This window comes from Ensifer sp. Root127, from assembly GCF_001425225.1.
Classification (GTDB): domain Bacteria; phylum Pseudomonadota; class Alphaproteobacteria; order Rhizobiales; family Rhizobiaceae; genus Ensifer; species Ensifer canadensis.
The window spans coordinates 848,715-964,057 of record NZ_LMDX01000001.1 but is presented as its reverse complement, the minus strand read 5'-3'; the positions used below and the strand labels follow the sequence as shown (position 1 = coordinate 964,057).

Here is a 115,343-nt window from a genome sequence, read left to right as displayed (position 1 = left end):
TGAGCTGCATCTCGCGGCCGATGTTGATCCAGAATTTGAAGAACTGAATGTCTTCGTGCACGATCATCTTTTCAAAGCGCGGCACCTGCTTCAGGAATTGCTCGTGCTGCTCGGGCGTGCAGAAGCCCATGACCGGCTCGACGCCGGCGCGGTTGTACCAAGAGCGGTCGTAGAGAACGAGTTCGCCTGATGTCGGCATCGTCGCGATGTAGCGCTGGAAGTACCATTGCCCACGCTCGGTTTCTGTCGGCTTCGTCAGCGCGACGACGCGCGCCCAGCGGGGGTTCAGGTTGCCGCTGGTCGCATGGATCGCGCCGCCCTTGCCGGCCGCGTCGCGGCCCTCGAACAGGGCGATGATGCGCTTGCCGGTTGCCTGCTGCCAGAGTTGCAGCTTGACCAGTTCGATCTGCAGCTTTTCCAGCGTCTTCAGGTATTCATCGTCGTCGAGCTTCTTCTTGTAGGGGTAGTCGTCGGAGGAGAACGCGGCCTCGTCGATCCACTTCGGCAATTCGGGATTGTCGATGTCGAAGAGCCGCTTCTTGCCGCCGATATCGAGTTCTACCGCCCGGCTTTCGGTCTTCGTTGCTGCCTGCGTTGACGCCATTTGGTCTTCCTCCAGCCCGAGCGATTTCCTGTGAGGAGGCCACAATTGCATTGCGGATTCAAGCGCGTCGTGAAAATCATGTCATGAACGGTCGCTATCTCTCGACCATTTAGGGTCGGGAGGAAGACAAAGTGATTCATGAGGATATCGTGCTGGACGGTTCCAAGGCGTTCTGGCGGATGCTCGTGCCGCGACTGAAGGCAGAACGTTGGCTCCTCGGCCTGACGGCGCTGCTCGCCGCGCTTGCGACCGTCGCCGGCATTCATTTCCTCGTCGTGCTGCCGTTCTGGATCGTGCTTGCCGCAGCCCTGCTCAACCGCAGCGCGCCTTCGGTGCTACCGAAGGCCGCAAAAGCGGCAAAGGTGGCCGCGGTTGCGGGCGCGGCCAGCGACGCCCTGATCCCAGCCCTGAACGCGCTCGATATGCCGGTGCTGGTGGTGGCTGTCGATGAAACGGTCGTCTTCCAGAACATCGCTGCCGAAAAGGCTTTCGGCACCATCCCGCCCAACAGCTATCTTGCCGCCCGCGTTCGCTCGCCCGGCATTCTCGATATGGTCCGCGAGACGATCGCGACCGGCAAGATCAACCAGATCGAGCACACCGAGCGGCTGCCGTCCGATGCCGTCTATGTGGTCCGGGTGGCGCCAGCCGAAATCGGTGGCGATGGCCCATGGCGCCGGATCTTTCTCTTGACCTACCGCGATATTTCGCAGGCCCGCCGCATCGATCGCATGCGCTCTGACTTCGTCGCCAACGCCAGCCACGAGTTGCGCACGCCGCTGGCGTCGCTGCGCGGCTTCATCGAAACCATGCAAGGCCCGGCGCGCAACGACGCGAAGGCGCAGGAGAAGTTCTTCGGCATCATGCACGAGCAGGCGACGCGCATGAGCCGCCTCGTCGACGACCTCCTGTCGCTGTCGCGGCTGGAGCTGAAATCGCACATCGCGCCAGACGATACGATCGATCTGCGGCCGCTGCTCGGCCATGTCCGCGACAGTCTTGCTCCGCTTGCGGGCGATCTTGACGTGACGATCACGCTGACAATGCCCGAGACGCCTGTGGTCGTTCAGGGGGATCGCGACGAACTGATCGAGGTTTTCGAGAACCTGATCGAGAATGCCTGCAAATACGGCCAGGAAGGCAAGAGGGTCGATGTCGAGCTTTCCGGCGACGACGGCGGGCAGGCGGAGGTCGTGGTCAGAGACTACGGCCCCGGCATTCCGGCCGAGCATGTGCCGCGCATCACCGAGCGGTTCTATCGCGTCAATGTGGAGGCCAGCCGCTCGAAAAAGGGCACCGGTCTCGGCCTTGCGATCGTCAAGCACATCCTGACCCGCCACCGCGCGCGGCTCCTGATCCACTCGGAGTTGGGCAAGGGCACGGTGTTTACCGTGCGCTTTTGACATATTGGCGCGGGATAATGCCGCTGTGTTCATTTTTCATTATTATTTTCAATGACATGAGCTGTCATAAATGTTTCGCGAAACTGACATAAAAGGTGTGGCTATCGGCGGCTAGTTAGGGGCAGCCGATCAAACGGCGAAGAGCGCTGCAACGCTTGGCGCACTCAACACCAGCCCATTCCGGGAGAACTTTTATGAAAGCTCTTAAACTCACCGTAGCGGCGCTTGTCGCATCCGCCGCATTCGCCGGCGTGGCTGCCGCGCGCGATCAGGTTCAGGTCGCCGGCTCCTCGACCGTTCTTCCCTACGCAAAGATCGTCGCCGAGACGTTCGGCGAAACGTTCCCGGACTTCAAGACCCCGGTTGTCGAATCCGGCGGCTCCTCGGCCGGCCTGAAGGAATTCTGCAAGGGCGTTGGCCCTGATACCATCGACATCGCCAACTCCTCCCGCAAGATCAAGGACAGCGAAGTCGAGGCCTGCAAGGCCGCCGGCGTCACCGAGATCCAGGAAATCCAGATCGGTTATGACGGCATCGTCTTCGCAACCGACGCCGGCAACGCCGACCTCGCCCTGAAGCCCGTTGATCTCTACAAGGGTCTGGCTGCCGAAATCGTCGTCGACGGCAAGCTCGTTGCCAACCCTTACAAGAAGTGGTCTGAAGTCAACTCCGCTCTGCCGGACGCCGACATCGCCGCCTTCATCCCGGGCGAAAAGCACGGCACGCGCGAAGTCTTCGAAGAGAAGATCCTGGCCGCAGGTTGCAAGGAAGCTGGCGCCATTGACGTCATCAAGGCCGCCGTTGCCGATGAGAAGCAGCAGCACAGCAAGTGCGTCGCAGTCCGCAAGGACGGCATGGCTGTCGACATCGACGGCGACTACACCGAAACGCTGGCCCGTATCGCTGCCAACAAGAACGGCATCGGCGTATTCGGCCTGTCCTTCTACGAAAACAACGCCGACAAGCTGAAGGTCGCCACCGTCAACGGCATCGTTCCGTCGACCGAAACGATCGCTTCCGGCGAATACCCGGTTTCCCGCCCGCTGTACTTCTACGTCAAGAAGGCACATCTCGGCGTTATCGCGGGCCTCAAGGAATATGTTGAGTTCTTCCTCGACGATCAGATGATCGGCCCGGAAAGCCCGCTTGCAGAATACGGCCTCGTCGCTGCTCCGGACGCCGAGCGCGAAGAAGTTCGCAAGGCTTTCGCAGCCGGCAACATGCTCTGATACTGACAAGCCCCGGCGCGATGGTCTCGCGCCGGGGCATGCCTCCATCCGAACTGCCGGCAGCGCATTGAGCGTCACGCCGCGGAGACGTGCCGATGAGTACTTCATTTCTTCTTTTGCTCATTGTTGTAATTGGTTTTATTTCTTATTTTGGGGGTCGTGCGCGCTCCTTCGCACAGGCTGGCGGCAAGCTCTCCAATCTGCATTCCTTACCCGGCTATCACGGCAGCTATGTCGCCATCTGGGCGATCCTTCCAGCGGCGCTCGTACTCGGCGCCTGGCTCGTCGCCGCGCCCATGTATATCGACTCCAGCACCCGGGCGACCTTGCCCGAGACGGTGCAGACGCAGGGCGGCGCCACGGTCGAGCTGGCGCTTGGCCAGGTCAAGTCGGTCGCCGGCGGCCTGAAGCGGTTGACGGCCGAAGAAGTTTCGGCGCTTGAAAGCGGTTCGGCCAATCTTCGCTCGACGCTTGCGGCCAAGGGCGTGGCTCTTGCCGGCGAGGGCGAACCCTACATGATCACCGCCGCCCAGCATTTCAACGCGATGAGCGCCACCAATCGCTGGCTGATGAGCGCCGTCGTCCTGCTGATCGCGATTGCCGGCGGCTTTTATGCCATCCGCAACATCGCCACCCGCTTCCGCGCCCGCAACCAGGTCGAGCGCGTCATGCTCGGCGCGCTGATCGTAGCGTCCTCGATCGCCATCCTGACGACGGTCGGCATCATCGCCTCTATGCTGTCGGAAGCCGGCCGCTTCTTCACGATGGTTTCACCCTTCGAGTTCTTCTTCGGCACGGTCTGGGACCCCCGGTTTGCTGCCGCCGGAAGCGGTGGCTCCTCCGGCCAGTTCGGCCTGATCCCGCTTCTCGCCGGTACGCTCTACATCGCCTTCGTCGCCATGCTGTTTGCGGTGCCGATCGGCCTGTTTGCCGCCATCTACATGGCGGAATATGCCAGCCCACGACTGCGTTCGACGGCAAAGCCCCTGCTCGAAGTGCTCGCCGGCATCCCGACCATCGTCTACGGTTTCTTCGCACTTGTGACCGTCGGCCCATTCCTGCGCGATATCTCTGCCCAACTGAACGGTCTCGTCACCGGCAATTATCAGAACTTCATCCAGGCACAGAGCGTCGTGACCGCCGGCATCGTCATGGGCATCATGCTGATCCCGTTCGTGTCCTCGCTTTCCGATGACATCATTACCCAGGTACCGCGGGCCCTGCGCGACGGTTCGCTCGGCCTTGGTGCCACCCGCTCCGAGACAGTCAAGAAGGTCATCCTTCCCGCAGCACTTCCGGGCATTGTCGGCGCTCTGCTTTTGACCGCCTCGCGTGCCGTCGGCGAGACGATGATCGTGGTGCTTGCCGCCGGTGTCGCGGCCCGCATGCAAATCAATCCTTTCGAGCCGATGACCACGGTGACGGTGAAGATCGTCAACCAGCTGACGGGTGACCTTGAGTTCACCTCGCCGCAGACGCTGGTTGCCTTCGCACTCGGCATCACGCTCTTCGTTATCACGCTCGGCCTCAACATTTACGCGCTCTACATCGTGCGCAAATATCGGGAACAGTACGAATGACCGACATCGCTTCCCCGGCCGTCCGGATCTCCGTCCGCCCCGCATCCGCCAAGCGTGATATCGGCATCAAGCGTCGCTACGCGGCCGAGCGTCGGTTCCGTGCCTATGGCATCAGCGCCATCAGTCTTGGCCTGTTCTTCCTCGCTCTGCTGCTGTGGACGGTGATCTCCAACGGCTACACCGCGTTCCAGCAGACGACGATCACGCTGCCGATCGAATTCACCGAAAAGGTCATCGATCCCAAGGGTGAGCGCGCGACCGACGGCAAGGTGCTGGTGGCGGCCAACTATCCGCTGCTGGTCCGCGATGCGCTGATCAAGCAGCTCGGCATCGATCCGAGCAATCGTCCGCTGGTCAAGCGGGCCACCGACATGGTGTCTGCAAGCTCCCGCACGCTGTTGCGCGACATCGTCGTCGCCGACCCGTCGGTTATCGGCAAGACCATACCGGTGACACTGCTCGCCGAAGCCAATGTCGACTCCGCCTTCAAGGGGCAGATCGACCTGAAGGTCGATGAGAGCAAGCGCAAGGTCAAGGACCAGCAGGTCACCTGGATGAACGAGCTTGCAAGCGCCGGCGTCCTGAAGAAGAGCTTCAACACCGGCATCTTCACCTTCGGTGCCTCGAGCCGTCCGGAAGCGGCAGGCGTCGGCGTTGCCGCCCTCGGTTCGCTGTTCATGATGCTGATCGTGCTCGTGCTGTCGCTGCCGATCGGCGTTGCCGCCTCGATCTATCTCGAAGAGTTTGCGCCGAAGAACCGGCTGACCGATCTCATCGAGGTCAACATCAACAATCTCGCCGCCGTTCCGTCGATCGTCTACGGTCTCTTGGGGTTGGCCGTATTCATCAACTTCGCCGGCATGCCGCGCTCGGCCGCCCTCGTCGGCGGCCTGGTGCTGACGCTGATGACCCTGCCGACGATCATCATCGCCACCCGTGCAGCGTTGAAGGCGGTCCCGCCGTCGATCCGCTCGGCAGCGCTCGGTCTCGGTGCGTCGAAGATGCAGACCATCTTCCACCACGTCCTGCCGCTGGCGATGCCGGGCATCCTGACCGGCACGATCATCGGTCTCGCCCATGCACTTGGCGAAACCGCGCCGCTGCTGTTGATCGGCATGGTCGCCTTCGTCGTCGATTATCCCGGCTCGCCGATGGAGCCGTCGACCGCGCTGCCGGTGCAGATCTACATGTGGGCCAACGAGGCGGAACGCGCCTTCGTCGAGCGCACATCCGGCGCGATCATCATTCTTCTCATCTTCCTCGTCGTCATGAACCTTGGCGCCATTCTGTTGCGACGTCGCTTTGAGCGCCGTTGGTAGTGAGGTAATTACTATGAACATCATGTCAGAAGCAGCAGTCGAAAAAGCCTTGGATCAGAAAATGAACACCGTGCCCTACAAGATGATCGGCAAGGATGTGTCGGTCTACTACGGCGAGAAGCGTGCGCTTTTCGACGTCAATCTCAATATCCGCGAGAACACGGTGACAGCGCTGATCGGCCCTTCGGGCTGCGGCAAGTCGACCTTCCTGCGCACGCTGAACCGCATGAACGACACCATCGAGAACTGCCGCGTCACCGGCAAGATCACGCTCGATGAAGACGACATCTACGACCCGACGATCGACGTCGTGGAACTGCGAGCCCGCGTCGGCATGGTGTTCCAGAAGCCGAACCCGTTCCCGAAGTCGATCTACGACAACGTCGCCTACGGCCCGCGCATCCACGGGCTTGCCCGCACCAAGTCTGAGTTCGACGAAGTCGTCGAGACCAGCCTGCAGAAGGCTGGTTTGTGGAACGAGGTGAAGGATCGCCTGCAGGAGCCGGGCACCGGTCTTTCGGGCGGCCAGCAGCAGCGTCTGTGCATCGCGCGCGCCGTTGCCGTCAGCCCTGAAGTGATCCTGATGGACGAGCCCTGTTCGGCGCTCGATCCGATCGCGACGGCCAAGGTCGAGGAACTGATCCACGAGCTGCGTACCAACTTCACGATCGTCATCGTCACCCACTCGATGCAGCAGGCGGCGCGTGTTTCGCAGCGCACTGCCATGTTCCACCTCGGCAATCTTGTCGAGGAGAACGACACCGACAAGATGTTCACCAATCCGGATGACCAGCGTACCCAGGACTACATCATGGGCCGGTTCGGTTGATGGCCGAAGCTCCTCTTCACCCCGTTTCCTGAACGCGCCCGCAAGGATCGAAGACTATGTCCATGCACATAATGTCCGCCTACGACGAAGAACTGAAATATCTCACGCGCCGCATCTCCGAGATGGGCGGGCTTGCCGAGCAGATGGTGGGCGAATCCGTTCGTGCGCTTGTCAATTCTGACCTCGCCTTGGCGCAGAAGGTGATCTCCGACGACACCATCCTCGATGAAGCCGAACGCCAGATCGGCGAAAAGGCAATCGTCACCATCGCCAAGCGCCAGCCCGTTGCTGCCGACCTGCGCGAGATCATGGGATCGATCCGCATCGCGTCCGATCTGGAGCGCGTCGGCGACCTCGGCAAGAACAACGCCAAGCGTGTCATCGCGGTTGCCGGCTCCGGCATCCCGCGCAAGCTGGCGCGCGGTCTCGAACACCTGGCAGAGCTTGCGCTGGTGCAGCTCAAGGAAGTCCTCGACGTCTACGCTTCCCGCTCGCCGGAGAAGGCCAACAGCATCCGCGAGCGCGACGAGGAGATCGACGCGATCTACACCTCGCTGTTCCGCGAGCTGCTCACCTACATGATGGAAGATCCGCGCAACATCACGCCCTGCACGCATCTTCTCTTCTGTGCCAAGAACATCGAGCGTATCGGCGACCACGCCACCAATATCGCCGAGACGATCTACTACATGGCGACGGGCGCGCAGCCGGAAGGCGAGCGTCCGAAGGACGACAATACGTCGACGCTGGGTGCCGTGAAGGACTAACGCATGTCGCGCAAAAGTGCGCAGCGGTTTTGCGATAACGACATGTGCAAAAACAAGAACTTAAAGCACAACAAGCGCATCTTAGAGATCGCGACGCGCTTTAAGACCCGGATACGTTCGAGTGCCTGCTTATGAACCTGCTCCGGTCGCAGCCCTGGTTGCGGCCCTGCTCTACTGCGTCTGAAGCTATACGTTTTCGCGCGTGCCTATGAAAACGCGCGGAGTGCTCCAGATTCTATATGTTCGAGCATCTCTTTGCGTTCGATCGAACGCGAGACGCTCTGGGTAAGGAGACGTTGCCTGATGTTGCCGAAAATCGCCGTTGTCGAAGACGAAGAGGCGCTGAGTGTCCTGCTGCGTTATAACCTCGAAGCCGAAGGGTTCGATGTTGATACGATCCTGCGCGGAGACGAGGCGGAGATCCGCCTACAGGAGCGCCTCCCGGATCTCCTGATCCTCGACTGGATGCTGCCGGGCGTTTCCGGCATCGAGCTTTGCCGCCGGCTGCGCCAACGTCCGGAAACCGAGCGCCTGCCGATCATCATGCTGACGGCGCGCGGCGAGGAGAGCGAGCGGGTTCGTGGCCTTGCCACCGGCGCCGACGATTATGTCGTCAAGCCGTTCTCGACCCCGGAGCTGATGGCCCGTGTCAAGGCGATGCTGCGGCGCGCCAAGCCCGAGGTCCTCTCGACGCTGCTTCGCTGCGGCGACATCGAGCTCGATCGCGAGACCCATCGCGTGCATCGCCGCACCCGCGAGGTCCGCCTTGGTCCGACGGAATTCCGCCTGCTCGAATTCCTGATGTCGTCGCCGGGCCGGGTGTTCTCGCGCTCGCAACTCCTTGATGGCGTCTGGGGCCACGATATCTATGTCGACGAGCGCACCGTCGACGTGCATGTCGGTCGCTTGCGCAAGGCACTGAATTTCTCGAGCATGCCTGATGTCATCCGCACCGTTCGCGGTGCCGGCTACTCGCTCGAAAGCTGAGCCAGCCGGCCACTGCAGCGCCGCGCATCTTAATGGACGCGCAAAGGTCGCTGTTGCATCTTGAATTGCGGCATGTTTCCTTGAAGCGAATACGAACCAGGGAAACATGCAGCAGCCAATAAAAAAGGGGCCGTGCGGCCCCTTTTCTGCATGTGGTTTTCGGTCGTCTCAGCGAGCGCGACGGCGCTCGGAGGTCGGCTGATAGGCAAGCCGCGCATGGAATGTGCAATAGGGCGAAGCTTCCGGGGAATCGTTGCCGCAGAAGTGGAATTCTTCCTTGAGCGGGTCGCCGATCGGCCATTTGCAGGTGCGCTCGGTCAACTGCGTCAGCTCCAGGCGGCGCGACATTGGCACGACCACATCCGTCTGGATGCGGAAATCCTGTTCGGCGACGAGATCGACTTCGACCTCTTCCTTGAGCACGGTCGCGCCGGCCGCACGGGTAACCGTCCGTGTCGTGACGCGCGAAGCGTAGTTCGGAGCGCGCGGCGCCGAAGTCGGGCGCTGCTTCGGCCGGGTCGCGGCGGTGGTTCCGCCAGCCTTGGCCCTGCCGGGCAGGCTCAGCCGGTGAACCTTGCCGATGACCGCATTGCGGCTGACGCCGCCGAGCTGTGCCGCGATCTGGCTCGCGCTCAGGCCCTCGGACCAAAGCTTCTTCAGTTTTTCCACCCGCTCGTCAGTCCAGTTCATTTCTGCACTCTCCGTTCTCAGCGTTGGCGATGACAGAATCTCTCACCACGCTCCGGACAGGCTCCGGAGCTGCAACGCGATAACACTTTTGGTGACTAGGCCCGCCGCATGCGTCTAGTAATTGAACATTAACCTACTGACCGGCGGACTCCGTGGCAAGAGTCCCGCGAATCGCGCCGAATCGATTTCTTGGTTTTCCCCAACTTGCTCGGTGGGCGTTGCATTTTTGCAAGCCCCGTCGCGTGATTTTTTCGTCGCATGGATCAGACCCGTCCGACCGCACTGCAAAGCTTGGTTTTGTTGACATTGCGCTGCGAAATAGGAATAGTGCCTGCGCCGCCGCAAGGCGGCATTTTTAATTTTTTGCCGCGCTCAACAGGGGCTCGGATCGATGCCGATAGCAATGAAGGAGAGGCTCGCCATGACTGCAACCACGCCGCTTTACGACACCTACATGCGTGCGCCGTTGCGTTTCGAGCGAGGAGAGGGCGTCTGGTTGATCGCCGAAGACGGCTCGCGCTATCTCGACTTCGCCGCCGGCGTCGCCGTCAACTCGCTTGGCCATGCGCATCCGCATCTGGTCGAGGCGTTGAAGGCGCAGGCCGAGAAGGTCTGGCACCTGTCCAACCTTTATGAGGTCCCCGGCCAGGAGAGCCTTGCACGCCGGCTGACGGCCGTCACCTTCGCCGATCGTGTCTTCTTCACCAACTCGGGTGCCGAGGCGCTCGAATGCGCGATCAAGACTGCGCGTCGCTACCACTATGCCAAGGGCAATCCGGAGAAGTTCCACATCATCACCTTCGAGGGTGCCTTCCACGGACGCACGATCGCGACCATCGCGGCGGGTGGTCAGCAGAAGTACATCGAGGGCTTTGGCCCGAAGGCCCCGGGTTTCTATCAGGTTCCCTTCGGCGATATCACGGCGCTCAAGGATGCGATCACCGACGAGACGGCGGCGATCCTGATCGAGCCGATCCAGGGCGAGGGCGGCATCCGCCCGGTCACCAAGGAATTCATGCAGGAGCTGCGCGCGCTTTGCGACGAGTTCGGTCTGCTGCTGATCCTCGACGAGGTCCAGTCCGGCGTCGGCCGCACCGGCAAGCTTTTCGCCTATGAATGGGCTGGCATCCGTCCGGATATCATGGCTGTCGCCAAGGGCATCGGCGGCGGCTTCCCGCTCGGTGCCTGCCTTGCGACCGAAGAGGCGGCTGCCGGCATGGTCGCCGGTACGCACGGTTCGACCTATGGCGGCAACCCGCTTGCCATGGCTGTCGGCAACGCCGTGCTCGACGTCATCCTGGCCGACGGTTTCCTGGAGCATGTCCGCGACGTGGCCCTGGTCTTCCGCCAGGGCCTCGCGTCGTTGAAGGACCGTTTCCCCGATGTGATCGAGGATATCCGCGGCGACGGCCTGATGCTCGGCATCAAGGCGAAAGGCCCTTCGGCCGATCTCCTGAAGGCGATCCGCGCGGAGAAGCTGCTGGCTGTTCCGGCCGGCGAAAACGTCCTGCGCCTGTTGCCGCCGCTGACGGTGACCGCCGCGGAAGCGCGCGAAGGCCTGGCGCGGATCGAGCGCGCGGCCGAAGCCGTGAGAAGCAGCAGCGGTACCGCCGCAGCCTAATTTGTGAACCCGGAGATCGGCAGCGATTTTCCCAAGGGTCCATGCGCGAGCCCAAGGTGTCGAGCGTTCTTTTGGCTCTTCGACACCGGTCGCGCTCCACGGGCCATTCTGAGACAGGAATTGACTACGATGGCAGGCACAAGACATTTCATCGATCTTTCGGCCATGACGGCAGCCGATCTGCGCACGATCATCGATGACGCACGCGTGCGAAAGACGGCGACGAAGGCCGGAACCGCCGAAAAGCCGCTCGCCGGCAAGATGTTGGCGATGATCTTCGAAAAGCCTTCGACCCGCACGCGCGTCTCCTTTGACGTCGGCATGCGCCAGCTCGGCGGCGAAACCCTGTTTCTCTCGGGCACCGAAATGCAGCTCGGCCGCGCCGAGACCATCGGCGACACTGCCAAGGTGCTGTCACGCTACGTCGATGCGATCATGATCCGCACCACCGATCATCGCCGTCTTCTCGAGCTTGCCGAGCACGCCACGGTGCCCGTCATCAACGGCCTGACCGACGACACCCATCCCTGCCAGATCATGGCCGATATCATGACCTTCGAGGAGCATCGCGGCCCGGTGAAGGGCAAGACCATCGCCTGGACCGGCGACGGAAACAACGTGCTTCACTCGCTGATCGAGGGCTCGGCCCGTTTCGGCTACCGCATGAACATGGCGGTGCCGCTCGGTTCCGAGCCGCACGACAAGATCCTCAACTGGGCGCGCAACAATGGCGGCGAGATCCTGCTTTGCCATGAGGCCGAGCAGGCCGTTGCCGGCGCGCATTGCGTCGTTACCGACACCTGGATTTCCATGAACCAGGAGCATCGCGCTCGCGGCCACAACGTCTTCCAGCCCTTCCAGGTCAACGACGCGCTGATGAGGCACGCCTCGCCGGACGCACTGTTCATGCACTGCCTGCCGGCGCATCGCGGCGAGGAAGTGACCGACGAGGTCATCGACGGGCCGCAGTCGGTGGTATTCGACGAGGCGGAAAACAGGCTGCACGCACAGAAGTCGATCATCGCCTGGTGCATGGGGCTCGTCTGATCGGCGCGTCTGCCTATTGAAATTTCCCGCATGCGACACGATTTAGGCCGAATGCGGGACGTTCCGGGGTGGAAACAACGGACGTTACCTGACGACAGGCAGCGCATGATCGGCCGGCAAAACGGCACATGCCTGCTAGACAAATCCGTTTATGGCGGGATCGAATAGGATAACGGGCAGGCTGCACCGGAGGATGTTTATGTTCTCTGCGCGGCCCTCTCCCAAGCATGTCGCGGAAAAGTGCGCAGCGGTTTTGCGATAACGATATGCACAAGAACAAAAACTTGAAGCGCAGTCAGCGAATCCTGGCGATCGCGACGCGCTTTAGTGACGTAAGGAGCAGCAGATGACTGAGATGGCACCAGGACTTGGCGAATTCGACTTTGCCGGTGACGATCATGTCGTGCCCTTCCAGGTGGAGGGCCTCGATGTGCGTGGCCGCGCCGTTCAGCTCGGCCCGATGCTCGATGCGATCCTCGAGCGCCACAACTATCCGCTTCCGGTCGCGCGGCTGGTTGCCGAGACCGTGGTGCTGACCGTGCTGCTCGGAACGTCGCTGAAGTTCGACGGCAAGCTTATCGTCCAGACGAAGAGCGACGGCCCGGTCGATCTTGTCGTCGCCGATTTTGCCACGCCCGATCGGGTGCGCGCCTATGCCCGTTTCAACGAGGAAGCGCTGGAGGAAGCTCTGAAGGACGGACGCACCCAGTCGCATGAGCTGCTGGGCAAGGGCGTTCTCGCCTTCACCATCGATCAGGGTGCCCATACCCAGCGCTATCAGGGCATCGTTGCGCTCGATGGCGCCACGCTCGAGGAGATTGCCGGCGTCTACTTCCGCCAGTCGGAGCAGATCCCGACCAAGGTGCGCCTCGGCGTTGCCGAACTGCTCGACCGCGACGAGAACGGCAAGCCGCGCCATCGCTGGCGCGCCGGCGGCATGGTCGCGCAGTTCCTGCCGGATGCGCCGGAGCGCATGCGCCAACCGGATCTTTCGGGGGGTGACGGCGACGACAACGAGGATCTCTTCGACGAGGACGATCTCTGGGCGGAAGCCAAGGTCATGGTCGAGACGATCGATGCCGACGAACTGACCGACCCGATGGTCGGCACGGAACGTCTGCTCTATCGGCTGTTCCACGAGCGCGGCGTTCGCGTCTACGAGCCGCAGGCGGTCTATGATCGCTGCAGCTGTTCGCGCGAAAAGATCCGCTCGGTGCTCACCGGACTGCACGCCGACGATATCGAGAGCACCATCGAGGACGGCTTGATCAAGGTGACGTGCGAGTTCTGCTCGACCACCTATCGCTTCGAGGCAAGCGAGGTCCGCCAGCAGTAGGATGCCTCAATTCAGGGTTCGAACGAGCCCTGGTGAATCAAGCGAGAAGGCGGGGATTGCCACGTTGAAGTGTTCTCCGCCTTCCGATTCCATGCTGTAGTGGCCGAACATGACGCCGGACGGCGTATCGAGCGGGCATCCGGAGGAATATTCGTAGGTATCGCCGGGGTTCAGCAACGGTTGCTCTCCGATGACACCGGGCCCGCTGACTTCGTCCACCTGGCCGTTCTCGTCGGTAATATGCCAGTAGCGTGTCATCAGCCGAACCGACTCGGCCGAATGGTTGGCGATGACGATGCGGTAGCCCCAGACATAGCGGCTGTCATCCGGATCAGATTGCTCTTCCAGATAATAAGGCTCCACCGTAACTTCTATGTCGCGAGTGAGCGCGCGATACATGAGCAACACCTTGTTTCAAGTCTTTCAGGGTATTCTACAGCAAGATGGTTTCGTCAAGAATAACGGCAGGATTGCATGCGTCGGCGGCAAGTCTGCGGAAAGGCGAGGCCGATGCTTGATGGCGCGGTGAGAAAACATCTGGATCCGATACTGGATCGGCTCGGTGCAGCACTTGCCCGCGGGGGTGTCGGTGCCAATGCGGTCACGATCACCGGCCTCGCGCTCGGCCTCGTTGCCGCTGTCCTCATTGCCGGACAATACTACCTTGCCGCCGCCATTGTTATCGTCGTTAGCCGGCTTTGCGATGGACTTGATGGTGCGGTGGCACGCGCCACGCGCAAAACCGATTTCGGTGGTTTCCTCGACATCGTGCTCGACTTCGCCTTCTACGGTGCCATCCCGCTCGGCTTCATCGGCGCCGATCCGCAGGCCAACGGTCTTGTCGGCGGTCTGCTGCTCTTCTCGTTCTACGTCAACGGATCGAGTTTTCTCGCCTATGCCATTATGGCCGAAAAGCGAGCGATGACGACGGATGTGCGGGGGGCAAAATCGCTCTACTTCACCACCGGGCTTGCCGAGGCGACGGAGACGATCGCCGCCTTCCTGGCCTTCTGCCTGTTCCCGACGTGGTTTCCGCTGCTGGCGGCGCTGTTTGCGGTCGTCTGCCTCTACACCGCGCTATCGCGCATTGTGCTCGCGCGAACGCGTTTTCGCGACGTCGAGTAGCGGCCGCCGCCGATCTCGGGGCGGCCGTCTTGTTCGTGGGTATCAGGCCTTGACGGTCTTCAGCGCGCGGGCGAAGTCCTCGACGATGTCGTCGCTGTCCTCGATACCGGCGGAGAAACGAACGGTGCCGGCGGAAATGCCGAGCTCGTCGCGAGCTTCGTCCGTCAGGTTCTTGTGCGTCGTCGTCGCCGGATGGGTGATCAGGCTTTTGGAATCGCCAAGATTGTTGGAGATGCGGGCGATCTGCAGTGCGTTCTGCAGTGCGAAGGCCGCATCCTTGCCGCCCTTGAGTTCGAAGGCGACAAGGGTCGAACCGCCGGTCATCTGCTTGGCGATGATGTCGGCCTGCGGATGGTCCGCGCGGCCGGGGTAGATCACCTTGGCGATCTGCGGCTGCTCGGCGAGGAAGTCGGCGACGCGACGGGCGTTTTCGGTCTGCTGCTTGACGCGCAGCGGCAGCGTCTCGATGCCCTTCAGCAACGTCCAGGCGTTGAACGGCGACATCGCCGGGCCGGTGTGGCGGAAGTAGTCATGCAGATGCTCGTTGATCCAGTCCTTGTCGGACAGAACCACGCCACCGAGGCACCGGCCCTGGCCGTCGATATGCTTGGTGGCGGAATAGACGACGATATGCGCGCCGAGTTCCAGCGGCTTCTGGAACAGCGGCGTGGCGAAGACGTTGTCGACCACGACCTTGGCGCCGATCTGGTTGGCGAGCCGAGAAACGCCTGAAATGTCGATCACTTCCAGCGTCGGGTTGGTCGGGCTTTCCAGGAAGAAGACCTTGGTGTTCTTCTGGATCGCCTTTTCCCAGTTCGCGAGATCGCGTCCGTCGACCAGCGTGCATTCGATGCCGTATTTCGGGGCCAGCGTCTCGACCACCCAGCGGCAGGAGCCGAAGAGGGCGCGGGCGGCAACGATGTGGTCGCCGGCCTTCAGCTGGCATAAAATGGCGGCAGTGACGGCAGCCATGCCTGATGCCGTGGCGCGCGCGTCTTCGGCGCCTTCCAGCATGCACATGCGCTTTTCAAACATGTCGTTGGTAGGGCTGCCGTAACGGGCATAGATGAAGCCTTCGGTCTCGCCCTTGAAGCGTGCTTCCGCCGCCTCGGATGTCTCGTAGACGAAGCCCTGGGTGAGGAAGATCGCCTCGGACGTCTCGCCGTGCTGGGAGCGGGTCGTTCCGCCGTGGACGAGTTGGGTTGCCGGGCGCCAGTTTTTGCTCATGTGACGATCACCTTCAAAAACAAAAAAACCGGCCGCGTGAAGGGCCGGTTTGAAACCCGGCCTTTTTAGCTACTTGTTTAACGTGGCTGCAAGCCGACCGGCCAAATCACCACGGGATAAAGCTCCAATACTGCTTGGGTGCGCTTGCGTCAATTCCTGGAGTTTGGTTTTGTCTCGCAACTGAAAAGAGGATCGAAATGGGCCGCGAGACTGGGATTTTGGCCGACCGCGCGATCGCCGCGCTGTTTGCGACCGGACGCTTGAAAAGCGAAAAGGCGCTGGATACCGATCAGATCCAGCCGGCAAGCCTCGACCTGCGCCTCGGCGCCAAGGCATTTCGCGTGCGCGCGAGCTTCATGCCGGGGCCGGCGCATCTCGTTGCCGACAAGCTCGACCGGCTGAAACTGCATGTCGTCGATCTCTCCGACGGCGCCGTGCTGGAAACCGGCTGCGTTTATATCGTGCCGCTGATGGAAAGCCTCGATCTGCCGGAGACCATGTCGGCTTCGGCAAATCCGAAGAGCTCGACCGGTCGCCTCGACATCTTCACCCGCGTCATCACCGATCGCGCCCAGGAGTTCGACAAGATCCCGGCTGGATATCGCGGACCGCTTTACCTCGAAATCAGCCCGCGCACCTTCCCGATCGTCGTGCGGCGCGGTTCGCGCCTGTCGCAGATCCGCTTCCGCACCGGCCAGTCGCTGCTCTCCGAGCAGGAACTGCTGGCGCTGCATGAAAGCGATATGCTGGTTGCGAGCGACAAGCCCAATGTCAGCGGCGGCGGGATCGCGCTCTCGATCGATCTCAAGGGTACGGGCCCGGACGGACTGATCGGCTACCGCGGCAAGCATCACACCGCGGTCGTCGATGTCGACAAGAAGGCGCAGCATGCCGTGTTCGACTTCTGGGAGCCGCTCTATAGCCGTGGCCGCGACGAGCTGATCCTCGATCCCGACGAATTCTACATCCTCGTTTCGCGCGAAGCTGTGCATGTTCCGCCGCTCTACGCTGCCGAGATGACGCCGTTCGATCCATTGGTCGGTGAATTCCGCGTGCATTATGCCGGCTTCTTCGATCCGGGCTTCGGCCATGCCTCTGCCGGCGGCAGCGGCAGCCGAGCGGTGCTCGAAGTCCGCAGCCACGAGGTTCCCTTCATCCTCGAGCATGGCCAGATCGTCGGCCGGCTGGTCTATGAACATATGCTGGAACGCCCGGAGGGACTTTACGGCCTCGGTCTTGGCTCCAACTATCAGGCTCAGGGTCTCAAGCTCTCCAAGCATTTCCACGCGGAGTAACAGAAAAAGTGCCGTTGCGCGGCAACGCGGCGCAACGGTCCTTGACAGATGCATGCGGTTGAGGAAGTTTCCGAAGCGCTGCGGGTGTAGTTCAGTGGTAGAACGCCAGCTTCCCAAGCTTGATGTCGTCGGTTCGATCCCGATCACCCGCTCCACTTTTTTCTTCAATGTCAGCCCATCGCGCTTTGAGCCGGCACTCCTGCGTGCGACGGCCCGAACCGTCGGACGCCGAAGCCAGTAGCCAGCCCGGTTCCATCCGGCTAATCTTGTCATCACCCATGAATCATCTGCGGCCGCGCTGGCCGTGCGGTACCACCAAGAGACGCGCTGGCCATTGCCCATGAAAATCCACCGACTGCTGGCTCTGTGCGTGTATCTGATGGCCGGTTCGCTTGCCGCCCAGCCCAGGGATCTGCCCAATCTGTTCGATGCGCGCGAGCGCATTGCCAAGCCGGATCTGACCGGCCTTGCGCGCCTACGGTTCCTGACCACGGTGGATTTCCCGCCGTTCAACTTCATCGACCAATCGGGCAAGCTTTCGGGCTTCCATGTCGACCTGGTGCGCGAGATCTGCCGCGAACTCGATATCGAAGCCAAATGCCAGATCCAGGCGGTCACCTATGCCGAGCTGCTCCCGGCGCTGGAAGAGGGACAGGGCGAGGCGGTCGCCGCCGGCATCTCCGTCAGTCCGGAACTGCGTCAGCGCTTCGGCTTCTCCAGGCCGTTCATACGGCTTCCTGCGCGCTTCGCCGTCAACACCAAGGCAGCCGGCGCCGTCTCCGATCCGTCGGGCCTGAAGGGCAAGGCGGTGGGCGTCGTTTCCGGCACCACGCATGAGGTGATGTTCAGGGCCTTTTTCCCCAAGCTTGAAGCCAGGATCTTTCCCGATCGCGATGCCATGCTCGCCGCTCTGCAGAAGGGCGAGGTCGCAGCCGTCTTTTCCGACGGCATGCAGCTTTCCTTCTGGGTGTCCGGCAGCGCTGCCGCCGGATGCTGCGCGCTTGTCGACGGCGCCTATTTCTCGCAACGCTTTCTTGGCGAGGGCCTGACGATCATGAACCGCAAGGCCGAGCCGGCGCTGACGCAGGCGATCGATCACGCCTTGCTGGCGCTTTCGCGCAGTGGGCGGCTCGACGAGATCTACCTGCGCTATTTCCCGAACGGAATTTACTAGGAGCGTTTCAGCGGCTCCTCTGAGACAGAAACGCTCTGCAGTTTATGTCGCCAAACCGCCGCACACTTTGCGCGGACATGCTCCAAATCAACTGCGACGGAAGGGCAGGAGTAACGACCACAAAAGCTTGGTCGGCTCGCTGCGGCCATAGGCGGTCAACCCCGTTTCGATCGCATCGTCGCCCCGTCGCGGCCGATCCGTATAGGTCGAGAACAGCCGGTCCCAGATCGCCAGGTTGAAGCCGTAGTTCGAATCCGTTTCCGAGCGCTCGGTCGAGTGGTGGATGCGGTGCATGTCGGGCGTGACGATCAGCGGCCGCAGCGCCCGGTCGAGGCGGGGTGGCAGCCGCAGATTGGCATGGTTGAACATGGCAGCGGCATTCAGCACGATCTCGAACATCAGCACGGCGACGGCAGGTGCGCCGAGCGCGACGACGACGGCAATCTTCCAGATCATCGAGACGACGATCTCCAGCGGATGAAAGCGCAGCGCCGTGGTCAGGTCGACGCCCGGGTCGGCGTGATGAACCCGGTGCATTCGCCATAGGGCGGGGACCTTGTGAAAGGCGACATGTTCCAGCCAGACGGCGAAGTCGAGCAAGACGAAGGCGATTGCGCCGGCCACGAGCGGAGGAACGCCCAATGCCGGCAGCAGGCCGTATCCCCGCGCTTCAGCCCAGAGTGCCGCGCCCGTGGCAGCGGCCGGGAAGATCAGCCGCAGCGAAAGCGAGGACAGAACCAGGATAGAGAGGTTGGTAAACCAGCGGCGCGCCTTCAGCGCCTTTTGCAGTTCCGGCCGCTCCAGCCTCGGGTGCAGAAGCTCGAGCGCCGCCATGGCGGCAAAGACCGAGAGAAAGGCCAAAAGGCGCCACATGGGTTCGGTCACGCCGAAAAGCTGCATCCCTCAGGCCTCGCTGCCGTTTTTCGGTGAAGCGATATCACGCTTCGGCAGGAGAGCGCCAAGACACGTTGACGTGAACCGGCCGGATCGGCCCGCCGTTACCTGCGGAAGCGGGCGAGCGCGCCGCGTTCGATTGCAGCGCAGGTAAGCTTGTCGAGGCCGAGGCGATCACGCAGCAACTGCAAAAGGCGGATCTCCTCGTTGCGGATGCGCTGGTCGGCGGCCGCAATCTCGACGGCGAGCGCATAAGCCGTCTCGTAAAGCCTCTCCGGCAGCGCCTCGCGAACGATCTCAAGCACGATGTCGAGGCCTTCAGGGGCGGCAAGCTGGGCTGAGCATTCGTGGCCGACGAGCACAAGCTGGTCCTCGTCGAAGCCTTCGAAGGCGGGAAGAAACTGCACGAGCCTGCCGATGCGCGCGAACTCGTCGTCGCTCATCTCCCGGTCGACCGCCGACATCATCACCATGACATAGACAAGGGCTTCGTGCTGGCTGAGGTTGGGTGGCATGGAGGCTTTCCGCAAAGTGTCTGCTGCAGCGACGTCTGCGCGTCTAATAAGACGCGCGGCGCTGTAGGAAGAACTGGTGTGTTCCGCCGTTCCTTACAAGTCCGGTGCCGCTTCGTCCATCGTTGCAGCGGCGCTCGGATCGTCGAACGGCATCGGCGTTTGGCGAAAATCGCGCGGGTCATCGCCGTAGAAGCCAAGCCTTGACTTGCGTGCCGCTTCGGCCTGCTCTTCAAGCACCGAGCCCGGCAACGGTGTCGCCCAGCCATTGGCAACCAGCCAGGCGGCAGGATCCTGGCCGCCGACGGTGCACCGGGCGGTGACGGTCTCGCCCGTTCCGTCTCCGGGGATGTCGCAGTTGACCGCACGGGCACGCAGGAAGTTGCGGAAGGCGGTCCGGGCGACCATGCCGCAGGGCCAGCTTTTGCCGGCGCTTTCGCAGGTCCGTTCCGCCGCTTCCGGCTCGATGCCGTCGAGTTGCAGTGTTATCTTGCCGAAGCGGATGAGCCCGGCGGCGAGCGCCATCGGCTGTTGGAGGACCGTCGGCGCCTTCGGCTTGTCCCTGTCGGTATCCGACAGCGGCGTTCGCGGTTCTATGCGTTCGAGTGGCTTCGTCGTGACTTCGTCGGGCAGACCAAACTGTTGCGGTTCGATGGCGCGGGCAGTGGTCTCGGTCGAGTGGGAGCTGCTTTCGCTCTGGCCACCATCAGGCACCGTGTCGTTCTGTTCAGGGGCCGTCATGTCGAACGGCACGTCTTCGGCGCCGACCTCAGGCTGCGTTTCCCCCATGTCGGGCGTTTCGAGCACGAAGTCCGGCGTGGCGCCACTTTCCCGGTCGCGGATCGTCGTGGCGCCGGCATAGAGGATGCCGGTATAGAGCGCTATGGCGGCAATCCCGCCTGCCAGGGTGACCAGTTGCTGCCGCATCAGGAAAGATGTCCTATTGGCTGGCCCAGATGATCCGGGCAATCCATTCGACTTCGCTCATCTCGAAACTCCGGTTGGGATGTTCCGGATTGAGCGATAGCAGTTCGATATTGCGTGGAGTATGCCGCACCAGGATTTTCGCCATAACCTCGCCTTCGCGGGTCTTGACCACGACACGGTCGCCGCGCCGGACCTGCGCGCCCGGGTCGACGATCAGAACGTCGCCGTCGCGATAGAGCGGCAGCATGCTTTCGCCCTGGATCTCGAGCGCATAGATGCCGGCGCGTCGCTCGGCCGCCGCCGGGAAATCGACGACGTCCCAGCCCTGGCCGGCCGGAAACCCGCCATCGTCGAAGAAGCCGCCAGCGCCAGCCTGGGCAAAACCGATCAGCGGTATGGCGGGTTTATACGGCTCGGTTCGGGCGGCGTCAGGGCGCATCAGCGCCATGAACTGGTCGATGGTCGCACCGGTCGCATCCAGCACCTTGGCGATCGATTCCGTCGACGGCCAGCGCTCGCGGCCATCGGCGGACTGGCGCTTGGATTTGTTGAAGGACGTCGGGTCGAGCCCGGCGCGGCGCGCAAGCCCGGACGGCGAGAGCTGGTGGCGCTCGGCCAACGCATCGATGGCGTGCCAGATGGTGTCGTGTGACAGCATGAATGTCTGTTCCGCGGCAGGGCGGCGACGGCCGCACGTCCTTATTCGACAGTAGATTAACCAAGCCGGCCAGGGTGGTAAAGAACAGGGAGGAAAATAATCCTTGGTCGTTCCGATTGAAATAGAGTGGCCCGCTTCTATAGTCCTTGTCGTTGCTTGAGTTTAGCCGGCGAGGGGGCTCATTTGTTGGCGGTGCTGAAATCCGAACGTCTGCTGTTCGCCGCCTTGGTTGCCGCGATTGCCGGTTTTGTGCTGGAGCACCCCTTGCTCGAAATGGGGCAGGTAGCTTCGCTCGTTGGGGCGGCCGCATTGGTGGGTGCGATCGTGCTGGCGTCGATGCGGGTCGCCCATCACGCCGAAGTCCTCGCGGCCAAGGTCGGCGACCCCTATGGCACGATGATCCTGACGCTGTCCGCCGTGCTGGTGGAAGTGATCATTCTGGCGATCATGATGACCGGCGAGAGTTCGCCGACGCTGGTGCGCGACACGATCTATTCCGCCGTGATGCTCGATATCAACGGCATTCTCGGTCTTGCCGCGCTGCTTGGCGGGCTGAAACACGGAGAGCAACCCTACAACGACAATTCCGCGCGCACCTACAGCGTCATGATCCTGACGGCGATGGGCATTTCGATGGTCGTGCCCGAATTCGTGCCGGCCGCGAGGTGGCACTTCTATTCCGCCTTCACCATCGGCGCGATGATCATGCTCTACACGCTGTTCCTGCGCATGCAGGTGGGGGTGCACAGCTACTTCTTCAGCTACAGCTACCCCCGGGCGAGGAGCGACGGGATTGATGATGCCGGTGAACCCGACGAGCCGGTGCTGCCGTCGATCGTGATCCTGCTCATTGGCGTGGTGCTGATCGGCGCGCTTGCCGAAATCATGTCGGGGCTGCTGACCTCAGGCCTCAAGGGGAGCGGCGCGCCGCCGGCCGTCGCCGCCATCGTCGTCGCCGCAATCTCGGCGTCGCCCGAGATCATGACGGCGATGCGTGCAGCACTTGCCAATCGCATGCAGGCGGTCGTCAACATCGCGCTCGGAGCATCGCTGTCGACCGTGATCCTGACCGTGCCGGTGATGGAGGCGATTGCGCTTTACACCGGCCAGCCTTTCATCATGGCGATGTCGCCGGTGCAGACGGTGATGGTGGCGATCACGCTGATCGTTGCAGCGATCAATCTCAACGACGGTCAAACCAATGCCATCGAGGGCATGACGCATTTCGTGCTGTTTTCCACCTTCGTCATGCTTTCGGCTATCGGTTTGTAGTCCTCAAGCGACCGCGTTTTCCCTGGTCTTGCGGGCGACGACATCCTCAAAGGCTGCCTGCAATGTCGCGCGCACGCGCGGCGGACCATCGAGGGCCAGTCCGAGATGCTCGTAGCGAAGCTCGTCCATGAAGCGGTTCCAGAGCTCAGGCCCGCCGGTTTCCATCAGTTCGGCCCGGATGCTGAGCTCTTCGCTGACGGGCAGGTAGCGCCGCCCCCAGGCGCCGAGATGCGCCATGATCGGCACCAGCGCGATGGTCATTTCTGTGAGGCTGTAGATGGCCTTCTGCTTGTGCGTCGGGTCATCCGTCTTGGTCAGCATTCCCTGCTCGACAAGCATCTTCAGCCGATCAGCAAGAATGTTCGACGAGATGCCCTCCTGCGATCGCAGCAGTTCGCGGAAGTGCCTTTTGCCCCCGAAGATCATGTCGCGGACGATCAGCAGGCTCCATTTGTCGCCAAAGACCTCGAGCGAGAGATTGATCGGGCAGCCGGAGCGATGATCGTCTTTCATTGGGGTCCTTTCAAAACTGCTTGCATTATTGCATCAGTGGAATTATCTTGCAACTGCTTTCAAAATGAAATCAGTTATCTGGCTGCGCGCGGAAGCGCTGGTGCGTCTGCGCAAATGGATCGAAGAGGAGAAGATCATGAGTGCCAATTCCGTGGAACATGCGAGCTTCACCATCGAACGGGTTTTCAAGGCGACGCCCGAACAGGTCTTTCGCGCCTTCGCCGATCCGGCGGCGCACGACCGTTGGTTCGTCAAGGCGGACGGGTGGCCGGTCGCCGAATATAGCCACGACTTCCGCGTCGGCGGGCGCGAGAGCGGCCGCTTCAGCAAGGACGGCAAGACCTTCTATCACAACGACACTGTTTACCTCGATATCGTCGAGAACCGGCGCATCATCTCGGCCTATACGATGGCTGAGAACGAGCGGCGGATTTCCGCTTCGGTGGCAACCGTCGATATCCAGCCGCACGGCGCCGGCACGCGTATCGTCTTCACCGAGCAGGCGGCCTTTCTTGATGGGCTCGACCAGGTCGCCTATCGGCGTGAGGGCTGGGAAGAGTTGATCGCCGCGCTTGGCACCGAACTCGGCGAGACGGCGGAAGCCGCCTGATCTGCCATCGCTGCGGATCTGCGGCATTAAAGCATCGTTGCCAGCGCGCTGCCGGCGATGCCGAAGGAGAACACCGCGAGACAGACGGCGGCAATGCGGCGCGGCAGATTGGACATGTGCGCGCCGCGCGACAGCCGGATGAGCATGGCGCCGGCGCCGATCCAGAACGAGCCGGCGACAACGACGAGCAGCGAAAACCCTGTGATCCACGGTATCGTCGCCACCAGTCCGGTCTGCGGCAAAAGCACCAGGGCTACGATCAGGGCCTTGGGATTGAGAAGCGTCGTAACGAACACCCGTTGGGTGGTGATCTCGGGCGAAGCCCGGTTGTCGTCACCGGTGGTCCACAGTGCATAGGCGAGGAAAAGGACCCAGAAGGCAGCCACGATCCGGAGCGCGAGCCCGATCTGCGGATGCGCCGCGAGAAATGGCGCAAGCAGCGCCACGGCTGGAATGATCACCGCGAGATAACCGCCGAGTTCGCCTAGGAGCAGCTGCGCCGAGCGCCGAAAACCGACCGCGGCGCCGGAGAGCCAGAGCAAGGTGTTCGTCGGGCCCGGCGTCGCCAAGAGGACGAGGGCGGAAAGGGTGAAGGCGAGCGGTTGCATCATCGAGGATCCGGTTTCGCGGCGATATTGCGGTCATGTACAGCATCGCGCATCAATCTGGATACGCTCCTGTTGCCGCCGCACTGAGACTTTCTGCATAACTCCCGGGACCGACCCCGACCTGGTTGCTTCATGCGTAGCGAAGAGGCCGGTCCGGGGCCTTGATCTCCATCAAGCGAAAGTACGAACACACTCCAAGATTTCGCCACAGCGCAGGCTGCCGCCACCTCTTCCGCCTTGAGCGGCGGCGCGCTATCAGACGGGCGCTGCCGCCTTTTCTCCCGGCTGCCATCGGGGCTTTCCATGAACAAGACAGTGCTTTCCGGCATCGTGATGACGACGTTTTCCTATTTGCTGTTCTCGCTGCAGGATGCGTCGGTCAAATGGCTGGTGGTCGGCTATTCGGTCTGGCAGATCCTGTTTACCCGCAGCATCACCATTCTCCTCCTGTGTCTGGTGATCGGCCGGGGCAGGCTCGTGCGCCGCGCGATCTCGTCGCCCGTCGTCAAGCCGCTGTTCGTGCGCAACCTGTTGCTGCTGGCCGCCTGGCTTTCCTATTTCAATGCGGCCCGCGATCTCGCCCTTGCCGAAATGACCACGCTTTATTACGCCGCGCCGATCGTGGTGACGCTGCTGGCCGTCCCGATCCTCAAGGAAGACGTGCCACCAATCCGCTGGTTCGCGGTGCTGCTCGGCTTCATCGGCGTGCTGATCGCCTGCGATCCGCTTGGAACGGGCATGAGGCTCTCGCTGCCGGTTTTCCTGGCGCTGATGGCCGCCGTGTTCTGGGCGATCGGTACGGTGATGCTGCGCAAGACCGCGCTCCAGGAGACGACACTGACGCAGATGACGATCTCCAACGTCTTCTTCATCGCAATGACCGGGCTTGCCGTCGGCTTCTACTGGACGCCGCCGGCGCTGTTCGATCTCGCGCTGATGGCGGGCACGGGGGTGATCGCCGGCATCGCGCAATATGCGCTGTTCGAGGGCATGCGCCGGGCGCCGATCTCGGTGATCGCACCGTTCGAATATACCTCACTCGTCTGGGCCTTCGGCCTCGGCTTCCTGATCTGGGGCGATATTCCGGCGAGCAACGTCTTTGCCGGCGCCGGCCTTATCTTCGTCGCCGGACTGACGATCATTGTCGGCGAGCGCTTGGCCCATCGGCGGGTGGTTGCCGAGGTTTAGCCCGCCTCAAGCAGCGGTAGCTCGATTGTCCAGCTGGCATGATGCCATCGGCCCGGTCTGCTCCAGCATTGCTACACCGAATTCGGCCACCTCGCCAAAGTCCTGACGTCGCTTTACTGGGCCGATCCGGCCAATCGCGCCGATGCGCCGGTGCTTTGGTAGCGCCCGACGGCAGCAGTGACTGCGCAGAAGATTGCCGGCGCGCGGCAACGTTCTCTCCTCCGCGCTCCTCGGGCTTGACGCAAGGACCGATCGGTTAGCGCCGCGAACGGGTCTGGATCCTCGGGTCAAGCCCGAGGATGACGGGTGGAGGGCCGGCTGAAGACAAATGCTACCGAAGTGATGCTCAAAGTGCGTTCAGTGCCCCATGTCGCGGTGCCGGAACGCTTCATTTTCCCCGACGGGAAGACGTTTCTCTGCGCCAGCGTTCGCGACGCGGACAGGCACCAAGGGAAGCCTGCCAGAGTAGAAGACGCACCTATTCTCGGATCAAAAGGAAATCGGCTCGTCCTCCGACAGTCATCCTCGGGCTTGACCCGAGGATCCATGCGCCCGAGCAATAACGCAAGGGTGTATTGCGAGGATCATTGGTCCTCTCTTATCCCGGTTGTTTTCCCGCATCACCAATGCATCTCGCCACTCCGATCTGGACTTGACCAGAACGAGCAGCGGCCATCACTATTCGCGCGCATGGCGGGCTATGTCTACATCGTGACCAATCAGAAGAAAGGGACGCTCTACATCGGCGTAACATCCGATCTTGCGCGCCGGATCTATGAGCATCGCGAAGGCTTGATGCCCGGGTTCACTTCAAAATACGGGTGCGCCCGGTTGGTTTGGTACGAAGAGCACCTTCAGATCGGCTCTGCAATCCAGCGTGAGAAATCTCTGAAGCGCTGGTATCGCCAATGGAAACTCGACCTGATCGAGCGCATGAATCCGGACTGGCGCGATCTCTATGAGGAATTGTGGTGACAAATTGGCGAGGGTCGCTTCTGCGGCACCTTATGTCGCGATGTAGCCAACTCATCTGAGATTTCCAACAAACGAAAACAGGCTCCGTGAGGAGCCTGTCTGCATGTTCGGTGGGATCTTTTACGCCGCCTGCTTCTTCTCGCCGTAGGGGTCGAAGCGGCCGTAGAAGGTTTCGCCGCGTTCGGCCATTTCCTTCAGCAGTGCCGTCGGCTTGAAGTGGCTGCCATAGTCCTTGGCAAGCTTCTCGCACATCTTGACGAAGGCCTTGGCGCCCATGCCGTCGATGTAGGAGAGAGTGCCGCCGGTGTAGGGCGCAAAGCCGAAGCCGAGGATCGAGCCGACGTCGGCTTCGCGCGGATCGGTGACGATGCCTTCTTCCATGGTGCGGGCCGCTTCGAGCGCGATCGTTGCCAGGAAGCGCTGCTTCAGCACCTCGACGTCGATCTTGTCGGCATTCTCTTGCGGATAGAGCGTCTTCAGCTCCGGCCACAGGTACTTCTTCGCGGGCTTTGCCGGATATTCGTAGAAGCCCTTGCCGTTCTTGCGGCCGCGACGGTCGAGGTCGTCGACCATCTTGTTGATCAGCGCCATGTGCTTGGGATCGACGGCCTTTTCGCCGAGATCGGCGACGGTGGCTTTCAGGATCTTCTGGCTGAGGTCGATTGCCACTTCGTCATTGAGCGACAGCGGGCCAACCGGCATGCCGGCCATCTTGGCGGCATTTTCGATCATCGCCGGCGGCACGCCCTCGATCAGCATGTCATAGGCTTCGTGGATGTAGCGGAAGACGCAGCGGTTGACGTAGAAGCCGCGCGTGTCGTTGACGACGATCGGCGTCTTCCTGATCGCGGCGACATAGTCGAGCGCGACGGCGAGCGCCTTGTCGCCGGTCTCCTTGCCGAGGATCACTTCCGTCAGCATCATCTTCTCGACCGGCGAGAAGAAGTGGATGCCGATGAACTGGCCGGCACGCTTCGAGTTCTTCGCAAGGCCGGTGATCGGCAGCGTCGAGGTGTTGGAGGCAAAGATCGTGTCTTCGCCGATCACCGCTTCCACCTTCTCGATCACGTCCTTCTTGACCTGGCGGTCTTCGAACACGGCTTCGACGACGAGCCCGACATCCTTCAGGTCGTTGTAGTCTGCGGAGGGCGTGATGCGCGCAAGCAGCGCTTCGCCTTCTTCCTTGGTCAGGCGGCCCTTGCCGACCGAATCCTTGACCAGGCCCTCCGAATGGGCCTTGCCCTTGGTCGCCGCTTCCATGTCGCGGTCGATCAGCGTGACGGCGATGCCGGCGGCGGCCGTCACATAGGCGATCGAGGCGCCCATGAAGCCGGCGCCGACGACGCCGACATGCTTGAACTCGGACTTCGGCACGCCGGCCGGGCGGCGGGCACCCTTGCCGAGTTCCTGCATCGAGACGAACAGCGAGCGGATCATCGAGAAGGCTTCGGTCGTCTGAAGGATCTCGGTGAAGTAGCGCTGTTCGATCTTCAGAGCCGTGTCGAAGGGGACCTGCAGGCCCTCATAGACGCATTTGAGGATCGCGATCGCGCCTGGGTAGTTGCCTTGCGTCTCGCGGCGCAGGATACCGGAGGCAGCCGGCCAGAGCTGGGCCGAGGCCGGGGTCCAGATGCCGCCGCCGGGTACCTTGTAGCCCTTTTCGTCCCAGGGCTGGACCGGCTTCAGGCCGTTCTTGATCATCGCCTTGGCAGCCTCGACCAGCTTGTCGGCGTCGACGACTTCATGCACCAGGCCAAGCGCCTTGGCGCGCGCCGCGGTCAGCGACGAGCCGGTGGTCATCATCTGCAGCGCGTCCTGCGCGTTGGTCAGGCGCGGCACGCGCTGGGTGCCGCCGGCGCCGGGGAAGATACCGACCTTGACTTCAGGCAGGGCGATCTTGACCGACTTGGAGTTCGAGGCGACGCGGCCGTGGCAGGCGAGCGAAAGCTCGAAGGCGCCGCCCATGCAGGTGCCGTTGATCGCCGACACCCACGGCTTGCCGGAGGTTTCGAGCTTGCGGAACAAGCCGGTCATGCGGCCGACGAGGTCGAAAAGCTTCTGGGCGGCGTTATCAGGGTCCTTCTTCTTTTCTTCCTGCTGGAAGGTGAACATCGACTTGATCATCGAGAGGTCAGCGCCGCCGGAGAACGACGACTTGCCCGACGTGAAGACGACGCCCTTGACGGCGGCATCGGCCGTCGTCTCGTCGACGATGGCGTTCAGCTCTTCCATCACCTCCTGGGTGAAGACGTTCATCGACTTCTCAGGCATGTCCCAGGTGACCAGGGCAATGCCGTCGGCATCGGTCTCGATCTTGAAATTGGTATACTTCGTCATGGTTCTCCCCCTCAGTAGAGAATGGGTTCGATGCGCAGCGAGATATTCGATCCGCCGCTGTAACGTTGTTTGGTGGTGTTGGTGGCGATCAGCCTGCCGTCGCGCTCGACGCTGATGGTGAAGCCGGCATCGGCGGCCTTGTCGAGTTCGGGCTTCGGCACCTGCAGCACGAAGGGCACACGGTTTGCCTTGCCGTCGCTCGAAACGGACGTTTCGGCGATCAGCTTGGCGGCCACATCCATCACGCCCTGCTCCTCGAGCCGGATGGTGACGGTGCCTGCCGGAACCGGGCCGTTGGCGACATTGGAGATCGCACCGGTCAGCGTGAAGCTGTCGCCGCCTTCGTCTTCGGAGACGCAAGCTGAGACTGCAAGCAGCCCCAGCCCCATCAGCCCGAGAAGCGTGCGGCGCGTGGCTACCATCGTCAGACCCTTTCGATGATCGTTGCGGTGCCCATGCCGGCGCCGATGCACAACGTCACCAGCGCGGTGTTGAGATCGCGCCGTTCCAGCTCGTCGAGCACCGTGCCGAGGATCATCGCACCGGTAGCGCCGAGCGGATGGCCCATGGCGATCGCGCCGCCGTTGACGTTGATCTTGTCGTGCGGAATGTCGAAGGCCTGCATGTAGCGCAGCACGACCGCGGCAAACGCCTCGTTGAGCTCGAAGAGGTCGATGTCGGAGAGCTTCATGTCGGCGCGCTTAAGCAACTTCTCGGTCACGTCGACCGGGCCGGTCAGCATCAGCGCCGGGTCGGAGCCGATATTGGCGAAGGCGCGGATGCGGGCGCGGGGTTTGAGGCCCATGCTTTCGCCGCCGGCCTTGGAGCCGAGCAGCACGGCCGCGGCGCCATCGACGATGCCCGACGAGTTGCCGGCATGGTGCACGTAGTTGATCTTCTCGATTTCCGGATGCGCCTGGATGCCGACGGCTTCAAAGCCGCCCATCTCGCCCGGCATCTGGAACGACGGGTTGAGCGAGGCGAGCGCCTGCATGTCGGTGCCGGGACGCATATGCTCGTCGCGGTCGAGAATGGTCAGCCCGTTCTGGTCCTTCACCGGCACGACCGACTTCTTGAAGTAACCCTTTTCCCAGGAATGCGCTGCGCGCTTCTGGCTTTCGACGGCGTAGGCATCGACGTCGTCGCGGCTGAAGCCGTACTTGGTGGCGATCAGGTCGGCCGAGACGCCCTGCGGCATGAAATAGGCCGGCAGGTTGACGGACGGGTCCATGAACCAGGAGCCGCCGGACATGCCGAGGCCGACGCGCGACATGCTCTCGACGCCGCCTGCAATGACGATGTCGTCGGCGCCCTGGGCGATCTTCGCCGCGCCGAAGTTGACGGCATCGAGACCCGACGCGCAGAAGCGCGAGATCTGCATGCCGGGCGCGCGGGTGGAATAGCCTGCTTCGAAGGCGGCTGCCTTCGGGATAACCGCGCCGGCATCCATCACCGGATCGACGCAGCCCATGATGATGTCGTCGACGGTTGACGTATCGAGCCCGTTGCGATCGCGCACGGCCTCCAGCATCTTGGCCGCAAGGCGAACGGACGGCACTTCGTGCAGCGAGCCGTCCTTCTTGCCACGGCCGCGCGGCGTGCGCACGTGGTCGTAAACGAAGACTTTCGTCATGTCTCATCTCCCTTTCGGCAGCACCTGATGGTGCCGCCCGTCAAACACTTACAGCGCGGCGCGTCAGACGCGCTAAGGACGCTGTAACACTTTAAACTTGCTGCATAATTTTACGCCTAGATCGGATCCGATTTAAGGAATCATGCAGTAGAAATCGGAACGCGGCGAAATCAGAACGCCGCCGCGTCGAGCGCCATCAGCGTGTCGGCGCCAGTCTCGATGCGGGCCTTGCGCAGCGCCGTTTCCGGCAGAATTCTCTCCATGAAGAACGTCGCGGTAATCAGCTTGTTCTTCAGATAGTCCGCGCGTGCCGTTTCGCCAGAGGCCAGTTTTTCCTCGGCGGTCTTGGCGATCTTCGCCCACATGTAGCCGAGCACGACCAGACCGAAGAGGTGCATGTAGTCGGTCGAGCCGGCGCCGGCATTGTCGGGCTTGGCCATGGCGTTCTGCATGAACCACATGGTGGACGCCTGCAGGTCGTTGAGGCCTTTCTTCAGCGCCTTGGTGTAGGTGGAAAGCTTCTCGTTACCGCGGTTTTCCTCGCAGAAATCGCCGATTTCCTTGAACAGCGCCATGACGGCACGGCCGCCGTTGAGGCCGAGCTTGCGGCCGACGAGGTCGAGCGCCTGGATGCCGTTGGCACCTTCGTAGATCATCGCGATGCGGGCATCGCGGACATACTGGCTCATGCCGTGTTCTTCGATGTAGCCGTGACCGCCGAACATCTGCTGCGCCATGACCGCGTGGTCGAAGCCCTTGTCGGTCAGGACGCCCTTGAGGATCGGCGTCATCAGGCCGAGGATGTCGTCGGCCGTCTGGCGGTCGGCGTCATTGTCGGAGCGGTGGGCGATATCGGATTTGAGAGCAGTCCAAAGGGTAAAGGCGCGTCCGGCCTCGTTGAAGGCGCGGATCGTCATCAGCGTGCGGCGCACATCCGGATGCACGATGATCGGGTCGGCCTTTTTGTCCGGCGCCTTCGGGCCGGAAAGCGAGCGGCCCTGGATGCGGTCGCGGGCATAGTTGGCGGCGTTCTGGTAGGCGATTTCGGCGACCGACAGGCCCTGCAGGCCGACACCGAGACGGGCTTCGTTCATCATCACGAACATGGCGTTGAGGCCTTTGTTCTCCGTGCCGATGAGGTAGCCTTCCGCCTCGTCATAGTTCATGACGCAGGTCGAGTTGCCGTGAATCCCCATCTTGTGCTCGATGGCGCCGCAGGAGACGCCATTGCGCTCGCCCGGCTCGCCGTCGGCGGTGAGCTTGAACTTCGGCACGATGAACAGGGAAATGCCCTTCACGCCATCCGGCGCGCCCTCGATGCGGGCAAGCACCAAATGGATGATGTTCTGCGACATGTCGTGTTCGCCGGCGGAGATGAAGATCTTCTGGCCGGAAATCTTGTAGGCGCCGTTGCCATCGGGCACGGCCTTGCTGCGCAGGAGGCCGAGGTCGGTGCCGCAATGCGGCTCCGTCAGGTTCATCGTGCCGGTCCAGGTGCCGTCCACCATCTTCGGCAGATAGGCCCGCTTCTGCTCATCCGAGCCATGGACGAGGATCGCAGCGATCGCGCCCTGGGTCAGGCCGGGATACATCGTCAGCGCCATGTTGGCCGAGGACATATATTCGCCGACGGCGGTGTGCAGCGTGTAGGGCAGGCCCTGGCCGCCGAATTCCTCTGGCACCGAAAGCCCGAGCCAGCCGCCTTCGCGGTAGAGATCAAAAGCCTGCTTGAAGCCCTTGGGCACGCTGACCGAGCCGTCGTCGTGCCGCTTGCAGCCTTCCTGGTCGCCGGAAAGATTGACCGGAAACAGCACTTCTTCCGCAAGCTTGGCGGCTTCGCCGACGATTGCTTCGATCATGTCGGGCGTCGCATCGGCAAAGCCGGGAAGGTTGTTGTATCGCTCGATGCCGAGCACGTCGTTCAGAATGAAGAGAGTATCGTCGACCGGTGCCTTGTAGGTGGGCATTCTTTCCTCGCCTTTTTCGCTTTCGGATCGCCGCCTCCAAGCGGCCGACGTCCGGTTGCAACATGCCGAATGCGCCGCCATCTGAGGGCGGTCTCGCATCGTTGGCAGGATGCTACAAAATTTTGACGTTTGCGTAAACGTCAAAAATACCGCCCGATCGAAGTTTCGCTTGCGGATAAAAGGCGCGGTGAAATCGCCGCCGCACAACACTCTCCATCAGCTAGCACTGTCAAATCGTTAAAAAATCCGCGCCGGTTAACGGCTTGTTTACCACGTTTAATGAAAGGTGCGTGTTGAGATGGTCAAAGCTGCAACCGGTCCGGTCCTCGCATTGTTGTAGCTTTGCCCACGTCGCAAGTGCCGCAGGGGTGAAGGAAGCCGTTTCCTTCCGTGGCGACTTTCGAGATGGCCGACGGACAGGGGCGAAGAGCACAATGAATGGATCGCGATCAAATCCTCAGCGCGCTGGTAGCCAGAGCTATGGCGAGCGGCCCTCTCTGGACGCCCTGAACCGCACGATTGAAGGGCTTGAAGCCCGGATCGAAGGCCTGATGAACGGAGCGGGACGCGAGCCGCCGGCCCGTCCAGTCGAGCGCGAGCGTGTCGCCCCCCGCGATATCCCATCCCCGCGTGATGCCGTCTCCGAAATCATGCAGCGCCAGCGGGCGCTTAGCACGTCGCGCGAGCGGCCACCCTTGAGAGACCGTTTGCCGCAACGCGAGCCGGATCGCCTGGCCCAGCGCGAGCCCGAGCGTTACGTCGACGATATACGGCCCCAGCCGGTACGTGCGCCCGTCGCCCGGCCGGAGGCGGCCGTCAACGATATCGCCGAGGCACTCGTCGGATTGCGCCAGGACCTCAAGCGCGACATCACCGAAGGCGTCACCCGCGAGATGAACTCCCTGCGCGCCGAAATTCGCGGCATCAAGGTGCAGGCCCAGGACCATAGCTTCGCCGAGGACGTGCGCGGCGACATGCAGCGCCTTGCCGACAGCATCCAGCAGCTCGGCCGCCAGGCGTCGCCTGCCCAGGCGGATGCGCTGCGCAGCGACTTTGACGATCTGCGGGCGATGATCGACGGCTTGGCGCGCGAAGACAGCGTTCGCCGCATGGAAAGCCGCTGGAACGGCGTCGAGGATCGGTTGATCGCCTTTGACCAGAACCGCGACGACGAGCTGGTGGCGCTGGCCTACCGTCTCGACGAGATCAAGTCGCAGATCGGGGCGCTGGGCAACAGCTCTGCGGTCGACGTGCTTGAAGACAAGATGATTGCGGTCGCCCAGGCGATCGAGATGCTCGGCCGCCAGATACAGCCGGACGACCGGCGCCTCGTGTCGCAGTTCGCTGACCTCGACGCGCGGCTTGACGAAATCAGCCGGGCGATTGCCGCCAACAGCCGCAGTGCCAGCGGCCTCGAGGGCGGGTTCGCCAATCGCCTGGAGACCAGGCTCGGCGACCTCTCGCGGCAGATCGACGGATTGTCCCGCCCTGTTGATTCCGGTCTCGGTGCCCGCCTCGAAGCCTTGGCCGCACGGGTTGAGGATCTGGCCGGCGAGAAGGCTGCGGCCGGACTGGAAGAACGCCTCGACCAGCTTTCCATGCTGATGGAGCGCAGCCACCGAAATGTCCAACCGGACCTGACGAACTACCTCAACGACATCTCCCGCAAGATCGAAGCGCTCGATCAAGGCAGCGTCAACGATGCTCTGGCCGAGCGGCTCGACTATCTCGCCCGCCGCATCGACGACCTCGACACGCTCAGCGCACACCCCGTCGCCGATCCGCGTTTCGACCGTCTTGAAGATCGCCTCGCTGGCATAGCGCAGCGGCTGGAAGAAACCTATGCGGCGCCGTTCGACGACCGCGCCGCGCTGCACAACCTCGAAGCGCAGATCGCCAACCTGTCGACCCTGGTCAGCCAGCCCCGCAGTGAGGCGGGTGCCGCCATGCCGGTGGAATTCGAGAGCCGCATGAATGCGCTCGAAGACTATTTCGCCACCAGCGACGAGTACATCGTCGAGGCCGCGCGGCAGGCGGCCGAGGCGGTGATGGAGGCATATTCCAGGAAGGGCATGCCTCAGTCGGCCGGTGGCGGCGATCTCGCGGCGATCTCGGCGCTGGCGGAAGACCTGCGCACGCTCGAAGATCTGAGCCGCTCCAGCGACGAGCGCACGGCGCGCACCTTTGAAGCCCTGCATGAAACCCTCGTTCACATCGCCGACAAGCTCGAGCGTATCGAGGGCCGCGAGCCCGCCATGGCCGCGGCGCATTACGAGGCGCCGGTGGCGCGCGAAATTGCTGCGATGCCCAAGGCAGCTCAACCGGAATTCAACGACCCGTTCAGCGGCGCCGATCTCGATGACCGCTATCAGGATCTGCAGCGCAACGTCCGCGCGCTCCAGGCGGAAGACGACGGCGTCATTGCCGCCGCCACCGCATCTGCGCATGCGACTGCGTTCGCCGGTGACGAAGGTCAGGTTTCGACCATCGAGCCCGATGGCGCGCGCGAACAGCCGGCTACCGCCCGCACGGGCCTGCTTGCTGGCCTGACCCGGCGCTTTTCCGGGAAGCGTGCCGAGCCCGCACAGGAGCTGGCACGACAACTGGTCGAGCCCGCCCCCTCCATCGACCCATCCGAAATGCTGGCACCCGAAGAGGCCAATCAGCTGCTCGAGCCGGGCTCTGGTGTTCCCGACGTCAAGAAGATTCTCGAGCGTGTTCGCGCCGGCCAGATGAACCGCGGCGGCAAACAGGCGGCAGACGGCGACAAGGCGGACTTTATCGCCGCCGCCCGCCGGGCAGCGCAGTTGGCGGTCGAGGAAGCCGATACGCTCAACAAGACCAAGGACGGTGGCGTTGCCAGCGGCGTTGGTGGTGCCTTTGCCCGCCATCGCCGCCCGATCTTGATGGCTGTCGGCGCCGTGCTGCTTGCGATCATGTCCTATCCGCTCGTCGGCGCCATGCTGAAGGGCAGCGATGCGCCCGTTGCCGAACCGGTGGCGATCATCGAACAGCAGTTGGCGCCCGTCGCTGAACAGCCGGCGATCGCCAACGCAACCAAGGTCGCGGGCGACCAGGCACCGGCGGCAGCCGCCGTAGCGACCGAAACACCGGTCGAAGCGCTGCAGCCCATTCCCGAAGCGCCGCTCGATTCCGTCGAGCAGCCGTCAAGCGCCGTTGAGACGCCAGCCGCCGCGACGCCACCGGCCGACACATCCGCATCGACGAAGGCGGTAAACGAAACGCAGGCGCCGTTGCTCCAGCCCGTGCCGGAAGCCAAGGGGCCGGTCGCCGCTTCGACGTTCCAGGCCGCCCCAGTCGATGCCGCGCAGGCCGGAACCTTTGCGCCGGTCGCAAAGGCTGCCGAAGTCGTCCTGCCCGATGGTTTCGGCCCGGTTGCGCTGGTGACGGCCGCCAAGGGTGGCGATCCCCTGGCTTTCTACGAGATCGGTGCGCGCTACACAGAAGGCCGCGGCGTCAATGAAGATCTGGCGGAAGCCGCCAAATGGTATCAGCGCGCCGCCGACGCCGGCGTCGTGCCGGCCGAATACCGGCTCGCCAGCATGTATGAGAAAGGCTCGGGTCTGACGCGCGACGCTGCCAAGGCCAAGGTTCTCTACCTGAAGGCCGCCGAGCAGGGCAATGCCAGCGCCATGCACAATCTCGCGGTCATGCTGGCCAGCGGCCGCGATGGCTCGCCGGATTTCGCCGAGGCGACGAAATGGTTTGCCAAGGCAGCCGAGCTCGGCATCCGCGACAGCCAGTTCAATCTGGCTGTCCTCTATGCCCGCGGCAACGGCGTGCCGCAGGATCTTGAAGCATCCTACAAGTGGTTTTCCGCCGCCGCCCGCGAGGGCGACATGGATGCTGCGGCCAAGCGCGACGACGTGGCCAAGGCGATGAAGCCCGAGCAACTTTCGAGCGCCAAGGCCAAGGCCGACGCATGGAAGCCGCAGGCGGTCGACGCCAAGGCGAACACGGTCGACGTGCCGGATGCCTGGGTAGGACCGGCCAACAAGACCGCCTCGATCGACATGAGCAAGGCCATTCGCAACATCCAGGCGATCCTCAACAATAACGGCTTCGACGCCGGCAAGCCGGACGGCCAGATGGGCAAGAAGACGGTTGCCGCGATCAAGGCCTTCCAGACATCCGTCGGCCAGGAGCCGACCGGTGAAATCACCGACCAGCTGGTGAAGGAATTGCTCAAGCGCAATTCCTGATCCGGCAGGGTCTGCCGCCGCAATAAAGCCGCAGAACCGGGTGACACGGTTCGCGGAGCCGAAGCTGTACGCCATGTGGCTGAAAAGGTTGACAGCTCCGGCCCAGGAGCGCATGACGGAAGCCTATGCCACCTCGCCCTCGGGAGGGGTGTCGGCTTTCAGAGATAATCCCCCCTCCGTGGTGAATTACTTGCCACTGTGACGTTTTTTGCCCGCACCGCGGGCCGTTGGCATATTGAGGTCCGGCGTGACGATTTATCTGCCCATCGCAGAGTTGTCGGTGAACATACTCATCATCCTCGGCATGGGTGCGGCCGTCGGCTTTCTATCGGGCATGTTCGGCGTCGGTGGCGGGTTCCTGATCACGCCTCTCCTGATCTTCTACAACATTCCCCCCGTGGTTGCCGTTGCGACCGGCGCCAACCAGGTCGTGGCCTCCTCGATCTCGGGTGCCATCACCCACTTCCGGCGCGGCACGATCGACATCAAGCTCGGCACGGTGCTTCTGTGCGGCGGCCTTGCCGGGGCAACGGTCGGCGTCTGGCTGTTCTCGCTCTTGCGCCGCGTCGGTCAGCTCGATCTGGTCATCTCGCTGCTCTATGTCGTGCTTTTGGGCTCGGTCGGCAGCCTGATGCTGTGGGAGAGCGTGCGCGCCATGCGCAAGGCGGCCAAGAACCAGGCGACGCCGCTGCGCCGTCCCGGGCAGCACAACTGGGTTCACCGGCTGCCGCTGAAGATGCGATTCAAGAAATCGAAGATCTATCTGAGCGTCATTCCCGTCGCTGCCCTCGGCTTCTGCATCGGTGTCCTGACGTCGGTCATGGGTGTCGGCGGTGGCTTCATCATGGTCCCGGCGATGATCTACCTCCTGCGCATCCCGACCAATGTGGTTGTCGGCACCTCGCTGTTCCAGATCATCTTCGTCTCCGCCTACACGGTCATCGTCCAGGCCTCGACCAACTATACCGTCGACATCGTGCTCGCCTTCGTGCTGATGATTGCCGGCGTCGTCGGTGCGCAATACGGCGTCCGGGTCGGCCAGAAGCTGCGCGGCGAGCAGCTGCGCGCGCTGTTGGCGCTGCTGGTGCTTGCCGTCGGCATTCGTCTGGCAATCGAACTCGTCATTCCGCCGAAGGACATCTATTCGGTCGTGTCAGCGGGGTTCGGCTTCTGATGCGCCGCCTCATCAATATCGCCCTCGCAGCCCTGACGCTCTCCTTCGCCGCTCCGGCCAGTGCCCAGCTGCAGGACGAGAACGCCAACGACTTCACCGAGAAGCTGGAGATCGGCATCTCGACCGACGAGATCGCCATCACCTCGGATTTCCGCGGCGCGGATCTGACGATCTTCGGCGCGGTCGACGGTTTCAATCCCAATCTCCTGGCGCAGGGCAAATACAACATCATCGTTTCGCTCGAGGGGCCGAAGGATAATGCGACGGTGCGCAAGAAGGAACGCGTCTTCGGAATCTGGGTAAACACCAGCTCCATGACCTTCGAGCTGGTGCCGGAATCCTATTCGCTGTCGAGCACGCGTGACATCGAGACGATCGCCCCACCGGGTGAAATGGGCAACATGGGCATCGGGGTCGACCACATGCGGCTTGTGCCCCTCGGCTTCGTCGGCGACGGCAGCAATCTCGGCGAGTTCCGCAATGCCTTCCGCCGCATCCGCGAGACGAGCGGCGTCTATGAGCGCGATCCCGGTGGTGTGCAGTTCATCAGCTCCAGCCTGTTCAAGGCGTCGGTGCGCCTGCCTGCCAACGTGCCGAACGGGGTGCATGTTGTGCGCGCCTATCTCTTCCGCGACGGCACCTTCGTCGCCGCCAAGGCGCTGCCGCTGCGCGTGGTCAAGACGGGTTTGGAGCAGGTGATCACCGAGACGGCGCATGGGCAGCCGCTGTTCTACGGCGTTTTTGCCGTGCTGCTCGCTGTCATCACCGGCTGGGGCGCGAGCCTGCTCTTCCGCAAGGAATAGTCCTCGGCGGCAATCGGCCGACGTTCCCTTTTGGGCGCCGGACGGGTAAAGAAGGCCTACTGAATAGTTCCTTAAATCGGAATCGATTTAAGGAGAAAACGATGCAGCAGTTTAAAGCGTTGCAGCGGCCTTAGCGCGTCATTCTTGTCGCGCGGCGCTGCAAGGCAGAAACAGAGGAAACTCCATGAAAGCGATTTTCGTCCAGTTGCAGTGCGCTCCCGGCAAGACCTACGAGGTTGCCGACGAGATCTACCGCAAGGAGATCGTTTCGGAAATGTATTCGACGAGCGGCGACTACGACCTCCTGCTCAAGATCTACATCGAAGAAGGCCAGGACATCGGCAAGTTCATCAACGACAACATTGCCACGGTTGCGGGCATCTCCCGCTCGCTGACGACGCTGACCTTCAACGCGTTCTGAGCTAGCGGGCGGCCCCGCTTTACCCGGCAGGCCTCACGCTCGACGGTGAGGCACGCCTCTCGCGCTGTACGAAAACAATCCGCGATCATTGCACAGCCCGTCGGCGGAGCACCCACGGCTGTTCGATTTTTCCGAAGGTCAAAACTGCTTGCAATTTGATATCAGTTTGATATCGTCAAACTGCTTCAATTATGCAACCAGTTTTGAAAGAGCGGAAAAATGGAAAACTCATCGTCTGGAATCTGGTGACGCTCGACGGTTACTTCGAAGGCGCGAAGAAATGGGATCTCGATTTCCACAACAGTGCCTGGGGTCCTGAACTAGACGAACTCAGCCGTGAGTTTGGACAAAAGACCGAGGCGCTGGTCTTCGGTCGCGTGACCTACGAAGGCATGGCCGCCTATTGGTCGACGACCGAGGAGGAGGGCGAGGTCAAGACCTATATGAACGCTCTGCCAAAGATCGTCGCATCGCGAACGATGGATAGGGCAGAATGGAACAACAGCCGTGTCGTCAGCGATATCGCCGGCGAACTGCGGCGGATGAAGCAGGAAGCCGCGAAAGACCTCTATATTTTCGGCAGTGCCGAACTGGTCGATTCATTGCTGCCGGAAAATCTGATCGACGAGATCATGCTGTGCGTCGTTCCGCTCCGGCTTGGCAAAGGCACGCCGTTCTTCAAGAGTGCCGAAAACGCGATGTCGATGGCGCTTCTGGAAGCGCGACCGCTTTCTACCGGCAGCGTGATCCTGCGTTACGCGCCGCAACCTGTTGCGGCCTGAAACACCGAACGTCGCCGGCGTGAAGTCCGGTGCGCCTCAGGCGATCAGGTTTGTGAAGCGGACCGAGTAGATCCGATCGCGACCAAGCATGTGGGCGACCAGCTTGGCGCGATCGAAGAGGCCGGTCATTGCCCGGTGGCGCAGATCGAGGCCGCCGGTGGTGACGCCGAAGGCCGGCATCAGCAGCCGTTTCCCATCGGTAGCAAAGCAGGCGCGGCGCACCGATTTCTCGCGCCGGACGACCGTCGCTGCCGGGTGCAGGTGGCCGGCAACTTCCCCCGATGCCTCGCCCCTCGATGGTTCATGACGAAAGGTGAGGCCGGCGTGTCGGAATTCGTCCAGCGATATGCCGGGCAGACCCGAGGCGCCATCGGGGTCGTGATTGCCATTGATCCAGACCCATTCCCGTCCCATCGCCATCGCGGCGATCATGTGGCGGAAGGTATCGGGCATCGCCGCGGATCCGACCCGGTCATGGAAATTGTCGCCGAGGCTGATGACCAATCTGGGGTCATGGCGGGTTATCGCCGCTTCGAGCACGCGCAAGGTGGCAAGGGTGTCGTAGGGCGGCAGCATCATGCCGCGCCGGGCAAAGGCCGATCCCTTCTCGAGATGCAGATCGGAAACGACAAGCGTTCTCGTCTCCGGCAGATAGAGGCTGCCGAGCGGATCGCAGACCGCTTCGACGCCGTGGACGATGGCGCGCGCGGAAGCCGCCGTGCCGTCTGTCGGAGCCGATAGTGCGTGAGCGAGCCTGTGCATGCGTCTCTTCACCGTCCTTGTCGTGTTCGCATGAACACGGGGCTATTCTATAGCGGCTCGCCGCCCATCGCTTCGTTGATCAGGTCGTCTGCGGCTTCGGAAAGCAGGAAATCCTGCGCCTCGCCCTGGATCGCCTCCTTGCCGATCTCCAGCATGACGGGAACGGCAAGCGGCGAGATCCGGTCGAGCCGGCGATGGGTGATGTGGCCCTTGATTCGCTTCAGCATATCCCCAAGACGGCCGATGTCCAAAAGCCCGGTTGCCGCATCGTTGCGCGTGGCCTCCAGCAGCAGGTGGTCCGGCTCGTGCGCGCGCAATACGTCGTAAATGAGGTCGGCCGATACGGTCACCTGGCGGCCGGTCTTTTCCTTGCCAGGGTGTCGCTGGTCGATCAGCCCGGCAATGACCGCGCAGTTGCGAAAGGTCCGCTTCAGCAGAAAGGATTCGTTCAGCCAGGCCTCAAGGTCGTCGCCAAGCATGTCCTCGTCGAAGAGATCGGCGAGCGCCTTGCGGCGCAGTTGGAATGTCGCGCCGAGATCGTCCAGCGCCCAGACCGCCAGCGAGTAGTCGGTGGCGACGAAACCGAGCGGTTTCAGGCCGGCACGGTCGAGCCGGCGGGTGAGCAGCATGCCAAGCGTCTGGTGTGCAAGCCGCCCCTCGAAGGCGTAGATCACCATGTAGTGCCGGCTGCCGCGTGGAAAGGTCTCGATCAAAAGTTCGTCCTCGCGCGGCAGCATCGATACGTCCTTCTGCAGCGACAGCCAGTCACGGACCTGTTCGGGCAGTGCCGCCCGCCGGGCCGGGTCGGCCAGCATCTTGCGCACCTGTTCGGCGAGGTAGGTCGACAGCGGAAACTTGCCGCCGGCATAGCTTGGTACCTTCGGGTCGAAGGAAAGCGCCTGGCTGACGAGGCATTCGCTTTCGCGGATGCCTTCGAAACGCAGCACCTTGCCGGAAAACAGGAAGGTGTCGCCCTGCGACAGCATTTCGAGGAAATATTCCTCGACCTTGCCGAGCGACATGCCGCCGCGGCCGAGCGAACCGCGCTGGTTGCGCTTGACCATGCGCACGTTCAGCATCGGCGATTCGACGATGGTGCCGACATTGAGGCGGTATTGCTGCGCGACCAGCGGATTGGAAACACGAAAGAGCCCCTCCTTGGTCTTGCGGATGCGGGCATAGCGCTCGTAGGTCTTCAGCGCATAACCGCCGGTCGCGACGAAATCGACGACGCGCTCGAAGGTTTCCCAGGTGAGCGACGCATAGGGCGACGCGCTGGTGATTTCCTCGTAGAGCGACAGGGGACCGAACGGTGCGGCACAAGCCATGCCGAGCACATGCTGGGCAAGCACGTCGAGCGCGCCCTTGCCGACCGGCGGCGTATCCTGCGCACCGATGTAATTGGCGTCGAGCGCCGCCTGGCACTCCATCACCTCGAAGCGGTTGGCCGGCACCAGGATCGCCTTCGAAGGCTCGTCCATGCGGTGGTTGGCGCGGCCGATGCGCTGAGCGAGCCGGCTTGCCCCCTTGGGCGCGCCGACATGCACGACGAGGTCGACATCGCCCCAGTCGATACCGAGGTCGAGCGTCGAGGTGGCGACGACGGCGCGCAGCCGGTTCTCCGACATAGCCGCCTCGACCTTGCGCCGCTGTGCGACATCGAGCGAGCCATGGTGAAGTGCGATCGGCAGGTTGTCGTCATTGATGGTCCAGAGTTCCTGGAACAGCAGCTCCGCCTGGCTGCGGGTGTTGACGAAGAGCAGGGTGGTGCCGTGCTCCTTGATCGCGGCGTAGACGTCGGCGATGGCGTAGCGTGCCGAATGTCCAGCCCAGGGGACGTGTTCGTCGGTGCGCAGGATGGAGATATCAGGCTTGGCCCCACCCTTAACGGTCACGAGGCCGGCATGGTCGCTTCGATCGGGTGACTGCGGCGCCAGCCAGCGCTGCAGGTCCATCGGGTCGGCGACCGTCGCCGACAGCCCGATCGTCTGCAGCCTGGGCGCCAGTCTGCGCAGCCGGGCAAGGCCGAGCGACAGCAGGTGCCCGCGCTTCGAGGTGACCAGCGAATGCAATTCGTCGAAGACGACGTAGCGCAAATCCCGGAAAAAGCGCTCTGCCTCGCCGTTGGCAAGCAGCAGCGCCAATTGCTCCGGCGTCGTCAGCAGGATGTCGGGCGGGTTGAGCTTCTGGCGCTGGCGCTTTCCCTGCGGCGTGTCGCCGGTGCGGTTTTCAACGCGAAGCGGCAGGCCCATTTCGTCGACCGGCTTCATCAGATTGCGCTCGATGTCGACGGCAAGGGCTTTCAACGGCGAGAGGTAGAGCGTGTGAATGCCGGTAAAGGCGGAGCCCGGAGGGATTTTTCCGCGCCGGGTGAGATCGACGAGAGAGGGGAGAAAGCCGGCGAGCGTCTTGCCGGCCCCGGTCGGCGCGATCAGCAGCGTGCATTCGCCGGCCTCCGCCCGCGCCAGAAGTTCCAGCTGGTGGGCGCGCGGCTGCCAGCCCTTCTCGCCGAACCAGCGAAGGAAGGGGGCGGGCAAGGCCAACGCGTCGCCTTGCGGGCGCGGGGAATCGATCCTGTTCACGGAGAACAAAGGTAGATCAAATCCGGCAAAAGAGAAGCCCGCGGCCTCGGCGATCCCAGGGCGATTGACTCTTCGGTAAATCGTGGATAAAGAATATCCACGATATGGAGGCGGCGAATGAAACTCGGGGACGGTGTCGAGCAGGCGATCCACAGCATGACGATGCTGAGCTGTCTTCAGCCCGGCAGCACGCTGTCGGCGGCAGCGCTCGCCGAATTTCACGGGGTTTCAACCAGCTATCTCCTGAAGCATCTCCAGGCCATGTCCGGGGCAGGGCTGCTCGAAGCGGTTCCCGGCCCGAAGGGTGGCTACCGGCTCGCCCGCCTGCCGGAAAAGATCAGCCTGCTCGATATCGTGCTTGCGGTCGAAGGGCCGGAGCCGGCGTTTCGTTGCAACGAAATCCGGTTGCGCGGCCCCCATCCCTATGCCTGCAAGCCGAAGGCGGCGTGCACGATCAACGTCGCGATGCTGAAAGCCGAGCAGGCCTACCGCGCCGAGCTTCGGCGCGTGACCATTGGTGACATCATCGCCGATCTCAACGCCATAGATGACGGCAGCATCTCGGCGCGGACCAACACATTCCTGGCGGTCAACGAACGCAAGTCGACCGCCGGCGCCTGAAACAACGATCCCAACCACCTGAAGGAGAAGACATGCATCCGCGTTTGAACTTCGTCAAAGCCGCTCCCGACGCTTACAAGGCTGCGGCAGCCTTCGACAGCTACATCATCAAGGAATCCGAACTGGAGCCGCGCCTGATCCACCTGATCAAGTTGCGTGCCTCGCAGATCAACGGCTGCGCCTATTGCATCGATATGCATGTGAAGGAGGCGCGTCATACCGGCATGAGCGAGCAATGGATCCACCTGATCTGCGCCTGGCGCGAATCGCCGATCTATGATGCCCGCGAACGCGCGGTGCTCGCCTGGACCGAAGCGCTCACCAACCTTGCCCAGACCGGTGCGCCCGACGCGGACTTCGAGCCGCTGAGAGAGCATTTTGACGAAGCCGAGATCACCAAGATCACCATGGCCATCGGCGTCATCAATGTCTGGAATCGCGTCGCCGTCGGCCTGCGTTCGCAGCATCCGGTCGATGCGCCGGCAAAGGCCGCCTGATACCTTCGAGGCGGGCCGAAAGCACAGCCCCGAAGTCTATTCGGGGCTATCGGCAAGTGATGTTCTACAGGGCGATGTAACGATCGGCGCGGTGGTTGATGGCCACGAACAGGTTCAGGACCACAGCGCCGAGCACCGACCAGGCAACCACTGCGGGGGACGTCACGCCGAAGGCGGCGACCAGCACGACCATGTCGATGGCAAGCTGCACCAGCCCGGCGCGAACGCCGAAACGCTCCTGCAGGTAGATGCCGAGAATGCCGACGCCACCGAGGCTCGCGCGGTGGCGATAGAGCGCCAGCAGGCCATAGCCGAGAAGCAGGCCGCCGATCAGCGCCGCCCAGGCCGGGTGGATATCGCCGATGTGGAACAGGCGCGACTGGATGTCAGTCAGGAACGAGGTCACGCCGATGGCGATGAAGGTCTTGACCGTGAAGGCCGGCCCAAGCCTCTTCAGCGAGAGATAGAAGAACGGCAGGTTGAGCAGGAAGAACGCGAGGCCGAAGTTCACGCCGGTCGCGTAATGCAGCAGGAAGGCGACGCCGGCGGTGCTGCCGGTGAGCAACCCGGCGCTTGCCAGGAAATACAGGCCGAGCGCGGCGATCAGGCTGCCGGAGAAGATGCCCTGCAGGTCCTCGATCGGCGTGTGCCGGGTCGGGCTGGTGTTCCAAAGACCGAAAACGCTGCTGCTCAGAGCCATGGCAAAAACCTCGATTGCGATGCGCCAAGCAATGCTGCAACGCACAAAAACAATCAAGAAAAATATGTCAGCAATGCTGACGTAATTTTGCGAACCAGCCCTGCGTTTTATGCAGGCTTGCGGGCCAAAAACAGGATGCCCGAGATCGGCTGGCCAGCATCCATGCGGATGATCGTGCGCTCGACAGCCACCATTTCCAAGCCGTGGGATTGGAGAAGCTCGCGGATATAAGCCTCGCTATGGGCGTAGCGCAGCGACGGGCGCAGGACGAAACCATCGTCCGTGCCGGCATCCTCCACCGAGAAGGCAAACAGGCCTCCATCGGAAAGCAGCTTGCCGACGATCTCGGCGACGCCATCGAGGCTGCCGAGATACATCAGCACGTCCGCGGCACTGACGAGATCGGCGCGGGCTGCCGCGAAATTCCCGAAGACATCAGATTGTTCCGGAGGCAGCGATAGGTCGGCCCGCGCCAGCCGGTCATAGACGGCTTTCGTCTCTGCCTTCGACAGCATGTTGGCGGAAATGTCGAAGCCTTCGAGAAATGCCGCCCGCTCGCGGATGCGCTCGCCGAAGAGCCCGGTGCCGCAACCGAGGTCGACGACATGCTCGAAATGCCCGCCGGCCGTTGACGTCTCGATCAGCGCAGCGAGCTTTTCCGGCACGCTGTAATCGAGCTTCTCGACGAGCGCCTGGTCGAACCGGTCGGCGTAGTCATCGAAAAGCCGCTCGACATAAAGGCTCGGCGGTTGTTCCGGCATCTCGGTCGCGCCGAGCAGCGCCAGCTTCAGCCCCGCGCCAAAAATGTCTTTCGGATTGAGGCGCAAGGTTTTGCGCAGCGCGTCGATCGCCGCCTCTTTCCGGCCCGATTTTTCCTCATAGTCCGCCAGCCGGAACCAGCCGGCAGCCCATTCCGGGACACGCTCGAGCGCCTGGGCCATGAGATCGGCCGCGCTCTCGGGCTCGCCGGCCTCGGCAAGCATTTTTGCGTAGTCGGCGCGGCGATCGGCGATCAGGTCGCCGGAGGAGAGCTGGTTGAGCGTCATCAATGTGAGATGTTGGTTGCGATCAGCGCTTCTGACGCCGGACCGGGCAAAACACAAGCGGAATCTGAAAACCGGGCATAATACCAACCTGCGCTGATATTGACCTATTGCGTGGGACCGTCTGCGGTCATCCGGCGAGGAGCATACCGCAAGAGCGATGCCTTGGCATCGGTCGAGGATTGCGACGCTGCCGCTGGCCGACAGACGGCCCACCCGAAGGGCCGGGCGCTTTTGGCCTCCGGATAGCGTCGATAATCCTCACCGGACCACTTGGTCCGGTTCCGGTTTTCTCCTTGCCGGAAACCAAAATCGCTCCGGCGCAATAGGTCAATATCAGCGCAGGTTGGTATAAGCCCGCCTTTTCCGGTGACTTGCGAGGGTGCGAATGGCAGCTTATGTGAAGGGAAACAGGAGTATTTCGCCGATGTCGGACGGAGTGAACAAATTCTTGGGGGATTCGCCGCTGCGCGTCCTCGTCAAGCTCGTCGTGGTGTCGATCCTGGTCGGGTTCGTCATGACCGTTTTCGGCTGGTATCCCGCCGACATCTATTTCGGCATCCGCAACTTCCTGCTCGACCTCTGGCACACGGGCTTCTCCGCCCTTGGCCGGATCGGCGACTATCTGCTGCTGGGCGCTGCGATCGTCATTCCCGCCTTCGTCATCCTGCGTGTCATGAGCTACCGGCGTTGAGCATGAAGGATCAGCTTTTCCTCATCGAGCGCCGCGGCTTTCTGCGCGCCGGTGCCGTGCTTTCGCTTGGCGCTCTCGCCGGCTGCACCACATCCAACGTGCTGTCGCCGGCAACTGGCACCGGCAGCGACCAGACCGCGGCGAGCCTCGGCTATGTCAACGTCCTGCGCAAGAACAAGGGCCTGTCGCCGCTGGTGGCGGACAAGGCGGCTTCCGCTGCGGCCATGAGCCAGGCGGCGAGAATGGCCAAGGTCGGCAAGATGCAGCACCTGATCGGCTGGAACGACAGTTTCTACGACAGGATGAAGAGCCAGGGCGTGGTCCTTCCGGCTGCCGAGAACATCGCTGTCGGCCAGGACGACGCCGAACGCGCCTATGACGCCTGGTACAAATCGCCGAAGCATCTGGAAAACATGCTTGGCAACTATCGTGGTCTCGGCGTGGCCGTGGCGCAAAACGCCGCTTCGGGCAACCGGCCCTATTGGGCCATGGTGCTGGCGGGCTGATCGCTCGTTTCTCTGTCACCGCGTTCGAGGCCGCCCCTCATCCCCCGGACCTTCTCCCCGCGGGCGGGGAGAAGGGACGACGCTCTACCGTTTTGCCTTCCATCGGGACGTTGCGTTTTCCCGCGGGCTTGCCGGCAGCTCCAATCTTGCCTGCAAACCTACGAGGCATTCGACATCTGTCGCCCGTGTGCGTCCTCTCTCCCCGCAAGCGGAGAGAGAGTTAGGGTGAGGGGCCATCGTGGCGCTGAGGTATCGACTGCTGTCACCAACCGCAGTCTCTTGCGCCCGCCTATGATCTTTCCCTAAAACGGTCGTCACGCACTCATTCCCCTGGACCGTTCGATGACCGCCATTTCTCCCGCCGCGCAGACCGAAACCGCCGGCCCCTTTGAGGTCACCCACCGGCTGATCCTGGCGATTGCGCTGCCGATGACGCTGGGCTTTCTGACCACGCCGTTGCTCGGCCTCGTCGATACCGCGGTGGTCGGCCGCATGGGCCAGGCGACGCTGCTGGCCGGACTTGCTGTCGGGGCGATAATCTTCGACCTGATCTTCACCACCTTCAATTTCCTGCGCGCCGCCACGACGGGCCTTGTCGCGCAGGCCTATGGTCGGGGTGACCGGCGCGAACAGCAGGCCGTGTTCTGGCGCTCGCTGGTGATCGCGCTTGCGGCCGGTGTTACGGTTGTCGCCCTGTCGCCGCTTTTGCTCGCCGGTGGTCTCTGGCTGATGGACCCACCGGCAGAAGTGGAAGCTGTTACGCGCACCTATTTCCTCTGTCGCATCCTCTCGTCCCCGGCGGCACTTGCCAATTATGCTATCCTCGGCTTTGTGCTCGGGCGCGGCCAGGGCACGACCGGGCTGTTGCTGCAGGCTTTGATCAACGGGGTCAACATTGTGCTGTCGATCCTACTCGGATTGATCCTGGGCTGGGGTGTCGCCGGTGTCGCGATCGCAACCGTGACCGGCGAGGTCATCGGCGCTCTGGTCGGCTTTGCCATCGTCTATGGCCGCTTCGACAGGACGGACGCGCCGAGCTGGGCGATGATCTTCGACCGCGAACGGCTCCGGCCGCTGTTCGGGCTCAACCGCGACATCATGATCCGGTCCTTCGTTCTCGTCGCGGCCTTCGCGCTGATAACGCGGATCGGCACAGCTTTCGGCCCGGTGACGCTGGCGGCGAACGCGGTGCTGATGACCATTTTTCTCGTTGCCGGCTATTATCTCGACGGGCTTGCCAATGCGGCCGAGCAACTGATCGGCCGTTCGATCGGTGCCCATTACCGTCCGGCTTTCGATCGGGCACTGAAGCTGACGATGGCATGGTCGCTCGGTCTCGCCGCCTTGACGACGATGGCGCTCCTGCTTTTCGGCCGCGGGATGGTCGATCTCTTGACCACGGCGCAAGACGTTCGCATGGTCGCTTACGAATATCTGCCCTGGGCGGCCCTGACGGCGATGACCGGCGCGCTCGCCTTCCTGATGGATGGGGTCTTCATCGGCGCTACCTGGTCGCGCGACATGCGCAACATGATGCTGGCAGCCCTGGTCGGATACATAGCCGCCCTGGGGATCCTTGTCCCCGCCTTCGGCAATCACGGCCTATGGGCGGGGCTCAACCTGTTCCTGCTGATGCGTGGCCTGTTCCTGCTCGCCAGAATTCCGGCAAAGGCCGGTCAGACCTTTCGTTCGGTCCAGTAGTCGAGGCGGCTGTCACGAAGGTCGCGGATCGATGTCAGGCCCTGGCGATCGCAGAGCTCGGAAAGCCCGCGCACGATCCGGCCGGGCAGCGCCGGACCTTCATAGACCATGCAGGAATAGAGCTGGACCAGGTCGGCGCCGGCGCGGATCTTCTCTGCAGCCGTTTCGGCCGAACTGACGCCGCCGACACCGATGATCGGCAGGGCCGGGCCGACGCGCTTGCGCATCCGGGCAAGAACGGCCGTCGATTTCTCGAACAGCGGCTTGCCGGAAAGGCCGCCGGCTTCCTTCGCCTGGGCCTGGTCTTTGAGGCCATCGCGCGAAAGCGTCGTGTTCGAGACGATCAGCCCGTCGAGATCTTGGGCGAGCACTTCGGCCGCGATGTCATCCAGGCCTTCCTCGGTCAGATCGGGAGCGATCTTGAGGAAGACCGGCACGCGCCTGTTGCTGCGCGAGGCTTCCTCGTCGCGCGCAGCAAGCACGGCCGAAAGCAGCGTCGCCAAACTTTCGCGCGCCTGCAGGTCGCGAAGACCGGGCGTGTTCGGCGAGGAGATGTTGGCGGTGAAATATCTGGCGACGGAGTAGAAGGTGTGGATGCCGCTGACATAGTCGCCGATGCGATCGGCACTGTCCTTGTTGGCGCCGATATTGACGCCGATCAGCGCGTCGCGCGAGCAGGCCTTGAGGCGGGCCAGGGCTGCGCCGTGGCCCTCATTGTTGAAGCCGAGGCGATTGATCACCGCTTCGTCTTCCACCAGGCGGAAGATGCGCGGCTTGTCGTTGCCCGATTGCGGACGCGGCGTCACCGTTCCGATTTCGGTAAAGCCGAAGCCGATCTTCAAAAGCGCTTCCGGCACCTCGGCATTCTTGTCGTATCCAGCTGCCATGCCGAGCGGATTGGGGAAGGCAATACCGGCAACGGTCTGGGCAAGCCGCTTGTCCTGTCTGGACGGACAGCTCGGCACGAGGCCGGTCTTCAGTGCCTTGATCGACAGTCCGTGGGCTGCCTCCGGATCGAAGAGGAAAAGGCCGCGGCGGGCAAGATTGGCAAAGGGATTGGTCATGCCTCGAGTTCCGGGAAGACGTGAAGGCCATCGGCGCCGAGCGGCAGCGGCTTTTCCCACAGGACGGCCGAAAGGAACAGCGGTGCGTAGAGATGCGGGAAAAGGGCACCGCCGCGTGACGGCTCATAGACCAGCTCTTCGCCGAGCGCATCGCCATCGATCGCCACCAGCAGCAGGCCTTCCTGCCCTTCGAAGTGGCGGGCGGCGGTTTCGATCGCCTGCTCGCCGGTCGAAAAGTGGATGAAGCCGTCCGCGAGGTCGATGGGCGCGCCATCAAAACGGCCGGTGCGTTTGGCTTCCTGCCATAGTGCGGCCGGAACGATCTTGTATATGATTGAGCTCATGATGCCCGCTTGTCCGTCGTGATATCCTGTCGTGGCCTTGCCGCAAATATCGGCGATTGTCCATTGCTGAAGATCTTTCACCGGCGGATTTCCGCCCGTATGTCCGCAACGGAGAGGAAATCATGAGAAGAGCAATTGCAGTCATGCTTATAGGCGGCAGCCTCGGCCTTGCCGCAGGCGCACGCGCCCAGGAACCGGCGCCCGGTCGCTACGCCATGCAGAAGTCGGACACCGGCATTGCCCGGCTCGACACCCAGACCGGCGAGGTCTCGCTCTGCCAGGAGAAAGACGGTCAGCTCGTTTGCCGCATGGCTGCCGATGAGCGCACGGCTTTCGAATTGGAGATCGATCTCCTTACCAAGCGGGTGGAAGCGTTGGAAAAGGCCGCTAAATCCGGTGGGGCCGTCGCAAAACCGGACCTTCCGACCGACGAAGAGATTGACCGGACAATGGGCATCATGGAAAGAATGATGCGCAAGTTCATGGATATCGTGAAGGATCTTGAAGGCAGCAGCGACGGAACGTCGCCGCAGAAGACCTGACGGGTCGGACGGACTGTGCGGCTACAACCGGCGTGGGGACGCGGGCTGCAGCCGAAGCTCTTGGGAGGGAGCGACATGACGCCGGACATGACCATCATCATCGCAGACGACCACCCGCTCTTTCGCGGCGCCATGCGGCAGGCATTGAGCGGCATGGCCGGCGCGCCTGCCATCGTCGAAGCCGGCGACTTCGCTGCCGCGCGCAAGGCCGCCGCCGATTGTCCCGACGCAGACCTGATGCTGCTCGACCTCACCATGCCCGGCGTCAGCGGCCTGTCGGGCCTGATCGCCCTTCGCGCCGAATTTCCAAGCCTGCCGGTCATGGTGGTTTCCGCACATGACGACCCGGCGACGATCCACCGGGCGCTCGATCTCGGCGCCTCCGGCTTCCTGTCGAAATCGGCGGGGATCGAGGAAATCCGCGATGGCATCGAGAAAGTCATGGCCGGCGAAGTCTTCGTGCCGGCCGGCTACGAGCAGGGGCAGGAATACGAGCCGGAGGTCGCCGATCTCCTGCAGCGGCTGCAAACCTTGACGCCGCAGCAATCGCGCGTTCTGAGCATGCTCGGCGAGGGCCTGCTCAACAAACAGATCGCCTATGAGCTCGGGGTTTCCGAGGCGACCATCAAGGCGCATGTCTCGGCGATCCTGTTGAAGCTCAACGTCGACAGCCGCACGCAGGCCGTCATCCAGCTTTCGAAGATCGGTACTGTGGCGGCGGCCTAGAGCATCCCGCGCAAAAGTGGGCACCCGGTTTTGCGATCGCGACATGCGACGGAACCAGCGCTTTGAGTTCGAAAAGCGTTCCTAAAAGAACGCAGCGCGCTTTATGCGCGACACCGCATTAGCGACTATTCCGCAGCCGTCTTTGCCGCCGTCGAGAGCTGGGTCAGCCATGCCCGCATGGCGGCTGGCCGCACCGGCTTGTTCTGCAGGCCGACGCCGTCGCGCTCCGCCGCGCCGCGCACTTCCGGCGACCGGTCGGCGGTGACGAGCAAAGCCGGTATGTTGTCGCCGAACAGCGCCCGGATGCGCGCGATCGCCTCGATGCCGGTGCCGTCGTCGAGATGGTAGTCGGCGATGATGGCGTGCGGACGCTCCTGCGTGGACGTCGACATCTCGGTGCAGGCGTTAAGCGATTCCGCCGTCGTGACGACGCAGCCCCAGCCCGATAGCAGCACCCGCATGCCTTCGATGATGCGCGGCTCGTTGTCGATGCAGAGCACGCGCAGGCCGTTGAGCGCCTCGCTGGCCTTGGTCGTCGGCACGGGCGGGACGGCGACCCGTTCTCCCGCCGTTGGATCGAGCGGCACCGTGACCTTGAAACCGGTGCCCTTGCCGGGCTTGGACTGCAGGCTGACGGGATGGTTAAGCACCCGCGAAATCCGGTCGACGATCGAAAGCCCGAGGCCGAGCCCGGATGCGGTGCGGGCGCCCTCGTCGAGGCGCGCAAACTCCTTGAAGACGGTGCGGAACTTCGATGACGGGATGCCGATGCCGGAATCCAGCACTTCGATCGTCGCCATCTTGCCGCGCCGGCGCACGCCGACGAGCACCTTGCCTCGGAGCGTGTATTTGACGGCGTTCGAGACCAGGTTCTGCACGACGCGCCGGAGCAGGTTCGGATCCGTGCGCACCACCAGCGACGTCGGCATCACCACCAGCTCGAGGTCTTTCGCCCGTGCCATCGGCGCGAAATCCGTCTCGACCCGGCGCAAGAGGTCGTTGAGCGGGACCGACTGCAGGCGCGCCTTCATCGCGCCGGTGTCCAAGCGGGATATGTCAAGAACGGCACCAAGAATGGCTTCTACCGATTCCAGCGAGGAATCGATGTTTTCCACCAGAGTGCTGTTGTCCGATTCCCCGAGGCGTTCGACCAGCGAGGAGGAGTAGAGCCGGGCGGCGTTGAGCGGCTGCAGGATGTCGTGGCCGGCGGCGGCAAAGAAGCGCGTCTTGCCGATATTGGCCTCTTCGGCGGCGGCGCGAGCCTCGGCGAGTTCGTGGTTCACCCGGGTCAGTTCGCCGGTGCGCTCGGCCACCCGAAGCTCGAGCGTCTCGTTTGCCTGCTTCAGCGCCATGTCGGCGGCGACCCGCTGGGTGATGTCGGTGTAGGTCGTGACGATACCCTTGTCGGGCATTGCGTTGGTGCGCACTTCAATGATCTGCTGGCCGTTTCCAAGCTCCATCAGGAATGGCTTGTCGAGCGTCAGGAAGTTGGCGATCAGCCGCTTCTCGTCCTCCTTGCGGATATCGCCCCGCTTGGTGAGGATCGCGACGATGTCGGCAAGCGGGAAACCCACCTGGCCGGCGGCTTCCGGCAGGTCGAGCAGCTGGCGGAAACGCCGGTTCCAGATGATCAAGTTGTTGGCGTTGTCGAAGACGGCGATGCCCTGGTCCATCTGCGAAAGCGCGGTCTGCAGCATGTCCTGATTGTACTGCAGCGCTTCGCTTGCCTGGTCCAGCAGCCAGGCCGTATCCGACGAGGTGTCGTCGACCCGTTGCAACACCAGCGAAAACACGAGGCGGGCCGAGGACGAGCCGATGGCGCTGCCGAGCAGCTGCTCGGAAAAATGCACCAGCGCCATGTCGGCGGGCGCATTGTCGTCGAGCCAGCGGCCGGACTGGCGCTCATAGGTATGGAACGAACGCTGCATGCGCTCGTCGCCCATATAGCGGGCGATCGTCGCCTTGAGGTCGCGGACGGTGATCTTGGTCTTTCGGCCGCGAAACGCCCTCTCGCTGCGCGAGCGCCGGGTGATGAAGACCCCCGCCTGAAAACGTTCGAGCGGCTTGGGTGCCCGGGTCAGCGAGGCGAGCACGTACATGGTCAGATTGACGAGCAGGCTGAGCGCGGTGGCGTTGACCAGAGGATCGGCGTCAGTGCCGGAAAAGACCTCGGTGAAGGGTAGCAGGAAACTGAGGACCGTCGTTGCGACATGCGAATTATCCGGTCCGCCGAGGCTCGGCAGGAACAGGAGATAGGCCCAGACGAAGAAGCCCGAGACCATGCCGCAGATGGCGCCGCGGGCATTGGCCTGACGCCAGACCAGGCCGCCGAGCAGAGAAGGTGCCATCTGCGAAATGGCAACGAAGGAGAGAAGCCCGAGCGAGGCGAGGCCGGCGCTGATATCGGCCGAACGGTAATAGGCATAGCCGAGCAAAAGCACGACGAAGATCGCCGTGCGGCGAATATTGAGCAGTGTGCCCGCGAGATTTTCCTGCAGCCCGCCGCGCTGGCCGAGATTGCGGCGCAGGAAGACTGGCATGACGATGTCGTTGGAAATCATGATCGACAGCGCCACGGAGGCAACGATGACCATGGCCGTCGCTGCCGAAAAACCGCCGATGAAGGTAATCAGCGTCAATAGCGGCAGGCCGTTGGCGAGCGGCAGCGTCAGCAGGTAGAGGTCGGCGTCGCCGGATCCCGAGAAGGTCAGGATGCCGGCAATGGCGATCGGCAGAACGAAAAGGTTGATGGCGACGAGGTAGAGCGGAAAGAGAATGCCGGCGGTGCGCAACTCGCCTTCGGTGCGGTTCTCGACGACAGTGACATGAAACTGCCGCGGCAGCATGATGATCGCAAAGGCCGAGGTGACGATCAGCAGGATCCAGCGCGCGATCGGCGTTTCGTAGGAGAGCGCCTTTTCGACCGCCGGGCTTTGCTGGGCGAGGGTCCACAGATGCGTCGGCCCGTCGAAAATCACGAATACGATGTAGAGGCCGGCGGTGATCAGCGCCACCAGCTTGACCACCGATTCCATCGCGATCGCGAGGATCAGGCCGTCCTGGTGTTCGGTTGCATCCGTATGGCGGGTGCCGAAGACGATGGCGAAGCAGGCGAGGAACAGGGTGACGAGGAGCGGCAGGTCGATGAAGCTTTGCCCGGCGCCGATGCCATAGTCGCTGGTGTTGATCATCGCCGCGACCGAGCTCGAGATCGCCTTCAGCTGCAGCGCAATATAGGGCACGGCGCCCACCAGCGAAATCAGCGCAACGATCGCCGCCACCGCCGGGTTCTTGCCATGGCGGGCGGCGATGAAGTCGGCGACCGATGTCAGCTTCTCGGTCTTGGCAAGCCGGATGATCTTGCGGATCAGCGGCATGCCAAGCGTGAACATCAGGATCGGGCCGATATAGATGCCGGTGAACTCGAGGCCACGCTCGGCCGCAAGGCCGATGCCGCCGAAATAGGTCCAGGACGTGCAATAGATCGCAAGGCTCAGCGCATAGACCAGCGGCCTGCCGTTGACCGCAGTGCTTTTTTTCCTGGCCCGCCGGTCGCCGTAGCTTGCGACTGCGAAAAGCAGCAGCAGATAGGCGAAGGCCGAGGCGAAGATGACCGAACCCGAGAGCATGCCTCATTCCTCCGGGGGCAAGCATAGGCCAACTGCAAGAGGTTGAGAATTGCCTCGGCATCAGTCTTAAGTTCAAGGCGGCGTTGAAGAAAGCGCGCGGCCCGCCGGTGTCGTCAGCGGGCGATCGCAATCGGGCAACTCGCTTGCATACGATTTGATCAAAGGCAAAGAATGGTTTCCCCCCTGCCCGCTTTGGTTTAGTTTCCGTAAACGGTTGCAGCGCGGGACAGCGCCAGCGGTCGCTTTCAACGGGGATAATACGGAGAGACGTATGCTGAATGAGTTCAAAGAGTTTGTTGCCCGCGGGAACGTGATGGATCTCGCGGTGGGTGTGATCATCGGCGCCGCTTTCAGCAAGATCGTCACGTCGATCGTCGAAGACCTGGTGATGCCCGTTGTCGGTGCGCTCACCGGTGGCGGTTTCGACTTCTCCAACTACTTCCTGCCGCTCTCGGCCAACGTGACGGCGACGTCTCTTGCCGCTGCCCGTGAACAGGGCGCCGTCTTCGCCTATGGCAACTTCATCACTGTCCTCATCAACTTTCTGATCCTCGCTTGGATCATCTTCCTGATGATCAAAGCGGTAAACCGCGTGCGTGCATCGGTCGAAAAGCAGAAGGAATCCGAGCCGGCCGCTCCGCCGCCGGAAGATGTCCGGCTGCTTTCGGAAATCCGCGATCTCTTGAAGCAGCGCGCCTGAGTTTCCTCTTCCCGCGGGCTCCGGCGTCGTCGACCGAAGCCCGCGAAACATCACAGAAATCAATAAACCGGTCAGATAAAGTCGCGTGATCGCCGCTGCGAAAGCGGCTAGAAGCGACGGGCGATCCGGAGCGGGATCAGGAAAAGTGTGGGCGGTTTTCCGCCCGCATCCCGCTCTAACTCATGAAAATCGATCACGTTTTTGATTTGGGTCGAGCCAACCCGACCAAATCAAAAACGTGATCCAGGAGCCCGTCGATGACCATCATCACCACCCTCAGTCCCCGTGCACTCTCGGCGCCGGAAAGCGGCATCGTCGAGGTCGTGAACTATGCCCGTGGGCGCGACGGTCTGATCCCGCTCTGGGTCGGCGAAGGCGATCTTTCGACCCCGACCTTCATTTCCGAGGCCGCCAGCGAAGCGTTGCTCGCCGGAGAAACCTTCTACACCTGGCAGCGCGGCATCCCGCCACTGCGCGAAGCGCTGTCGCGCTATTACCAGCGCCGGTTCCAGAAGACCCTGTCACCGGAGCATTTCTATGTCACCGGCTCCGGCATGCAGGCAATCAAGCTTTCGATCGAGGCGATCACCTCGCCGGGCGACGAGATGGTGCTTTTGACCCCGGCTTGGCCGAATTTTGCCGCGGCTGCCGAGCTGTCGGGCGTCAAGCCCGTCTCCGTTGAGCTCCGCTTCGAAAACGGCACGTGGCAGCTCGATCACGAGCGGCTCGAAGCGGCAATCGGTCCGAAGACCAAGGCTCTCTTCATCAACACGCCGTCCAACCCGACCGGCTGGACCGCCAGCCATGACGATCTTCGCGCCATTCTGGCGCTGGCGCGCAAGCACGGCCTCTGGATCGTCGCCGACGAGATCTATGCGCTTTATCACTACGCAGGCGGCCGGGCGCCTTCTTTCCTTGATGTGATGGACGACGACGAGCGCATCATCTTCGTCAACTCCTTCTCCAAGAACTGGTCGATGACCGGTTGGCGCGTCGGCTGGATCGTCGCCCCGCCGGCAATCGGCCAGGTGCTTGAAAACCTGGTGCAATATGCAACCTCAGGCGTGGCGCAGTTCATGCAGCGCGGCGCCGTCGTGGCGTTGGAAGAGGGCGATGCTTTCGTCGACGCCAACATTGCCAAGGCCGCACAGAGCCGTGACCTCTTGTGCGACGCGCTGATCGCCACCAATCGGGTCGAAACGCTGAAGCCGGACGGTGCGATCTATACGTTCCTCAAGATCGACGGCGTCACGGATTCGCGCGCTGCGGCGATCGACATCGTCGACAAGACAGGCGTTGGCCTTGCGCCGGGAACCGCATTCGGCGATGGCGGCTCCTTGTTCATGCGCGCCTGCTTCCTGCGTGATCCGGCGCAGGTCGCGGAAGCGGCACACCGCCTGCAAAATTACATTCTCGGTCGGTAACGGTCGCCATCGCTTAGGTCGGCGTGCGCTCCTGCATAATTCCTTAAATCAGGATAGATTTAAGGCAAAAATTATGCAGCAAGTTTAGAATGTTACAGCGTCCTTAGCGCGTCAGATTTGACGCGCGGCGCTGTAAGTGCCCCGCCGACCTTTCGGCGTGACTATTTCTTAACTCTACACCAAGGAATTGTGGTCCCGCGGCCGCGCAGACGTGCGGCCCTTACCTATTCCGAAAGCATCTGTGGGTTTTGCTGTCTCCTATGTTCCAGGGAACGGGAAGCAGTAAATGGCTGTGTTGGTAACGGGCGGTGCCGGCTATATCGGCAGCCACATGACGTGGGCGTTGCTCGACGCCCACGAGGATGTGGTCGTGCTCGATCGACTGTCGACCGGTTTCCGCTGGGCCGTGCCATCAGAGGCGCGTTTCTACCGTGGCGATGTCGGCGACAAGGTATTGCTGGCACGCATCTTCGACGAGAACAGCATCGATGCGGTCGTGCATTTCGCCGGTTCGGCGATCGTTCCTGAATCGGTTGCCAACCCGCTTGCCTATTACGAAAACAACACCGGCAACACGCGTACGCTGATAGAGGCCGGCGTGAAAGCGGGGATCGGCGGTTTCGTTTTCTCGTCGACGGCGGCCGTCTATGGCAGCCAGGACGGCGCGGAACCCGTGCGCGAGACGACAGCCCTCCACCCCGAAAGCCCCTATGGGCTATCGAAGCTGATGGCCGAATTGATCCTGCGGGATGCCGCTGCAGCCCACGATTTCAGCTATGTGGCGCTGCGCTATTTCAACGTCGCCGGCGCCGATCCCCTGGGTAGGACAGGTCAGTCGACGACCGGCGCAACCCATCTGATCAAGGTCGCCTGTGAAGCCGCGCTCGGCAAGCGGCCGAAGGTCGATATCTACGGCACGGATTATTCCACGCCCGACGGCACCGGCATCCGCGATTACATCCACGTGGCCGACCTCGTCGAAGCCCACATGCGTGCGCTTGCCTATCTCAGGGCCGGTGGCGAGCCGTTGATCAGCAATTGCGGCTACGGCGAGGGTTTTTCGGTGTTGCAGGTCATCGACACCATCAGGCGCATCTCTGGCCGTGACATTGCGGTTAAGCATGGGCCGCGGCGACCGGGCGATATCGCTCGCATCGTTGCCGATCCCGCGCTCGCACGGCTGAAGCTTGGATGGGTGCCGGCCCATGCAAGTCTTGACCAGATCGTAGAGAGCGCCTTCGCCTGGGAAGAGCATCTTTCACGCAAGAACAGCTACGACCTGCCACGCCCGCAGATGCGATTGGTCTGAGGCCCTCGATCAGGGCGTTTGATCGTCGCTCGTTTCGCCCAGTATCTTTTGTTCATGCGCGATCGCGTGGTTGATCAGCCGTGCCCAGATCTCCTCGTAGAAATCCGGGTCCAGGTTCTGGCTCTCGGCATTCTTGCGGGCATTCTCGCGCACTTCCATGACCCGCGCCGGGATATCGGCCTTCAGCTTCAGCGGCCGCTTGATCTCTGCGGCGCGGTCGATATAGCCCCAGCGCTCGGCGAAAAGCGCCATCAGCGCCTGATCGAGCCGATCGATCTCGGCGCGCACATCGGCCATATCAGTGCATTCGGCTGGGGTCTTTTGCATCTGTCTCGTCCGGTTGCGGCAGGGATGCCTTGCGCCCGCAGGGGCACGCGGCGCTCTTGCGGCGCACTGCTAACAAACGGCGGGGGATCTGAGAAGAGGCAACAGGGTCGCACGGTCCCAGTGTCAGCGGAACGGTGATCACGAGGTGACACCGGGACCGTAATCACCAGGTGCCACCGGGTTGGTGGTCACCTCAGCAGGCGATCGCTTGGCGAGGGAGGAGGGTGCGGTCCTGTCTCCGTCCGCGGCGATCGCCTGCTGACGTGTTGGGAAAAGCTAACCCGCCAAGCTTGAGCGAGGCTTTATGCCCTGTCACCGAACCATCATGATCAGGTGCCGATCATCAGCTTGATTATCAGGCCGACGACGGTGACGGTCACCACGCCCGCACACCAGAGGCCGACAAACCACAGAAGCTTGCGACCGGTTCCCGTTTCGCTTTTCAATGGTAGCCCTCCTCCGGGTCGATCTTGCCGCGGAAGACCCAATAGGCGTAGCCGGTATAGGCAAGGATGATCGGCACCAGCACCAGCGCGCCGGCAAGCAGGAACGACAGGCTGGCGTCAGGTGCCGCCGCATCCCAGATCGTCAGCGATGGCGGCACGATATAGGGAAAGAAGCTGATGCCGATGCCGGCATAGCCGAGCACGAACAGCCCCAGCGCGGCAAGGAACGGCCGGGTGTCATGACGGGTCCTGATGCCGGTTATCAGAAGATAGAGGCAACCGAGCACCAGCAGTGGCACGATGATGCTGAAGATTGCCGTCGGCCAGCCGAACCAGCGCTGCAGATAGAGCGGTTCGAGGAAGGGCGTCCACAGGCTGACGATGCCCATGGCGGCGATTGTGCCGAACGAGCATTTGAGGGCAAGGCTGCGAGCCCGCTCCGCCAGATCCCCATGGGTCTTCATGACAAGCCAGGTGGCGCCGAGCAGTGCATAGCCGACGACGACGGCGATGCCGGTCATGATCGAGAATGGCGTCAACCAGTCCCACCAGCCGCCGGTATAGGCCCGGTTCTCAACCGGAATGCCCTGAACCAGCGCCCCCAGCGTGATGCCTTGGGCAAATGCGGCGAGCATCGAGCCGCCGGCAAAGGCCCAGTTCCAGAGATACTCGGCCCGCTTGGTGCGCCAGCGATATTCGAAGGCAACGCCACGGAAGATAAGGCCGATGACCATGGCGATGATGGGCGCGTAAAGTGCCGGCAGGATGGTGGCGTAGGCGAGCGGGAACACCGCCATCAGGCCGCCACCGCCCAGCACGAGCCAGGTCTCGTTGCCGTCCCAGACGGGTGCGACCGAGTTCATCATCACGTCGCGATCATGCTTTTGCGGAAAGAACGGGAAAAGGATGCCGACACCGAGGTCGAACCCGTCGAGGATGACATAGGCGAGCACCGCAAAGGCGATGATGCCGGCCCAAATCAGCGGCAGATCAATGTCCATGATGACCTCCATGGGGGTTGGCGAGGGCGGCACCGGCCGTGCGGATCGGCCCCTCGTCGAGATCCGGCGTCGGATCACGCGGCAGCCGCGCCATCAGCCGCAGGATGTAGAAAGTGCCTGCGCCGAAAACGAAGAAGTAGACGATGATGAAGGCCAGCAGCGAAGCGCCGACGGCAGGGGCCGCAATCGGTGCGACCGAGTCTGCCGTCAGCAGATGGCCGTAGACCGTATAGGGCTGGCGGCCGACCTCCGTGGTGATCCAACCGGCAAGCACGGCGACGAAGCCGGCCGGGCCCATGAGGACTGCTGCACGGTGTAGCCAGGCATTGCTGTCAAGCGTGCCGCGATACCGACACCACAGGCTCCACAGCCCGATACCGAGCATGGCGAAGCCGAGGCCGACCATGACGCGGAACGACCAGAAGATGATACCAACAGGCGGATGCAGTTCGTCGGGAATGGTGTCGAGGCCGGCAAGCGGCGCATTGAGATCGTGCTTGAGGATGAGGCTCGACAGCTTCGGCACGTCGATGGCGTAGTCGACGCGCTTTTCGGCGGAATTGGGAATGCCGAAGAGGATGAGCGGCGCGCCGTCCGGGTGGCTCTGGTAGTGGCCTTCCATCGCCATCACCTTGGCCGGTTGATGTTCCAGCGTGTTGAGGCCGTGCATGTCGCCGGCAAAGATCTGGATCGGCGCAACGATCGCCGCCATCCACATCGCCATCGAGAACATCTTTCGCGCCCGGCGCGGCGCCGTCTTGCGGATGAGGTGCCAGGCGCCGCAGGCGCCGACGACGAAGGCGGTCGTCAGATAGGCGGCAAGCACCATGTGCACCAGGCGATAGGGAAAGGACGGGTTGAAGACGATAGCCCACCAATCGACCGGCACAAACTGGCCGACCGCATTGATCTCGAAGCCCCTCGGCGTCTGCATCCACGAATTTGCCGAAAGGATCCAGGTGGCCGAGATCAGCGTGCCGATCGCGACCATGGCAGTCGCCAGAAAATGCAGTTTCGGGCCGACGCGGTTGAGGCCGAAGAGCATGACGCCCAGGAACCCCGCCTCGAGGAAGAAGGCGGTCAACACCTCGTAGCCCATCAGCGGCCCGATGATCGGCCCTGCCTTGTCGGAAAAGACGCTCCAGTTGGTGCCGAACTGGTAGGACATGACGATGCCGGAGACGACGCCCATGCCGAAGGCGACGGCAAAGATCGTCTTCCAGAAATTGAAGAGCTCGAGATAGACCTCGTCCTTCTTCCACAGCCACAACGCTTCGAGCACCGCAAGGTAGCTCGCAAGCCCGATCGAAAAGGCGGGGAAGATGATGTGGAACGAGACGGTGAAGGCGAACTGGATGCGGGCAAGTATCGTCGCATCGAAATTTTCAAACACGGCACAATCCTTTCAGACGTGCAGCGCCGCGTGTCCATTTGGACGCGCAAGGCTCACTGCAGCTCTCTGGTCTGCTGCGCACTTTCGGCCTCGGATCGTTTCCGACCTAAGGCGTTACGCGGTGCCTTTCGGGCCGGGCCAATCCTGTGGTTGCACCCGAATTTCAGCATGTGATTGAATCTGAGCCAAAATTGCCAAAGGTCAATGATGGGCCGGCCGCCACGTTGTCACACTGCGGCAATGTCGCGCTTGCGGCAAAAGGGAGCGGGCGCGCCGGTCATCGATGGCACGAGCACATGGGGGCGCTTGGTGTTGTGTCGCCGTTTTCAGCGCGTCGGCAGATAGGCTTCCGCAAGCTCCGTCCAGAAGGCGGCGCCGACGGGCAGAAGATCGTCGTTGAAGTTGTAGGCGGGATGATGGAGCGGCTTCTCCTCGCCGCTCACTTTCGAGCCGAGGAAGAAGTAAGTCCCCGGCCGCTCCTGCAGCATGTAGGCGAAGTCCTCGCTGCCCATGAACGGGCGGGCGAGATCGATCACCTTGTCGGCACCGGCAAAGCGGACGGCAAGATCGCGGACAAAATCCGTCTCTGCCTTGTGGTTGATGGTCGCGTCGTAGCTGCGCAGATAGTCGACCGTTGCGCGCATGCCGAAGCTTGCGGCTTGCGCCTCTGCGATCATGCGGATACGGCGCTCCAGCTCGTCGCGCACGGCGGGGTCGAAGGACCGGATGCCGACGACGATCTCGGCGCGCTCCGGGATGATGTTGCTGGCGGAGCCGGCATGGAAGGCGCCGACGGTGACGACGGACGGATCCATCGGGTGAATGTTGCGCGAGACGATCGACTGCAGCGCCATGATGATCGAAGCGCCGCAGACGATCGGGTCGGCGGTGTCCTGCGGTTCGGCACCATGGCCGCCGCGTCCGTGCACGGTGATCCGCGCTTCGTCGACCGCCGCCATGATCGGCCCTTCGCGCAAAGCGAACTGCCCGAAGGGCAGGCCCGGTTCGTTGTGAAGCGCAAAGACCGCGTCGCAGGGGAATTTTTCAAACAGCCCTTCGTCCATCATGATCTTGGCGCCGCCGAAATTCTCCTCGGCCGGCTGGAAGATCAGGTGAATGGTGCCATCGAAATTGCGGCGTTCGGCAAGGGCGCGTGCCGCGCCGAGCAGCATCGTCGTGTGGCCGTCGTGGCCGCAGGCATGCATCAGCCCCGGTGTCTTGCTGGCGTAGCCGAGGCCGGTTTCCTCAAGGATCGGAAGCGCATCGATATCGGCGCGAATGCCGATCGAACGTAACCCGCTGCCATTGCGCAACGTCCCGACGACGCCGGTCTTGGCAAGCCCCGTCGTCACCTCGTAGCCGAGTTCGGCGAGGTGCCGGGCGATGAAGGCGGAGGTGCGCGTCTCCTCCAGGCCGAGTTCGGGGTGGGCATGCAGATCGTGCCGGATGGCGACGAGGTCCGGCATGGCGTTGTCGATGGAGGAGGAAAGCTTCATGTCATGCACCACGGGTTGGTATGCGATTCTCGAACGTGCGGAAGGCCACCACCAGAATGCCGGTGAGGCACATGTAGATGAGCGCGAGCAGCAGCAGCGGCTCGTAGGTCAGGAACGTTTCCTGGCGGACCTTCGAAATCACCGCGTAGACGTCAACGACGGTGATCGTCGCCACCAGCGGCGTTGATTTCAGCTGCAGCACTGCCTCGCCATTGAGCGTCGGCAGGGCACGGTGGATGGCGCGCGGCAGCCAGATGCGGCGGAACATCGTCCAACGGCTCATGCCATAGGCCTTGGCAGCTTCCAGTTCGCCGGCGGGAACGCCTGCAAAAGCGCCGCGCATCACTTCGCCCTCGTAGGCTGCGAAGGATATCGTCAGCGCCGCGACGCCATAGGGCCATGCTTCGCGCAGATACGGCCAGAGAAAGGATTGGCGGATGGCAGGAAACTGCGGGAACAGCGAGCCGAGCCCGTAATAGAGAAGCCAAAGCTGGAGGAGCAGCGGCGTGCCGCGAATGACGGTGCAGAACACCTTTGCCGGCAACTTGAAGAACCACGGGCCGGTCACCTGCGCCAGGCCGATCGGTACGGCGAGCAGGAAGCCGAGGATCGATGTGCTGAACAGCATCACCAGGCTGATGAGAATGCCCCAGCCGAGACGCGGCAGGTAGCGCGGCAACCAGTCCCAGCGCATGAAGACGGCGACGGTGACGACGAACGCGGCAAAGACCAGCATCATCACGATGCGATGCGGCTGGAAGAAACTGCGCGCGTTCGGCAGGTCCTCGGGCGTGAAGGCGATGGCGTGGGTGGTTTGATCCGTCATCGCTGCTCCGCGAAACCGCGCCTCGCATGTCGTTCCAGCATGCCGATGAAGATGTTGGAGATGAGCGTCAGCGCCAGATAGAGCGCGCCGGCCGCAAGGAAGAACAACAGATAGGCCTTGGTCGTGCCCGCCGCCTGGCGCGTGACGAGCGTCAGTTCGCTGAAGCCGACGACGGCCAGAAGCGCCGTGTCCTTGGTGGCGATCAGCCACAGATTGGAAAGGCCCGGGATGGCGTAGGGCAGCATGGCCGGCAAGGTGACACGCCGCAGCACCTTCAGGGGCGACATGCCATAGGCGCGGGCGGCTTCGATCTGCCCGGCCGGAACCGCCTTGATCGCGCCGCGAAGCACCTCGGTCGAATAGGCGCCCTGAACCACGCCGATGACGAAGATGCCGGCCATCAGGCCGCTGATGTCGACCGGGCCGATGCCGAACAGCGCCAGCAACTGGTTCAACAGATCGGTGCCGGCGTAGTAGAGCAGAAGGATGAGCACCAGCTCGGGCACGGCCCTGACGACCGTGGTGTAGCATTCGAGCAGGTCACGCAGGATCGGACCGCCATAGAGTTTGCCGAAGGCGCCGCCGACGCCGAGCGCCATGCCGAGCGCAAAACCGCCGACGGCGATCTGGATCGAGTTGAAGAAACCCTGCAGCAGCACGCCGCCCCAACCGGGTGCGGACAGTGCGAGCAGGCTCCAGTTGACGATAGAATCCGATGCCATGCGTCTTCGACCTCCGAAGGCACCGGCCGGCAGCCCGAGGGCTGCCGGCCGGTTGCGCCTTATTTGCCGTAGATGTCGAAGTCGAAGTACGTCTTCGAGAACGTGTCGTAGGTGCCGTTGTCGCGGATCGCCTTGATCGCGGTGTTGAGCTTGTCCTTGAGTTCGGTCTCGCCCTTGCGCAGGCCGACGCCGACGCCCGGGCCGATCACGGCCACGTCCTCGGCCACATCACCCTTGTAGTCGCAGCACTCCTTGCCCTGGTCCGTCGCAAGGAAGGCCTTGAGCGCGATCGCGTCCGCCTGGACCGCGTCCACGCGTCCGGCGGCCAGATCGTTGTTGGCCTCGTCCTGCGTCTGGTATTCCTTGACCTCGATGCCGGCCGAGGCGAAATGCTTGGCGGCATAGGCCTGGTGCACGGTCGAGACCTGGACACCGATCGTCTTGCCAGCAAGGCCTTCAGGCGTCGGCTTGAAGTCGACGCCCTTGGTGCCGATGACGCCGGTCGGTGTGTTGTAGTACTTGTCGGAGAAGTCGATCGTCTTCAGCCGCTCGTCGGTGATCGACATCGAACTCATGATCATGTCGATCTTCTTCGAGGTCAGCGCCGGGATGATGCCGTCCCAGGCGACGGGGGTCAGCACGCATTCGAGCTTCGCCTCGGCACAGACGGCCTTCATGAACTCGACTTCCCAGCCTTCCCAGTTGCCGTTCGCATCCGGCGCAGTGAAGGGCGGGTAAGGCTCGGCGGCGACGCCGACCTTCAATGCTTCCGCCGAAGCGGCGATGCCGCCACTGACGGCGATGGCGGCCGCAACCGCCAGGACTTTCAATGTCTTCTTCATGCTGTTCCCCTTTTTTGGTTGTTGAGCATTGTTGAATTCAGTGAATGGAGCTGATGAACTTCTTGAGCCTTTCGGATCTGGGCGCGCCGAAGATGGCCTCAGGCGAGCCCTGTTCCTCGATGACGCCGTTGTGCAGAAAGATGATGTGATTGGCGACGTCGCGCGCGAACTTCATCTCGTGGGTGACGAGGATCATCGTGCGCTTCTCGCGAGCGAGATCGCCGATCACCGAGAGCACTTCGCCGACCAGTTCAGGATCGAGCGCCGAGGTCGGTTCGTCGAAGAGCATGACCAGCGGCTGGATGGCGAGCGCGCGGGCGATGGCGGCACGCTGCTGCTGACCGCCCGACAGGAAAGCCGGATAGGCATCGCGTTTTTCATAGAGCCCGACGCGCTTGAGCAGCGATTCGGCGGTGGCGATCACCTCGGCCTTCGGTTTGCCGAGCACATGGATCGGCGCCTCGATGACGTTTTCGAGGATTGTCATGTGTTGCCAGAGATTGAAGCTCTGGAAGACCATGCCGAGCTGGCTGCGGATGCGCTGGACCTGTTTTCGGTCTTCCGGGACAAGTCCGCCGCGGCCGTCCGGTTTCATCCGGATCTTTTCGCCGTGTACGCTGACAGTGCCGGCGGACGGCAGTTCCAGCATGTTGATACAGCGCAGGAAGGTGGACTTGCCGGAGCCGCTGCCGCCGATGATGGCGATGACGTCGCCCTGTTTCGCTGTGAGCGAAACTCCCTTCAGCACTTCCAATGGCCCGAAACGCTTGTGCAGGTCAGTGACCGCGATTGCCTGGGCCGCATCCGTCATCGACGCGCCGATCCAATGGCTCTGCGAGCTTTCCGTGAAGGCATGAAACAGTTCCCCTGTCGTCTTTCCGTGCAGCATCTTTGGCTTGTCACGGTCTTTGTTGGCAGGCATGGTTGCACTTGTGCCGCTATTGTTCAAGCGTATAATAACACGTATCGTCGTTTTTTTATCGCCCGCCGCGTGCCCGATTTTCCCTGAAGGAGCTCCCATGCATCCGTTCCGCTCGAAGGATTTGACGAACCCGTTCGCCGACCCCCGTGCGCGGATGATGGCACGGATGACGGCATGAATCGTCGCGCGTTTCACCGGGCCCCTGAAGGAGAACGCCGCCAGGAGCTGATCGAAGCGACGCTCGATTGCATCGCCGAATTCGGCCTGAAGGGTGCGACAGTGCGCCAGATCGCTATCCGCGCCGGGGTGACGGCTGGGCTGGTCCGGCACTATTTCGAATCGAAGGACCAGATGGTCGCCGAGGCCTACCGTGCGGTGATCGCGTCGCTGACCGACAAGGCCGCCCATGTCGAAGGCGACCCGGAAACGCGGCTGAGGGACTTCATCGCCATCAACCTGACCGAGCCGGTCGCCGACAGCCGCAGCATCTCGCTCTGGGCGGCTTTCATCAGCCAGGTCCGCGTCGACCCGATCCTCGCCGAAATCCACCGGGACGGCTACCTGACCTTTCGCAACACGCTGCAGGACCTGCTTGCCGATTTCTTGGCGGTGAAGAACAAACCGGCCGACGCGGAAACCTGCCGCGCCTACGCGATCGCGATCAACGGCCTCGTCGACGGCCTGTGGATCGAAGGGTGCCTGGCGGGAGATCTGTTTCGGGAAGGCGAACTGGTCGCCATCGCCATGGCCTCGGTCGAGGCGCTGCTCGGCACCTCGATTGGCAGTGACAAACAATGAAAACGGGAGAAAACACCATGCGCTATGCATCGATCACCGAACGCCTCGCCGACCTCGGTTCGGGAAAATGGTCGCTGCACATCCGTGCGCGGCAACTGAAGGCGAGTGGTGCCGATATCATCGAGCTGACGATCGGCGAGCCGGACGTGCCGCCGGACCGCGCTCTGCTCGATGAATGCCAGCGTGCCATGAATGCCGGTCGCTATCGTTATTCCAACGGCCGCGGCGAGCATGCGGTCGTGGCGGCGCTCGTCGAGAAGTACCGCCGTCGCCGCGCCGATGTCACCACCGAAAACGTCATGTGCTTCCCGGGCACGCAGACGGCGCTCTTCGGCGTCATGCTGGGCCTGGTCGAGGCCGGCGATGCCGTTCTCGTCGGCGATCCGCTCTACGCCACCTATGAGGGCGTCATCCAGTCGACGGGCGCCCATCACGTGCTGGTGCCGCTGAAGCCGGAGTTTGGTTTTCACATGCAGGCCGCCGATATCGAGAAGGCGATCACGCCGGAATGCCGGGTGCTGCTGCTCAACACGCCGCACAATCCGACCGGGGCCGTACTGACCGCGGCTGAAATCGCCGAGATCGGCGAGGTCGCGCGCCGCCACGATCTCTGGATCGTCTGCGACGAGGTCTACGAGGAATTGGTGTTCGACGCCGTGTTTGCCTCTCCGTTCGACAATCCGGATCTGGCCGAGCGCACTATCGTCGTGTCGTCGATCTCCAAGTCGCATGCAGCGCCAGGCTTCCGCAGCGGCTGGGCCGTCGGGCCGGAGGAGTTTACCAATAGGCTTCTGCCGGTGTCGGAAACCATGCTGTTCGGCGTGCAGCCGTTCATTGCCGATATGACGGCTTACGCGCTGACGCATGACATCGATACGGCGCGGCGGATGCGCGAGACCTACAAGTCTCGCTCGCGCCGCATCGTCGAGGGCCTCGCCAATGCGCCAGGCATCCTGGTCTTGCCACCGGAGGCTGGCATGTTCACGCTGATCGACGTGTCGGCCACCGGCATGACCGGCGAAGCCTTCGCCTGGGCGCTTTTGGAGGAAGAGGGGGTCGCGGTGATGCCGGGATCCTCCTTCGGTGACGAGGCGCAGAACTTTCTGCGCGTCAGCCTGACCGTGCCCGACAAGGACATCGACGAGGCTTGCCGTCGCATCACCGTGCTTGCCGAGCGCGCCACACTGCGTCAGGAGCGCCGCGCATGACCACGAAAACAGTAGGCGAAGCCCTGGTCGATCTGCTCGAGGCCAATGGCGTCGAGATGGTGTTCGGTATTCCGGGCGTTCATACGGTCGAGCTCTATCGCGGCCTGGCGGCATCGAAGATCCGCCACGTCACCCCCCGTCACGAGCAGGGCGCCGGCTTCATGGCCGATGGCTATGCCCGCGTCAGCGGCAAGCCGGGCGTCGCCCTTGTCATCACCGGACCGGGCTTGACCAACACCATCACCGCCATGGCGCAGGCCCGGCAGGATTCGATCCCGATGCTGGTAATTTCAGGCGTCAATCGTCGCGATTCGCTTGGGCACGGTCGCGGGCTGCTGCATGAGCTTCCCGACCAGCACGGCATGATCAAGACGCTGGCGCTCTATTCGCACACCTTGCTCAATCCCGACGACCTGCCTTTTGTCGTCGACCGGGCTTTCTCTGTGCTGCTGTCCGGCCGGCCAGGGCCGGTGCATATCGAGATCCCGACCGACGTCATGACGGCACGGATCGAGCCGAAGACGATCCGCTCGGCCGCCGCGACCCGTCCGCGCTCCGACAGCGAGACGCTACAACGCGCCGCGATCCTCTGCGCCGACGCGACCCGCCCGGTGATCATCTGCGGCGGCGGCGCTCTGACTGCCGAGGCGGAGGTCAGGGCACTTGCCGAGCAGATCGGCGCGCCCGTCGTCACGACGGTGAATGCGCGCGGCATGCTGGCCGGCAGCCCGCTGCGCGTTCCGGCAAGCCCCAGCCTCAAGGCGGTGCGATCGCTGCTCAAGGAGGCTGATCTCGTGCTGGCGCTTGGCACTGAGATGGGCCAGACCGACTACGACATGTATGCCGATGGCGGGTTCCCGGTGCTGCGCAACCTGATCCGTACCGACATCGATGCAGCACAGCTGGCCCGCGGTCCGCATGCCGCACTTTCGATCCTCTCCGGCGCCAAGACGGCGACGGCGAGCATTCTGGCTTTCCTGCCGGGACATGCGCCGAAGGATGGAGCGGCCCGCGCCGAGGTAGCGCGTAAGGCGGCGCTGAAGGAGCTGACGGCGAAGATGCGGGCCGAGATTGCCGTGATCGATGCGGTCTACAAGGCGCTGCCGGACTGCACCATCGTCGGTGACTCCACTCAGGCCGTCTACGCCGGCAACCTTTATTGCGACGCGCCGCGCCAGCGCAGCTGGTTCAACTCGGCGACGGGGTACGGGGCATTGGGCTACGCGCCGCCGGCAGCCGTCGGTGCTGCCGTGGCCGACCCGTCGCGGCCGGTCGTCTGCCTTGTCGGCGATGGTGGTTTCCAGTTTTCGCTTGCCGAGATTGGTTCTGCCGTCGATGTCCAAGCGCGGGTGATCTTCCTCGTCTGGAACAACGACGGCTATCAGGAGATCGAGTCCTACATGATCGATTCCGGTGTGACGCCGGAGGGTGTGAGGCCGTCTGCGCCGGACTTTATCCTCGCCGCCAAGGCCTATGGCATCGAGGCGGAAAGGCTGACGTCGGTCACTGACCTTTCGCGGGCACTTGCGGATGCCGGCGCGCGCAGCGGGCCGTCGCTGATCGAGATTCATCAGGTGAAAACCAGCGGCGCAACCGCGTAACCTGCAAATCATGTCACCGTTTGAGCGGCGCGAAATTTGACATTTCGCGCCCGCAATGGTGTTAAGAGCGCCTCGTGCTCGATTCCGGCCATGTTCTTCGGCTAGATTTGTTGCATTCCGGCTGAATTGAACTTTCAGGCGCCAAGCGCCGAGGAAGGGGCGGCGTCCCGAATGGACCCAGTGTGTGGTGGCAACAGAGGCAAGTTTGCCGGCCGGCTAATCGCCGTGCTGTGGCTCTTCTGTGCCTCGCTCGCCATGCAGCTGATCGTCGTCGGGCAGGGCTTCTCCTCGCGTCTTTCAGCCGAACAGCAGGCGGGCAATTTCTCCGCGCCTGACACCGTTCCTTCGGATCACCCCGCCGCGCGCCAGATTTCGCGCGCCACCCCGGTTTCGGATCTGCGCTTTACCGCCGAACGCAAGGATGGCAAATCCGCGACCGGCGACGGCGCGGTGCCGATGCTGCTTGCGTCGGTCCAGTTTCTTGCTTTCGAGCCGTCCGGCGAAGACCTCGCTTTCGGCCGTACCCCCTTCGCCGATGGTTTGTCGAACCGCGGCCCGCAAATCCGTGCGCCTCCGCGCGCCTCTGGTGATTGCTGATATTCGGGCACGATGATCGCTGCGATCGTGTTCATGCCCTTGATGAAACAAAGTCCTGATCACGCGGCTTTCGCCCGTACAGGCTCTCTTGGAACCACAACATGCGTACATCCAAATGGGCGATTTTCGCCTATGTCGTCGTTATCATCTTCGGATGCATAGCAGCGCTGCCAAACGTTCTCTCGCCGGCACAACGCGAGCAATTCGGCGCCTGGCTGCCGGTGAAGCCCGTTACCCTCGGCCTCGACCTGAAGGGCGGCTCTCACCTCGTCCTCGAGGTCGACGCCGCCGGCCTGCGCAAGGCGCGGCTTGAAACCCTGCTCGACGATACGCGCAGGGCGCTTCGCGGCGAGCGCATTCCCGCCTCGTCGGCGCGCATCAGCGGCGATGCCGTCACCGTCAAGATCGACGATCCGGCCGACCTCGAAAAGGCGCTGCCGAAGCTCAAGGAGCTCGCAGCCCCTGTCGGCACGCTCGGTTTCGGTGGTTCGGCCTCGGATATCGAAGTCACCGAGAACGGTGGCAACATTAGCCTGGCAATGACCGAAGCCGGCCTCAACGACCGGATGACCAAGGCGGTCGAACAGAGCCTCGAGATCATTCGCCGGCGCGTCGACACGGTCGGCGTCGCCGAGCCGTTGATCCAGCGCGTCGGTTCCAACCGTATTCTCGTCCAGCTTCCGGGCCTGCAGGATCCGACCGGGCTCCGCCAACTCCTGGGCTCGACCGCCCAGATGAGCTTCCACATGCTGGATCAGACCGTCGACGTGACGCAGCCGGCGCCCCGTGGCGTCGACATCCTGCCCGGTGCCAACGACGGCAACAGATATCCGGTCGAAAGCCGCATCGCCATTTCAGGCGAGCGTCTGGCCGATTCCAAGGCCGGCTTCGACCAGCGCACCAATGAGCCGATTGTCTCGTTCACCTTCGATTCGCTCGGCGCCCGGCAGTTCGCCGAAATCACCCGTGACAATGTCGGCCGGCCCTTCGCCATCGTGCTTGACGGCAAAGTCCTGACCGCGCCCGTCATCCGCGAACCGATCATCGGCGGTAACGGTCAGATCAGCGGTAATTTCACCGCACAGGAAGCAACCGTTCTTTCGGCACTGCTGCGCTCGGGCGCACTGCCCGCACCGTTGACCGTGATCGAAGAGCGTTCCGTTGGCCCGAACCTCGGCAGCGATTCCATCCGCATGGGCATCTTCACCGGCCTTGCCGGTTTCGGCCTCGTGGTTGCCCTCATGGTCGTGCTCTACGGCGCATGGGGCATGATCGCTAACGTCGGCTTGGTACTGCACACCATTCTGACGATCGGCGTGCTCGCAATGCTCGGCTCGACCCTTACGCTTCCCGGCATCGCCGGTATCATCCTCGGCATCGGCATGGCGGTGGACGCCAACATTCTCATCAATGCCCGTATTCGAGAAGAAACCGAGGGCGGCGCCGGCGCCATGAAGGCGCTCGATATCGGCTTCAACAAAGCCTATGCGACGATCATCGACTCCAACGTCACCACGCTTTCGGGCACCGTGCTGCTGTTTGCGTTCGGCTCCGGACCGGTCAAGGGCTTTGCGGTGACCATGATGCTCGGCATCGTCATCTCGATGTTCACGTCGGTGACCGTCGTGCGCCTGATGATGCGTGAAGTCGTCATCCGCCGGAAGATGAAGAAGCTCGAGATCCCCTCGCTCTTCGGACGTGTTCCGCATCTGCCGTCCTTCTCCTTCATGAAGGGCCGTTTCGTTGCCATCGGCATGTCCGCCTTCCTGTCGATCAGCTCGGTCGTGTTGTTCTTCACGCCCGGCCTCAACTACGGCATCGACTTCGTCGGCGGTATCCAGGTGGAAGCGACATCCAAGCAGAAGCTCGATCTGCCGGCGCTGCGCCATGGTCTGGAGTCGCTCAACATCGGTGAAGTCGCCCTTCAGGAATTCGGCCAGGACAAGTCGGTCCTGATCCGCGTTCAGCGCCAGCCCGGCGGTGAGCAGGAGCAGACGGTTGCCCTGAACAAGATCAAGGATGCAGCCGTTCAGACCATTCCCGACGTGACCTTCGAGCGGACGGAAGTCGTCGGCCCGACGATCAGCACGGAACTCGCGCGTTCGGGCTTCCTTGCCGTCGGTCTCGCGATGGTGGCGATCCTGTTCTACATCTGGTTCCGCTTCGAATGGCACTTCGCCGTCGGCGCGATCGCGGTCCTGCTGCTCGACATCACCAAGACGATCGGCTTCTTCGCGCTCACCGGCATCGACTTCAACCTGACGGCCATCGCCGCACTGCTGACGATGATCGGTTACTCCGTCAACGACAAGGTCGTGGTCTACGACCGCATGCGCGAGAACCTGCGCAAGTACAAGTCGATGCCGTTCTCCGACCTCATCGACATGAGCATCAACCAGGTGATCGCGCGATGCATCTTCACCTCGATGGCCACGGCGCTGTCACTGGTGCCGATGGCAATCTGGGGCGGCGATGCCGTCAAGAGCTTCGCCTGGCCGATGATCTTCGGTGTTATCGTCGCGACGACGTCGTCGATCTACATCGGCGGCCCGATCCTGCTCTTCCTCAATCGTTGGTGGAAGGATCGCGAAGCGACCCGCACCGGCACCGGAACCACGCAGCCGGGCGCACCGGCCGCCTGATATCAGGGCTGAGGTTATAAAATGTGAAGGGGCGGTCCTATGGGCCGCCCCTTTTTTGTCAGAAAGTGCTGTCTTTATCGCCCCCGTACCTTGCAGGTTGATTCGTCGCTTCCTAGATAGCGAGGGTCTCCGGTTTCGGATCGGGAGAACGGATATTGCATCCGGGACCCCTAAAATTTGATGGGTTGAGAAATATTTTTCGCGTCATCATGTTTTTAATTGACGGAATTGGTAGATTATTCTAGTTTGCAGCTCTGTGACGCGGGCGAGTCCGCCTCACAGTTGTTCATGAACCGCTCCGGCATTGCGATGCCGGACCAAGCCAAAGGAGTGTGACATGTCCGAAACCGTCTCGACCGCCGCCTTCTTCGGCACGCGTTCCCATTGTCGTGCAACAGTGAAGAAACGTCTCATTCGCCTCTGCCGAATGTGATCCTCGAACTCTCGAAATTCATCCTTTGCCGAAATTGAAATGTCCGCGCCTCCGGGTGTGGAAGGAGCGTTATTTGCATGAGCAAGCAGGTTATCGAATATGGCGGCGAAGCCGTCGGGGTCGTCGTCCCGGACGACGGCCGGTTCAAGTTCCTGGCAGTCAAGTACCATGTCTGGGATCTGGACGCTCAGCGGTTCCGGTCGGCTGACGAAGCACGCGCGGCAATTCGCCATCTGCTCGCGCGTCAGGCAGTGCCTGCCGAACGCCATGGCGATGCGGCCGCAGCATAATGTCTGGGGCGGCCGCCCCCTTATTCCGAGTATAATCCCAGACCAAGCTTTGCATTGATTCTGTGCCACAATTGTGTGTTTGCCGCACGATTCTTGTGCTATGCCAAAACAAGATTGCGTTTGCGCGGATGATTCCCGTTCTCAAGGGAACCGTAGGGAAAGCTTGCCGGAATGCTGACGAAGAAGGGAAAGTACGGATTGAAGGCTCTTGTCGACCTCGCTCGACTGGAGCCGGGAGAGACGGCTTTCATTACCGAAATCGCCCAGCGCAACAATATCCCGAAAAAATTCCTGGATACGATCCTGCTCGAACTGCGCAACGCCGGCATGCTGCGTTCGAAGAAGGGGCCAGGCGGCGGCTATTCGCTGTCGCGCCCGGCGGCGGAAATCCGCATCGGCCATGTCATCCGGACGCTTGACGGTCCGCTTGCGCCGATCCGCTGCGCCAGCCGCACGGCTTACGAGGTCTGCGAGGACTGCAATGATCCCGAGACCTGTCAGGTCCGTGTGTCGATGACGACCGTGCGCGACGCGGTTGCCGCGATCCTGGACTCCATGACGCTCGAAGAGTTTGCGGCCGACAAGTCGATGCCGCTCGAAGCGCCGGAAGAACAGCGCGTCGGCTGACGAAACCGTCGTCTTTGTGGGATTTCCTGCCGAAACTCGATGGCTTTGGCTTGGTTTGCCAAGAAAAAGCGCCTATCTGCCTGCAATGGGTCTGAGAAACGCCGCTTCTAACCGGCGCAAACGTCTTCGCGGGAATGGAAACATCATGGGTTTGAGACACGCATCAGCGGATGAGCGACGCGGTTCTGCCGCATTGGAGTCGGTCGGCAGGACGCTGACGACGGCGATGGCAGGCATCAAGGCGCTGGCCGATCATCTCGGTGCCGATACGGCGTTTGCGCAAAGCATGGTCGAAGCGATCGAACTCATTGGCGAAAGCCAGGGGCGCGTTGTCGTTTCCGGCGTCGGCAAGAGTGGCCATATCGGCCGCAAGATGGCGGCGACCATGGCATCAACAGGCACGTCCGCCTATTTTGTCCATCCGACCGAGGCGAGCCACGGCGATCTCGGCATGGTCACGTCGCAGGACGTGCTGATCCTGTTGTCCTGGTCGGGCGAAACGGCGGAACTCGCCAACATGCTCACCTATGCCAAGCGCTTCAAGGTGCCGGTCGTTTCGATTTCGTCCAACCGCGACAGCGTTCTCGCTCGCAACTCCGAAGTGCCGATCGTGCTGCCGAAGGTTCAGGAAGCCTGTCCGCATGGGCTGGCGCCGACGACGTCGGCGATGCTGCAGCTTGCGGTCGGCGACGCGCTTGCCATCGCCCTGCTCGAGCGCCGCGGTTTCTCCGCCGAAGATTTCAAGACCTTCCATCCCGGCGGCAAGCTCGGCGCTCAACTGCGTCTCGTGCGCGAACTGGCGCATGCCGGGGAACAGGTGCCGCTCTTGAGCGTCGGTCGCCCGATGAGCGAAGCCGTCATCGAGATGTCTTCCAAGGGCTTTGGTGTCGTCGGCATCGTCGACGAGGATGGCAAGCTGACCGGCGTCATCACCGACGGCGACCTCCGTCGCCACATGTCGGGCGATCTGCTTGCGCAGACCGTCGAGGCGGTCATGTCGCGTAACCCCCGTGTCATCAGGGGAGATGTTCTGGCAAGCGGTGCAATGGAGTTCATGCAGGATCACAAGGTGACCGTGCTGTTTCTCGTCGACGACGACGGGCTTCCCGTCGGCATCCTGCACATTCACGATCTGCTTCGCGCCGGCGTTGCCTGAGTTAAGCCGTCTTGGAATTTTTACGGCCAGCCTATGCCGATCGCGAGGCTGGCCGTTGTCTTTTCTGCGGCTTCCGGCGCGGTGGCGGATCGATGAACGCGCCGGGCTGGTTGACCGTGTTCTCGTGCAGGCGCTCGGCGATTGCCCGGGCGCCTGCGTCGGTTCCTGTTCTTGAATAGAGATTGCCCCGCACCTGGATCGAAGCCGCAAGCAGCCGGAACATGGCGCTGCTCACCTCGGCGTCGGGTGCTGTCGGCCTTTGCCAGAAATCCTCCAGCGGCTGCTGGTCCGTCAAACCGGCAATGTCGAACACAGCCGTGCCCAGCACCCTGACCGGGCGTCCCTGCTTTAGCGCGTGCAGACCGGCGGTCGAGTTGACCGTGACCATGCCGGCGCTGGCCTCTGCCAGCACATCGAGATTGCCGCCATCGAGATAGAACACGCGACCGGTCAGCCCGAGTTCCGCTGCCTTGTCGTCGATGAATTTGCGCCAGGCGATCAGATCGTTGTCGAGCGGATGAACCTTGAAGACCAGTCTGGTTTCCCTAGCCGCATCGGCTGCAAACGAGTGCATGACCTCGTCGATCGCGTCCTTCTGGCTGTGGAACGGCGAGTGGGCGCGCAGCTGGAAATCGGTTTCGAGCTGCAGCGGATAGACGAAAAAGGGCACGCGTTCCGAAAGCAGGATGCGGACCGTTTCCTCGGCCTCGGCACTGCGTCTTTTGCCGGTGAAAAGGCGGCGGATCCAGCCGGCATATTCGGCAAGTGGATGAAAGATCGCGTGACGGCGATAATGCGGAAAGAGGAACCACAGGAAGACGTTGGGCAGGTTGTAGAGAAGGTCGTAGCTGGCATCGGCGAGAAAGGTCTGGCTGTAGTGCTTGCGCCAATCCGGCTCCGGCAGGGTCTTCGCGGCTTCGACGATATGGGCGGCGTCGGCGGGAAAGTGGGAGTTCGACGACATGCCGTCGCGCTCGAGTGTTAGCCAGTCGGGTCGGAGATAGCCCATCTCGACGATGGCGATCGCGACCCCGGTCCGCCGGGCGACCGCAGTGGCAGCCTGATGATAGGGGCGCTCTTCGCCAAGCAGGATCATGTCGGTGACCTGGTGCAGGCCGATGAAGCGTGCCAGATAGTCCGGCCAATCCTCCGCTCTCCCGCGGTAGTTGGATGCGCCTTTGCGACGCCAGATGATCTCGTCGCCGACATTGAGGTTTATCCGCAGGCAGGTGTGGCCGTAGCTCTCAAGCCGATCGGCGATCTTGCGGAAGATCGGCGATGACGGGCCTTGCAGGAACAGGAAGACCCGTCGGCTTGGCCGATCGGCTGACACACGGGTGTTCAACGCTGCGTTTTCCATCGTCTCGCCGCCGCTAACGCAGCGTGTCCTTCTTGAGGTTGGCGTGGTTGAGCAGCGCCTCGATCAGATCCCAGGCAGCGACATCCCGTGGTTCGACCGGTCGATGATGCGTCGATTTCGCCTTGGAAAAAGGCACGATGAGATAATCCGTGCGTGGGTCGGGGAAGGGGTCTGCGAACGATTTCAGCAGCGGCGCATGATCGCCATAAAAGACGAACCAGACAGGCCGGTCGAGCCTGTCGAGCCGATCGGTCAGCTGCTTCAGTGCTGCGTCGGATTGCTCAAGGATCGCCAGATAGATGTCCACCGGGTTGGCAAGATCGCCAACGCGACCCGGTTCCCAAGGTCCGTGGTTTGCCATCGAGGCGACGAAAACGAAACCGCTCTTGTCTTCCGGCAGGTTCTCGCAGGCATCGATGACCCTGGCGGCGAGCTTCTCGTCGGAGACGTAAGGCCCGTCGCGCGCCGGCACGTGGTCGAATCCATCGAGCATCGTCAGCTCGGCAAAGCCGAGCTGCGGCATCGCCTTGTGGCGCAGGAAGAACGTGCGGTCGTAAGGATGCATGAAATGGGTGTGCCAGCCGGCGCGTTTCATCTTTCCCGGCCAGACGACGTCGGAATAGTGGGACGCGCGCAGATAAGGGTAGCTTGCATCCACGTGGATATCGTCGGGCACGAGCCCGCTGATGACGGCAAACTCGGTGCGCAGCGTATAGCCGCCTTCGAAGACGCTGCTGAGGCGTCCCCACTGGGCGGCCTGACGCCGCAACCGGTCGAGTGTCGGCATCTTCAGCGTGTCGACACCGAAATGGCGCATGTCGATGAAGGACTCCGACTGCCAGACGACGATGAGCGGCGAACCGTCGTCACCGATCAGGTCCTGGACGGCCGCCCGAACGATTTGTGAGAGTTCGGCGACGATCTTCTCCCGCTTGACGCCGAGCCAGATGATGAAGCGGAAGATCACCGACCCGAAGGTGCCGAAGCGCACCGTATTCATTTTGACGTCGAGCACTTTGACGAGCCTCTGAACGAGGGCCGCCGTGGGTCGGTTCACCGGGCCGTAGAACAGCAGGAGCCATGGGCCTGCGGCGACTGCCACCATCACCAGGATCCAGAAGGCCTTGCCGCTGTTGGGCAGAACAGACGGTTCGAAATAGAGGTAGAGCCCGGAAACGCCGAAGACATAGAGAAATGCAACGGTCCAGAACACGATGTTCAGCGAACTGGCATAGAAGATCGTCTTGTATTTGAAGACGTCGACGACGAGGGCGATGTCGGAAAAGATCAGCGGCTCGCGGATGAACTTGAACTTGGCCCTAGAAATCCCGGTGAAGATGATGAAGAAGCTCATCGTGCCGGCGGCGGCATAAAGTGGCCGCCAGGAGCCAGCGAAAAAGCCGGCGAACACCAGCGCGATGACCGGCAGGCGGGCAATAACATCGATGATGTCCTGCTTGCGGCCAAAGGGAGACGGGTTTTTCCGGCGTTCCCGTTTCGGCAGAGCGAAGCGGTCGGTGAAGAAGATCACCGCACAGGACAAGATGAAACAACAGATCGTCAGCGTTATCGGATAGTCGTGCAATTGAAAGGGGAGCAACGCCAAGCGGAAACCTTCATGCTTTCTTGCACACCGGCGCCGCCTCATGCAGCACGGCATCCGCCTGACACTTAGATCCTATCGCCGGCGCGCACAAGCGCCGTCACCTGCCGCCCTTTGATACTCCACCGCTACTGCGGGCGATTGCGCGGTCGAACCACCAGTTGAGGAGTGGTCTGACGGTGGGGCCGAACCGACCGAGAAGAAAAAGCGTCATTCCAAAATAGACTTCGAACCGTCCGCGCTCGATGCCGTAGACGATCTTGCGGGCAACTGCTTCCGCCGGCCAGGGGCTGACCGTACCCATGACGGCGGCGGCTTCAGGGGGACGGAAGGCAAGCTCGCGCTGGAACTGCGGCGTCTGGGTGTCCGGCGGGAAGCAGATCGAGACGTCTATCCCATGCGCGCGCGCCTCGGAGCGGAGTGCCTGGGCAAAGCCGTGCAGTGCGAACTTCGAGGCGCAATAGGCCGAATAGCCATAGATGCCGAGAAGGCCGGCACCGGAGGAGATCATCATGATCTTTCCGTGCCCACGCTGCTTCATGCCGGCGTAGACGGCGCGAACCGCATGGACGGTACCGGAAAAATTCGTTTCCATCTGACGCCGGAAGGCGGCGCTGCCGAGTTCGTCGAACCGGCCCGGCTCGACGACGCCGGCAGAGGTCACCAGGATGTCGCAGGGCCCGAATGCCGCTTCGCAGCGATGGATGGCGGCGATGATTTCCTCTTCCCGCGCGACATCCGCCGTCTCGATCCGGATGTCGCCGGCTGTTGCCGACTTGGAGGAGAGTTCATCCTGGGCACGCTTCAGGATCTCGGCCGAACGGGCGATCAGCGAAAGGCGCGCGCCACGACCCGCATAGATCGATGCGATCGCCAGCCCTATGCCGCTCGAGCCGCCGGTGATGATCACATGGGTCATGCTGGTTTCCGCCTGCGGCATCCGGCCCGTGAAGGGCGCCTGCACGTCATCCTCAGCGCGCCGAGAGCGCCTTCATCATCTGATCGATATCGATGCCGCCGAGGCCGAAGTTGCGTTCGGTCAGGTCCTTCAGGCGTTCCGCCGTCAGGGCCACCGTCTTGCGGATCTGCTCTTCGGTATGGTCGCTGGTGATGAAGAAGCGCAACCGCGCCAGTCCTTCGGGAACGGCGGGGTGGATGATCGGCAGCGCATTGACGCCGGCCGCAAGCAGATCGTTGGACAGCTGAACCGCGCGCAGGGAATCCCCGACCAGCACCGGCACAACCGAAAAGCCGCTGCTGAGGCCGGTGTCCAGACCCGCTTCCTTGGCAAGCTTGAGGAAGAGCGCGCCATTGCGCCGGAGGGCGGCAGTGCGCGACGGCTCGCGCGCAAGCACGTCGAGGCTGGCGGCCGCCGAGGCGGCCAGAACCGGCGCCAGGCCGACGCTGTAGACGAAGCCGCCGGCAGAGGCCTTGAGCACGGCAACAAGCGCCTCGCTGCCGGCAATGTAGCCGCCGCAGCTGGACGTCGTCTTCGAAAGCGTTCCCATCCAGATGTCGATCTCATGCGGATCGACGCCGAAGTGCTCGGCAAGACCACGACCATGCTTGCCGACGACCCCCAAGGAATGGGCCTCGTCGACCATCAGCCAGAAGCCGTATTCGGCCTTGAGCTTCAGGAGGGCCGGCAGGTCGGCGATGTCGCCGTCCATCGAGTAGATGCCCTCGACGATGACAAGGATACGACGATAGTCGCCCGAGACCGTGCGCAGCACGTGTTCCAGGTCGCTCGCGTCATTGTGCTTGAACAGCCGGCGCGTGGCGCCGGAGAGCTTGATGCCCGCAAGCGCGCTATTGTGAATGAACTCGTCGTGGACAACCAGATCCTTCGGGCCCATCAGGCAGCTGATGGCCGCGACATTGGTGAGATAGCCACTGACGAAGCAGACCGCGGCATCGACGCCGTAGAAGCGCGCGATCTTTTCTTCGAGCTCCACATGAACAGGGCGCTCGCCAGCGACAAGCCGGCTGGCAGAAGCCGAGATCCCGAAGGCGTCGACGGTTTCCTTTGCCCTTGCCAGCACTTCCGCGTGCCGGTTGAGGCCGAGATAATCATAGGAGGCGAAGTTGATCAGCTTGCGCCCGTCGATGACGGTGGTGGCGCCGGCTGCGGTCTGATGCGCGCGGTAGAACGGATTGGCGATCCCCAGCTGTTCGCTGGCAAACTTCTGGGTCAGAACCTGCTTGTACTCCGGCAGGTCCTCGAAACGGGCCTGTTGCCGGCGGGCCGGCGGCGGCATCTCCCGCTCCGAACGCGCCATGCGGTTGCGCTCGGAGGATTGATGCGTGTTTCTCATCCGGTCCAGCAGGTTCTCCTTGAGGCTGCTGGTCATCTTGGATGAGCCGGGACCATTTCCGTTCGTGCTCATTGGCTCTGTGCTTTTTCCTTTGCCGTGCCGACATGCCGTTGCGCCAGTTCTGTGACCAACTTGTCGTCCGCACCGTCGCTCTCTTCGCCCTGGTCGCGCTTGCTGACCTTGTCATAGAGCTTGCGGGCGACGTCGCCAACCGTCGTGTTGTCTGCGACACCACTGAGCGGCATGTCGAAACCGGTATTCTGCTGGAAGCTCATGCCGAGTTCCACGGCCATCAGGCTGTCGAGGCCGATTTCCTTCAGGACCTTGCTGCGCGTGACCGTATCCTTCGAGACCCGAAGGATGGCGGCAATTTCGCCTGCGACCAGTTCGAAGAGAATATCCTCGGCTTCCTGCGCCGACTTGCCCTCGATCATCGCGACGAGGTCCATCTTGGTGCCTTCGCCGCCGGACGAATGCTGATCGGCGCTACGCAGGATGACTTCGAAGAGCGCGTTGCGCGCGACCGGCAAGTTGCGGGCGGCCGACCAATCGATCTCCGATATCATCACGACGGCGGCGTCGACTGTGCCGGGATCGCTGGCGAGATGGCTCTCGACCATGTCCAGCGCCGTCTGCGCCTTCAGTGCCGTCTTGCCGATGCGCTTGGCCAGCAGATCGTTGACGTCGGTGTTCTGCACGAGATAGCCCTTGTCGGCGATCGCGCCGAAACCGACCGCCAAACCGGCAAGACCTTCCGCGCGCCGGGCGCGGGCAAGACCTTCGAGGTAGCCGTTGGCCGCAACGTAGTTTGCCTGGCCGGGATTGCCCACCAGCGTCGTTGCCGACGAGAACAGGATGAAGTTGTCGAGCGCATCGTTGCGGGTCAGCTGATCGAGAACAGCGGCACCCTTTGCCTTCGTGTCGATAACCGGCCGGTTGCGCTCGCGATTGAGATTGCTGATCAGCGCGTCATCCAGCACCATCGCTGCATGAACGATGGAGCGTAGCGGTGCGATGGCTCGCAATTCGGTGAGCAGGAGATCCGCAGCGGTTGCATCGGTGATATCGCAGGCGTGAACCGTGGCCGAAATGCCGGCCTTGGCCCAAAGCTCGATCATCGCCGTCGTTTCCGCGTCGGCAAGGCCGCGCCGCGAGCAGAGCGCGATCGTCTTGGCGCCCTTTTCCGCAAGCCAGTTGGCGGCGGCCAGGCCGAAGCCACCGATGCCACCGACGACCAGGTGCATGCCTTCGGGGTCGACCTTGACGCCACCGTGCGGCCGGGTCGCGACCTGGTGTTTGCCGGCCACCGGCGGCAGCACGACGATCTTGCCGATGTGACCCGCGTTCTGCATCAGGCGGAACGCATTGCCGATCTCGTCGAAATCGAAAGCACGGTACGGCAGCGGCGTAAGCTTGCCGTCCTCGAACAGGGCGCCGATCTCGGTGAAGATGCGCTTGGTCAGGGCCGGCGCGTTGACCAGCAACTGGTCCGCGTCGATGCCGAAGTAGCTGACATTGCGGCGGAACGGCCTGAGGCCGATCTTGCTGTCTGCGTAGTAGTCACGCTTGCCGAGTTCGAGGAAGCGGCCGAACGGTTTGACCAGTGCCAGGCTCTGCTCCATCGCCTCGGCGAAGAGTGAGTTCAGCACGAGGTCGACGCCCTCTCCATCAGTCACGGCGCGCACGTCGTTGACGAAACCGAGCGAGCGCGAATCGAACACATGATCGGCACCGAGCATCGAAAGGAAGCGGCGCTTCTCGCGGGTGCCGGCCGTGGCGATGACTTTCGCGCCCTTGAGCTTGGCAACCTGCAGCGCTGCGAGGCCGACCCCGCCGGCCGCACCATGGATGAGGATCGTTTCACCGGCCTGGATGCGGCCGAGCTCGACCATGGCGTAGTAGGCCGTGAGGAACGCAACAGGCACGGTGGCCGCGGCAACCGGGCTGACCGATTGCGGCAGCCTGGCGACGCCGGCGCGCGAAACGACGGCATGGGTGGAGAAGGCCGCAGACGCGATCGCCATGACCGCATCGCCGACCGAAAGGTCGTCCACGCCTTGACCGACGGCAACCACGTGACCGGACAGTTCCATGCCGATCGTCGCACCGGCAAAGCCGTCCTCGAGGGCTTCTTCAGGCAGAAGACCCATCGCCCACATCACGTCGCGGAAGTTGAGGCCGGTGGCCGCAACCTTGACGACGACGTCGCCGGGGCCCGCGGACGGCACGTTGCTTTCTTCCCAAACGATGCTGCCGACCTGAGAGGCGACACGCTGGCGGATGGTGGCGGCCTCGAAGGAGGCCGTCGAGCCATGGGCGTTGTCGGTCGGACCGGGAACCGCACGGATTTCCGAAAGCGATCCGTTCGGTCCTTCCAGCAGCCATTCGCGATTGCTGCCGGAAACGGTGAGCAATGGAAGCGATGCGGCAATCTGCTCGTCAGACGTCGAGGCGTCTGCGGCCAGATCCAGAGCATGAACGTCCAGGAACTCATATTCGTTCTGCAGCACCCGGGCGAAAGCCCAAAGGCCGGCATTGGTGCCGGAGCTTGCGGCCGTCGTGCCTGAGACACGGCTGGCGACCGGCGCCCCGCCAGGCGCGACAAGAACGAGCCTCGGACGTGCGTCGCCACTTGGATCGGTATCGCCGACATGCCGCCGCAATACTTCGGCTACGGCGCTAAACGCCAGAACCTGGTTTTGCAGCGAGGCAGAATCGTCCGTCCGGCTCTTCGGCGCAGGCGACGAAAGGAAGACGGCGCGAACGGGGCGATCGCGGAAGGCCTCAAGTGCATCGCGAAGCAAGGCCGCATCCGTCGCCGCATCACCCGTCAGGTCGACGGGGATGGCGCCGGTGGACGACTGCTTTGTCTTGGGCGCGCCGATCTGCAACAGAAGGTAGGAGCCCGCCGCTGAGGCAGCAGCATTCGCACCGGTCTCGACAGCCGCCGGCGCTTCCACGCCGCGTGCTTCAAGAACGATGACATTGCCGGACGCGCATTCACGGTCGGTGACGTCAATCTCGCGAAGATCGAGGTCGGCCAGACATTTCTGCCAGTGAGGAACGGCGGCGAGGTTGCCGATCGGGAACTCGGCCGCCTGGCTGCGGGCAAACCAGCCATCCGACAGTCCAAGCGCAAAATCGTTGAAAAGGGATGGCGCGCCGACGCCAGCGACGAGACCACCCGTCCGGCGCAGCGTCGAGCGGAGTGCCGTGCGTACATCGATGTCGTCTTCGATCAGGCCGTAGAGCCGGTCGGAGGCACTGATGGCGAGATCGAACGGCGCCTGTGTCGCAAGCTCACCCTTCTTGAGAATGCGCACATGGGCATCGTTTTCGAAGGCGAGTTCAAGGCCGCGTTGGGCATTGTCACGCGGCTCGACCACACCGAGGCTCGCGCCGTGTTTGGCTGCAAGCGTCGCGATGCGGCGCGTGAACCCGGCAGACACGCTGCCAAGCTCGAGAACGCGCAGACGTGTTCCCGTCGGCTGCGCCCGTAGCGCGCTTTCGACCGCATCAAGCACGAGCGCCATACGCTGGCGGCTTACTTCAGAATGCACGGCCTGATGATCGAGCGTCGCATCGCTGATGAAGCCGGCATTGGCAACGATTTCGGCATCGCCACCGGCTGGGGCCGCCAGCAGGACGTCGAGGCGTGCGAGCGCTTCCGCATAGGCGTTGTTGATCAGCACCGCCTCGACGGCACGATCAGGACGTTCGCCATAGAGTTCGCGCAGGATTTCTGGAACGCTCGGCAGGCTGAATTCCTGGGCGACGACCCAGACTCCATCCTTGTGCTCGCAGAGGCCGGCATCCTCAAGCACGTAAAGGCAGCTCGCCAGGAAACACTGGAAGGCGAAATCACCGGGCAGGCTATCGCTGCGCACGATCGATCGGCCCTTGCCGAGCTTCAGCGCAATCTCCTGGCAGGCGCGGTAGATCGCCGCGTTGAACAGCAACGTCGTGTTGTCGACGCCGGCATCGGCCGCCGTCTTGACGCCGAGGGTTACCGGCGTGAGGACGTCGGCCTCAACTGTCGGCAGGAACGTTTCGGAAAGGACTGTTTCGTAGTGGAAAGAGAGAGCGTCCAGCGCCTTGTGCTTGCGCAGATAGGTGCGTCGGAAACGGCAATCCTCGAAATGAGCGATCGGGTCGCCCGACTTGTCGAAGAAATGGAACTTGGCCTTGATCGAATTGGCGCTGACACGTTCGATCTCGATCGTGGCGCGCGCGATCGGCTTGCCGGCATTGACGACGCGCACGGAACCGAAGCGCACCGGAATATAGGGTGCGCCGCTCTTGTCGCCGGTGAAGCGGTCAAAAAGCGCGACGAGGCCGTGGAACGTGGCGTCGACCGAGATCGGATTGAGGGCATAGGTGACGAGCGGATGTCCCGGTTTGTCCGGGCTCTTCAGCTCGACGTCGACGATCCGGTCGTTATAGGCAACCGCCTTTGCCAGCAGCTGGAAACGCGGACCGTAGTCGAGGCCGAATTGCCGTGCGGTATCATAAGCCTTGGCCGGAGCGACGGTTGCCGTCTTCTGCATGCCGGCAAAGGAAGGCAACGCGCGTTCTTCACTCGGCAACGGCTTGCGGGACCGGGCGACCGCATGAACGGCCCAGTCGTCTTCGGACAGGCGCTCGCGCGAGCGGATCTCGATATCGCCGGTTTCCGGCGACAGGATGGTCGACAGTTCCATGATGCGGCTGTCGCTGAGCTCCAGCGGCCGGACGATTTCCAGATTGGTGATCTCGACTTCGTCTGTCCCGTAAAACTGCTGTGCCGCTGCGACGGCAATCTCGATGAAGCCGCTGCCCGGCAGGATAGCCTTGCCATCGACAACGTGCTCGGCCAGATCCGGGAAGAGGGGCGCATCGATGTGGTTCTTCCAGCTGCCGCTGTTCGGGTCGCTGCGCCATCCGATCAGGCGATAGGGTTTGGCGGTGCGGCCAAAGAGATCCGTGGCGTCGGTCGTGGCCGCCGGTCGCAATTCGACCGGCTCGAACGGCAGGCTCGGCAGCGAAATCGCCGCATTGCGCTTGCCGAATACGCGCGCGGTGTCGACGATTGCGCCGTGGGCGACAGCACGCGCCATAGCGGCCGAGATCGGATCCTGACCGGTCTCTCCGACATCTCGAAGCAGCGTCGGCACGACCATGCCTGGTGCCGCCGCCTGCTTGATCGTCTCCTTGACGTAAGAGGACAGGATCGGGCGCGGAGAAATCTCGATGAAGAGCCGGCAGCCGAGCTCGATCGCCGCCTCTGCCGCCGCCTGGAAGCGAACCGGCTCACGAACATTCTTCCACCAGTAGTCGGGGTCGAGTTGCGTGCCATCAAGGGCAGCACCCGTAACCGTCGATAGGTAGGTAACGTCCGCACGACGGGGCGCGATATCGGGAATATCCGACAGGAATGCGTCCTTGGCCCGGTCGATGATCGGGTGGTGGAAGGGATAGTTGATGTCGAGGATCTGAGCAGGGATCTTCGCCTTGCGTGCCGCGTCGCGGAAGGCGGAAATCTCATGGGCCGGGCCCGAGATCGTCACCGAATTGTGGGCGTTGACGGCAGCGACGCAAAGCTCATCGAGGCCGTGCGCCTCGGCGAAGGCGCGCGCGGCGTCTTCGCCCAGCATCACGGCGGCCATCGTGCCGTGGCCCGCGAGCAGATCCTGGTGCAGCGACCGCTTTGCAACGATCGAGACGGCGTCGACCATCGACAGCGCGCCGGCTGCATAAGCAGCGGCGATCTCGCCGACCGAATGACCGAACACGGCGACTGGCTTGACGCCCATGGCGACAAGCGAATCGGAAAGAGCTGCCTGGACGGCAAAAAGCAACGGCTGGGCGATCTTCGTGTCGGACAGCTTCTTGTCGAGGTCAGGATCGGTCAGAAGCTCGATGAGCGAGATGTCCGAATGGAACTTGAAGAGCGCGCTGACAGATGTGAAACACTGGCGGAAATGCAGGTTCTCACGGAACGCTTCGACGCCCATGCCGGCCCATTGCGAACCGTTGCCCGAAAAGACGAAGGCGACCTTGGCATCTCTGGTGACGGCTTCGCCGACTTCGCCGATATCGGAGCCCGGCTTTTCCACATGGCTTGCGATCGCACGGACGATATCTTCGGGATGATCGCTGCGGGCCGCGAACCGATAGCGCATATGGGTGCGGTTGGCGCCCGACGCTGCGACCATCGAGCGGATTTCGCCCTTGGAAGCGTTGGCAAAACGCGTCTTGTAGTCCTTCAGCAGTGCTTCGAGGCTCGACGCGGTATGGGCGCTTGCAAGGAAGACGTGACCGGACGACGGCGGATTGTTGATCTTGTCTTCGGAAACGGGCTCCGGATCGCTGATGACCACGTGGGCATTGGCGCCGCCGAAGCCGAAGGAGTTGATGCCGGCAAGCCGCGCACGCTTGCCGCGCAGCAGTTCGATCGGGCTTGCCGTGACGCGCACGTTCAGGCCATCGAAATCGATATGTTCGTTCGGCGTGTCGAAGTGCAGCGACGCCGGCAGGTAGTTGTTTTCGAGCGCCAGGATCGCCTTCATCATGCCGAAAAGGCCGGAGGCAGGCTCCGTGTGGCCGATGTTCGACTTGATCGAGCCGATCGGAACCGGTGCCCGGCGATTGGCGCCGATGACCGTGCCGATGGACCAGACTTCCGCTGGGTCGCCGACCTTGGTGCCGGTGCCGTGGCCCTCGACGAAAGCCACCTGATTGGCATCGATGCCGTTGCCTTCGTAGATCGCCCGCAGCAGATTTGCCTGGGCTTCGCGCGAGGGCAGGGAGATGCCGTTCGTGCGGCCGGCCGAATTGACGCCAGTCGCAACGATCCGGGCATAGCTCCGGTCTTTTTCGCGGCGCGCCCGGTCCGAGCGGCGCAGCACGAACACGACGCCACCTTCGGCGCGCACATAGCCCGCGCCATCGTTGTCATAGGCGCGGCAGAGCCCTTCAGGCGACAGCATGCGCGCCTGCGCAAAGCCGACGAACGGCAGCGGATGGGCGAGAATATTGACGCCGCCGACGATCGCCGTGTCGATTTCGCCGGCGTTCAGTGCGCGCATCGCCTGATCGAGCGCGACGAGCGAGGACGAACAAGCCGTATCGACCGTCATGCTCGGACCGCTCAGCCCGAAGATGTGCGAAATGCGGTTGGAGACGATCGACAGGGTGTTGCCGGTCATGAAATACGGGCCGGCCGCCGCCGGGTCCTCAACCGTCAGGTTGGCGTGGTCGAGGCTCGATGCGCCGATGTAGACGCCGACATTCTCGCCGTGCAGCGACGTCGTCGAGATATTGGCGTCCTCGAGCGCGCGCCAGGCGAGCTGCAAGAGCACGCGCTGCTGCGGATCCATATACATGGCTTCGCGCTGCGACATGCCGAAGACGGCCGGGTCGAAGTCATAGAGCTGATCCAGCACGCCCGCGGCGAAGGAATAGGTCTTGCCCTGCGTGCCCATGACCGGGTGCCAGAAACGCGCAACGTCCCAGCGATCGGACGGGATGCTGGTGACTGTGCACTTGCCCTGACGAAGAAGTTTGAACAACGCCGAAGGCGATTCTGCTCCAGGGGCGAGGCATGCACGCCCAATAATTTCAACAGCCATATATGATCGAACGCTCTAAACTGACGTTAAAGTTGCATCTGCGATTGCGCTTCCAAGCGGAAAACGCAACTGCCAATCATTCCGCCCCAGGGTTATCCCCACGTATATTCGTTCCGCCTCATTAGTCAGCTTTTAACTTAAAGTACCTAGCTTTCAAGTCCAATGGCCTAACATATACATGCCCAGAACCTTCATCCAAGACAAATCGGGCCGCAAACCCGTCAAGGTGTAGGAGGTATGACCGGAAAGGCGCAGGGCCAATTATTTTGCTCGTCTTCGTCTGCAAGTGACTTGTTGTGAGACGGCTATTGTGCTTTTCAGAGACCGGCGGATTCCCGACCGGGAGATCATGCGGTGCAGAACTATGAACAGAATCATGGCTGTGCCGAATTCGGAGTGTCTTAGTTGAAACGTGTAGCTGCCCTTCTGCTTTCTACCGCGCTTGCGGGATGTCAGGCTGTTCCGGGCGAGGGGCCGCTGGCCGGGGCCATTGTTGCGGATGCCGGCCAATCCGGCGCCGAAATCGGTCGAAAGAACGCCACCGTATTTGATATCGTCGATGTGACCGGTCAGTCCGCACGCCTTGTTTCCGACTACGTGTCGTCGACGCTCAACCGCCGGTTCGGTATCGGCGGCGGTGTGGGCCGGGTCGTCATCGGTGTTGGCGACGCTCTGAAAGTATCGATCTTCGAGGCCGGCAGCGACGGTCTGTTCTCGACGCAGGACTCCAAACAGACAAGCATCGACCTCGTCGTCCAGCCGGACGGCAAGGCAGCCATCCCCTATGTCGGCTCGGTCCGATTTGCCGGCCTGACGCTGGAACAGGCGCGCCAGGAAATCCTGGAAGCGCTGAAGCAGAAGGCGGTCGAGCCTGATGTCATCGTCACGAGCATGAGCACCGCCTCGCGCAACGTCACCGTTTCGGGCGCTGTCGGCAAGTCCGCAGTCGTCCCGCTCAGCCTCGTCGACGAGACGATCAACGAGGTCATCGCCAAGGCGGGCGGCCCCGTGGCGCAGCCCTACGAGACCTATGTCACGCTGGTGCGCGGCAAGAAGACCGGCACGGTTCTCCTGAAGTCGATCATCGAGAACCCGTCTGAAAACATCCATGTGAAGCCGGGAGACCAGATCTTCGTTGCGCGCGATCCGCGCCGCTTCACTATCCTTGGCGCCGTCAAGGCCAACCAGCGCGTCGAGTTCGGCGCCAACGACCTCAACCTGCTGGAAGCCATGGGACTTGCCGGCGGCGGTTCCGACTATGCGCTCGACATGAAGGGCTACTTCATCTTCCGCTACGAAGAGCCGGATGTCGTCATGAGCCTTCTCGGCCAGCAGCGCTTCAACGAGATGTTGCGCAAGGGCATGCAGACGGACAGCCAGGGGCGCTATCCGATCGTCTACCGCTTCGACATGAGCAAGCCGGACAGCCTGATCGTCGGCCAGACCTTCCCGATCAAGAATCGCGACGTGATCTATGCCTCGCGTCATCCGTCGGTGGACTTCTCGAAGTTCCTGAACTTCGTGGCGCAGCCGGTCGGCATTGCCAATTCCGGCTTCTCCATCGCCGACAACCTCAACGGCAACTGATCCAATTCAGGCTGCAGTTCTTGAGAGGGCGCCGACCGTGGTCAGCGCCCTTTTTCTATGTGCGTCAAGGATCGTGCCGTGGGGTGTCGAAGCAGGTTGCCGTCGCTCAAATTCTGTGATTGATCTTGGACTTAAATCGATTTTGGTGATCGATAGGGATTGGTCCGCTCAAGGGGAAAGCGATGGCTGGTGAGGCGTTGATCGTCGTCGACGTGCAAAACGATTTTTGCCCGGGCGGAGCGCTTGCCGTTTCCGGCGGCGATGAGATCGTGCCTGCGGTCAACGATCTGATCGGGAGGTTCGAGCATGTGGTGCTGACGCAGGATTGGCATCCGGTCGGCCATTCGAGCTTCGCATCCGTCCATTCGGGAAAAGCGCCGTTCGAGACGGTAACGATGTCCTATGGCGAGCAAACGCTTTGGCCGGACCATTGTGTTCAGGGCAGTACCGGCGCCGACTTTCACCCATCGCTGAAATGGACACGCGCCGAACTGGTGATCCGCAAGGGCTTTCGCACCGGCATCGACAGCTATTCCGCCTTCTTCGAGAATGATCGCCGCACGCCGACCGGGCTGACTGGCTACCTCAGGGATCGCGGTATCGGCAGCGTTACCTTGTGCGGCCTGGCGACCGATTTCTGCGTCGCCTTTTCCGCGCTCGACGCCGTGGCCCAGGGGTTTTCAACCTCCGTCGTGCTTGATGCCTCCAGGGGTATCGATCTCAACGGTTCGCTCTCCGCCATGATCACGCGCATGCGGCAAGCCGGCGTGCGTATGCTTTAGCCATGCAGCAATTCAAAGTGCTACAGCGACCTTTGCGCGTCTCATAAGACGCGCTGCGCTGTAAGAGGAGCAATTCCTAAGATGACCAAGACCGATATCGCCAGGCGCGTCTACAATCATGCCTGGAAGCTCGACCCGATCGTGCGCAGCCTGCTCGACACGGATTTCTACAAGCTTTTGATGCTGCAGATGATCTGGCAGCTCTATCCGGATGTAGACGCGACCTTCTCGCTGATCAACCGGACCAAGACCGTGCGCCTGGCCGACGAGATCGACGAAAATGAACTGCGCGAGCAACTCGATCATGCGCGCGAGTTGCGGTTCTCCAAGAAGGAGATGATCTGGCTTGCCGGTAACTCGTTCTACGGTCGCAAGCAGATTTTCTCGCCGGAGTTCCTCGCCTGGCTCGCAAAATTCCGCCTGCCGGATTACGAGCTGTCGCGACGCGACGGCCAGTTCGAGCTGACCTTCCGTGGGCGCTGGGCCGAGACCACCATGTGGGAGATCCCGGCGCTGGCGATCATCAACGAGCTGCGCTCGCGCTCGGCCATGAAAGGGCTCGGCCCCTTCACGCTCGATGTGCTCTATGCCCGTGCCAAGGCGAAGATGTGGTCGAAGGTCGAGCGCCTCAGGCAGTATCCCAACCTGCGGATTTCGGATTTCGGCACGCGAAGGCGCCACAGCTTCCTGTGGCAGCGCTGGTGCGTCGAGGCATTGAAGGAAGGCATCGGTGCATCCTTCTCCGGCTCCAGCAACGTGCTTCTGGCGATGGATACGGACCTGGAGGCGCTCGGCACCAACGCGCATGAATTGCCGATGGTGGCAGCTGCACTTGCCCGCACCGATGCCGAACTCGCCGCCGCACCCTATAAGGTGCTGCAGGACTGGAATCAGCTCTACGGCGGCAATCTCTTGATCGTGCTTCCCGATGCCTTCGGCACGGCCGCGTTCCTGCGCGATGCGCCGGCATGGGTGGCGGACTGGACCGGCTTTCGTCCGGACAGCGCCCCGCCGATCGAAGGCGGCGAGAAAATTCTCGCCTGGTGGAAGAAGATGGGGCGCGACCCGCGTGAAAAACTGCTCATCTTCTCCGATGGTCTCGATGTCGAAACGATCATCGAAACCTACAGGCATTTCGAGGGACGCGTGCGCATGAGCTTTGGTTGGGGAACGAACCTCACCAATGACTTTGCCGATTGCGCGCCGACGGAGATCAAGGGCCTCAATCCGATATCGATCGTCTGCAAGGTCAGCGACGCTGATGGCCGGCCGGCGGTCAAGCTGTCGGACAACCCCCGCAAGGCGACCGGCGACGCGGCCGAGGTGCAGCGCTATCTGAAGTTCTTCGGGAGCGAGGATTTCGTCGAGCAGGCCGTCAAGGTCTGACGGCGGTCGTTTGGACAAAAAGAAACCGGCGCGAGCCGGTTTCAAAAGGGGATTTAAGCGTTGCGATTGTCCATCATCGCGATGTCAAATCTAGGGACAGAATCTTAAGGTTGCGTTAAGGCGCATCTTTCGATGTCTGCAACTACAAATTAAATCTTCCGCTTGAGCGTTTCGATCGAGCGATCTCCTCAGGTTTCCTGAGCGACCCATCAGAACACGAACATGTAAAGCAGAACGATGACGATCAGGGGTACGCCCATGAGCCAGAGAACGATGCCTTTCATTTCAAGACCTCCACGTCGTTGCCGTTGAATTGGTAACGCAGGCTGGCGGGAAACGTTCCCTGTCTCAAGCAGGTCACGCAAGAGTGCCCAGCGGTTGGCGATAACCGCTGAGAGGCAACTGGACTTTAAATTGCGACGAGCTGATCTTGGAGATCGCGCCCGCATTTTGGGATTGAAGCGTTGCCGCGCGGAATATCAAACAGGGTCGTCTGACGACGCCGTAACATCGAGAAATCGCTTCATAATTCCACCTCGATGCGTCGCCGGTTTGAGGTGGAATTATCCAGTCGCCGGTGACAACAGGGCAATAAAAAAGGCCGGGCGAACCCGACCTTCCCATTCGCTGCACTGCCGCTGCCCGCAAATCTGCGTCCGGCGACGACGCGCGAAAATGACTTGGCCTAATTACTTGGCCTGCAGGTTGTCTGCAGAAGACTTGCCGGTCTTGCGGTCGCGCGTCAGCTCGTAGCTGATCTGCTGACCTTCGTTGAGGCCGGAAAGGCCTGCGCGCTGAACGGCCGAAATGTGAACGAACACGTCCGGGCTGCCGTCGTCAGGCTGGATGAAGCCGAAACCCTTGGTGCTGTTGAACCACTTTACTGTGCCTGTAGCCATGACGATTCCCTTTCAATCGCTCGTAATAGACATTTCCGGAAAAAACCTCCGGATCAGGATAACCGATTTTGAAGAGGGAAGTCCGTCTCTCACGCGCTTAGGGCGCCGACACAAAGTTCGTCAGCAATATCGATTTCCGCCAAATAGGAGCTGAATGTGACGATTGCAAGGCTTTGTTCGCCCATGTCTGGACGGGTTGAGCGGCTATGCACATGTGCGTGTTCATCGCGGTGCAACGGTGGCGAATAGCGCCATGGTTTTGAGGCAAAATAGAAGGAAAACTGGTGCTGCTAGAGAGATTTGAACTCTCGGCCTCTCCCTTACCAAGGGAGTGCTCTACCCCTGAGCTATAGCAGCATCTCGCGGCCGGTTCGTTGACAAGCCGCATCAAGCGAGGCGCCTATTGCCATAGCTGGACGGGGAGCGCAAGCCGCATTTCGAAGTTTTCGCTGTTGTTCCGTGAGAAAATCGGTTTCGGCTTCCGAAGCCCCTGCTTTTGCGCTAAAGCATCGCCCATGCAAACAGACGACAAGAAAAGCGCCAAGGGCGAGGTTTCGCCGCAGGAGCAGCAGGCGACTGCGCCGACGCGCAAGAAGAAAGATACGACCGAGTCGGATCTGAGAAAGGCGCGCCTTGCCAAGACCCTTCGCGACAATCTCCAGCGCCGTAAACAGCAGATGCGCGCGCGCCGTTCCGGCGCCCCCGACGAAGCGATTGGTCTGCCTGCCGCAAAAACGGACGAATCCGAAGATTAGTACGACGAGGGAGGGGCTGCCGTTCGGCATTCCCCCACGCATGCAGGCGTCTGCCTTGCGTTCAAGGCACTTCTAATTTCGCGGCGTCTCCACTAAAGAGGCGCCTTCAGACACACTTCATTTTTTTGGAAAGGCGGGCCAAGCCCGTTCGAGAGGCCTCATGGATCGCATCAGGATTGTAGGCGGGAATGAACTTCACGGGGTCATCCCGATCTCCGGCGCGAAGAATGCGGCCCTGCCGCTGATGATCGCATCGCTTTTGACCGATGACACGCTGACGCTGGAAAACGTTCCGCATCTGGCCGACGTCGAGCAGCTGATCCGCATCCTCGGCAACCATGGCGTCGATATCTCGGTCAACGGCCGGCGCGAGCGCCAGGGCGAAAGCTACGCCCGCACGATCCATTTCACCTGCCGCAACATCGTCGACACCACCGCGCCTTATGAGCTGGTGTCGAAGATGCGCGCAAGCTTCTGGGTCATTGGCCCGCTGCTCGCACGCGAAGGCAAGGCCCGCGTGTCGCTGCCGGGCGGTTGCGCCATCGGCACGCGCCCGGTCGATCTGTTCATCGAGGGTCTTCAGGCGCTGAGCGCCAACATCGAGATCGACAGCGGCTACGTTAACGCGACGGCGCCGGCAGGTGGCCTGATCGGTGCCCGCTACACCTTCCCGAAGGTTTCCGTCGGTGCCACCCACGTGCTGATGATGGCGGCGACGCTCGCCAACGGCACCACCGTGCTCGGCAACGCCGCGCGCGAGCCCGAAGTCGTCGACCTAGCCAATTGCCTGAACGCCATGGGCGCCAAGATCACCGGCCAGGGCACGGCGACGATCACCATCGAGGGCGTGCGCTCGCTGTCCGGCGCGCGTCACCGCGTGCTGCCCGACCGTATCGAGACCGGCACCTACGCCATGGCCGTTGCCATGACCGGCGGCGACGTCATCCTCGAAGACACGGATATGGCGCTGCTTGACACCGCACTCGAGGCGATCCGCCGGGCCGGCGCTGAAATCACGCCGACCAACAGCGGCATCCGCGTCGTGCGCAATGGCGCCGGCATCAAGCCGGTCGATATCGTCACCGATCCGTTCCCCGGATTCCCGACCGACCTGCAGGCGCAGTTCATGGGTCTGATGACCAAGTCGAACGGCGTTTCGCACATCACCGAGACGATCTTCGAAAACCGTTTCATGCACGTGCAGGAACTGGCGCGCCTCGGCGCCAAGATCTCGCTGTCGGGCCAGACGGCCAAGATCGAGGGCGTCAGCCGGCTGAAGGGCGCCCCCGTGATGGCGACCGACCTGCGCGCCTCGGTGTCGCTGGTCATCGCCGGTCTTGCGGCGGAAGGCGAAACCATGGTGTCGCGCGTCTACCATCTCGACCGCGGTTTCGAGCGGCTGGAAGAAAAGCTCACCCGTTGCGGCGCTCACGTCGAGCGTGTCAGCGACTGATTTTAGCCGTCGCGCCTGATGCCGTTGCGGTTTCAGGCGCGACGTCCTATGTCCATTTCAATTGTGGCACGCAAAATGTGCGACGAAAGCGAAAGGAATGGATCGCATGGATGGTCTGAAGCTGCTGGCGCTCGATGAAGAGGACCTGGCCGTCGTCTCCGCCCACGTCCAGGATGCCGTGTTCAAGGTTTCCGGACTGGAATACGACGCACGCCGCAAGCAGTTTTCGCTCATCGTCAACCGGTTCGTCTGGGAGATGGCCGACGGCAAGCGGCGTTCGTTCGAGCGCCGGCGCGCCGTGCTCCTGTTCAAGCGGGTGAGCGCCGTGCGCTCGCTTGGCTTCGACCGCCGCAACGGCGAGGCCGTGCTCGATCTGCTGGCGGTGACGTTCACGGTCGCCGGCGAGGGGCCGGAAGGCGCCGTCGAACTGGTGCTTGCCGGCGAAGCTTCGATCGCCCTTGATGTGGAATGCATCGAGGTGCAGCTTGCGGATACCGGCGGAGCATGGGAAACCGCTTTCAAGCCCCGGCATCCCGAAGGCGTTTGAAACCCGCGACACAGGCATACCACAAGGACATTTTGCGTTGGCAATCAGGCTGAACTATCTCGACGGTAACTTCGAACAGCAGTTCGCGGCATTCCTGACCACCAAGCGCGAAGTTTCCGAGGACGTCAACGCCGCGGTCAAGGCGATCATCGACGATGTTCGCCTGCGCGGCGACGAGGCGGTGGCGGAATATTCCGCCCGCTTCGACGGCATCGACTTTGCAACGACCCCGATGGCCGTCAGCGCCGAGGAAATCGATGCGGCGATCCAGGCCGTTGAGCCGGAAGTGCTGGGCGCGCTCAAGGTTGCCGCCGTCCGCATCGAGGCGCACCACGCCCGCCAGCGGCCGAAGGACGATATCTACGAGGATACGATGGGCGTCGGCCTCGGCTCGCGCTGGACGGCGGTCGACGCCGTCGGGCTTTACGTGCCTGGCGGCACGGCGAGCTACCCAAGCTCGGTGCTGATGAACGCGCTGCCGGCCAAGGTCGCCGGCGTCGAGCGCATCGTCATGGTCGTGCCGGCAAACGGCGGCAAGATCAACCCGGCGGTGCTGGCAGCTGCGCGTCTGGCCGGTGTCGAGGAAATCTACCGTATTGGCGGCGCGCAGGCGATCGCCGCCCTTGCTTATGGCACCGCGACCGTCGCGCCGGTGGCAAAGGTCGTCGGCCCGGGCAATGCCTATGTCGCCGCCGCCAAGCGCCAGGTTTTCGGCACCGTCGGCATCGACATGATTGCTGGCCCGTCCGAGGTGCTCGTCATCGCCGACCGCGAAAACAATCCGGACTGGATCGCCGCCGACCTCCTGGCGCAGGCCGAGCACGATGTCGGCGCCCAGTCGATCCTGATCACGGATGACGCGGCCTTCGGCGAGGCGGTCGAAGCGGCGGTCGAACGTCAGCTGAAAACCCTGCCGCGCGCAGAGACCGCATCGGCGAGCTGGCGCGATTTCGGCGCGATCATCCTGGTGCCGGACCTCGAAAAGGCCATACCGCTTGCAAACCGCATTGCCGCCGAGCATCTGGAGCTGGCGCTTGCCGATCCCGAGCCGATGGTCGCCAAGATCCGCAATGCCGGCGCCATCTTTGTCGGACGCCACACGCCCGAAGTCATCGGTGACTATGTCGGTGGCTCGAACCACGTACTGCCGACGGCGCGCTCGGCGCGGTTCTCCTCCGGTCTCGGCGTTCTCGACTACATGAAGCGCACGTCGATCCTGCGCCTCGACGCGGAGCAGCTTCGCATCCTCGGCCCTGCAGCAATCGCGCTGGCGCGGTCGGAAGGCCTTGAGGCTCATGCGCGCTCCGTCGCCATTCGCCTCAATCTCGGGGATGCGGGATGAAGGCAGACCGCAACCAGCGCCTCTGCGACGTCGTATTGGACGAGACGATCGGCCGTTCGACGCCCGACGTGGAGCATGAGCGCGCGGTTGCGATCTTCGACCTTCTCGAAGAAAACCTGTTCGAACCGGTCGGCCACCCGGGCGGCCCCTACAAGCTCAACCTTTCTCTCATGGACGCCAAGCTGGTCTTTGCGATCTCCACCGAGAAAGGATCTGACGTCGCCACCCATATTCTCTCGCTGACGCCGTTTCGCCGGATCGTGAAGGACTACTTCATGATCTGCGAGAGCTATTACGAAGCGATCCGCTCGGCGACGCCGAGTCAGATCGAAGCGATCGACATGGGTCGCCGCGGCATCCACAACGAGGGCTCGCAGACGCTGATGGACCGCCTGTCGGGCAAGATCCGGCTAGATTTCGACACCGCCCGCCGCCTGTTCACGCTCGTCTGCGTGCTCTACTGGCGCGGATGACGGCGGAGACCGGGATGACGGCAACCGCGACGCCTCAACCGACAAGGCCCCGTTCCGTTCTCTTCATGTGCGGCATGAACGCAATCCGCTCGCCGATGGCCGAGGCACTCGCCAAGGCCGCCCTGCCGGCGGGAACCTATGTCACCTCCGCCGGCGTGCGCCACGGTGAGCGCGATCCCTTCGTCGATGTCGTGCTCGACGAGATCGGCCTGTCGATCGGGCGGCATCAGCCGCGCACCCTGGACGAGCTCGAGGACGACTATTTCGACCTCATCGTCACGCTGGCGCCCGAGGCCCATCACATGGCGCTGGAATTGACTCGCTCCATGGCCGTCGACGTGGTCTATTGGCCGACACCTGACCCGACGGTTGCCACCGGCACGCGCGAACAGATTGTCGATGCCTATCGCGCCGTTCGCGATCACCTTGCCACTCTGATTAATCGCCGTCTGGTAGTAGCGCCCGCGGGCGAAAAAGCTTAATACCAACCTGCGCTGATATTGACCTATTGCGTGCGACCGTATGCGGTCCTCCGGCAAGGAGCATATCTGAGAGCGATGCCTGGGCATCGGTCGAGGATTGCGACGCTGCCGGCGGCCGACAGACGGCCCACCCGAAGGGCCGGGCGCTTTTGGTCTCCGACAGCGTCGACAATCCTCACCGGACTGCTCGGGTCCGGTTGCGGTTTTCTCCTTGCCGGAAACCAAAATCGCTCCGGCGCAATCGATCAATATCAGCGCAGGTTGGTATAAGGCAGTACAAAAGCTGAAAAGCCGGCGCAAAGCGGTTCACAAATCCTCGTCGATTGTGTAGTTTCCGGCGAATTTTTCGGGATGCGTGTCGTATCCCCGAACAAACACAGAAAGAACAGTCCTACATGGCGAAAGAAGAAGTCCTCGAATTCCCGGGCGTGGTCACGGAATTGCTTCCCAATGCGACCTTCCGCGTGAAGCTCGAAAATGAACATGAAATTATTGCCCACACCGCAGGCCGCATGCGCAAGAACCGTATCCGCGTTCTGGCCGGCGACAAGGTGCTCGTCGAAATGACGCCCTATGACCTGACCAAGGGTCGCATCACCTACCGCTTCAAGTAAACCGCCCGACAGGTGGCTTCATCATATTTCTGGGGTGACGGCGCGTTCCGATGACAACGGCTCAAAAACTGATACTGGCGTCCGGTTCGCCGCGTCGCGTCGAGCTTTTGGCCCAGGCAGGTATCGAGCCTGCGCGCCTGATGCCGATGGATCTCGACGAAACGCCGAAGCGCTCCGAGCATCCGCGCTCGCTGGCGCGTCGTCTCTCGGCTGAAAAGGCCAAGGCGGCGCTGGCTGCAATCAAGGGTGAAGCCGGTTGGGATGGCAGCTATATTCTGGCGGCCGACACCGTCGTCTGCGTCGGTCGGCGCATCCTGCCGAAGCCGGAACTCGTCAGCGAAGCCTCGAGCGCCCTGCATCTTTTGTCGGGCCGCAGCCACCGCGTCTATACCGGTGTTTGCCTGATCACACCCGACAAGACGTTGCGCCAGAAGGTGGTCGACACCAAGGTCCGCTTCAAGCGCCTTTCCGGTTTTGACATCGAGAGCTATCTTGCCTCCGGCCAATGGCGCGGCAAGGCAGGCGCCTATGGCATCCAGGGCATTGCCGGCAGCTTTGTGGTCAAGCTCGTCGGCTCCTACAGCAACGTCGTCGGCCTGCCGCTCTACGAGACGGTCGGCCTGCTGGTCGGTGAAGGCTACGACGTTCACAATCGCTGGCTGGAAGGCTGAAGGCAGTGACTGACGAAGACAAGAAAAGCGGCTCGAACGTAGCACCTCTGCGCGCCCCGCGTCCTTGCCCCGAATGCGGCCGCCCATCGCACCGCGAGCACTATCCCTTCTGCTCGGACCGCTGCCGCAATGTCGACCTCAACCGCTGGCTCTCGGGCTCCTACGCCATTCCCGTCGCAGACGACGAGGCGAAAGCGGACGACGACGATCGCTGACCGCGATCTGCCTGAATATCCACGGTTTTTTGGCTTTTTCCACTAACTTTGAAATTCCTGCCAAAAAACTTTCATTTGGTGCTGGACACCGCCGAACAAGATGTTATAACCCCGCTCGCTTCCGGGGCACAGACAACGCCCCGAGGGCTCCGAGAGGAGCCGCTGCCCGCAACGGCAGGATGCCCGGATAGCTCAGTTGGTAGAGCAGCGGATTGAAAATCCGCGTGTCGGTGGTTCAAATCCGCCTCCGGGCACCATTCATAATTGCATGGTTTCCTTTGATTTTTAGCCTCTTGATTTAGTCGGTCGCTTGCCGCGTCTAGGCAGGTCTTTTCAGCGTTCTGGAAGTTTCCGTTCTTCCTTCTGCTCACTTCCTTTTTGAAGTCAGCAATGGTGCGTGTCGCAGATGGTAGCCACGTCGAACCTCGCCGCCTCCTCCAACCGAATGTGGCGGGTCTCTAGGGCACGGTCACACTGGCAAGAGCATATCGGGGCAGGGGTGGCTGCTTCCCCTTGCCGATGCAAAGCCGGAGCCGAAGAAGCCGTAATCTTAGCGCTGACGCCCTTACAAGGGCTAGGGCGCGGTCTGTGACTGCGCTCTGATGCAAGCTGCTTCCGATACCCTGCCGCCACCTTATTCAGCCAAGCGGCGATTTTTTCACCTGGCTCTGTCGCCGCCATCCCGCCATGCGGCTGGTATTCCGCATGGGCCCGAAGGGCGCCGCGCCACCTATCCACCCAACACCGCAGACAATGAGATTAACCAATTGTTAACCATGTCGGCGCAACCTGAAACACTGTTGGCAGATTGTGCACCGATCTGGTGGGATCGTGTCAGTCAGGCGTTTCGAGCTTGGAATATACCGGGCATGCCGCGCCCCAAAAGCAGACGAATTCGTTCATTCCTGAGGGAGTAGAGGCAAGGGTGTACGAAATGGCAGATCACATGATGAAGATGCTGATGAGCATCATGGCAGCGCTGTCGCTTGGCTCGCTGCTGTTTCTGATGGCCGTTCTCTAAAGCGCGTCGCGATTTCCAGGATCCGCTTGTCGCGCTTCAAGCTCTTGTTCTTTCGCATGTCATCGCGAAAGCGCTGCACATTTTTGCGCGACATTTCTGGTGACGGCGAAAAGCTCGGGCGTTTGCGCGCACCCGCGGTCCGGTCTGTCAGGGATAGAGGTAGAACTCGTCCCAGTTCTCGCGCGGCACGAGATCGCCGATCTTATATTCGAAGGACAGGATGCCCAGGTGCTCCGCGTCGGTGCGGCACTTGAATTTTAGCTTGTACCATTCCCCCTTGCTGCGGAAAACCGCGCCCGGCGCCTTCATCTTGTCTTCCTTCATGACCGGTTCGGCGAAGGTGTAGGCGATCACCTTGTCGGGCTTGAAGGTCGTCTTGTCGGCGTTGATGCGCTCCATCGCCTCGGTGTCGCAGCGCTGTTCCAGGCGGGTCTGCGGGTCAAGCTTTTCGAACTGGCGCACCAGGGACTGATCCATCGCCAGCGCCGGGGAAAATGTGGCGGCGAAGATGAGCGGGTACGCGACTATCTTCATGCTCGACGGACTCCTGATTCTGGAAAGGGCCGCGCCCGGCAAATCACTGCCGGAGTGCGCCTGCGGTTTCAGTTAAGCTTTGTGGCCATTCCAAGGCACGGATTACGTTTCCGAAACGTCGATCCATTCGGCGCCGGTCAATTCGACGATACGCTGCGGATTGATGTGAACGGCGGCATTGGTGGCGCCAGCGGCAGGAACGACGATGTCGTAGGCTTTCAGCGACAGGTCGCAATAGATGCTGTGGGGCTTGGCAAGGCCGAACGGGCAGACGCCGCCGACTGGATGACCGGTCTCCGCCTCGACCTCGTCGAAGCCGAGCATGCGGGCCTTGGTGCCGAAGCGGGCTTTGTATTTCTTGTTGTCGAGCCGCGCGTCACCGCGCGTGACGATGAGGATCACGTCGTCGCCGACGCGGAGCGCCAATGTCTTGGCGATCTGTGCCGGTTCGACGCCATGGCCCTCGGCGGCAAGTGCCACTGTTGCCGTGCTCTGCTCGAGTTCGATGACGTCGATGTCGGGGGCGTGCTGCGAGAAGAACTGTTTGACGGATGTAAGGCTCATGGTGGGTCTTCAGGCTCTGGAAATGGCTTCATGAAAAAAAGTCGAGCGGACGAACGCTTGGAGAGGCGTCGAGCGCCAAGGGTGCTGCCGCCGGCAGGAATGCCTCAATCGTCGTTGGAGGCGTCAAGGTCTTCCGGGCGTCTGCCTTCCTGCTGCGGCGGCAGGTAGCCATGGGTCGTGAACCAGTTTTCGAGGATCGCCGCGATCGCCTGCTCGCGTGTGAGCTTGCCGGGATGGTCGGCCATGAACGCCTTCAGCGCCGTTTCGATATTGTCGGAGTTCGGCTCGCTCATGGTGATTTCCTTCCGTTGGACTGGCACGGCCCGCCGGGTCGGCGAGCCATGCGGTATGGTCGCGTGGCGGTGGTTCGTCACGCCTGTTTGACGATGCGGATCAGCACCAGCAGGATCACTGCGCCGATCGTCGCGTGCAGGATCGCCGAAAGCACGCCCGATCCAAGGCTGATACCGATGGCGGGAAAGAGGAAGCCGGCGATGAAGGCGCCGATGATGCCCACGACCATGTTGCCGATCAGGCCGAAGCCGAACCCCTTGACGATCAAGCCGGCAAGCCAGCCGGCGATCGCTCCGACAATCAGGAATACGAGAATGCTTTCGATACCCATGAATGGTTCCCTTTCCGTTGGACCTAGAAGGGAAAGATAGACCAGGATTTCAAATCAGATAGGGGGCAATTTCATCGCGCGATGATTTTTAGCAGGAATGCGAAGCATTTGTGCGGGACAATCCGGCGCCGTCCGTCAAACAGGGCGCACAAAAGGCCGCGGTCACGCTCGCTTTATGATCCGCCTACGAGATCGGAGCCGATCCGCGAGACGATATCAATCGTGCGTGAAAATGCCGGGCAGCAATCGCTGCCCGGCATTTAGATTGTGGGATGGGGGAGTGGATCTCAGACGATGCCGCCGCCACCGCCGGCAACGGCCGGCCGCTCGCCGGCCACCTTGGCGCGATAGCCGCTCGCCCGATAGGTCGCAACCGGCGCAATCGCCCCGCCGCTTTCGAAGCGCGCCATCGCCAGGATCGGCTCGACGTCGGTGCGAAACGCGGTCTTCAGCGTTTCCGCCGCCATCAGTGCATCATTGTCCTGCTGGAAGCTGTCGAGCGCTGTGCGGTCGACGATGAGGGCCTGTGCATAGGCGCGGCAGACCTCCATCGCGCTCGTCATCAGGCTTTCGATCGGATCGGTGACATTGTGGCTCTGGTCGAGCATATGGGCCGGATCGAAGCCTTTGGCACCCCGCGTCTCGGCATCGACGAGTTCATTGAAGACGAGGAACAGGCGATAGGGGTCGATCGAGCCGGTATCGAGGTCGTCGTCGCCATATTTCGAATCGTTGAAGTGGAAACCACCGAGTTTCCTGAACTGGATCAGCCGGGCGACGATCATCTCGATGTTGACGTTCGGCGCGTGGTGGCCAAGGTCGACCAGGCAGAAGGCCTTGGGTCCAAGTTCCTGGGCGATCAGGTAGTTGGTGCCCCAGTCCTGCACCACGGTCGAATAGAAGGCCGGCTCGAACATCTTGTGTTCGGTGAAGACGCGCCAGTCCTCGGGCAGTGCGGCATAGACCGCTTTCATCGCATCGAGATAACGCTCGAACGATCTGGTGAAGTTGCTCTGGCCGGGAAAGTTGGAGCCGTCTCCGACCCAGACCGTCAGTGCCTTCGAGCCGAGCTGTCGGCCGATGTCGATGCATTCGAGATTGTGCTCGACCGCTTGGGCGCGCGTGGCCGCGTCGCTGTGCGACAACGATCCGAACTTGTAGGAATGTGCCTGTCCGGGCGCATCCGAGAAGGTGTTCGAGTTCATCGCGTCGAAGCCGAGGCCGAGGGCGGCACCTTTCTGCTTCAGTTCCTGGAGATCGCTGACCTTGTCCCACGGGATGTGCAGCGAGACGTTGGGCGTTGCCCGTGTCAGCTGCTGGATGACGGCGCAATCCTCCAGCTTGTCGAAGATATTGCGCGGCTCGCCCTTGCCGGGGAAGCGGGCAAAGCGGGTGCCGCCGGTGCCGACCCCCCAGGAGGGGACTGCGACGCCATAGGCCGCAACCTTGCGCTTGATGGCGTCGACGTCGATGCCGCGGCGCGCCAGCCTTTCGCCAAGGCTTTCATAGTCCTGGCGAAGTGCCGCCTCGCGGCGCTCGTTCTCTGCGTCAAGGATGGTCTTGCCGATCATGGTGGTGCTCATCAAAATCTCCGGATCAGCGGGTGAACGACTGGGCATTGCCCGCGTCGACATTGACGATGTTGCCGGTCGATTTCGCCGACATGTCCGAGGCGAGGAAGTAGATCGCCTCGGCGATATCCTCCGGGAAGACGCTGAGCTTCAGCATCGAGCGTTCGCGGTAGTGCGCCTCGAGGTCGTCGACATCCATCTTGTAGGCGGCGGCGCGCTGCTCTTTCCACTCGCCGGTCCAGATTTTCGAGCCGCGCAGCACGGCGTCCGGGTTGACGACGTTGACGCGGATCTGGGCGGACGCGCCCTCGAGCGCCAGGCAACGGGCGAGGTGGATCTCGGCTGCCTTTGCGGTGCAGTAGGCCGATGCGCCGGGCGACGCGGCAAGACCATTTTTGGAAGCAACGAAGACGACGTTGCCGCCGGCCTTCTGGTTGCGGAAGACCCGGAAGGCCTCGCGCGAGACGAGGAAGTAGCCCGTCGCAAGGATGTCCATGTTCTTGTTCCAGAGCGCCAGCGTCGTATCCTCGACCGCGGCGGAGGAGGCAAGGCCGGCATTCGACACCAGGATGTCGAGACCGCCGAAGGCTAAAAGCGTATCGCCGAAGCCACCTTCTACCGCCGCCTCGCTGGTCACGTTCATGCTGAGCGAACGCACGAAATCCTTGCCGTGGCGGGCCGCAAGCTCGCTTTCGGCGCTAGCAAGCGCCGTTTCGTCGATATCGGCGATGACGACGCAGGCACCTTCCTGCATCAGCCGGTGTGCCGTTGCCTTGCCGATGCCGCCGGCGCCGCCAGTCACCAGCGCGATGCGTCCCGCAAGGCTTTTTGGCTTCGGCATGCGCTGAAGCTTGGCTTCCTCGAGCAGCCAGTATTCGATGTCGAAGGCTTCCTGTTCCGGCAGGCCGACATAGGTCGAGACGCCGGATGCGCCGCGCATGACATTGATGGCGTTGACGTAGAATTCGCCGGAGATGCGCGCCGTCGCCTTGTCCTTGGCAAAGGTGATCATGCCGACGCCGGGCACCAAGTAGACGACCGCGTTCGGATCGCGCATGGCGGGGCTGTCTGCATGTTTGCAGCGCTCGTAGTAGGCGGCGTAATCGGCGCGATAGGCAGCGATTGCGTCGGCAAGCCCGGCAAGGGTCTTTTCGATGTCTGCAGCGGCAGGATCGAAATCGACGACAAGCGGGCAGATCTTGGTTCTGAGGAAATGATCCGGGCAGCTGGTGCCGAGCGCTGCCAGCGGCTTGAGATCCTTGGCGGTCACGAAGTCGAGCACCGCCTGGCTGTCGTCGAAATGTCCGACCTTGCGCTCGTCGGCGCTGATCAGGCCGCGGATGACCGGCATCAACCGTTTGGCAATCGCCACCCGGTCGCTCGCATCGAGCGTCGGCTTGGCCACGCCGCCGAAGGCCGGCCTGGTGTTTTCCGTCTCGAACCAGGCGATCGCCTTGTTGATGATTTCGACGGTGGTCTCGTAAGCTTCTCTGGCCGTGTCGCCCCAGGTGAAGAGGCCATGGCTTTCAAGCACGACGCCGCGGGCGGACGGATTCTCCAGGCAGAACTTTTCCAGCCAGAGGCCGAGTTCGTAGCCCGGGCGCTTCCAGGGCAGCCAGCCGATGTCGTTGCCGAAGATTTTTGCCGTCAATTCCCTGCTGTTTTTGGAGGCCGCTATCGCGATGATCGCATCGGGATGCATGTGATCGACGTGCTTTTTCGGAACATAGGCGTGCAGCGGCGTGTCGATCGAGGCGGCGCGCGGGTTGAGGTTGAACGTGCAATGCGGAAGATAGCCGACCATCTCGTCTTCGAAGGCGACGCCGCGATAGATGCCTTTCAGGGCATTCAGCTTGTCCATGCAAAGCGTGGCGAAGCCGTCCATCTTGATCGTGCCGACGTCGCCGCCAGAGCCCTTGACCCAGAGGACTTCGACCGTGCCGCCGCCGAGCGGGTCCTTCTCCATCACCTTGGCCGAGGTATTGCCGCCGCCGTAGTTGGTGATGCGCTTGTCGGAGCCGAGCAGGTTCGAACGATAGAGAAGACGTTCGGCCTCGCTCATGCCGGCCGCCTTCGTCTCATCCCATAGATTGGCAAGCCGCGCGCCCTGTTGCTTGTCGAGCATCTCGAAAATCCTCCCGGTCCGTTGCCACGCGGCTTGGCGGCCGCGTGGAGATGTGGTTGGCATCAGATCACATGGCCCGAGAGTCATTGTCAATCAAAAACGATCAAATTCGCGCATGTCGCACTGCACAATGAAAAAATATGATTGATTGTGATTGACAATGTTTGGTCGTGATGGAAGCATGCAAATTATCGGAGGAGCGAATGCACGAGAAAGAAAGACATCGGATCATTCTGTCGGCGGTTCAGGAAAAGCCCGTGGTCACGGTGCCGGAACTGGTCGATCTGACCGACAGTTCCGAGGCGACGATCCGGCGCGATATCGCGGCGCTCCACGTGCAGAAGCGGTTGCGGCGCGTGCGCGGCGGGGCGGAAGCGATCAATCCGCCGCAGTTCGTCGGGCTGGCCGGGCGACCCTTCAAGGTCAATGAAAGCCTGCATGCGCGGGAGAAGCAGGCGATCGCCAAGGAGGCGGTGGCGCTGTGCGAAGATGGCGAGCCGATCATCATCAATGGCGGCACGACGACCTTCCAGATGGTGCACTTTCTCACCAATCGCCGGATGCAGGTCTTCACCAACTCGTTTCCGATCGCCGAGCATCTGCTCAAGCACTCGAAAAACACGGTGATGCTGTCGGGCGGCACGATCTACCGCGAGCAGAACATCATCCTCAGTCCGTTCGACAATGACGTGACGCGCAATTTCTATGCGCGCCGCATGTTCATGGGCGCCCAGGGGCTTGGTCCGCTCGGTCTGATGGAGGCGGATCCGCTGCTGATCCAGGCCGAGCAGAAACTGATCGATCAGGCCGACGAGCTCGTCGTGCTCGTCGACTCGTCGAAATTTCACAAGCGCTCCAGCCTCATCCTGTGCGGATTGAAGCGGATCGCCACTGTGATCACGGATTCGGGCATCGAGGACAGGCATGCTGCGATGCTCGAAAATGCCGGCGTGCGATTGGTGATCGCCAACGCCAGGTCCGGCGCTGACGCGGAGAATGCATCCTCGACCGCTTGAGACGGCCGAGGGGAGGGGAAGGATCGGCACCGGTCGGAAAAGACCGGGCCGGTTGCGAATTCGAGAAGGTTAGTACCGGACGATGCGGTCATCCCGATCGCGTTCCGGTCCATGGGAGGAGTGGAAATGAAGATCCTGAAATCATTGATGGTCACGGCCGCCGTGTCGTTGGCGCTGATGGCCAATGCCGCACATGCGGAAAACAAGAAGATCGCCCTGGTCGTCAAGGCGCTCGGCATCGGCTTCTTCGAGGCTGCCAACAAGGGCGCGCAGGAAGCCGCAAAGGAACTGGGCGACGTCGAGGTGATCTACACCGGTCCAACGACGACGACCGCTGAAGGCCAGATCGAGGTGATCAACTCGCTGATCGCCCAGAAGGTCGATGCCATCGCTGTTTCCGCCAACGACACCGATGCTCTCGTTCCGGCGCTGAAGAAGGCGATGGATCGTGGCATCAAGGTGATCTCCTGGGATTCCGGGGTCGCCAAGGACGGCCGCCAGATGCACCTCAACCCGTCGTCAAATCCATTGATCGGCAACATGATCATCAAGCTCGCCGCCGACAACCTGCCGGATGGCGGCGATGTCGCCGTGCTCTCGGCTTCGGCGACAGCCACGAACCAGAACACCTGGATCGAGGAAATGAAGAAGGTTCAGGGCAACTACAAGGGCATCAATGTCGTCGCGACCGTCTACGGCGATGACCTTGCCGACAAGTCTTACCGCGAAACGCAAGGGCTCATTCAGTCCTATCCCAACCTGAAGGCGATCATCGCGCCGACCTCGGTCGGTATCGTTGCTGCGGCACAGGCCGTCACCGATGCCGGCAAGATCGGCCAGATCAATGTCACGGGCCTCGGCCTTCCCTCGGAGATGGCCGGTCACGTGAAGTCGGGCGCATCCAAGTCCTTCGCGATCTGGAACCCGATCGATCTCGGCTATTCCGCAACGATGATCGCCTATGATCTCGTCAACGGTGCCGAAGCCAAGCCCGGCGCGGAATTGAAGATGGGCCGCATGGGCGCTGTGAAGCTCGACGACAACAACGAAGGCGCCATGGCCGACCCGTTCGTCTACGACGCCTCGAACGTCGAAGAGTTCGCAAAGATCTTCTGATCGGCGAGGGGCGGTTACCTCTCACCCGGCCTGCCGGCCACCTTCTCCCCGTTTGACGGGGAGAAGGGAAACATGCGGCGATGCTCCGCTCCTAATGGGCGTCGGCGTAAGCGGCGACACGCCAACGGGTCCCCTCTCCCCGCGAGCGAGGAGAGGGTTAGGGTGAGGGGCAATTTTGCAGACGTGGCGCCTTGGATGTCAGGCCCACAAATCAGGCGGATGGAATGTGTTGCAGGATACGATCACATCGCGGATGAAGCCCGCCATTGCGCTTGAAGGCATCTCCAAGTCCTTTCCCGGCGTCAAGGCATTGTCCGACGTTTCGCTGTCGCTCTATCCGGGCTCCGTGACGGCACTCGTCGGTGAGAACGGTGCGGGGAAGTCGACCCTCGTCAAGATATTGACGGGCATCTATCAGCCTGATGGAGGCAGCATCCGCGTTGCGGATGCGGAAACCGCCTTCCCGACCGCGCTTTCTGCTGCAAGGGCAGGCGTAACCGCCATCCATCAGGAAACGGTTCTGTTCGACGAACTGTCCGTCGCTGAAAACATCTTCCTCGGCCATGCCCCGCGCAACCGTTTCGGCCTGATCGACTGGAATAAGCTCAATGCGGATGCACGTGCGCTCTTGCATCGCGCCGGCGCTGATTTCGATCCGACGATCCGGCTGCGCGATCTCGGCATTGCCAAGAAACATCTGGTGGCGATCGCCCGGGCTCTGTCGGTCGATGCCCGCGTCGTGATCATGGACGAACCGACGGCGGCGCTGTCGCACAAGGAAATTCACGAACTCTACGCGCTCGTCGAACGGCTGAAGGCCGACGGCAAGGCGATCCTCTTCATTAGCCACAAATTCGATGAGATCTTCCGCATCGCCGATCGCTACACCGTGTTTCGCGACGGAACGATGGTCGGCGAGGGGCTGATCGCCGATGTCAGTCAGGACGATCTCGTGCGCATGATGGTCGGCCGCGCCGTCGGCTCCGTCTATCCGAAGAAGGACGTAGCCATCGGCGACCCCGTTCTGACAGTCTCCGGCTACCGTCACCCGACCGAGTTCGAGGACATTAACTTTGAACTGAGACGTGGCGAAATTCTTGGCTTCTATGGGCTGATCGGCGCGGGCCGCTCCGAATTCATGCAGTCGCTGATCGGCATCACCCGCCCGTCGGCAGGTGCCATCAGGCTGGATGGCGAAATCCTGGTGATCCGCAATCCGTCCGAGGCGATCAGGAGCGGTATCGTCTATGTGCCAGAGGAGCGTGGGCGTCAGGGCGCGATCATCGGCTTGCCGATCTTCCAGAACGTGACGCTGCCGTCGCTGTCGCGCACCTCGCGCTCCGGCTTCCTCAAACTTGCCAACGAGTTCGCGCTTGCGCGGGAATATACGTCTAGGCTCGATCTGCGGGCCGCCTCCCTCGATCAGGACGTCGGCACGCTTTCGGGCGGCAACCAGCAGAAGGTGGTCATCGCCAAATGGCTGGCGACCAAGCCGAAGGTGATCATTCTTGATGAACCGACCAAGGGCATCGACATCGGCTCCAAGGCCGCGGTGCACGCCTTCATGAGTGAGCTTGCCGCACAGGGCCTCAGCGTCATCATGGTCTCATCGGAAATCCCCGAAATCATGGGCATGTCGGATCGCGTCATCGTCATGCGCGAGGGCCGCATTGTCGGCCGCTTCGAGCGGGAAGAATTGACGGCGGAAAAGCTGGTGCGTGCCGCCGCCGGCATTGCGGAGGCCGCATGATGGCCAAGCTCCTGAAAAACCGTGAACTGCTGCTTGTCGGCGCGATCCTGGTGCTGGTCGTCCTGATCGCCTGGCGCTTCCCGCCCTTCATTGCGCCGACCAATCTGGCACGCGTCTACAACGACACCTCGATCCTCATCATCCTGGCGCTCGGCCAGATGGCCGTGATCCTGACGCGCTGCATCGATCTGTCCATGGCGGCAAACCTGGCGCTTTCCGGCATGGTCGCGGCAATGCTGAACGCCGCGTTCCCCGGCCTGCCGATCCCCGTCATCCTCCTGTCGGCCATAGCGCTCGGCGCGGTGCTCGGGATGATCAATGGGGCCCTGGTCTGGAAACTCGACATCCCGCCGATCGTTGTCACTCTCGGCACGCTGACGATCTATCGCGGCCTGATCTTCCTCTTGACCAACGGCAAGTGGATCAATGCCCACCAGATGAGCGATGCCTTCAAGAGCTTTCCGCGCACTGATCTTGCCGGCATTCCCGTGCTGTCCTGGCTCTCGGTCGTCACGGTCGCGGCGATCTTCCTGGTGATAAGCCGCACGCCGCTCGGGCGGGCCTTCTTCGCCGTCGGCGGCAATCCGCATGCGGCTGTCTATACCGGCATCGACGTCGGCCGGACGCGCTTCTTTGCCTATTGCCTCTCGGGGACGCTTGCCGGGCTGTCCGGCTATCTCTGGGTGTCGCGCTATGCCGTTGCCTATGTCGATATTGCCGCCGGCTTCGAACTCGACATCATCGCCGCCTGCGTCATCGGCGGCATCTCGATCGCCGGTGGCATCGGTTCGGTGCCGGGAGCGGTGCTCGGCGCGCTGTTCCTCGGTGTGATCAAGAACGCTCTGCCGGTCATCAACATCTCGCCCTTTGCCCAGATGGCGATTTCCGGCATGGTCATCATAACGGCCGTTGCCGTCAATGCGCGTGCCGAACGGCGCAAGGGACGCGTCATCCTCAAAAAGGCGGAGGCTGTCTGATGGCAGAAACGCATCTCTCCCCCCGCAACATTCCCGATCGCCTCGAAGGGCGCGGCGCGCGCCTGCTGAAGAGTTGGGAAAGCCTGCTGTTCGTCGTCGCCTGCCTCATCTTCATCGGCAATTCGCTGGCCTCACCCTATTTCCTCGACCCGTGGAACCTGTCCGACGCCACCTTCAACTTCACCGAAAAGGCGATGATCGCCTTCGCCATGGCGCTGGTGATCATTTCAGGCGAGATCGATCTCTCGGTCGCCTCGATCATCGCGCTCGCCTCGACGGCGATGGGTTATGCCGTCCAGCTCGGCTTCGACACGCCGGCGCTGGTGGTTGTCGGACTTTCGGTCGGGCTCGCCTGCGGCGTCGTCAACGGCCTGCTGATCACCGGTCTCGGCCTGCCGTCGATTGTCGTCACTATCGGTACGATGAGCCTGTTTCGTGGCCTCTCCTTCATCATCCTTGGCGATCAGGCCTTCACCGGCTATCCCGGAAGCTTCTCCTGGTTCGGGCAGGGCTATGTCTGGTGGGTGTTCTCGTTCGAGTTCACGCTCTTTGTCGTCCTGGCCGTGATCTATGGCGTCGTGCTGCACAAGACCAATTTCGGCCGCGCCGTCTACGCGATCGGCAACAACCAGACGGCCGCGCTGTTCTCCGGTATCCGCGTCGGCCGCGTGAAGTTCACGCTGTTTCTGCTCACCGGCCTGATGGCGGGGCTTGCCTCGATCTGCCTGACCTCGCGCCTCGGCTCCACCCGACCGTCGATCGCGCTTGGTTGGGAGCTGGAAGTCGTGACCATGGTGGTGCTTGGCGGCGTCAGCATTCTCGGTGGCTCCGGTACCATACCGGGGGTCGTGCTTGCGGCCCTGATCATGGGCATGGTCACCTTCGGCTTCGGGCTCCTGAACGTGCCGGGCATCGTCATGTCGATCTTCATCGGTTTGCTGTTGATCTCGGTGATCGCCCTGCCCATCCTGTGGCGACGCGCCCGCCGCCGTCTTGCCCACTGAGGTTTCCATGGAAAAATACGCCTTCCGTATGCGGCTCAATCCGGGAATGGCCGCCGAATATACCGCACGTCACGATGCCATCTGGCCGGAGCTGGTGACCCTGTTGAAGGAGGCCGGTATTTCGGACTACTCCATCCATCTCGACGAGGAGAACGATCTGCTCTTCGGCGTCCTCTGGCGAGCGGACGACCACGGCATGGCCGATCTGCCCTCCCATCCGGTGATGCGGAAGTGGTGGGCTCATATGGCCGACATCATGGAAACCCGCGAGGATAACGATCCGGTCGCCGTACCGCTCAAAACCGTTTTTCACATGAGCTGACCCGATGCGGATCGTGGGCGTCATTGACATCGGCAAGACCAATGCCAAGGTCGCAGCGGTTGATCTCGATCGCTTCGAAGAGGTTGCCGTGCGCAAGACCGCAAACCGTGTCGTCGCGGGCGAGCCCTATCCGCATTTCGATGTCGAGCGTCTCTGGGCCTTCGTGCTCGATAGCCTGACGGCGCTCCAGGCCGAGCATCCCTTGCAAGCGATCTCGATCACCACCCACGGCGCAACCGCGGTTGTCCTCGACGAGGCCGGCGACCTTGCCTTGCCGGTGCTGGACTATGAATTCGTCGGGCCGGATACCCTGTCGGAAGCCTATGAGGCCGTTCGTCCGCCTTTTGCCGAAACCGGCTCCGCGCGCCTGCCTATGGGCCTGAATGTCGGCGCGCAGCTGTTCTGGCAGCAGCAGACCTTTCCCGACGCCTTCGCCAGGATCGCAACGATCCTGACCTATGCGCAATACTGGACCTTCCGGCTGACCGGCGTGCGCGTCAACGAACTGACCTCGCTCGGTTGCCACACCGACCTCTGGAACCCGACGGAAGGCGCCTTCTCGACGCTGGTGGAAGGCCAGGGCTGGCGGCACCTGTTTGCGCCCGTCCGCAAGGCAGACGATATCGTCGGCAAGCTGCTGCCCGAGCTTTGCCTCGCCACCGGCATTCCCGCGGGTACGCCTATCTACTGCGGCATCCACGATTCCAACGCGTCGTTGCTGCCGCATCTGCTGACCCGAACGACGCCGTTTTCCGTGGTGTCGACCGGCACCTGGGTCGTGATGCTGGCGGTTGGCGCCGCCAAAGTGACGCTCGATGAACATCGCGACACACTGATCAACGTCAACGCTCTCGGCGACCCGGTTCCCTCGGCGCGTTTCATGGGCGGTCGTGCCTTCTCGCTGCTGCTCGGCGACGGCACGACGCCCACCGCGTTTGAAGACGAGGAGGCCGTCATTGCGGCAGGGCACATGCTGTTGCCTTCGCTTCCCGAAGGCTCCGGACCTTTCCCATCCGCCAAGGCGCGCTGGACGGTGGACGAGGAGAAGCTGACGCCGGCCGGCAGGGTCGCCGCCGTTTCTTTCCATCTGGCATTGATGACGGCGACATGCCTCGATCTCATCGGGGCGCGAGGGGATATCGTGGTCGAGGGACCGTTCGCTGCAAACGCCGCCTATTTGCGCATGCTTCAGGCGGCAACGGGGCGCCCGGTCCTTGCCGACAGCCACAACGTGACCGGCACCAGCCTCGGGGCTGCAAGTCTTGTCGACGGCCGCCACGTGCGGACCGGCGTGCAGGCCTTCGCCGGCCCCGTGCCTGAGAGCTTTGTGCACTATGCAGAAAACTGGCGGTCGCTAACGAAAAGCCATGTGCAACAGGCCAATGGCAACCAGTAACGGTGAAATATAGGAGAGTAACGGTGCCGCATGAAGTGCGCGGTTGACGACGATGGCGTTCGTTTTTTCGCTTAGAAAACCGAGCTGCGGTTCGTCGAGCGGTTATGCTCGAGATTGAGCACGATGGATACGGCCATCATTGTCAGGATTGCTGTGAGAGCGGCGCCAATTCCAAGAACAATCATTGTTCGTTTCCCGTCAGCGCATCGTCATGATGTCGCTTTGCTTGCTGCAAAGGTTTCTTCCGCGCGATCTGCGCCCACTTCACGTTCGCTTCGATACGCGAGCGCAAGTAGAAGTACAATTCTAAACTCTTGTGAGTGAAAACCTGTTGAAATTCGGGGTCAATAGTGCGGCATTGCTGCGCCGCAAAAACAGCGCCAGGAAACACCCGGCGAATTTTAGTGATTCCGGTTACAGGCCATCGACCGTTAACCTTCAAGCAAGGAATTAACCATAAACATTGTCCCACACGTCGGAATGGGAAAATTCACAGTCTCCTCAAGGCATGATGCCGCCCCGCCGTACCGGTTCCGGTCCGGTATCGATTCTTCACCGAATTTACTTGCGGGATGGACGATAGCAGACGCCCAAGCGGCGGGGGCTGATCTCATTGATGTGGCGTGCACGTCCGGTGGACCGTGGACCGTCCGGATACTCCCCAGGCAAATTCCAAGCATGCAAAGCCGGGGATTTAGCGTTGAGGCAGGAAGCATCGTCAGAACAGGCAAGGAAGGGCCAGGCAGGCAGTCTGCTGGAGCGCTTGCGCTTTGCCGGGCTCGACGACGAGAGTTGTTCCCGCGTCCGCGACACCAGGCAGAAACTTTCCCCTCGCATCGACGCAGCCCTTCGCGATCTCTTCCAGCGCCTGCAGAGCTATCCCGACGCAGCCCGCCATTTCGACAACGACCGGCAGCTCGATCGCCTGCAGGACATCCAGTCTTCGCACTGGAACGTGCTGACCGATGCCCGCTTTGACGGCCTCTATGCCGAGCGCGTCAAGGTGCTTGCCGACACATCGAACCGCATGGGCCTCGATCCGCGCTGGCAGATGGCAAGCCACGCCGTCGTGCTGGAACACTTGTTGGTCGGCCTCATCGAAGAGGCCTGGCCGAAGTCCTTCCTGCCGATGGGCAGGGGACGTCGCAAGGAACTGTGCGATCTGGTTGCGGCACTAGTCCGTACCGTTTTCGTCGACACCGAGATCGGCGTCTCGCTCCGCTTCAACGCCCTTCGCCAGCAGCATCAGCGCCAGCTCGCCGACCAGCACAGTGCCGACGAGCAGGCGGTAACGACCCTATTCGGCGACTTCGCCAAAGGCTTGAAC

At 62.3% G+C, this 115,343-nt stretch carries 102 protein-coding genes, 3 tRNA genes and 1 riboswitch (2 of these 106 cut by a window edge); of the genes, 62 read left to right on the top strand and 43 right to left on the bottom strand.

What is annotated here, in order from left to right:
* Positions 1–604 carry the 5' portion of a polyphosphate kinase 2 gene (gene ppk2, locus ASD03_RS04535; protein WP_025425793.1) on the bottom strand. 293 nt of this gene lie to the left of the window's left edge, so the window shows 604 of its 897 coding nt (coding positions 1–604); it begins with the start codon at positions 602–604; its stop codon lies off the left edge, out of view.
* Between the two features lie 131 nt (positions 605–735).
* On the opposite strand from ppk2, the gene phoR reads away from it, so the two are divergent.
* The 7 genes from phoR (at position 736) to phoB (ending at position 8,718) form a co-directional block, all read left to right on the top strand.
* Entirely contained in the window at positions 736–2,007 is a 1,272-nt protein-coding gene (gene phoR / locus ASD03_RS04530; protein WP_025425794.1) for a phosphate regulon sensor histidine kinase PhoR, read from the top strand.
* 194 nt (positions 2,008–2,201) lie between these two features.
* Positions 2,202–3,236: a substrate-binding domain-containing protein gene (locus ASD03_RS04525; RefSeq protein ID WP_025425795.1), complete on the top strand. Its 1,035-nt coding sequence runs from the start codon at positions 2,202–2,204 to the stop codon at positions 3,234–3,236.
* A 95-nt stretch (positions 3,237–3,331) separates the two neighbouring features.
* Positions 3,332–4,816 carry a phosphate ABC transporter permease subunit PstC gene (gene pstC / locus ASD03_RS04520; RefSeq protein ID WP_025425796.1) on the top strand — a complete coding sequence of 495 codons (1,485 nt, stop codon included), beginning with the start codon at positions 3,332–3,334 and terminating at the stop codon, positions 4,814–4,816.
* Positions 4,813–6,135 carry a phosphate ABC transporter permease PstA gene (gene pstA, locus ASD03_RS04515; RefSeq protein ID WP_025425797.1) on the top strand — a complete coding sequence of 441 codons (1,323 nt, stop codon included), beginning with the start codon at positions 4,813–4,815 and terminating at the stop codon, positions 6,133–6,135. The genes pstC and pstA overlap by 4 nt, the downstream gene beginning before the upstream one ends.
* A gap of 13 nt (positions 6,136–6,148) precedes the next feature.
* Complete coding sequence (pstB, locus tag ASD03_RS04510) at positions 6,149–6,964, top strand: phosphate ABC transporter ATP-binding protein PstB (protein ID WP_025425798.1); 816 nt, start codon at positions 6,149–6,151, stop codon at positions 6,962–6,964.
* A 56-nt stretch (positions 6,965–7,020) separates the two neighbouring features.
* Complete coding sequence (gene phoU, locus ASD03_RS04505) at positions 7,021–7,731, top strand: phosphate signaling complex protein PhoU (RefSeq protein WP_025425799.1); 711 nt, start codon at positions 7,021–7,023, stop codon at positions 7,729–7,731.
* A 303-nt stretch (positions 7,732–8,034) separates the two neighbouring features.
* Positions 8,035–8,718, top strand: coding sequence for a phosphate regulon transcriptional regulator PhoB (phoB, locus tag ASD03_RS04500; protein ID WP_025425800.1), 684 nt, complete (start codon positions 8,035–8,037; stop codon positions 8,716–8,718).
* A 168-nt stretch (positions 8,719–8,886) separates the two neighbouring features.
* Here phoB and ASD03_RS04495 read toward each other — a convergent pair whose 3' ends face one another.
* Positions 8,887–9,408 (bottom strand): GcrA family cell cycle regulator, encoded by a 522-nt coding sequence (locus ASD03_RS04495; protein ID WP_025425801.1) that lies wholly within the window; start codon positions 9,406–9,408, stop codon positions 8,887–8,889.
* A 421-nt stretch (positions 9,409–9,829) separates the two neighbouring features.
* Between ASD03_RS04495 and ASD03_RS04490 the strand changes: the two genes are divergently transcribed.
* The 3 genes from ASD03_RS04490 (at position 9,830) to ASD03_RS04480 (ending at position 13,412) form a co-directional block, all read left to right on the top strand.
* On the top strand, positions 9,830–11,029 hold the full coding sequence (locus tag ASD03_RS04490; RefSeq protein ID WP_025425802.1) for an aspartate aminotransferase family protein: 1,200 nt from the start codon (positions 9,830–9,832) through the stop codon (positions 11,027–11,029).
* A 129-nt stretch (positions 11,030–11,158) separates the two neighbouring features.
* Positions 11,159–12,076: an ornithine carbamoyltransferase gene (gene argF, locus ASD03_RS04485; RefSeq protein WP_025425803.1), complete on the top strand. Its 918-nt coding sequence runs from the start codon at positions 11,159–11,161 to the stop codon at positions 12,074–12,076.
* Between the two features lie 346 nt (positions 12,077–12,422).
* Positions 12,423–13,412 (top strand): Hsp33 family molecular chaperone, encoded by a 990-nt coding sequence (locus ASD03_RS04480; RefSeq protein ID WP_025425804.1) that lies wholly within the window; start codon positions 12,423–12,425, stop codon positions 13,410–13,412.
* Positions 13,413–13,418: 6 nt separating this feature from the next.
* Here the strand turns inward: ASD03_RS04480 and apaG are convergent, their stop codons facing one another.
* Complete coding sequence (gene apaG, locus ASD03_RS04475) at positions 13,419–13,811, bottom strand: Co2+/Mg2+ efflux protein ApaG (protein ID WP_025425805.1); 393 nt, start codon at positions 13,809–13,811, stop codon at positions 13,419–13,421.
* Positions 13,812–13,922: 111 nt separating this feature from the next.
* Here apaG and ASD03_RS04470 point away from each other — a divergent pair, with 111 nt between their 5' ends.
* Complete coding sequence (locus ASD03_RS04470; protein ID WP_025425806.1) at positions 13,923–14,537, top strand: CDP-alcohol phosphatidyltransferase family protein; 615 nt, start codon at positions 13,923–13,925, stop codon at positions 14,535–14,537.
* A gap of 42 nt (positions 14,538–14,579) precedes the next feature.
* Here ASD03_RS04470 and ASD03_RS04465 read toward each other — a convergent pair whose 3' ends face one another.
* Complete coding sequence (locus tag ASD03_RS04465) at positions 14,580–15,764, bottom strand: O-succinylhomoserine sulfhydrylase (RefSeq protein ID WP_025425807.1); 1,185 nt, start codon at positions 15,762–15,764, stop codon at positions 14,580–14,582.
* 44 nt (positions 15,765–15,808) lie between these two features.
* Positions 15,809–15,887: riboswitch (SAM riboswitch) on the bottom strand.
* 74 nt (positions 15,888–15,961) lie between these two features.
* Here ASD03_RS04465 and ASD03_RS04460 point away from each other — a divergent pair.
* The 3 genes from ASD03_RS04460 to ASD03_RS04450 all read left to right on the top strand — a co-directional run bounded on the left by ASD03_RS04460 (position 15,962) and on the right by ASD03_RS04450 (position 18,233).
* Positions 15,962–17,059, top strand: coding sequence for a 2'-deoxycytidine 5'-triphosphate deaminase (locus ASD03_RS04460; RefSeq protein WP_025425808.1), 1,098 nt, complete (start codon positions 15,962–15,964; stop codon positions 17,057–17,059).
* A gap of 80 nt (positions 17,060–17,139) precedes the next feature.
* Positions 17,140–17,214: transfer RNA gene (locus tag ASD03_RS04455), tRNA-Gly, on the top strand.
* Between the two features lie 185 nt (positions 17,215–17,399).
* Positions 17,400–18,233, top strand: coding sequence for a transporter substrate-binding domain-containing protein (locus ASD03_RS04450; RefSeq protein WP_038575856.1), 834 nt, complete (start codon positions 17,400–17,402; stop codon positions 18,231–18,233).
* Between the two features lie 87 nt (positions 18,234–18,320).
* Here ASD03_RS04450 and ASD03_RS04445 read toward each other — a convergent pair whose 3' ends face one another.
* From ASD03_RS04445 to ASD03_RS04430, 4 genes are all read right to left on the bottom strand, one after another.
* A complete protein-coding gene (locus ASD03_RS04445) occupies positions 18,321–19,133 on the bottom strand; it encodes a sterol desaturase family protein (protein WP_025425810.1) in 813 nt (270 codons plus the stop codon).
* Positions 19,134–19,231: 98 nt separating this feature from the next.
* Complete coding sequence (locus ASD03_RS04440) at positions 19,232–19,642, bottom strand: tellurite resistance TerB family protein (protein WP_025425811.1); 411 nt, start codon at positions 19,640–19,642, stop codon at positions 19,232–19,234.
* A gap of 93 nt (positions 19,643–19,735) precedes the next feature.
* Complete coding sequence (locus ASD03_RS04435; protein WP_025425812.1) at positions 19,736–20,566, bottom strand: thermonuclease family protein; 831 nt, start codon at positions 20,564–20,566, stop codon at positions 19,736–19,738.
* 13 nt (positions 20,567–20,579) lie between these two features.
* Positions 20,580–21,224, bottom strand: a complete 645-nt coding sequence (locus tag ASD03_RS04430) for a helix-turn-helix transcriptional regulator (protein ID WP_025425813.1) — start codon at positions 21,222–21,224, stop codon at positions 20,580–20,582.
* Between the two features lie 183 nt (positions 21,225–21,407).
* On the opposite strand from ASD03_RS04430, the gene ASD03_RS04425 reads away from it, so the two are divergent.
* Positions 21,408–22,496 (top strand): calcium:proton antiporter, encoded by a 1,089-nt coding sequence (locus ASD03_RS04425; RefSeq protein ID WP_025425814.1) that lies wholly within the window; start codon positions 21,408–21,410, stop codon positions 22,494–22,496.
* Positions 22,497–22,499: 3 nt separating this feature from the next.
* Here the strand turns inward: ASD03_RS04425 and ASD03_RS04420 are convergent, their stop codons facing one another.
* Positions 22,500–23,009: a helix-turn-helix domain-containing protein gene (locus ASD03_RS04420; protein ID WP_025425815.1), complete on the bottom strand. Its 510-nt coding sequence runs from the start codon at positions 23,007–23,009 to the stop codon at positions 22,500–22,502.
* Between the two features lie 136 nt (positions 23,010–23,145).
* Here ASD03_RS04420 and ASD03_RS04415 point away from each other — a divergent pair, with 136 nt between their 5' ends.
* A complete protein-coding gene (locus ASD03_RS04415; protein ID WP_025425816.1) occupies positions 23,146–23,619 on the top strand; it encodes an SRPBCC family protein in 474 nt (157 codons plus the stop codon).
* A gap of 26 nt (positions 23,620–23,645) precedes the next feature.
* Here ASD03_RS04415 and ASD03_RS04410 read toward each other — a convergent pair whose 3' ends face one another.
* The gene (locus ASD03_RS04410) at positions 23,646–24,230 is read right to left on the bottom strand and encodes a threonine transporter RhtB (RefSeq protein WP_225906201.1); all 585 of its coding nucleotides are present in this window, start codon (positions 24,228–24,230) and stop codon (positions 23,646–23,648) included.
* A 300-nt stretch (positions 24,231–24,530) separates the two neighbouring features.
* Between ASD03_RS04410 and ASD03_RS04405 the strand changes: the two genes are divergently transcribed.
* On the top strand, positions 24,531–25,415 hold the full coding sequence (locus ASD03_RS04405) for a DMT family transporter (protein WP_025425818.1): 885 nt from the start codon (positions 24,531–24,533) through the stop codon (positions 25,413–25,415).
* A 690-nt stretch (positions 25,416–26,105) separates the two neighbouring features.
* Entirely contained in the window at positions 26,106–26,390 is a 285-nt protein-coding gene (locus ASD03_RS04400) for a GIY-YIG nuclease family protein (protein ID WP_025425819.1), read from the top strand.
* 120 nt (positions 26,391–26,510) lie between these two features.
* On the opposite strand, the gene ASD03_RS04395 is transcribed toward ASD03_RS04400, so the two are convergent.
* From ASD03_RS04395 to ASD03_RS04380, 4 genes are all read right to left on the bottom strand, one after another.
* Entirely contained in the window at positions 26,511–28,727 is a 2,217-nt protein-coding gene (locus ASD03_RS04395; protein ID WP_025425820.1) for an FAD-dependent oxidoreductase, read from the bottom strand.
* An 11-nt stretch (positions 28,728–28,738) separates the two neighbouring features.
* Positions 28,739–29,149: a YbaY family lipoprotein gene (locus ASD03_RS04390; RefSeq protein ID WP_025425821.1), complete on the bottom strand. Its 411-nt coding sequence runs from the start codon at positions 29,147–29,149 to the stop codon at positions 28,739–28,741.
* A 2-nt stretch (positions 29,150–29,151) separates the two neighbouring features.
* A complete protein-coding gene (locus tag ASD03_RS04385; protein WP_025425822.1) occupies positions 29,152–30,360 on the bottom strand; it encodes an acetyl-CoA C-acetyltransferase in 1,209 nt (402 codons plus the stop codon).
* Positions 30,361–30,530: 170 nt separating this feature from the next.
* Positions 30,531–32,327, bottom strand: coding sequence for an acyl-CoA dehydrogenase C-terminal domain-containing protein (locus ASD03_RS04380; protein ID WP_025425823.1), 1,797 nt, complete (start codon positions 32,325–32,327; stop codon positions 30,531–30,533).
* Positions 32,328–32,761: 434 nt separating this feature from the next.
* On the opposite strand from ASD03_RS04380, the gene ASD03_RS04375 reads away from it, so the two are divergent.
* The 5 genes from ASD03_RS04375 to ASD03_RS04355 all read left to right on the top strand — a co-directional run bounded on the left by ASD03_RS04375 (position 32,762) and on the right by ASD03_RS04355 (position 39,730).
* Entirely contained in the window at positions 32,762–36,550 is a 3,789-nt protein-coding gene (locus tag ASD03_RS04375) for a peptidoglycan-binding protein (RefSeq protein ID WP_057212498.1), read from the top strand.
* 247 nt (positions 36,551–36,797) lie between these two features.
* The gene (locus tag ASD03_RS04370) at positions 36,798–37,724 is read left to right on the top strand and encodes a sulfite exporter TauE/SafE family protein (RefSeq protein WP_025425825.1); all 927 of its coding nucleotides are present in this window, start codon (positions 36,798–36,800) and stop codon (positions 37,722–37,724) included.
* Positions 37,724–38,527, top strand: coding sequence for a TIGR02186 family protein (locus ASD03_RS04365; RefSeq protein ID WP_025425826.1), 804 nt, complete (start codon positions 37,724–37,726; stop codon positions 38,525–38,527). The genes ASD03_RS04370 and ASD03_RS04365 overlap by 1 nt, the downstream gene beginning before the upstream one ends.
* Positions 38,528–38,711: 184 nt before the next feature.
* Positions 38,712–38,948: an Lrp/AsnC ligand binding domain-containing protein gene (locus ASD03_RS04360; RefSeq protein WP_025425827.1), complete on the top strand. Its 237-nt coding sequence runs from the start codon at positions 38,712–38,714 to the stop codon at positions 38,946–38,948.
* A gap of 203 nt (positions 38,949–39,151) precedes the next feature.
* Positions 39,152–39,730, top strand: a complete 579-nt coding sequence (locus tag ASD03_RS04355) for a dihydrofolate reductase family protein (protein WP_025425828.1) — start codon at positions 39,152–39,154, stop codon at positions 39,728–39,730.
* 36 nt (positions 39,731–39,766) lie between these two features.
* On the opposite strand, the gene pdeM is transcribed toward ASD03_RS04355, so the two are convergent.
* Both pdeM and ASD03_RS04345 read right to left on the bottom strand, forming a co-directional pair.
* The gene (gene pdeM / locus ASD03_RS04350; protein ID WP_025425829.1) at positions 39,767–40,492 is read right to left on the bottom strand and encodes a ligase-associated DNA damage response endonuclease PdeM; all 726 of its coding nucleotides are present in this window, start codon (positions 40,490–40,492) and stop codon (positions 39,767–39,769) included.
* Between the two features lie 47 nt (positions 40,493–40,539).
* Positions 40,540–43,083 carry a ligase-associated DNA damage response DEXH box helicase gene (locus ASD03_RS04345; RefSeq protein ID WP_025425830.1) on the bottom strand — a complete coding sequence of 848 codons (2,544 nt, stop codon included), beginning with the start codon at positions 43,081–43,083 and terminating at the stop codon, positions 40,540–40,542.
* Between the two features lie 108 nt (positions 43,084–43,191).
* Between ASD03_RS04345 and ASD03_RS04340 the strand changes: the two genes are divergently transcribed.
* Together ASD03_RS04340 and ASD03_RS04335 are read left to right on the top strand one after the other, a co-directional pair.
* A complete protein-coding gene (locus ASD03_RS04340; RefSeq protein WP_025425831.1) occupies positions 43,192–43,695 on the top strand; it encodes an Rrf2 family transcriptional regulator in 504 nt (167 codons plus the stop codon).
* A gap of 32 nt (positions 43,696–43,727) precedes the next feature.
* Positions 43,728–44,192 (top strand): carboxymuconolactone decarboxylase family protein, encoded by a 465-nt coding sequence (locus ASD03_RS04335; RefSeq protein WP_025425832.1) that lies wholly within the window; start codon positions 43,728–43,730, stop codon positions 44,190–44,192.
* Positions 44,193–44,256: 64 nt separating this feature from the next.
* Here the strand turns inward: ASD03_RS04335 and ASD03_RS04330 are convergent, their stop codons facing one another.
* Positions 44,257–44,892 (bottom strand): YitT family protein, encoded by a 636-nt coding sequence (locus ASD03_RS04330; protein WP_025425833.1) that lies wholly within the window; start codon positions 44,890–44,892, stop codon positions 44,257–44,259.
* 107 nt (positions 44,893–44,999) lie between these two features.
* The gene (locus tag ASD03_RS04325; RefSeq protein ID WP_025425834.1) at positions 45,000–45,938 is read right to left on the bottom strand and encodes a class I SAM-dependent methyltransferase; all 939 of its coding nucleotides are present in this window, start codon (positions 45,936–45,938) and stop codon (positions 45,000–45,002) included.
* 424 nt (positions 45,939–46,362) lie between these two features.
* On the opposite strand from ASD03_RS04325, the gene ASD03_RS04320 reads away from it, so the two are divergent.
* The 3 genes from ASD03_RS04320 to ASD03_RS04310 all read left to right on the top strand — a co-directional run bounded on the left by ASD03_RS04320 (position 46,363) and on the right by ASD03_RS04310 (position 48,836).
* On the top strand, positions 46,363–46,629 hold the full coding sequence (locus ASD03_RS04320; protein WP_025425835.1) for a DUF6460 domain-containing protein: 267 nt from the start codon (positions 46,363–46,365) through the stop codon (positions 46,627–46,629).
* Between the two features lie 2 nt (positions 46,630–46,631).
* Positions 46,632–47,135, top strand: coding sequence for a CAP domain-containing protein (locus ASD03_RS04315; RefSeq protein ID WP_025425836.1), 504 nt, complete (start codon positions 46,632–46,634; stop codon positions 47,133–47,135).
* Positions 47,136–47,477: 342 nt separating this feature from the next.
* Entirely contained in the window at positions 47,478–48,836 is a 1,359-nt protein-coding gene (locus tag ASD03_RS04310; RefSeq protein WP_025425837.1) for an MATE family efflux transporter, read from the top strand.
* Here ASD03_RS04310 and ASD03_RS04305 read toward each other — a convergent pair.
* Both ASD03_RS04305 and ASD03_RS04300 read right to left on the bottom strand, forming a co-directional pair.
* The gene (locus tag ASD03_RS04305; protein WP_025425838.1) at positions 48,812–49,900 is read right to left on the bottom strand and encodes a quinone-dependent dihydroorotate dehydrogenase; all 1,089 of its coding nucleotides are present in this window, start codon (positions 49,898–49,900) and stop codon (positions 48,812–48,814) included. The two genes, ASD03_RS04310 and ASD03_RS04305, sit on opposite strands and share 25 nt — an antisense overlap.
* Complete coding sequence (locus ASD03_RS04300) at positions 49,897–50,244, bottom strand: DUF952 domain-containing protein (protein ID WP_025425839.1); 348 nt, start codon at positions 50,242–50,244, stop codon at positions 49,897–49,899. Before ASD03_RS04300 ends, ASD03_RS04305 begins: the two co-directional genes overlap by 4 nt.
* A 122-nt stretch (positions 50,245–50,366) precedes the next feature.
* On the opposite strand from ASD03_RS04300, the gene ASD03_RS04295 reads away from it, so the two are divergent.
* Both ASD03_RS04295 and ASD03_RS04290 read left to right on the top strand, forming a co-directional pair.
* Complete coding sequence (locus tag ASD03_RS04295) at positions 50,367–50,786, top strand: hypothetical protein (RefSeq protein ID WP_025425840.1); 420 nt, start codon at positions 50,367–50,369, stop codon at positions 50,784–50,786.
* A 75-nt stretch (positions 50,787–50,861) separates the two neighbouring features.
* The gene (locus ASD03_RS04290; protein WP_025425841.1) at positions 50,862–51,512 is read left to right on the top strand and encodes a response regulator transcription factor; all 651 of its coding nucleotides are present in this window, start codon (positions 50,862–50,864) and stop codon (positions 51,510–51,512) included.
* A gap of 125 nt (positions 51,513–51,637) precedes the next feature.
* On the opposite strand, the gene ASD03_RS04285 is transcribed toward ASD03_RS04290, so the two are convergent.
* Positions 51,638–55,141, bottom strand: coding sequence for a PAS domain-containing hybrid sensor histidine kinase/response regulator (locus tag ASD03_RS04285; RefSeq protein WP_025425842.1), 3,504 nt, complete (start codon positions 55,139–55,141; stop codon positions 51,638–51,640).
* A gap of 271 nt (positions 55,142–55,412) precedes the next feature.
* Between ASD03_RS04285 and mscL the strand changes: the two genes are divergently transcribed.
* The 3 genes from mscL (at position 55,413) to galE (ending at position 58,574) form a co-directional block, all read left to right on the top strand.
* Positions 55,413–55,841, top strand: coding sequence for a large conductance mechanosensitive channel protein MscL (mscL, locus tag ASD03_RS04280; protein ID WP_025425843.1), 429 nt, complete (start codon positions 55,413–55,415; stop codon positions 55,839–55,841).
* Positions 55,842–56,098: 257 nt separating this feature from the next.
* Positions 56,099–57,265, top strand: coding sequence for a pyridoxal phosphate-dependent aminotransferase (locus tag ASD03_RS04275; protein ID WP_025425844.1), 1,167 nt, complete (start codon positions 56,099–56,101; stop codon positions 57,263–57,265).
* 286 nt (positions 57,266–57,551) lie between these two features.
* Entirely contained in the window at positions 57,552–58,574 is a 1,023-nt protein-coding gene (galE, locus tag ASD03_RS04270; RefSeq protein ID WP_025425845.1) for a UDP-glucose 4-epimerase GalE, read from the top strand.
* 9 nt (positions 58,575–58,583) lie between these two features.
* Here the strand turns inward: galE and ASD03_RS04265 are convergent, their stop codons facing one another.
* The 8 genes from ASD03_RS04265 to ASD03_RS04230 form a co-directional block, all read right to left on the bottom strand.
* Positions 58,584–58,901, bottom strand: coding sequence for a chorismate mutase family protein (locus tag ASD03_RS04265; protein WP_025425846.1), 318 nt, complete (start codon positions 58,899–58,901; stop codon positions 58,584–58,586).
* 442 nt (positions 58,902–59,343) lie between these two features.
* Positions 59,344–60,348, bottom strand: coding sequence for a cytochrome d ubiquinol oxidase subunit II (cydB, locus tag ASD03_RS04260; protein WP_025425848.1), 1,005 nt, complete (start codon positions 60,346–60,348; stop codon positions 59,344–59,346).
* Complete coding sequence (locus tag ASD03_RS04255) at positions 60,338–61,741, bottom strand: cytochrome ubiquinol oxidase subunit I (protein ID WP_025425849.1); 1,404 nt, start codon at positions 61,739–61,741, stop codon at positions 60,338–60,340. The genes cydB and ASD03_RS04255 overlap by 11 nt, the downstream gene beginning before the upstream one ends.
* Before the next feature lie 326 nt (positions 61,742–62,067).
* Positions 62,068–63,237 (bottom strand): M20 aminoacylase family protein, encoded by a 1,170-nt coding sequence (locus ASD03_RS04250; protein WP_025425850.1) that lies wholly within the window; start codon positions 63,235–63,237, stop codon positions 62,068–62,070.
* 1 nt (position 63,238) lies between these two features.
* Positions 63,239–64,063, bottom strand: coding sequence for an ABC transporter permease (locus ASD03_RS04245; protein WP_025425851.1), 825 nt, complete (start codon positions 64,061–64,063; stop codon positions 63,239–63,241).
* Entirely contained in the window at positions 64,060–64,785 is a 726-nt protein-coding gene (locus tag ASD03_RS04240) for an ABC transporter permease (RefSeq protein WP_025425852.1), read from the bottom strand. The genes ASD03_RS04245 and ASD03_RS04240 overlap by 4 nt, the downstream gene beginning before the upstream one ends.
* Positions 64,786–64,844: 59 nt before the next feature.
* Positions 64,845–65,627: a transporter substrate-binding domain-containing protein gene (locus tag ASD03_RS04235; RefSeq protein WP_025425853.1), complete on the bottom strand. Its 783-nt coding sequence runs from the start codon at positions 65,625–65,627 to the stop codon at positions 64,845–64,847.
* Positions 65,628–65,664: 37 nt separating this feature from the next.
* A complete protein-coding gene (locus ASD03_RS04230; protein ID WP_025425854.1) occupies positions 65,665–66,438 on the bottom strand; it encodes an ATP-binding cassette domain-containing protein in 774 nt (257 codons plus the stop codon).
* Positions 66,439–66,723: 285 nt separating this feature from the next.
* On the opposite strand from ASD03_RS04230, the gene ASD03_RS04225 reads away from it, so the two are divergent.
* The 8 genes from ASD03_RS04225 (at position 66,724) to ASD03_RS04190 (ending at position 75,901) form a co-directional block, all read left to right on the top strand.
* Positions 66,724–67,347: a TetR family transcriptional regulator C-terminal domain-containing protein gene (locus tag ASD03_RS04225; protein ID WP_025425855.1), complete on the top strand. Its 624-nt coding sequence runs from the start codon at positions 66,724–66,726 to the stop codon at positions 67,345–67,347.
* A 17-nt stretch (positions 67,348–67,364) separates the two neighbouring features.
* Positions 67,365–68,555, top strand: coding sequence for a pyridoxal phosphate-dependent aminotransferase (locus tag ASD03_RS04220; RefSeq protein WP_025425856.1), 1,191 nt, complete (start codon positions 67,365–67,367; stop codon positions 68,553–68,555).
* Positions 68,552–70,156, top strand: a complete 1,605-nt coding sequence (locus tag ASD03_RS04215) for a 5-guanidino-2-oxopentanoate decarboxylase (RefSeq protein ID WP_057212496.1) — start codon at positions 68,552–68,554, stop codon at positions 70,154–70,156. The genes ASD03_RS04220 and ASD03_RS04215 overlap by 4 nt, the downstream gene beginning before the upstream one ends.
* Positions 70,157–70,411: 255 nt before the next feature.
* Entirely contained in the window at positions 70,412–70,753 is a 342-nt protein-coding gene (locus ASD03_RS04210; RefSeq protein ID WP_128090456.1) for a hypothetical protein, read from the top strand.
* A gap of 101 nt (positions 70,754–70,854) precedes the next feature.
* Complete coding sequence (gene secD, locus ASD03_RS04205; protein ID WP_057204246.1) at positions 70,855–73,395, top strand: protein translocase subunit SecD; 2,541 nt, start codon at positions 70,855–70,857, stop codon at positions 73,393–73,395.
* A gap of 510 nt (positions 73,396–73,905) precedes the next feature.
* Positions 73,906–74,118 (top strand): hypothetical protein, encoded by a 213-nt coding sequence (locus ASD03_RS04200; protein ID WP_025425860.1) that lies wholly within the window; start codon positions 73,906–73,908, stop codon positions 74,116–74,118.
* Positions 74,119–74,289: 171 nt separating this feature from the next.
* The gene (locus ASD03_RS04195; RefSeq protein ID WP_025425861.1) at positions 74,290–74,745 is read left to right on the top strand and encodes an Rrf2 family transcriptional regulator; all 456 of its coding nucleotides are present in this window, start codon (positions 74,290–74,292) and stop codon (positions 74,743–74,745) included.
* 145 nt (positions 74,746–74,890) lie between these two features.
* Positions 74,891–75,901 (top strand): KpsF/GutQ family sugar-phosphate isomerase, encoded by a 1,011-nt coding sequence (locus tag ASD03_RS04190; RefSeq protein ID WP_038575867.1) that lies wholly within the window; start codon positions 74,891–74,893, stop codon positions 75,899–75,901.
* A gap of 31 nt (positions 75,902–75,932) precedes the next feature.
* Here ASD03_RS04190 and ASD03_RS04185 read toward each other — a convergent pair whose 3' ends face one another.
* Genes ASD03_RS04185 through ASD03_RS04165 form a run of 5 tightly spaced genes read right to left on the bottom strand, consistent with a single transcriptional unit; the run spans position 75,933 to position 88,789 of the window.
* Positions 75,933–77,234 carry a capsule biosynthesis protein gene (locus ASD03_RS04185; RefSeq protein WP_025425863.1) on the bottom strand — a complete coding sequence of 434 codons (1,302 nt, stop codon included), beginning with the start codon at positions 77,232–77,234 and terminating at the stop codon, positions 75,933–75,935.
* 40 nt (positions 77,235–77,274) lie between these two features.
* The gene (locus tag ASD03_RS04180) at positions 77,275–78,909 is read right to left on the bottom strand and encodes an LTA synthase family protein (protein ID WP_038575873.1); all 1,635 of its coding nucleotides are present in this window, start codon (positions 78,907–78,909) and stop codon (positions 77,275–77,277) included.
* A gap of 55 nt (positions 78,910–78,964) precedes the next feature.
* A complete protein-coding gene (locus tag ASD03_RS04175; RefSeq protein ID WP_025425865.1) occupies positions 78,965–79,783 on the bottom strand; it encodes an SDR family oxidoreductase in 819 nt (272 codons plus the stop codon).
* Positions 79,784–79,835: 52 nt separating this feature from the next.
* Complete coding sequence (locus ASD03_RS04170; protein WP_057204242.1) at positions 79,836–81,251, bottom strand: aminotransferase class I/II-fold pyridoxal phosphate-dependent enzyme; 1,416 nt, start codon at positions 81,249–81,251, stop codon at positions 79,836–79,838.
* Positions 81,248–88,789, bottom strand: a complete 7,542-nt coding sequence (locus ASD03_RS04165; protein ID WP_025425867.1) for a type I polyketide synthase — start codon at positions 88,787–88,789, stop codon at positions 81,248–81,250. The genes ASD03_RS04170 and ASD03_RS04165 overlap by 4 nt, the downstream gene beginning before the upstream one ends.
* Before the next feature lie 405 nt (positions 88,790–89,194).
* Here ASD03_RS04165 and ASD03_RS04160 point away from each other — a divergent pair, with 405 nt between their 5' ends.
* The 3 genes from ASD03_RS04160 (at position 89,195) to pncB (ending at position 92,544) form a co-directional block, all read left to right on the top strand.
* The gene (locus tag ASD03_RS04160) at positions 89,195–90,376 is read left to right on the top strand and encodes a polysaccharide biosynthesis/export family protein (protein WP_025425868.1); all 1,182 of its coding nucleotides are present in this window, start codon (positions 89,195–89,197) and stop codon (positions 90,374–90,376) included.
* 182 nt (positions 90,377–90,558) lie between these two features.
* Positions 90,559–91,158: a bifunctional nicotinamidase/pyrazinamidase gene (pncA, locus tag ASD03_RS04155; protein WP_025425869.1), complete on the top strand. Its 600-nt coding sequence runs from the start codon at positions 90,559–90,561 to the stop codon at positions 91,156–91,158.
* An 81-nt stretch (positions 91,159–91,239) separates the two neighbouring features.
* The gene (gene pncB / locus ASD03_RS04150; RefSeq protein ID WP_025425870.1) at positions 91,240–92,544 is read left to right on the top strand and encodes a nicotinate phosphoribosyltransferase; all 1,305 of its coding nucleotides are present in this window, start codon (positions 91,240–91,242) and stop codon (positions 92,542–92,544) included.
* A gap of 689 nt (positions 92,545–93,233) precedes the next feature.
* Here the strand turns inward: pncB and ASD03_RS04145 are convergent.
* On the bottom strand, positions 93,234–93,443 hold the full coding sequence (locus ASD03_RS04145) for a cold-shock protein (protein WP_025425871.1): 210 nt from the start codon (positions 93,441–93,443) through the stop codon (positions 93,234–93,236).
* Between the two features lie 282 nt (positions 93,444–93,725).
* Positions 93,726–93,800, bottom strand: a tRNA-Thr gene (locus ASD03_RS04140).
* A gap of 95 nt (positions 93,801–93,895) precedes the next feature.
* On the opposite strand from ASD03_RS04140, the gene ASD03_RS04135 reads away from it, so the two are divergent.
* The 10 genes from ASD03_RS04135 (at position 93,896) to ASD03_RS04090 (ending at position 100,252) form a co-directional block, all read left to right on the top strand.
* Positions 93,896–94,198 carry a hypothetical protein gene (locus tag ASD03_RS04135; protein WP_225906202.1) on the top strand — a complete coding sequence of 101 codons (303 nt, stop codon included), beginning with the start codon at positions 93,896–93,898 and terminating at the stop codon, positions 94,196–94,198.
* Between the two features lie 160 nt (positions 94,199–94,358).
* Complete coding sequence (murA, locus tag ASD03_RS04130; RefSeq protein ID WP_025425873.1) at positions 94,359–95,651, top strand: UDP-N-acetylglucosamine 1-carboxyvinyltransferase; 1,293 nt, start codon at positions 94,359–94,361, stop codon at positions 95,649–95,651.
* Between the two features lie 106 nt (positions 95,652–95,757).
* Positions 95,758–96,198: a DUF2948 family protein gene (locus ASD03_RS04125; protein WP_025425874.1), complete on the top strand. Its 441-nt coding sequence runs from the start codon at positions 95,758–95,760 to the stop codon at positions 96,196–96,198.
* Between the two features lie 37 nt (positions 96,199–96,235).
* Positions 96,236–97,540 carry a histidinol dehydrogenase gene (hisD, locus tag ASD03_RS04120; RefSeq protein WP_025425875.1) on the top strand — a complete coding sequence of 435 codons (1,305 nt, stop codon included), beginning with the start codon at positions 96,236–96,238 and terminating at the stop codon, positions 97,538–97,540.
* Positions 97,537–98,013, top strand: a complete 477-nt coding sequence (locus ASD03_RS04115) for a UPF0262 family protein (protein WP_025425876.1) — start codon at positions 97,537–97,539, stop codon at positions 98,011–98,013. Before hisD ends, ASD03_RS04115 begins: the two co-directional genes overlap by 4 nt.
* 14 nt (positions 98,014–98,027) lie before the next feature.
* Positions 98,028–98,495 (top strand): low molecular weight phosphatase family protein, encoded by a 468-nt coding sequence (locus ASD03_RS04110; protein ID WP_025425877.1) that lies wholly within the window; start codon positions 98,028–98,030, stop codon positions 98,493–98,495.
* 395 nt (positions 98,496–98,890) lie between these two features.
* Complete coding sequence (gene infA / locus ASD03_RS04105; RefSeq protein ID WP_004435948.1) at positions 98,891–99,109, top strand: translation initiation factor IF-1; 219 nt, start codon at positions 98,891–98,893, stop codon at positions 99,107–99,109.
* A gap of 50 nt (positions 99,110–99,159) precedes the next feature.
* Positions 99,160–99,780: a Maf-like protein gene (locus tag ASD03_RS04100; protein ID WP_025425878.1), complete on the top strand. Its 621-nt coding sequence runs from the start codon at positions 99,160–99,162 to the stop codon at positions 99,778–99,780.
* Between the two features lie 5 nt (positions 99,781–99,785).
* A complete protein-coding gene (yacG, locus tag ASD03_RS04095; protein ID WP_025425879.1) occupies positions 99,786–99,995 on the top strand; it encodes a DNA gyrase inhibitor YacG in 210 nt (69 codons plus the stop codon).
* Between the two features lie 181 nt (positions 99,996–100,176).
* Positions 100,177–100,252: transfer RNA gene (locus ASD03_RS04090), tRNA-Phe, on the top strand.
* Positions 100,253–101,163: 911 nt separating this feature from the next.
* Here the strand turns inward: ASD03_RS04090 and ASD03_RS04085 are convergent.
* From ASD03_RS04085 to ASD03_RS04060, 6 genes are all read right to left on the bottom strand, one after another.
* Positions 101,164–101,550 (bottom strand): DUF930 domain-containing protein, encoded by a 387-nt coding sequence (locus ASD03_RS04085; protein WP_025425881.1) that lies wholly within the window; start codon positions 101,548–101,550, stop codon positions 101,164–101,166.
* Between the two features lie 102 nt (positions 101,551–101,652).
* Complete coding sequence (locus ASD03_RS04080; RefSeq protein WP_025425882.1) at positions 101,653–102,114, bottom strand: YbaK/EbsC family protein; 462 nt, start codon at positions 102,112–102,114, stop codon at positions 101,653–101,655.
* Between the two features lie 104 nt (positions 102,115–102,218).
* Positions 102,219–102,407: a hypothetical protein gene (locus ASD03_RS04075; protein ID WP_025425883.1), complete on the bottom strand. Its 189-nt coding sequence runs from the start codon at positions 102,405–102,407 to the stop codon at positions 102,219–102,221.
* Between the two features lie 77 nt (positions 102,408–102,484).
* A complete protein-coding gene (locus ASD03_RS04070) occupies positions 102,485–102,739 on the bottom strand; it encodes a GlsB/YeaQ/YmgE family stress response membrane protein (protein WP_025425884.1) in 255 nt (84 codons plus the stop codon).
* A gap of 287 nt (positions 102,740–103,026) precedes the next feature.
* Positions 103,027–104,322: an L-rhamnose catabolism isomerase gene (gene rhaI, locus ASD03_RS04065; protein WP_025425885.1), complete on the bottom strand. Its 1,296-nt coding sequence runs from the start codon at positions 104,320–104,322 to the stop codon at positions 103,027–103,029.
* Positions 104,323–104,335: 13 nt separating this feature from the next.
* On the bottom strand, positions 104,336–106,435 hold the full coding sequence (locus ASD03_RS04060) for a bifunctional rhamnulose-1-phosphate aldolase/short-chain dehydrogenase (protein WP_025425886.1): 2,100 nt from the start codon (positions 106,433–106,435) through the stop codon (positions 104,336–104,338).
* A gap of 203 nt (positions 106,436–106,638) precedes the next feature.
* Between ASD03_RS04060 and ASD03_RS04055 the strand changes: the two genes are divergently transcribed.
* The 7 genes from ASD03_RS04055 (at position 106,639) to ASD03_RS04025 (ending at position 114,016) form a co-directional block, all read left to right on the top strand.
* Entirely contained in the window at positions 106,639–107,451 is an 813-nt protein-coding gene (locus ASD03_RS04055) for a DeoR/GlpR family DNA-binding transcription regulator (RefSeq protein WP_025425887.1), read from the top strand.
* 126 nt (positions 107,452–107,577) lie between these two features.
* A complete protein-coding gene (gene rhaS, locus ASD03_RS04050) occupies positions 107,578–108,567 on the top strand; it encodes a rhamnose ABC transporter substrate-binding protein (RefSeq protein ID WP_025425888.1) in 990 nt (329 codons plus the stop codon).
* 253 nt (positions 108,568–108,820) lie between these two features.
* A complete protein-coding gene (locus ASD03_RS04045; protein ID WP_025425889.1) occupies positions 108,821–110,317 on the top strand; it encodes a sugar ABC transporter ATP-binding protein in 1,497 nt (498 codons plus the stop codon).
* Complete coding sequence (locus ASD03_RS04040) at positions 110,314–111,294, top strand: ABC transporter permease (RefSeq protein ID WP_025425890.1); 981 nt, start codon at positions 110,314–110,316, stop codon at positions 111,292–111,294. The genes ASD03_RS04045 and ASD03_RS04040 overlap by 4 nt, the downstream gene beginning before the upstream one ends.
* Complete coding sequence (locus ASD03_RS04035) at positions 111,294–112,298, top strand: ABC transporter permease (protein ID WP_025425891.1); 1,005 nt, start codon at positions 111,294–111,296, stop codon at positions 112,296–112,298. Before ASD03_RS04040 ends, ASD03_RS04035 begins: the two co-directional genes overlap by 1 nt.
* A gap of 7 nt (positions 112,299–112,305) precedes the next feature.
* Positions 112,306–112,620, top strand: coding sequence for an L-rhamnose mutarotase (gene rhaM / locus ASD03_RS04030; RefSeq protein ID WP_025425892.1), 315 nt, complete (start codon positions 112,306–112,308; stop codon positions 112,618–112,620).
* Between the two features lie 4 nt (positions 112,621–112,624).
* The gene (locus tag ASD03_RS04025; RefSeq protein WP_025425893.1) at positions 112,625–114,016 is read left to right on the top strand and encodes an FGGY-family carbohydrate kinase; all 1,392 of its coding nucleotides are present in this window, start codon (positions 112,625–112,627) and stop codon (positions 114,014–114,016) included.
* Positions 114,017–114,197: 181 nt separating this feature from the next.
* Here the strand turns inward: ASD03_RS04025 and ASD03_RS40125 are convergent, their stop codons facing one another.
* The gene (locus ASD03_RS40125) at positions 114,198–114,458 is read right to left on the bottom strand and encodes a hypothetical protein (RefSeq protein WP_146160866.1); all 261 of its coding nucleotides are present in this window, start codon (positions 114,456–114,458) and stop codon (positions 114,198–114,200) included.
* A gap of 258 nt (positions 114,459–114,716) precedes the next feature.
* Between ASD03_RS40125 and ASD03_RS04015 the strand changes: the two genes are divergently transcribed.
* Positions 114,717–115,343: the 5' end (the start) of a globin-coupled sensor protein gene (locus ASD03_RS04015; protein WP_025425895.1), read on the top strand. The gene runs 996 nt beyond the window's last position; 627 of the gene's 1,623 nt are visible here — the first part of the coding sequence; the start codon lies at positions 114,717–114,719; the stop codon falls past the right edge of the window.

Coding starts and splice junctions, on each gene's coding strand:
- ASD03_RS04435 (WP_025425812.1), bottom strand. CDS start 20,566: ATGCGGCAGCAACTGGTCACCCTGGCAGGCGGGATTGCCGCCATAGCG.
- ASD03_RS04300 (WP_025425839.1), bottom strand. CDS start 50,244: ATGAGCTCAATCATATACAAGATCGTTCCGGCCGCACTATGGCAGGAA.
- ASD03_RS04440 (WP_025425811.1), bottom strand. CDS start 19,642: ATGCCACCCAACCTCAGCCAGCACGAAGCCCTTGTCTATGTCATGGTG.
- ASD03_RS04210 (WP_128090456.1), top strand. CDS start 70,412: ATGCAGCTGATCGTCGTCGGGCAGGGCTTCTCCTCGCGTCTTTCAGCC.
- ASD03_RS04100 (WP_025425878.1), top strand. CDS start 99,160: ATGACAACGGCTCAAAAACTGATACTGGCGTCCGGTTCGCCGCGTCGC.
- ASD03_RS04125 (WP_025425874.1), top strand. CDS start 95,758: ATGGATGGTCTGAAGCTGCTGGCGCTCGATGAAGAGGACCTGGCCGTC.
- ASD03_RS04490 (WP_025425802.1), top strand. CDS start 9,830: ATGACTGCAACCACGCCGCTTTACGACACCTACATGCGTGCGCCGTTG.
- pncA (WP_025425869.1), top strand. CDS start 90,559: ATGGCTGGTGAGGCGTTGATCGTCGTCGACGTGCAAAACGATTTTTGC.
- pncB (WP_025425870.1), top strand. CDS start 91,240: ATGACCAAGACCGATATCGCCAGGCGCGTCTACAATCATGCCTGGAAG.
- ASD03_RS04075 (WP_025425883.1), bottom strand. CDS start 102,407: ATGAGCGAGCCGAACTCCGACAATATCGAAACGGCGCTGAAGGCGTTC.
- ASD03_RS04195 (WP_025425861.1), top strand. CDS start 74,290: ATGCTGACGAAGAAGGGAAAGTACGGATTGAAGGCTCTTGTCGACCTC.
- ASD03_RS04365 (WP_025425826.1), top strand. CDS start 37,724: ATGCGCCGCCTCATCAATATCGCCCTCGCAGCCCTGACGCTCTCCTTC.
- ASD03_RS04285 (WP_025425842.1), bottom strand. CDS start 55,141: ATGCTCTCGGGTTCGGTCATCTTCGCCTCGGCCTTCGCCTATCTGCTG.
- ASD03_RS04320 (WP_025425835.1), top strand. CDS start 46,363: ATGTCGGACGGAGTGAACAAATTCTTGGGGGATTCGCCGCTGCGCGTC.
- ASD03_RS04470 (WP_025425806.1), top strand. CDS start 13,923: ATGCTTGATGGCGCGGTGAGAAAACATCTGGATCCGATACTGGATCGG.
- ASD03_RS04250 (WP_025425850.1), bottom strand. CDS start 63,237: ATGAAGCTTTCCTCCTCCATCGACAACGCCATGCCGGACCTCGTCGCC.
- pstB (WP_025425798.1), top strand. CDS start 6,149: ATGAACATCATGTCAGAAGCAGCAGTCGAAAAAGCCTTGGATCAGAAA.
- ASD03_RS04360 (WP_025425827.1), top strand. CDS start 38,712: ATGAAAGCGATTTTCGTCCAGTTGCAGTGCGCTCCCGGCAAGACCTAC.
- ASD03_RS04175 (WP_025425865.1), bottom strand. CDS start 79,783: ATGACCCATGTGATCATCACCGGCGGCTCGAGCGGCATAGGGCTGGCG.
- ASD03_RS04110 (WP_025425877.1), top strand. CDS start 98,028: ATGACGGCAACCGCGACGCCTCAACCGACAAGGCCCCGTTCCGTTCTC.
- ASD03_RS04415 (WP_025425816.1), top strand. CDS start 23,146: ATGAGTGCCAATTCCGTGGAACATGCGAGCTTCACCATCGAACGGGTT.
- ASD03_RS04240 (WP_025425852.1), bottom strand. CDS start 64,785: ATGGCATCGGATTCTATCGTCAACTGGAGCCTGCTCGCACTGTCCGCA.
- ASD03_RS04525 (WP_025425795.1), top strand. CDS start 2,202: ATGAAAGCTCTTAAACTCACCGTAGCGGCGCTTGTCGCATCCGCCGCA.
- cydB (WP_025425848.1), bottom strand. CDS start 60,348: ATGGACATTGATCTGCCGCTGATTTGGGCCGGCATCATCGCCTTTGCG.
- ASD03_RS04325 (WP_025425834.1), bottom strand. CDS start 45,938: ATGACGCTCAACCAGCTCTCCTCCGGCGACCTGATCGCCGATCGCCGC.
- ASD03_RS04085 (WP_025425881.1), bottom strand. CDS start 101,550: ATGAAGATAGTCGCGTACCCGCTCATCTTCGCCGCCACATTTTCCCCG.
- ASD03_RS04380 (WP_025425823.1), bottom strand. CDS start 32,327: ATGCCCACCTACAAGGCACCGGTCGACGATACTCTCTTCATTCTGAAC.
- ASD03_RS04420 (WP_025425815.1), bottom strand. CDS start 23,009: ATGAAAGACGATCATCGCTCCGGCTGCCCGATCAATCTCTCGCTCGAG.
- ASD03_RS04145 (WP_025425871.1), bottom strand. CDS start 93,443: ATGGCTACAGGCACAGTAAAGTGGTTCAACAGCACCAAGGGTTTCGGC.
- ASD03_RS04375 (WP_057212498.1), top strand. CDS start 32,762: ATGAATGGATCGCGATCAAATCCTCAGCGCGCTGGTAGCCAGAGCTAT.
- ASD03_RS04390 (WP_025425821.1), bottom strand. CDS start 29,149: ATGGTAGCCACGCGCCGCACGCTTCTCGGGCTGATGGGGCTGGGGCTG.
- pstA (WP_025425797.1), top strand. CDS start 4,813: ATGACCGACATCGCTTCCCCGGCCGTCCGGATCTCCGTCCGCCCCGCA.
- apaG (WP_025425805.1), bottom strand. CDS start 13,811: ATGTATCGCGCGCTCACTCGCGACATAGAAGTTACGGTGGAGCCTTAT.
- ASD03_RS04305 (WP_025425838.1), bottom strand. CDS start 49,900: ATGACCAATCCCTTTGCCAATCTTGCCCGCCGCGGCCTTTTCCTCTTC.
- rhaS (WP_025425888.1), top strand. CDS start 107,578: ATGAAGATCCTGAAATCATTGATGGTCACGGCCGCCGTGTCGTTGGCG.
- ASD03_RS04405 (WP_025425818.1), top strand. CDS start 24,531: ATGAACAAGACAGTGCTTTCCGGCATCGTGATGACGACGTTTTCCTAT.
- ASD03_RS04410 (WP_225906201.1), bottom strand. CDS start 24,230: ATGATGCAACCGCTCGCCTTCACCCTTTCCGCCCTCGTCCTCTTGGCG.
- ASD03_RS04450 (WP_038575856.1), top strand. CDS start 17,400: ATGAAAATCCACCGACTGCTGGCTCTGTGCGTGTATCTGATGGCCGGT.
- ASD03_RS04465 (WP_025425807.1), bottom strand. CDS start 15,764: ATGAGCAAAAACTGGCGCCCGGCAACCCAACTCGTCCACGGCGGAACG.
- ASD03_RS04080 (WP_025425882.1), bottom strand. CDS start 102,114: ATGAGCCTTACATCCGTCAAACAGTTCTTCTCGCAGCACGCCCCCGAC.
- phoB (WP_025425800.1), top strand. CDS start 8,035: ATGTTGCCGAAAATCGCCGTTGTCGAAGACGAAGAGGCGCTGAGTGTC.
- ASD03_RS04040 (WP_025425890.1), top strand. CDS start 110,314: ATGATGGCCAAGCTCCTGAAAAACCGTGAACTGCTGCTTGTCGGCGCG.
- ASD03_RS04400 (WP_025425819.1), top strand. CDS start 26,106: ATGGCGGGCTATGTCTACATCGTGACCAATCAGAAGAAAGGGACGCTC.
- murA (WP_025425873.1), top strand. CDS start 94,359: ATGGATCGCATCAGGATTGTAGGCGGGAATGAACTTCACGGGGTCATC.
- ASD03_RS04060 (WP_025425886.1), bottom strand. CDS start 106,435: ATGCTCGACAAGCAACAGGGCGCGCGGCTTGCCAATCTATGGGATGAG.
- ASD03_RS04245 (WP_025425851.1), bottom strand. CDS start 64,063: ATGACGGATCAAACCACCCACGCCATCGCCTTCACGCCCGAGGACCTG.
- ASD03_RS04165 (WP_025425867.1), bottom strand. CDS start 88,789: ATGGCTGTTGAAATTATTGGGCGTGCATGCCTCGCCCCTGGAGCAGAA.
- ASD03_RS04335 (WP_025425832.1), top strand. CDS start 43,728: ATGCATCCGCGTTTGAACTTCGTCAAAGCCGCTCCCGACGCTTACAAG.
- ASD03_RS04025 (WP_025425893.1), top strand. CDS start 112,625: ATGCGGATCGTGGGCGTCATTGACATCGGCAAGACCAATGCCAAGGTC.
- ASD03_RS04295 (WP_025425840.1), top strand. CDS start 50,367: ATGAGAAGAGCAATTGCAGTCATGCTTATAGGCGGCAGCCTCGGCCTT.
- ASD03_RS04235 (WP_025425853.1), bottom strand. CDS start 65,627: ATGAAGAAGACATTGAAAGTCCTGGCGGTTGCGGCCGCCATCGCCGTC.
- ASD03_RS04395 (WP_025425820.1), bottom strand. CDS start 28,727: ATGACGAAGTATACCAATTTCAAGATCGAGACCGATGCCGACGGCATT.
- pstC (WP_025425796.1), top strand. CDS start 3,332: ATGAGTACTTCATTTCTTCTTTTGCTCATTGTTGTAATTGGTTTTATT.
- ASD03_RS04230 (WP_025425854.1), bottom strand. CDS start 66,438: ATGACGGATGCGGCCCAGGCAATCGCGGTCACTGACCTGCACAAGCGT.
- ASD03_RS04115 (WP_025425876.1), top strand. CDS start 97,537: ATGAAGGCAGACCGCAACCAGCGCCTCTGCGACGTCGTATTGGACGAG.
- pdeM (WP_025425829.1), bottom strand. CDS start 40,492: ATGCACAGGCTCGCTCACGCACTATCGGCTCCGACAGACGGCACGGCG.
- secD (WP_057204246.1), top strand. CDS start 70,855: ATGCGTACATCCAAATGGGCGATTTTCGCCTATGTCGTCGTTATCATC.
- ASD03_RS04190 (WP_038575867.1), top strand. CDS start 74,891: ATGGGTTTGAGACACGCATCAGCGGATGAGCGACGCGGTTCTGCCGCA.
- ASD03_RS04200 (WP_025425860.1), top strand. CDS start 73,906: ATGAGCAAGCAGGTTATCGAATATGGCGGCGAAGCCGTCGGGGTCGTC.
- galE (WP_025425845.1), top strand. CDS start 57,552: ATGGCTGTGTTGGTAACGGGCGGTGCCGGCTATATCGGCAGCCACATG.
- ASD03_RS04225 (WP_025425855.1), top strand. CDS start 66,724: ATGAATCGTCGCGCGTTTCACCGGGCCCCTGAAGGAGAACGCCGCCAG.
- ASD03_RS04035 (WP_025425891.1), top strand. CDS start 111,294: ATGGCAGAAACGCATCTCTCCCCCCGCAACATTCCCGATCGCCTCGAA.
- ASD03_RS04445 (WP_025425810.1), bottom strand. CDS start 19,133: ATGCAGCTTTTCGGCGTGACCGAACCCATGTGGCGCCTTTTGGCCTTT.
- ASD03_RS04480 (WP_025425804.1), top strand. CDS start 12,423: ATGACTGAGATGGCACCAGGACTTGGCGAATTCGACTTTGCCGGTGAC.
- ASD03_RS04170 (WP_057204242.1), bottom strand. CDS start 81,251: ATGAGCACGAACGGAAATGGTCCCGGCTCATCCAAGATGACCAGCAGC.
- phoU (WP_025425799.1), top strand. CDS start 7,021: ATGTCCATGCACATAATGTCCGCCTACGACGAAGAACTGAAATATCTC.
- ASD03_RS04330 (WP_025425833.1), bottom strand. CDS start 44,892: ATGGCTCTGAGCAGCAGCGTTTTCGGTCTTTGGAACACCAGCCCGACC.
- ASD03_RS04180 (WP_038575873.1), bottom strand. CDS start 78,909: ATGAGGCGGCGCCGGTGTGCAAGAAAGCATGAAGGTTTCCGCTTGGCG.
- ASD03_RS04265 (WP_025425846.1), bottom strand. CDS start 58,901: ATGCAAAAGACCCCAGCCGAATGCACTGATATGGCCGATGTGCGCGCC.
- ASD03_RS04310 (WP_025425837.1), top strand. CDS start 47,478: ATGACCGCCATTTCTCCCGCCGCGCAGACCGAAACCGCCGGCCCCTTT.
- ASD03_RS04070 (WP_025425884.1), bottom strand. CDS start 102,739: ATGGGTATCGAAAGCATTCTCGTATTCCTGATTGTCGGAGCGATCGCC.
- ASD03_RS04385 (WP_025425822.1), bottom strand. CDS start 30,360: ATGACGAAAGTCTTCGTTTACGACCACGTGCGCACGCCGCGCGGCCGT.
- ASD03_RS04055 (WP_025425887.1), top strand. CDS start 106,639: ATGCACGAGAAAGAAAGACATCGGATCATTCTGTCGGCGGTTCAGGAA.
- ASD03_RS04275 (WP_025425844.1), top strand. CDS start 56,099: ATGACCATCATCACCACCCTCAGTCCCCGTGCACTCTCGGCGCCGGAA.
- infA (WP_004435948.1), top strand. CDS start 98,891: ATGGCGAAAGAAGAAGTCCTCGAATTCCCGGGCGTGGTCACGGAATTG.
- ASD03_RS04340 (WP_025425831.1), top strand. CDS start 43,192: ATGAAACTCGGGGACGGTGTCGAGCAGGCGATCCACAGCATGACGATG.
- ASD03_RS04495 (WP_025425801.1), bottom strand. CDS start 9,408: ATGAACTGGACTGACGAGCGGGTGGAAAAACTGAAGAAGCTTTGGTCC.
- mscL (WP_025425843.1), top strand. CDS start 55,413: ATGCTGAATGAGTTCAAAGAGTTTGTTGCCCGCGGGAACGTGATGGAT.
- ASD03_RS04430 (WP_025425813.1), bottom strand. CDS start 21,224: ATGCTGTCACACGACACCATCTGGCACGCCATCGATGCGTTGGCCGAG.
- ASD03_RS04315 (WP_025425836.1), top strand. CDS start 46,632: ATGAAGGATCAGCTTTTCCTCATCGAGCGCCGCGGCTTTCTGCGCGCC.
- ASD03_RS04460 (WP_025425808.1), top strand. CDS start 15,962: ATGGGCCGCGAGACTGGGATTTTGGCCGACCGCGCGATCGCCGCGCTG.
- rhaM (WP_025425892.1), top strand. CDS start 112,306: ATGGAAAAATACGCCTTCCGTATGCGGCTCAATCCGGGAATGGCCGCC.
- rhaI (WP_025425885.1), bottom strand. CDS start 104,322: ATGAGCACCACCATGATCGGCAAGACCATCCTTGACGCAGAGAACGAG.
- ASD03_RS04220 (WP_025425856.1), top strand. CDS start 67,365: ATGCGCTATGCATCGATCACCGAACGCCTCGCCGACCTCGGTTCGGGA.
- argF (WP_025425803.1), top strand. CDS start 11,159: ATGGCAGGCACAAGACATTTCATCGATCTTTCGGCCATGACGGCAGCC.
- ASD03_RS04215 (WP_057212496.1), top strand. CDS start 68,552: ATGACCACGAAAACAGTAGGCGAAGCCCTGGTCGATCTGCTCGAGGCC.
- ASD03_RS04290 (WP_025425841.1), top strand. CDS start 50,862: ATGACGCCGGACATGACCATCATCATCGCAGACGACCACCCGCTCTTT.
- ASD03_RS04045 (WP_025425889.1), top strand. CDS start 108,821: ATGAAGCCCGCCATTGCGCTTGAAGGCATCTCCAAGTCCTTTCCCGGC.